This window comes from Mycolicibacter heraklionensis, from assembly GCF_019645815.1.
Taxonomy (GTDB): domain Bacteria; phylum Actinomycetota; class Actinomycetes; order Mycobacteriales; family Mycobacteriaceae; genus Mycobacterium; species Mycobacterium heraklionense.
Genome location: NZ_CP080997.1, coordinates 171372 through 286714, shown reverse-complemented (window position 1 = coordinate 286714; position 115343 = coordinate 171372). Strand labels below are relative to the sequence as shown.

The 115343-nt window shown below is 67.7% G+C and carries 102 protein-coding genes and 1 pseudogene (2 of these 103 cut by a window edge); 50 read left to right on the top strand and 53 right to left on the bottom strand.

Annotated features, from left to right (window positions below):
* Positions 1-895, top strand: the 3' portion of a protein-coding gene (locus K3U94_RS01360) for a uroporphyrinogen-III synthase (protein WP_230987346.1). The gene continues 239 nt to the left of window position 1, outside the view; 895 of the gene's 1134 nt are visible here — the last part of the coding sequence; its start codon lies off the left edge, out of view; its stop codon occupies positions 893-895.
* Here the strand turns inward: K3U94_RS01360 and nirD are convergent.
* Together nirD and nirB are read right to left on the bottom strand one after the other, a co-directional pair.
* The gene (gene nirD / locus K3U94_RS01355; protein WP_047320460.1) at positions 892-1260 is read right to left on the bottom strand and encodes a nitrite reductase small subunit NirD; all 369 of its coding nucleotides are present in this window, start codon (positions 1258-1260) and stop codon (positions 892-894) included. The two genes, K3U94_RS01360 and nirD, sit on opposite strands and share 4 nt — an antisense overlap.
* Positions 1257-3824 (bottom strand): nitrite reductase large subunit NirB, encoded by a 2568-nt coding sequence (nirB, locus tag K3U94_RS01350; RefSeq protein ID WP_047320461.1) that lies wholly within the window; start codon positions 3822-3824, stop codon positions 1257-1259. The genes nirD and nirB overlap by 4 nt, the downstream gene beginning before the upstream one ends.
* 231 nt (positions 3825-4055) lie before the next feature.
* Here nirB and K3U94_RS01345 point away from each other — a divergent pair, with 231 nt between their 5' ends.
* The 5 genes from K3U94_RS01345 (at position 4056) to K3U94_RS01325 (ending at position 8618) form a co-directional block, all read left to right on the top strand.
* Positions 4056-4535, top strand: a complete 480-nt coding sequence (locus K3U94_RS01345; RefSeq protein ID WP_047320462.1) for an Hsp20/alpha crystallin family protein — start codon at positions 4056-4058, stop codon at positions 4533-4535.
* Positions 4536-4712: 177 nt separating this feature from the next.
* On the top strand, positions 4713-5009 hold the full coding sequence (locus K3U94_RS01340; protein ID WP_046286628.1) for an Rv0250c family protein: 297 nt from the start codon (positions 4713-4715) through the stop codon (positions 5007-5009).
* 69 nt (positions 5010-5078) lie between these two features.
* Positions 5079-5909, top strand: a complete 831-nt coding sequence (gene sdhC / locus K3U94_RS01335) for a succinate dehydrogenase subunit SdhC (RefSeq protein ID WP_047320463.1) — start codon at positions 5079-5081, stop codon at positions 5907-5909.
* Positions 5910-5943: 34 nt separating this feature from the next.
* Positions 5944-7863 (top strand): fumarate reductase/succinate dehydrogenase flavoprotein subunit, encoded by a 1920-nt coding sequence (locus K3U94_RS01330; RefSeq protein WP_220695323.1) that lies wholly within the window; start codon positions 5944-5946, stop codon positions 7861-7863.
* Positions 7863-8618, top strand: a complete 756-nt coding sequence (locus tag K3U94_RS01325) for a succinate dehydrogenase/fumarate reductase iron-sulfur subunit (protein WP_047320465.1) — start codon at positions 7863-7865, stop codon at positions 8616-8618. Before K3U94_RS01330 ends, K3U94_RS01325 begins: the two co-directional genes overlap by 1 nt.
* 2 nt (positions 8619-8620) lie before the next feature.
* Here K3U94_RS01325 and K3U94_RS01320 read toward each other — a convergent pair whose 3' ends face one another.
* The 4 genes from K3U94_RS01320 to K3U94_RS01305 all read right to left on the bottom strand — a co-directional run bounded on the left by K3U94_RS01320 (position 8621) and on the right by K3U94_RS01305 (position 11599).
* Positions 8621-9490, bottom strand: coding sequence for an aldo/keto reductase (locus K3U94_RS01320; protein ID WP_220695322.1), 870 nt, complete (start codon positions 9488-9490; stop codon positions 8621-8623).
* Positions 9491-9730: 240 nt separating this feature from the next.
* Positions 9731-10600, bottom strand: coding sequence for an inositol monophosphatase family protein (locus tag K3U94_RS01315; protein ID WP_220695321.1), 870 nt, complete (start codon positions 10598-10600; stop codon positions 9731-9733).
* A 55-nt stretch (positions 10601-10655) separates the two neighbouring features.
* A complete protein-coding gene (locus tag K3U94_RS01310) occupies positions 10656-11051 on the bottom strand; it encodes a TIGR03618 family F420-dependent PPOX class oxidoreductase (RefSeq protein WP_220695320.1) in 396 nt (131 codons plus the stop codon).
* A gap of 71 nt (positions 11052-11122) precedes the next feature.
* Positions 11123-11599 (bottom strand): flavin reductase family protein, encoded by a 477-nt coding sequence (locus K3U94_RS01305; RefSeq protein ID WP_434084944.1) that lies wholly within the window; start codon positions 11597-11599, stop codon positions 11123-11125.
* Positions 11600-11877: 278 nt separating this feature from the next.
* On the opposite strand from K3U94_RS01305, the gene K3U94_RS01300 reads away from it, so the two are divergent.
* The 3 genes from K3U94_RS01300 (at position 11878) to K3U94_RS01290 (ending at position 15572) form a co-directional block, all read left to right on the top strand.
* Complete coding sequence (locus K3U94_RS01300) at positions 11878-13713, top strand: acyl-CoA dehydrogenase (RefSeq protein WP_220695319.1); 1836 nt, start codon at positions 11878-11880, stop codon at positions 13711-13713.
* Positions 13714-13862: 149 nt separating this feature from the next.
* Positions 13863-14831 carry a GlxA family transcriptional regulator gene (locus K3U94_RS01295; RefSeq protein ID WP_220695318.1) on the top strand — a complete coding sequence of 323 codons (969 nt, stop codon included), beginning with the start codon at positions 13863-13865 and terminating at the stop codon, positions 14829-14831.
* 12 nt (positions 14832-14843) lie between these two features.
* The gene (locus K3U94_RS01290; protein ID WP_220695317.1) at positions 14844-15572 is read left to right on the top strand and encodes a DJ-1/PfpI family protein; all 729 of its coding nucleotides are present in this window, start codon (positions 14844-14846) and stop codon (positions 15570-15572) included.
* Positions 15573-15688: 116 nt separating this feature from the next.
* On the opposite strand, the gene K3U94_RS01285 is transcribed toward K3U94_RS01290, so the two are convergent.
* The gene (locus tag K3U94_RS01285; RefSeq protein ID WP_109519648.1) at positions 15689-17068 is read right to left on the bottom strand and encodes an acetyl-CoA C-acetyltransferase; all 1380 of its coding nucleotides are present in this window, start codon (positions 17066-17068) and stop codon (positions 15689-15691) included.
* Between the two features lie 107 nt (positions 17069-17175).
* Between K3U94_RS01285 and K3U94_RS01280 the strand changes: the two genes are divergently transcribed.
* Entirely contained in the window at positions 17176-18540 is a 1365-nt protein-coding gene (locus K3U94_RS01280) for a 3-oxoacyl-ACP reductase (protein ID WP_047320513.1), read from the top strand.
* A 5-nt stretch (positions 18541-18545) separates the two neighbouring features.
* Positions 18546-19388, top strand: a complete 843-nt coding sequence (locus tag K3U94_RS01275; protein ID WP_220695316.1) for a MaoC/PaaZ C-terminal domain-containing protein — start codon at positions 18546-18548, stop codon at positions 19386-19388.
* 19 nt (positions 19389-19407) lie between these two features.
* Here K3U94_RS01275 and K3U94_RS01270 read toward each other — a convergent pair whose 3' ends face one another.
* Complete coding sequence (locus K3U94_RS01270; RefSeq protein WP_220695315.1) at positions 19408-20013, bottom strand: TetR/AcrR family transcriptional regulator; 606 nt, start codon at positions 20011-20013, stop codon at positions 19408-19410.
* Positions 20014-20238: 225 nt separating this feature from the next.
* Between K3U94_RS01270 and gjpA the strand changes: the two genes are divergently transcribed.
* Together gjpA and K3U94_RS01260 are read left to right on the top strand one after the other, a co-directional pair.
* Positions 20239-21324, top strand: coding sequence for an outer membrane porin GjpA (gene gjpA, locus K3U94_RS01265; RefSeq protein ID WP_220695314.1), 1086 nt, complete (start codon positions 20239-20241; stop codon positions 21322-21324).
* A gap of 64 nt (positions 21325-21388) precedes the next feature.
* On the top strand, positions 21389-22861 hold the full coding sequence (locus K3U94_RS01260) for a PE-PPE domain-containing protein (RefSeq protein ID WP_230987344.1): 1473 nt from the start codon (positions 21389-21391) through the stop codon (positions 22859-22861).
* A 13-nt stretch (positions 22862-22874) separates the two neighbouring features.
* Here the strand turns inward: K3U94_RS01260 and K3U94_RS01255 are convergent, their stop codons facing one another.
* Positions 22875-23501 (bottom strand): TetR/AcrR family transcriptional regulator, encoded by a 627-nt coding sequence (locus tag K3U94_RS01255; RefSeq protein WP_047320473.1) that lies wholly within the window; start codon positions 23499-23501, stop codon positions 22875-22877.
* Between the two features lie 78 nt (positions 23502-23579).
* Positions 23580-24767: a glycoside hydrolase family 3 N-terminal domain-containing protein gene (locus K3U94_RS01250; protein WP_220695313.1), complete on the bottom strand. Its 1188-nt coding sequence runs from the start codon at positions 24765-24767 to the stop codon at positions 23580-23582.
* Between the two features lie 134 nt (positions 24768-24901).
* On the opposite strand from K3U94_RS01250, the gene K3U94_RS01245 reads away from it, so the two are divergent.
* Complete coding sequence (locus K3U94_RS01245) at positions 24902-25075, top strand: DUF2613 domain-containing protein (protein WP_019738802.1); 174 nt, start codon at positions 24902-24904, stop codon at positions 25073-25075.
* Positions 25076-25124: 49 nt separating this feature from the next.
* The gene (locus tag K3U94_RS01240; protein ID WP_220695312.1) at positions 25125-29354 is read left to right on the top strand and encodes an alpha-(1->3)-arabinofuranosyltransferase; all 4230 of its coding nucleotides are present in this window, start codon (positions 25125-25127) and stop codon (positions 29352-29354) included.
* A 78-nt stretch (positions 29355-29432) separates the two neighbouring features.
* Here K3U94_RS01240 and K3U94_RS01235 read toward each other — a convergent pair whose 3' ends face one another.
* Positions 29433-30359, bottom strand: coding sequence for a hypothetical protein (locus tag K3U94_RS01235; protein ID WP_047320475.1), 927 nt, complete (start codon positions 30357-30359; stop codon positions 29433-29435).
* A gap of 113 nt (positions 30360-30472) precedes the next feature.
* On the opposite strand from K3U94_RS01235, the gene K3U94_RS01230 reads away from it, so the two are divergent.
* Positions 30473-31855 (top strand): NADP-dependent succinic semialdehyde dehydrogenase, encoded by a 1383-nt coding sequence (locus K3U94_RS01230; protein WP_230987343.1) that lies wholly within the window; start codon positions 30473-30475, stop codon positions 31853-31855.
* A gap of 10 nt (positions 31856-31865) precedes the next feature.
* Here the strand turns inward: K3U94_RS01230 and wrbA are convergent, their stop codons facing one another.
* The 3 genes from wrbA to K3U94_RS01215 are packed head-to-tail and all read right to left on the bottom strand — an operon-like array spanning position 31866 to position 34161.
* Entirely contained in the window at positions 31866-32468 is a 603-nt protein-coding gene (gene wrbA, locus K3U94_RS01225; protein ID WP_220695310.1) for an NAD(P)H:quinone oxidoreductase, read from the bottom strand.
* A gap of 17 nt (positions 32469-32485) precedes the next feature.
* Positions 32486-33067, bottom strand: coding sequence for a CE1759 family FMN reductase (locus tag K3U94_RS01220; RefSeq protein WP_047320478.1), 582 nt, complete (start codon positions 33065-33067; stop codon positions 32486-32488).
* Entirely contained in the window at positions 33064-34161 is a 1098-nt protein-coding gene (locus K3U94_RS01215) for an LLM class flavin-dependent oxidoreductase (protein ID WP_220696617.1), read from the bottom strand. Before K3U94_RS01215 ends, K3U94_RS01220 begins: the two co-directional genes overlap by 4 nt.
* 159 nt (positions 34162-34320) lie before the next feature.
* On the opposite strand from K3U94_RS01215, the gene K3U94_RS01210 reads away from it, so the two are divergent.
* Together K3U94_RS01210 and K3U94_RS01205 are read left to right on the top strand one after the other, a co-directional pair.
* Complete coding sequence (locus K3U94_RS01210) at positions 34321-34779, top strand: MarR family winged helix-turn-helix transcriptional regulator (protein ID WP_047320480.1); 459 nt, start codon at positions 34321-34323, stop codon at positions 34777-34779.
* A 53-nt stretch (positions 34780-34832) separates the two neighbouring features.
* Positions 34833-35810 carry a phosphotriesterase family protein gene (locus K3U94_RS01205; RefSeq protein WP_047320481.1) on the top strand — a complete coding sequence of 326 codons (978 nt, stop codon included), beginning with the start codon at positions 34833-34835 and terminating at the stop codon, positions 35808-35810.
* A 24-nt stretch (positions 35811-35834) separates the two neighbouring features.
* Here K3U94_RS01205 and K3U94_RS01200 read toward each other — a convergent pair whose 3' ends face one another.
* On the bottom strand, positions 35835-36410 hold the full coding sequence (locus K3U94_RS01200) for a TetR/AcrR family transcriptional regulator (RefSeq protein WP_220695309.1): 576 nt from the start codon (positions 36408-36410) through the stop codon (positions 35835-35837).
* Positions 36411-36505: 95 nt separating this feature from the next.
* Here K3U94_RS01200 and K3U94_RS01195 point away from each other — a divergent pair, with 95 nt between their 5' ends.
* Positions 36506-37837, top strand: a complete 1332-nt coding sequence (locus K3U94_RS01195; RefSeq protein ID WP_047320483.1) for an oxygenase MpaB family protein — start codon at positions 36506-36508, stop codon at positions 37835-37837.
* 11 nt (positions 37838-37848) lie between these two features.
* Here the strand turns inward: K3U94_RS01195 and K3U94_RS01190 are convergent, their stop codons facing one another.
* Positions 37849-38442, bottom strand: coding sequence for a TetR/AcrR family transcriptional regulator (locus tag K3U94_RS01190; RefSeq protein ID WP_230987341.1), 594 nt, complete (start codon positions 38440-38442; stop codon positions 37849-37851).
* Positions 38443-38588: 146 nt separating this feature from the next.
* Between K3U94_RS01190 and K3U94_RS01185 the strand changes: the two genes are divergently transcribed.
* Entirely contained in the window at positions 38589-39917 is a 1329-nt protein-coding gene (locus K3U94_RS01185) for an oxygenase MpaB family protein (RefSeq protein WP_220695308.1), read from the top strand.
* Here K3U94_RS01185 and K3U94_RS01180 read toward each other — a convergent pair.
* Complete coding sequence (locus tag K3U94_RS01180; RefSeq protein WP_220695307.1) at positions 39854-41044, bottom strand: acyltransferase family protein; 1191 nt, start codon at positions 41042-41044, stop codon at positions 39854-39856. The genes K3U94_RS01185 and K3U94_RS01180 overlap by 64 nt on opposite strands.
* A gap of 104 nt (positions 41045-41148) precedes the next feature.
* Between K3U94_RS01180 and pgfA the strand changes: the two genes are divergently transcribed.
* Both pgfA and K3U94_RS01170 read left to right on the top strand, forming a co-directional pair.
* Positions 41149-42417, top strand: a complete 1269-nt coding sequence (gene pgfA / locus K3U94_RS01175; RefSeq protein WP_220695306.1) for a cell envelope lipid trafficking protein PgfA — start codon at positions 41149-41151, stop codon at positions 42415-42417.
* Between the two features lie 7 nt (positions 42418-42424).
* Positions 42425-44128, top strand: a complete 1704-nt coding sequence (locus tag K3U94_RS01170; protein WP_220695305.1) for an MmpA family trehalose lipid delivery protein — start codon at positions 42425-42427, stop codon at positions 44126-44128.
* Here K3U94_RS01170 and K3U94_RS01165 read toward each other — a convergent pair.
* The gene (locus K3U94_RS01165; protein ID WP_220695304.1) at positions 44125-44550 is read right to left on the bottom strand and encodes a thiol-disulfide oxidoreductase DCC family protein; all 426 of its coding nucleotides are present in this window, start codon (positions 44548-44550) and stop codon (positions 44125-44127) included. The genes K3U94_RS01170 and K3U94_RS01165 overlap by 4 nt on opposite strands.
* A gap of 108 nt (positions 44551-44658) precedes the next feature.
* On the opposite strand from K3U94_RS01165, the gene K3U94_RS01160 reads away from it, so the two are divergent.
* A complete protein-coding gene (locus K3U94_RS01160; protein WP_230987340.1) occupies positions 44659-45990 on the top strand; it encodes an amidase in 1332 nt (443 codons plus the stop codon).
* A gap of 10 nt (positions 45991-46000) precedes the next feature.
* Here K3U94_RS01160 and K3U94_RS01155 read toward each other — a convergent pair whose 3' ends face one another.
* Positions 46001-47155 carry a glycosyltransferase family 4 protein gene (locus K3U94_RS01155; protein ID WP_047320521.1) on the bottom strand — a complete coding sequence of 385 codons (1155 nt, stop codon included), beginning with the start codon at positions 47153-47155 and terminating at the stop codon, positions 46001-46003.
* A 111-nt stretch (positions 47156-47266) separates the two neighbouring features.
* Between K3U94_RS01155 and K3U94_RS01150 the strand changes: the two genes are divergently transcribed.
* The 3 genes from K3U94_RS01150 (at position 47267) to K3U94_RS01140 (ending at position 50400) form a co-directional block, all read left to right on the top strand.
* Positions 47267-48037 carry a class I SAM-dependent methyltransferase gene (locus tag K3U94_RS01150; protein WP_220695303.1) on the top strand — a complete coding sequence of 257 codons (771 nt, stop codon included), beginning with the start codon at positions 47267-47269 and terminating at the stop codon, positions 48035-48037.
* Between the two features lie 54 nt (positions 48038-48091).
* Positions 48092-49564: an aldehyde dehydrogenase gene (locus tag K3U94_RS01145; RefSeq protein WP_220695302.1), complete on the top strand. Its 1473-nt coding sequence runs from the start codon at positions 48092-48094 to the stop codon at positions 49562-49564.
* A 65-nt stretch (positions 49565-49629) separates the two neighbouring features.
* Complete coding sequence (locus tag K3U94_RS01140; RefSeq protein WP_220695301.1) at positions 49630-50400, top strand: hypothetical protein; 771 nt, start codon at positions 49630-49632, stop codon at positions 50398-50400.
* Positions 50401-50417: 17 nt separating this feature from the next.
* Here the strand turns inward: K3U94_RS01140 and K3U94_RS01135 are convergent, their stop codons facing one another.
* Genes K3U94_RS01135 through K3U94_RS01120 form a run of 4 tightly spaced genes read right to left on the bottom strand, consistent with a single transcriptional unit; the run spans position 50418 to position 54283 of the window.
* Complete coding sequence (locus tag K3U94_RS01135; RefSeq protein ID WP_220695300.1) at positions 50418-50915, bottom strand: hypothetical protein; 498 nt, start codon at positions 50913-50915, stop codon at positions 50418-50420.
* 15 nt (positions 50916-50930) lie between these two features.
* Positions 50931-52766 (bottom strand): acyl-CoA dehydrogenase, encoded by a 1836-nt coding sequence (locus tag K3U94_RS01130; protein ID WP_220695299.1) that lies wholly within the window; start codon positions 52764-52766, stop codon positions 50931-50933.
* Positions 52767-52826: 60 nt separating this feature from the next.
* A complete protein-coding gene (locus K3U94_RS01125) occupies positions 52827-53453 on the bottom strand; it encodes a S1 family peptidase (RefSeq protein WP_220695298.1) in 627 nt (208 codons plus the stop codon).
* Positions 53453-54283 (bottom strand): arylamine N-acetyltransferase family protein, encoded by an 831-nt coding sequence (locus K3U94_RS01120; protein WP_220696614.1) that lies wholly within the window; start codon positions 54281-54283, stop codon positions 53453-53455. The genes K3U94_RS01125 and K3U94_RS01120 overlap by 1 nt, the downstream gene beginning before the upstream one ends.
* Before the next feature lie 189 nt (positions 54284-54472).
* Here K3U94_RS01120 and K3U94_RS01115 point away from each other — a divergent pair, with 189 nt between their 5' ends.
* Positions 54473-55213, top strand: a complete 741-nt coding sequence (locus K3U94_RS01115; protein ID WP_230987676.1) for a 1-acyl-sn-glycerol-3-phosphate acyltransferase — start codon at positions 54473-54475, stop codon at positions 55211-55213.
* 5 nt (positions 55214-55218) lie between these two features.
* Positions 55219-56853: an acyl-CoA ligase FadD12 gene (gene fadD12 / locus K3U94_RS01110; RefSeq protein WP_220695297.1), complete on the top strand. Its 1635-nt coding sequence runs from the start codon at positions 55219-55221 to the stop codon at positions 56851-56853.
* A gap of 7 nt (positions 56854-56860) precedes the next feature.
* Here fadD12 and K3U94_RS01105 read toward each other — a convergent pair whose 3' ends face one another.
* Both K3U94_RS01105 and K3U94_RS01100 read right to left on the bottom strand, forming a co-directional pair.
* The gene (locus tag K3U94_RS01105) at positions 56861-58279 is read right to left on the bottom strand and encodes a WS/DGAT/MGAT family O-acyltransferase (RefSeq protein ID WP_220695296.1); all 1419 of its coding nucleotides are present in this window, start codon (positions 58277-58279) and stop codon (positions 56861-56863) included.
* A 44-nt stretch (positions 58280-58323) separates the two neighbouring features.
* Positions 58324-59556: an alpha/beta hydrolase gene (locus K3U94_RS01100; RefSeq protein WP_220695295.1), complete on the bottom strand. Its 1233-nt coding sequence runs from the start codon at positions 59554-59556 to the stop codon at positions 58324-58326.
* Between the two features lie 89 nt (positions 59557-59645).
* Between K3U94_RS01100 and K3U94_RS01095 the strand changes: the two genes are divergently transcribed.
* The 3 genes from K3U94_RS01095 to K3U94_RS01085 are packed head-to-tail and all read left to right on the top strand — an operon-like array spanning position 59646 to position 62772.
* On the top strand, positions 59646-60542 hold the full coding sequence (locus tag K3U94_RS01095) for an alpha/beta hydrolase (protein ID WP_220695294.1): 897 nt from the start codon (positions 59646-59648) through the stop codon (positions 60540-60542).
* Positions 60543-60545: 3 nt separating this feature from the next.
* A complete protein-coding gene (locus K3U94_RS01090) occupies positions 60546-61613 on the top strand; it encodes an acyl-CoA dehydrogenase family protein (RefSeq protein WP_230987338.1) in 1068 nt (355 codons plus the stop codon).
* A 1-nt stretch (position 61614) separates the two neighbouring features.
* Complete coding sequence (locus K3U94_RS01085; protein WP_047321424.1) at positions 61615-62772, top strand: acyl-CoA dehydrogenase family protein; 1158 nt, start codon at positions 61615-61617, stop codon at positions 62770-62772.
* Positions 62773-62930: 158 nt separating this feature from the next.
* Here K3U94_RS01085 and K3U94_RS01080 read toward each other — a convergent pair whose 3' ends face one another.
* Positions 62931-63899, bottom strand: coding sequence for a MaoC family dehydratase (locus K3U94_RS01080; protein ID WP_220695293.1), 969 nt, complete (start codon positions 63897-63899; stop codon positions 62931-62933).
* A 27-nt stretch (positions 63900-63926) separates the two neighbouring features.
* On the opposite strand from K3U94_RS01080, the gene K3U94_RS01075 reads away from it, so the two are divergent.
* Positions 63927-65072, top strand: a complete 1146-nt coding sequence (locus K3U94_RS01075) for an acyl-CoA dehydrogenase family protein (protein ID WP_220695292.1) — start codon at positions 63927-63929, stop codon at positions 65070-65072.
* Positions 65073-65146: 74 nt separating this feature from the next.
* Here the strand turns inward: K3U94_RS01075 and K3U94_RS23990 are convergent, their stop codons facing one another.
* On the bottom strand, positions 65147-67483 hold the full coding sequence (locus tag K3U94_RS23990; protein WP_220695291.1) for a PGRS repeat-containing protein: 2337 nt from the start codon (positions 67481-67483) through the stop codon (positions 65147-65149).
* Between the two features lie 362 nt (positions 67484-67845).
* Here K3U94_RS23990 and K3U94_RS23985 point away from each other — a divergent pair, with 362 nt between their 5' ends.
* Complete coding sequence (locus K3U94_RS23985; RefSeq protein ID WP_220695290.1) at positions 67846-69141, top strand: PGRS repeat-containing protein; 1296 nt, start codon at positions 67846-67848, stop codon at positions 69139-69141.
* A gap of 21 nt (positions 69142-69162) precedes the next feature.
* Here K3U94_RS23985 and fadD4 read toward each other — a convergent pair whose 3' ends face one another.
* The 4 genes from fadD4 to K3U94_RS01045 form a co-directional block, all read right to left on the bottom strand.
* Positions 69163-70680, bottom strand: a complete 1518-nt coding sequence (fadD4, locus tag K3U94_RS01060; RefSeq protein WP_047321427.1) for a fatty-acid--CoA ligase FadD4 — start codon at positions 70678-70680, stop codon at positions 69163-69165.
* Positions 70681-70829: 149 nt separating this feature from the next.
* Complete coding sequence (locus tag K3U94_RS01055) at positions 70830-72650, bottom strand: phosphoenolpyruvate carboxykinase (GTP) (RefSeq protein ID WP_047321428.1); 1821 nt, start codon at positions 72648-72650, stop codon at positions 70830-70832.
* A gap of 131 nt (positions 72651-72781) precedes the next feature.
* Positions 72782-74278 (bottom strand): AAA family ATPase, encoded by a 1497-nt coding sequence (locus K3U94_RS01050; protein ID WP_047321429.1) that lies wholly within the window; start codon positions 74276-74278, stop codon positions 72782-72784.
* Positions 74275-75219 carry a P-loop NTPase family protein gene (locus tag K3U94_RS01045; protein WP_052957059.1) on the bottom strand — a complete coding sequence of 315 codons (945 nt, stop codon included), beginning with the start codon at positions 75217-75219 and terminating at the stop codon, positions 74275-74277. Before K3U94_RS01045 ends, K3U94_RS01050 begins: the two co-directional genes overlap by 4 nt.
* 168 nt (positions 75220-75387) lie before the next feature.
* Between K3U94_RS01045 and trmB the strand changes: the two genes are divergently transcribed.
* The 3 genes from trmB to mmpL3 all read left to right on the top strand — a co-directional run bounded on the left by trmB (position 75388) and on the right by mmpL3 (position 79816).
* Entirely contained in the window at positions 75388-76149 is a 762-nt protein-coding gene (gene trmB, locus K3U94_RS01040) for a tRNA (guanosine(46)-N7)-methyltransferase TrmB (RefSeq protein ID WP_047321436.1), read from the top strand.
* On the top strand, positions 76149-76832 hold the full coding sequence (locus tag K3U94_RS01035; RefSeq protein WP_047321430.1) for an NYN domain-containing protein: 684 nt from the start codon (positions 76149-76151) through the stop codon (positions 76830-76832). The genes trmB and K3U94_RS01035 overlap by 1 nt, the downstream gene beginning before the upstream one ends.
* A 74-nt stretch (positions 76833-76906) precedes the next feature.
* Positions 76907-79816 (top strand): trehalose monomycolate exporter MmpL3, encoded by a 2910-nt coding sequence (gene mmpL3 / locus K3U94_RS01030; protein ID WP_220695289.1) that lies wholly within the window; start codon positions 76907-76909, stop codon positions 79814-79816.
* On the opposite strand, the gene K3U94_RS01025 is transcribed toward mmpL3, so the two are convergent.
* The gene (locus tag K3U94_RS01025; protein WP_047321572.1) at positions 79776-80924 is read right to left on the bottom strand and encodes an AI-2E family transporter; all 1149 of its coding nucleotides are present in this window, start codon (positions 80922-80924) and stop codon (positions 79776-79778) included. The two genes, mmpL3 and K3U94_RS01025, sit on opposite strands and share 41 nt — an antisense overlap.
* Positions 80925-81078: 154 nt before the next feature.
* On the opposite strand from K3U94_RS01025, the gene K3U94_RS01020 reads away from it, so the two are divergent.
* The gene (locus K3U94_RS01020) at positions 81079-82266 is read left to right on the top strand and encodes a lysylphosphatidylglycerol synthase transmembrane domain-containing protein (protein WP_230987675.1); all 1188 of its coding nucleotides are present in this window, start codon (positions 81079-81081) and stop codon (positions 82264-82266) included.
* Between the two features lie 16 nt (positions 82267-82282).
* Here the strand turns inward: K3U94_RS01020 and K3U94_RS01015 are convergent.
* Positions 82283-82645, bottom strand: a pseudogene (locus K3U94_RS01015) (hemophore); the annotation flags it as partial.
* Between the two features lie 326 nt (positions 82646-82971).
* On the opposite strand from K3U94_RS01015, the gene K3U94_RS01010 reads away from it, so the two are divergent.
* Complete coding sequence (locus K3U94_RS01010; protein ID WP_220695287.1) at positions 82972-85968, top strand: MMPL family transporter; 2997 nt, start codon at positions 82972-82974, stop codon at positions 85966-85968.
* On the top strand, positions 85965-86459 hold the full coding sequence (locus tag K3U94_RS01005; protein WP_047321570.1) for a helix-turn-helix domain-containing protein: 495 nt from the start codon (positions 85965-85967) through the stop codon (positions 86457-86459). Before K3U94_RS01010 ends, K3U94_RS01005 begins: the two co-directional genes overlap by 4 nt.
* Before the next feature lie 19 nt (positions 86460-86478).
* Here K3U94_RS01005 and K3U94_RS01000 read toward each other — a convergent pair whose 3' ends face one another.
* Together K3U94_RS01000 and K3U94_RS00995 are read right to left on the bottom strand one after the other, a co-directional pair.
* Positions 86479-87192, bottom strand: a complete 714-nt coding sequence (locus tag K3U94_RS01000; RefSeq protein ID WP_047321569.1) for a hypothetical protein — start codon at positions 87190-87192, stop codon at positions 86479-86481.
* Positions 87189-87905 carry a hypothetical protein gene (locus tag K3U94_RS00995; protein ID WP_047321568.1) on the bottom strand — a complete coding sequence of 239 codons (717 nt, stop codon included), beginning with the start codon at positions 87903-87905 and terminating at the stop codon, positions 87189-87191. The genes K3U94_RS01000 and K3U94_RS00995 overlap by 4 nt, the downstream gene beginning before the upstream one ends.
* A gap of 51 nt (positions 87906-87956) precedes the next feature.
* Here K3U94_RS00995 and K3U94_RS00990 point away from each other — a divergent pair, with 51 nt between their 5' ends.
* Positions 87957-89999, top strand: coding sequence for a M13 family metallopeptidase (locus tag K3U94_RS00990; protein ID WP_220695286.1), 2043 nt, complete (start codon positions 87957-87959; stop codon positions 89997-89999).
* A gap of 117 nt (positions 90000-90116) precedes the next feature.
* Here K3U94_RS00990 and K3U94_RS00985 read toward each other — a convergent pair whose 3' ends face one another.
* The 4 genes from K3U94_RS00985 to K3U94_RS00970 all read right to left on the bottom strand — a co-directional run bounded on the left by K3U94_RS00985 (position 90117) and on the right by K3U94_RS00970 (position 93556).
* A complete protein-coding gene (locus K3U94_RS00985; protein ID WP_047320386.1) occupies positions 90117-91241 on the bottom strand; it encodes a L,D-transpeptidase in 1125 nt (374 codons plus the stop codon).
* Positions 91242-91401: 160 nt separating this feature from the next.
* Entirely contained in the window at positions 91402-92613 is a 1212-nt protein-coding gene (locus K3U94_RS00980) for an MFS transporter (protein WP_047320385.1), read from the bottom strand.
* An 80-nt stretch (positions 92614-92693) separates the two neighbouring features.
* Entirely contained in the window at positions 92694-92987 is a 294-nt protein-coding gene (gene ricR / locus K3U94_RS00975; RefSeq protein WP_047320384.1) for a copper-sensing transcriptional repressor RicR, read from the bottom strand.
* Positions 92984-93556: a DUF305 domain-containing protein gene (locus K3U94_RS00970; RefSeq protein ID WP_047320383.1), complete on the bottom strand. Its 573-nt coding sequence runs from the start codon at positions 93554-93556 to the stop codon at positions 92984-92986. The genes ricR and K3U94_RS00970 overlap by 4 nt, the downstream gene beginning before the upstream one ends.
* A 76-nt stretch (positions 93557-93632) precedes the next feature.
* Here K3U94_RS00970 and ilvD point away from each other — a divergent pair, with 76 nt between their 5' ends.
* Positions 93633-95354 (top strand): dihydroxy-acid dehydratase, encoded by a 1722-nt coding sequence (ilvD, locus tag K3U94_RS00965; protein WP_047320382.1) that lies wholly within the window; start codon positions 93633-93635, stop codon positions 95352-95354.
* A 55-nt stretch (positions 95355-95409) separates the two neighbouring features.
* Here the strand turns inward: ilvD and K3U94_RS00960 are convergent, their stop codons facing one another.
* Both K3U94_RS00960 and K3U94_RS00955 read right to left on the bottom strand, forming a co-directional pair.
* A complete protein-coding gene (locus K3U94_RS00960; RefSeq protein WP_046283281.1) occupies positions 95410-95853 on the bottom strand; it encodes an SPW repeat protein in 444 nt (147 codons plus the stop codon).
* A 128-nt stretch (positions 95854-95981) separates the two neighbouring features.
* Positions 95982-96641 (bottom strand): O-methyltransferase, encoded by a 660-nt coding sequence (locus tag K3U94_RS00955; protein ID WP_046283282.1) that lies wholly within the window; start codon positions 96639-96641, stop codon positions 95982-95984.
* Between the two features lie 123 nt (positions 96642-96764).
* Here K3U94_RS00955 and mymT point away from each other — a divergent pair, with 123 nt between their 5' ends.
* Entirely contained in the window at positions 96765-96914 is a 150-nt protein-coding gene (gene mymT / locus K3U94_RS00950) for a copper-binding metallothionein MymT (protein ID WP_046283283.1), read from the top strand.
* A gap of 83 nt (positions 96915-96997) precedes the next feature.
* Here the strand turns inward: mymT and K3U94_RS00945 are convergent, their stop codons facing one another.
* Positions 96998-97612 (bottom strand): transglutaminase-like domain-containing protein, encoded by a 615-nt coding sequence (locus K3U94_RS00945; RefSeq protein WP_082134171.1) that lies wholly within the window; start codon positions 97610-97612, stop codon positions 96998-97000.
* Positions 97613-97736: 124 nt separating this feature from the next.
* Between K3U94_RS00945 and K3U94_RS00940 the strand changes: the two genes are divergently transcribed.
* Positions 97737-98093, top strand: a complete 357-nt coding sequence (locus tag K3U94_RS00940) for a DUF732 domain-containing protein (RefSeq protein WP_157864252.1) — start codon at positions 97737-97739, stop codon at positions 98091-98093.
* 98 nt (positions 98094-98191) lie between these two features.
* Here K3U94_RS00940 and K3U94_RS00935 read toward each other — a convergent pair whose 3' ends face one another.
* From K3U94_RS00935 to K3U94_RS00915, 5 genes are read right to left on the bottom strand one after another with little or no spacing between them, the layout of a single operon-like run.
* Positions 98192-98578, bottom strand: coding sequence for a hypothetical protein (locus K3U94_RS00935; RefSeq protein ID WP_230987336.1), 387 nt, complete (start codon positions 98576-98578; stop codon positions 98192-98194).
* Between the two features lie 11 nt (positions 98579-98589).
* Positions 98590-100266 carry a putative alpha/beta hydrolase gene (locus tag K3U94_RS00930; protein ID WP_052956959.1) on the bottom strand — a complete coding sequence of 559 codons (1677 nt, stop codon included), beginning with the start codon at positions 100264-100266 and terminating at the stop codon, positions 98590-98592.
* A gap of 59 nt (positions 100267-100325) precedes the next feature.
* Complete coding sequence (locus K3U94_RS00925; RefSeq protein ID WP_046283284.1) at positions 100326-100832, bottom strand: TIGR04338 family metallohydrolase; 507 nt, start codon at positions 100830-100832, stop codon at positions 100326-100328.
* Positions 100829-101581: a DUF2786 domain-containing protein gene (locus K3U94_RS00920; RefSeq protein ID WP_046283330.1), complete on the bottom strand. Its 753-nt coding sequence runs from the start codon at positions 101579-101581 to the stop codon at positions 100829-100831. Before K3U94_RS00920 ends, K3U94_RS00925 begins: the two co-directional genes overlap by 4 nt.
* A gap of 45 nt (positions 101582-101626) precedes the next feature.
* The gene (locus K3U94_RS00915) at positions 101627-102478 is read right to left on the bottom strand and encodes an alpha/beta hydrolase (protein ID WP_046283285.1); all 852 of its coding nucleotides are present in this window, start codon (positions 102476-102478) and stop codon (positions 101627-101629) included.
* A 48-nt stretch (positions 102479-102526) separates the two neighbouring features.
* Here K3U94_RS00915 and K3U94_RS00910 point away from each other — a divergent pair, with 48 nt between their 5' ends.
* Positions 102527-103270 carry a glucose 1-dehydrogenase gene (locus K3U94_RS00910; RefSeq protein WP_046283286.1) on the top strand — a complete coding sequence of 248 codons (744 nt, stop codon included), beginning with the start codon at positions 102527-102529 and terminating at the stop codon, positions 103268-103270.
* A 68-nt stretch (positions 103271-103338) separates the two neighbouring features.
* Positions 103339-104463, top strand: coding sequence for an NDMA-dependent alcohol dehydrogenase (locus K3U94_RS00905; protein WP_046283287.1), 1125 nt, complete (start codon positions 103339-103341; stop codon positions 104461-104463).
* Between the two features lie 4 nt (positions 104464-104467).
* On the opposite strand, the gene K3U94_RS00900 is transcribed toward K3U94_RS00905, so the two are convergent.
* Together K3U94_RS00900 and K3U94_RS00895 are read right to left on the bottom strand one after the other, a co-directional pair.
* Positions 104468-105025: an LppA family lipoprotein gene (locus tag K3U94_RS00900; protein ID WP_230987334.1), complete on the bottom strand. Its 558-nt coding sequence runs from the start codon at positions 105023-105025 to the stop codon at positions 104468-104470.
* Positions 105025-106938: a putative alpha/beta hydrolase gene (locus tag K3U94_RS00895; RefSeq protein WP_047320380.1), complete on the bottom strand. Its 1914-nt coding sequence runs from the start codon at positions 106936-106938 to the stop codon at positions 105025-105027. Before K3U94_RS00895 ends, K3U94_RS00900 begins: the two co-directional genes overlap by 1 nt.
* A gap of 65 nt (positions 106939-107003) precedes the next feature.
* Here K3U94_RS00895 and K3U94_RS00890 point away from each other — a divergent pair, with 65 nt between their 5' ends.
* Entirely contained in the window at positions 107004-107726 is a 723-nt protein-coding gene (locus K3U94_RS00890) for a pirin family protein (RefSeq protein WP_047320379.1), read from the top strand.
* Between the two features lie 41 nt (positions 107727-107767).
* On the opposite strand, the gene tnpB is transcribed toward K3U94_RS00890, so the two are convergent.
* From tnpB to K3U94_RS00870, 4 genes are all read right to left on the bottom strand, one after another.
* The gene (gene tnpB, locus K3U94_RS00885; protein ID WP_105294448.1) at positions 107768-109228 is read right to left on the bottom strand and encodes an IS607 family element RNA-guided endonuclease TnpB; all 1461 of its coding nucleotides are present in this window, start codon (positions 109226-109228) and stop codon (positions 107768-107770) included.
* Entirely contained in the window at positions 109221-109805 is a 585-nt protein-coding gene (locus tag K3U94_RS00880) for an IS607 family transposase (RefSeq protein ID WP_047320378.1), read from the bottom strand. The genes tnpB and K3U94_RS00880 overlap by 8 nt, the downstream gene beginning before the upstream one ends.
* A gap of 69 nt (positions 109806-109874) precedes the next feature.
* The gene (locus tag K3U94_RS00875; protein ID WP_047320411.1) at positions 109875-110501 is read right to left on the bottom strand and encodes an Rv1363c family protein; all 627 of its coding nucleotides are present in this window, start codon (positions 110499-110501) and stop codon (positions 109875-109877) included.
* Between the two features lie 185 nt (positions 110502-110686).
* Positions 110687-111334: a hypothetical protein gene (locus tag K3U94_RS00870; protein ID WP_052956957.1), complete on the bottom strand. Its 648-nt coding sequence runs from the start codon at positions 111332-111334 to the stop codon at positions 110687-110689.
* A 323-nt stretch (positions 111335-111657) separates the two neighbouring features.
* Between K3U94_RS00870 and K3U94_RS00865 the strand changes: the two genes are divergently transcribed.
* The 4 genes in view from K3U94_RS00865 to K3U94_RS00850 are tightly spaced (at most 1 nt apart) and all read left to right on the top strand, a layout consistent with a single transcriptional unit that may run on beyond the window.
* The gene (locus K3U94_RS00865; RefSeq protein ID WP_047320377.1) at positions 111658-112527 is read left to right on the top strand and encodes an MlaE family ABC transporter permease; all 870 of its coding nucleotides are present in this window, start codon (positions 111658-111660) and stop codon (positions 112525-112527) included.
* Position 112528: 1 nt separating this feature from the next.
* On the top strand, positions 112529-113386 hold the full coding sequence (locus tag K3U94_RS00860) for an ABC transporter permease (protein WP_047320376.1): 858 nt from the start codon (positions 112529-112531) through the stop codon (positions 113384-113386).
* A gap of 1 nt (position 113387) precedes the next feature.
* Complete coding sequence (locus tag K3U94_RS00855; protein ID WP_047320375.1) at positions 113388-114965, top strand: MlaD family protein; 1578 nt, start codon at positions 113388-113390, stop codon at positions 114963-114965.
* Positions 114962-115343, top strand: partial view of an MlaD family protein gene (locus tag K3U94_RS00850; RefSeq protein WP_046283295.1) — the beginning only. Its footprint extends 713 nt past the window's final position; the window shows 382 of its 1095 coding nt (coding positions 1-382); the start codon lies at positions 114962-114964; its stop codon lies beyond the right edge, outside the window. Before K3U94_RS00855 ends, K3U94_RS00850 begins: the two co-directional genes overlap by 4 nt.

Genomic DNA, 115343 nt, shown 5'->3' with positions numbered 1-115343 from the left:
AGGATGGGGCATCGCCGACCAGCTGATCGCGGCCCTGGCCACCGCCCGCATCGTGGCCCGTGGGCCGAAGGCCGTCGGAGCTTTGCGCACCGTGGGTTTACCCGAGGAGTGGTCGCCCGATTCTGAATCATCATCCGCGATGGTCGATTACCTGAAGTCCGATATTGCCGGCTCCCGCCTGGCAGTACAGCTACACGGCACCACCGGCGACTGGGATCCGGCCCCCGAGCTGCTCGACCAATTTCGTAAGGCTGGCGCCGAAGTCCTACCCATCCCCGTCTATCGGTGGCGGCCGGCCCAGCGAGGCGGAGAGTTCGACCAGCTGACCTCCCAGATCGCCCAACGCCAGTTCGACGCGGTCAGCTTCACCTCAGCCGCCGCCGTGATGGCGACGCTGACACGCGCCGCCGATCTCGGCATCTCTGACGCCCTGCTTCTCGCCCTGCGGTCGGACGTGCACGCGATGTGCGTCGGGCCGTTGACTGCGCGGCCCCTGGCGCTCCTCAATGTGCCGACCTCGTCACCGCGACGAATGCGGCTGGGGGCGTTGGCCCGCCATATCGTCGACGAGCTGCCTCGACTGCGCACCCACACCGTTCATGCCGCCGGCCACCGAATCGAAGTCCGCGGCAATTGCGTGATCGTCGACGGGGTGCCCAAGCCGATATCGCCCTCCGGTATGGCGACGTTACGGGCGCTGGCTCACCAGCCCGGCAGAGTCGTCTCGCGAGAGACCCTCCTCCAAGCGCTGCCGGGCAACGGCGCCAGCACTCATGCGGTGGAGACTGCCGTGCTGCGGCTGCGGACCACCTTGGGCGACAAGAATATTGTCGCCACAGTCGTCAAGCGAGGGTATCGACTGGCCGTGGACCAAGTGGACCAGGAAGCCGGCTAGGCGACCGCCCGCTCCGAGAAGGTCTGGCCGATCTGCACGTAGCCGTCGGCGGTGATCTGAGTCGGGTACACCCGCACCGAGACGTTCGGGTCATCCAGGCAGCTGCCGTCGTCGAGCGCAAACGCCTGCTTCTTCAGCGGCGAGATGACCGACAGCCGGCCGCCGCGATCACCGACGATCCCGCGCGACAGCACCGCCGCCCGGAAGAACGGGTCGATGTTGCACACCGCGCGCACCGAACCGTCGTCAAGCCGGAACAGGGCCGCCTGCTCACCGTTGGCGAGCAGGACACCAACGCCGAGTCCGGGAATCAGACTGTCGTAGCGGCACGCGGTGGTCCAAGTGTCGATGGTGCTGTTGTTCATGATTCCTCCTCAGATGAGCGCAGGACCGGGACGGGTAACGGGACTTTGCGGCCGTCACGCACGGTGAACGCGACGGTCGGGTCTTCGGCGTCGGGGGCGTTGACGAACGACACGAACCGCGACAACTTCTCCGGGTCGTCGAGCACGCCCTTCCACTCGTCGGCGTAGTTGTCGACGTGGCGGGCCATCTCCGCCTCGAATTCCTCGGCGAGCCCCAAGGAGTCGTCGCAGACGACCTCGCGGACGTGGTCGAGTCCGCCTTCCATCGACTCGATCCACGGTGCCGTGCGCTGCAACCGATCTGCGGTGCGGATGTAGAACATCAGGAACCGGTCGATGTAACGGAACACGGTCTCGGTGTCGAGGTCACTGGCGAGCAACTGCGCGTGCTTGGGCGACATGCCACCGTTGCCACCGACGTAAAGGTTCCAACCGATCTCGGTGGCGATCACGCCGACGTCTTTGCCGCGCGCCTCGGCGCACTCCCGGGCACAACCCGACACACCCATCTTGATCTTGTGCGGAGCACGCAGCCCGCGGTAACGCAGCTCCAAGTCGATGGCCAGCTTCACGGAGTCCTGCTGCCCGTAACGGCACCAGTCGCTGCCCACGCAGCTTTTCACCGTCCGCAACGACTTGCCGTACGCCTGACCGGATTCCATGCCGGCGTCGACCAGTTTGCGCCAGATCGCCGGCAGCTGATCCACCCGGGCACCGAACATGTCGATGCGCTGCCCGCCGGTGATCTTGGTGTAAAGACCGAATTCCTGGGCGATCTGGCCGATCAGGATCAGGTGCTCGGGCTTGATCTCACCGCCGGGCACCCGCGGAACCACTGAGTAGCTGCCATTGCGCTGAATGTTGGCCAGGAAGTGGTCGTTGGTGTCCTGCAGGGCCGCCTGCTCGCCCTCGAGGATGTGGTCGGATCCGGTGGACGCCAGGATGGAGGCGACGGTTGGCTTGCAGATGTCGCAGCCGTAGCCCGTGCCGAACCGATCCAGCAGTTCGGAGAAGGTGCGGATTCCGGTGACCTGGATGATCTCGAACAGCTCGGCGCGCGACTGCGCGAAATGTTCGCACAGCGCCTTGGACTGCTCGACGCCCTCGGCGATCAGCAACTCTTTGAGCAGCGGAATGCAGGATCCGCACGAGGTTCCCGCTTTGGTGCAGTCCTTCAGACCCTGCACATCGTGGCAGCCGCCGGCGATCGCGTCGCACAACTGCTGCTTGCTGACGTTGTTGCAGGAGCAGATCTGTGCCGCGCCAGGCAACGCGCTGATCCCCAAGGCGCTCTTGCTGTCGCCGGAGCCGGCCGGGGCGATCAGGTCCAGCGGATCGCCGGGCAGCTCGGCGCCGACCATCGGGCGCAGCACACCGTAAGAGGAGGCGTCGCCGACCAGGATTCCGCCGAGCAGCGTCTTGGCGTCGTCGGAGAGCACCAGCTTGGCGTAGGTCCGCTTCACCGGATCGTTGACCACAACCGACAGCGAGTTCTCGGTCGCCCCCATCGCGTCGCCGAAGCTGGCCACGTCGACGCCGAGCAGCTTGAGCTTGGTGGACATGTCGGCCTCGCCGAATTCGGCCGCACCGTCCAGCAGGCGGTCGGCGACCACCTCGGCACTGGTGTAGCCGGGCCCGACCAGCCCGTAGCAGACGCCTTCGATGGCGGCCACCTCGCCGATCGCGTACACATCGGACTCGCTGGTCCGACAGGACAGATCGGTCAGCACACCGCCGCGCTCGGCGATCGCCAGGCCGGCCTCCCGAGCCAGCTCGTCGCGCGGGCGCACCCCGGCGGCGAAGATCACCAGCCCGGCCTCGATCGCGGTGCCGTCGGAGAGCTGCACCCGCAGGCTGGGCGAGCCGTATTGGTGAGTCAGCTGCTCGATGGACTCGGTACCCACGCCGACGTGCACCGCGATACCCAGGTCCGAGATCATCCGGCTCAGCAGCACACCGCCGGCGTCGTCGAGTTGTTGCGGCATCAGTCGCGGCGCCATCTCGACGATGTGCGGTTCGATCCCGGACGCGCGCAGCGCGTTCGCGGCTTCCAGCCCCAGCAGGCCGCCCCCGATCACCACTCCGGCGCGGGTGTTTCCGGCTTCCAGCATGCACTCGATGTCGGCCCGGATTCCGTCCAGATCGTCCAAGGTCCGGTAGACGTGGCACCCGGGCAGATCGTGGCCCGGCACCGGGGGGACGAACGCGCGCGACCCGGTCGCCAGTACCAGGGTGTCGTAGCCGTAACGCTGCCCATCCGCCGCGAGCACCGACTTGTCGGCCAGGTCGAGCTTCTCGACCCGGGTGCTCAGCATCAGCCGCACCTGCTCGTCGTCGGCGTAGTCATTGCCCGGCAGCGCCAGCCGGGACCGGTCCCACCCATCGGTGTAGGAGGTCAACCCGACCCGGTCGTAGGCGGGATCGGACTCTTCGGCGAGCACCGTGACCCGCCAGTTTCCGCTACCGGACCTGCTGCGCAGGGCCTCCACGAAGCGGTGCCCCACCATGCCGTGTCCGACCACGACAAGGTCTTTGACGGCGCGCGGGGTTTCGATCGTGGTCATGCGAATGACGTTAGGAAGGTGATGTTGCAGGAATATCGCCATGCGTTACAACCATGTGACGGACCGCTGTGAGATTGGTGGCGGGCCCGCTGTGAGGTTGTTGACTGCCTACCGGTACGCAGGCCGTTCACCCTCGGCGAACACGGAACTTTAGCGTGGTTGACTCAAGTTGCATCCGGTGACGGACCGGTACCCGACCGGCACGCAAGCAACCACCGCGAGGAGACACCCATGAGCACCCTGACTCTGTGGCAGCGTCCATTCAAGTCGTATTCAAGCCACCCCTTCAGCCCCGCCTTCGACACCGACGGCTGGGTCCGCGACTTCTTCAGCCCGGCCACCGCCACCGACTGGCGGACGCCCACGGCGAGCGGGTTCAGCCCGGCCGCCGAGATCACCAAGGACGGCGACGACGCCGTGGTCCGGCTTGAGCTGCCCGGCATCGACGTCGACAAGGACGTGACCGTCGAACTCGACGGCGGTCGCCTGGTGGTGCGCGGCGAACGCCGCGACGAGCACGCCGAGACCGACGCCGACACCCACCGCACGCTGCGCGAGGTGCGCTATGGGGCGTTCCGCCGTTCGTTCGCGGTTCCGGCGCACGTCACCGGCGACGCCGTGACGGCGTCGTACGACGCCGGCGTACTCACGGTCCGGGTAGCCGGCGTATACGCGGGCGCCCAGCCGCAAACCATCGCCATCACCAAATAGCAGAGCCGCGTAGGCCGGCTCAGCGCCGAGAGACCCCAAAACCCCCGCACACGCCGGCGTGCGGGGGTTTCGGCGTCCAACACGTCATGTGCGCAACGTGATCTGTCTCACGTTCCGTTCCTCATGTGATTAGCATCGGGTGTACGTACTGTGATCCGTACCACCCGAGGAGGTCTGGTGTCGAGCACTACCGAACTCGCCGAACTGCACACCCTGATCGGTGACCTGCGGCGCTGCGTGCTGGGGCTGAAGACCCGGTTTGGGGACATTCCCGGAATGCGCCGCATCGAGCTGGACGCGGAGCGCATCCTCACCGACGTCCAACTCCTCGAATCCGATGCCGGTGAGATGGACTTGGAGCGCTGGGCGGCCGAGCGGTCGCACGAGAAGATCACCATCCCCGACACCGAATACGACAGTGAATTCTGGCGTGACGTCGACGACGAAGGCGTCGGCGGCCAAGGCAGGTACTGACCCACACCGGGTGCTGCTTGCGGCCAAGGGGCGCCCTCCGACGAACTGAGCCGAAGGGAACCCCACCAGATGAGCGCACCCGCCGTGAACCGTCCCGGCCCCGGCGTCTTCTCGGCGACTCGCGCACGGATCGCGAATCGCACCCTGCGTACCGACCGCTGGTGGCTGTCGCCGCTGCGGGTGAACCTCGGACTGGACGCGTTCATCATCTACGCGACCATCCGGTCGTTCTGGGGCAGCGCCTACTGGGTTGACAAGTACCACTACCTGACGCCGTTCTACTCGCCGTGCATCAGCGCATCGTGCGTGCCCGGGTCAAGCCACCTCGGCGTCTGGTTGCCGGAATTCCCCCGGTGGATCCCCTTGGGGGCGTTGGTATTGCCCTTCCTGCTCTGTTTCCGGCTCACCTGCTACTACTACCGGAAGGCCTACTACCGGGCCTTCTGGCAGTCGCCGACAGCGTGCGCCGTACCCGAGCCTCGAGCCCACTACACCGGCGAGACCCGATTCCCGCTGATCCTGCAGAACAGCCACCGCTACTTCTTCTACGCCGCGTTCGCGCTGGCCGCGCTCAATACCTATGACGCGTTCGCCGCGCTGCACTCCGACGACGGGCCCGGCGGATTCGGCTTCGGCGTCGGCAATATCGTGCTGTTCGCGAACGTGGCGATGCTGTGGGCCTACACCGGCGGCTGCCACTCCTGCCGGCACATCTTCGGCGGTCGCCTCAACCACTTCTCCAAACACCCGGTCCGCTACTGGTTCTGGACGAAGATCAGCTGGTTCAACGGCCGGCACCAGCAGTTCGCCTGGATCACCCTGGGCACGCTGGCCTTCACCGACCTCTACGTCGCACTGGTGTCCAGCGGCGTCATCACCGATTTCCGGTTCGTCGGCTGACTGCCGCGATCACACGAAGGGTAAGCGAGAATTCATGGTTGAAGTCGAACGGCACTCCTACGACGTGGTCGTGATCGGTGCCGGCGGCGCTGGCCTGCGCGCGGTGATCGAAGCTCGCGAACAGGGCCTGAGCGTTGCGGTGGTGTGCAAGTCGCTGTTCGGTAAGGCGCACACCGTGATGGCCGAGGGCGGTTGCGCGGCGTCGATGGGCAACGTCAACTCCAAGGACAACTGGCAGGTGCACTTCCGCGACACCATGCGTGGCGGGAAGTTCCTCAACAACTGGCGGATGGCCGAACTGCACGCCCGGGAAGCACCGGAGCGGGTCTGGGAGTTGGAGACCTACGGCGCGCTGTTCGACCGCACCCCCGACGGAAAGATCAACCAGCGCAACTTCGGTGGCCACACCTACCCGCGGCTGGCCCACGTCGGAGACCGCACCGGTCTCGAGCTGATCCGCACCATGCAGCAGAAAGTGGTTTCGCTGCAACAGGACGACTACGCCCAGTTCGGTGACTACGAGGCGCGGATCAAGATCTTCCACGAGTGCACCATCACCGAACTGCTCAAAGACGAAGCAACCGGCGCTATTTCGGGTGCCTTCGGCTACTGGCGGGAAAGCGGCAACTTCGTATTGTTCGAAGCGCCGGCGGTGGTGCTGGCCACCGGCGGCATCGGTAAGTCGTTCAAGGTGACGTCGAACTCCTGGGAGTACACCGGCGACGGGCACGCGCTGGCGCTGCGGGCCGGCGCGACGCTGATCAACATGGAGTTCGTCCAGTTCCACCCGACCGGGATGGTGTGGCCGCCCAGCGTCAAGGGGATTCTGGTCACCGAGGGCGTGCGCGGCGACGGCGGAGTGCTCAAGAACTCCGACGGAACCCGGTTCATGTTCGACTACATCCCGCCGGTGTTCAAGGGCCAGTACGCCGAGACCGAGCAAGAGGCCGATCAGTGGCTCAAGGACAACGACTCGGCCCGCCGCACCCCCGACCTGCTGCCGCGTGACGAGGTGGCCCGCGCCATCAACTCCGAAGTCAAAGCCGGACGCGGTTCGCCGCACGGCGGGGTGTTCCTCGATATCGCCTCACGGCTCACGCCGGAGGAGATCAAGCGCCGGCTGCCCTCGATGTATCACCAGTTCATGCAGCTGGCCGAGGTCGACATCACCAAGGACGCAATGGAAGTCGGCCCCACCTGCCACTACGTGATGGGTGGCATCGAGGTCGACCCGGACACCGGCGCGGCGGCGGTGCCCGGACTGTTCGCCGCCGGTGAATGCTCCGGCGGGATGCACGGTTCCAACCGGCTGGGCGGCAACTCCCTGTCGGACCTGTTGGTGTTCGGCCGCCGCGCCGGTTTGGGCGCCGCGCAGTACGTGCAGGGTCTGGACACCCGCCCGGCGGTGACACCGGCAGCGCTGGAGGCCGCCGCCGAGCTGGCACTGGCCCCGTTCAACGGTCCATCCGGCGGCGCCACTCCGGAGAACCCGTACACCCTGCACTCCGAGCTGCAACAGTCGATGAATGACTTGGTCGGCATCATCCGTAATGCCGGCGAGCTGGAACAGGCCCTGGTCCGCATCGAGGAGTTCAAGGCCCGGTTCGCGGCCCTCACCGTCGACGGTGGACGGCACTACAACCCGGGCTGGCATCTGGCCGTCGACCTGCGCAACATGCTGCTGGTCAGCGAATGCGTGGCCAAAGCCGCACTGCAACGCACCGAGAGCCGCGGCGGGCACACCCGCGACGACTACCCGGGGATGGACTCCAACTGGCGCAAAACCCTACTGGTCTGCCGGGTTTCGGACCACAGCGCCGTTCCCGACATCACGATCACCCCGGAGCCTCAGACCGGGATGCGCGAGGACTTGTTGGAGCTGTTCGAGATCTCCGAACTGGAGAAGTACTACACCGACCAAGAGCTGGCGCAACATCCGGGACGGAGAGCGTAATGACACACAACGCCCACCTGCGAGTCTGGCGCGGTGACGTTGACGGCGGTGGACTTCAGGATTTCGAGGTCGAGGTCAACGAGGGCGAGGTGGTTCTCGACGTCATCCACCGCCTGCAGGCCACCCAGACCCCGGACCTGGCGGTGCGCTGGAACTGCAAGGCCGGCAAGTGCGGATCATGTTCGGCGGAGATCAACGGGCTCCCGCGACTGCTGTGCATGACGCGGATGTCGACGTTCGCCCCGGATGAGACGATCACGGTGACCCCGGTGCGGACCTTCCCGGTGATTCGCGACCTGGTCACCGATGTCTCGTTCAACTACCAGAAGGCCCGCGAGATGCCGGCTTTCAAGCCCCCGGCGGATCTCAAGCCCGGTGAGTACCGGATGCAGCAGGTGGATGTGGAGCGCTCCCAGGAGTTCCGCAAATGCATCGAGTGCTTCCTGTGCCAGAACGTCTGCCACGTCATCCGGGACCACGAGGAGAACAAGCCACGGTTCTCCGGGCCTCGGATGTTCATCCGGCTCGCGGAGTTGGACATGCACCCGCTGGACGCCGCCGACCGGCGTGACTTCGCCCAGGACGACGCCGGTCTGGGACTGTGCAACATCACCAAGTGCTGTACCGAGGTCTGCCCGGAGCACATCACGATCACCGACAACGCCATCATCCCGATGAAGGAACGGGTGGCTGGGAACCGCTATGACCCGGTGGTCTGGCTGGGTCGAAAGATCTTCCGCCGCAAGGCCGACTGACGCTAGGTTCCCAGGAACGTCATCGGGTCGTGTAAAACCCGGGTGCCGTCGTGCAGGCCGTCCAGGGTGGCCATGTCGGCCTCGGACAGCTCGAACTCGAAGACGTCCAGGTTCGCCGCAACCCGCTCAGGATTGCCGGACCGTGAGATCACCGCGTTGCCGCACTGCAGATTCCACCGGATCAAGATCTGCGCCGGCGTTCTTCCATGCGCGCTCGCCAGCGCCGTCACCGCGGGGTCATCGAGCAGCCGTCCCACGCCCAGCGGGCTGTAGGACTGGGTGACGATGTCGCGGTTGGCGTTGACGTCGCGAAGCTCGGCCTGGTTGAGCCGCGGATGCAGTTCGATCTGGTTGATCGCCGGGGTCACGCCGGTCTCGTCGATCACCTCGGTCAGGTGTTCCTCGGTGAAGTTGCACACCCCGACCGACTGCACCAGGCCGGCGTCGCGGGCCTCGATCATCGCTTCGAAGCTCTCCACATACTTGCCCAGCTGCGGTGCCGGCCAATGGATGAGGTACATGTCGATGTAGTCCAGACCGAGCTGCTCCAGGCTGCGTTCACAGGCCTGCTTGGCAGCGGAGTAGCCCTGACTGGACGTGCCCAACTTGGTGCTGACGAACAACTCGGAACGCGGCACACCGGACGCCTCGATCGCCCGTCCCACCACGGCTTCGTTGCCGTAGGACGCGGCGGTGTCGATCAGCCGGCAGCCGCTTTCCAGAGCCGCCAGAACCGATGCCTCGGTCTGCTCGTCGGACAGTTTTGCGACCCCGAGACCCAGCACGGGCATGGCCACCTCGTCATTGAGGGCCACCTGGGGAATCGACATTGAAGTATCTGCGGCAGATTCCAACTCGAATGAAATCGTCATCTCTTCGACCTACACATTCCGGTACTTTGCCATCACTAGTTACGTGTCGATCAGCTGGGAAACCAGCTGCTAATGGCCAGTTTTCGCTATCTGGCGATTGCCGCCTCGATGCGGCCGCGGAAGCTTCAGCGCTTCTGCACGTTCCCGTTCTACCGACGCAGTCGAATGGTGGTCAACAGGTGATAGGCAATAAACCGGCCGCGAAGTGAACCCGCTCACAATGCTTCTGGCGTGACCCGGCTACTGCGGAATGGCGGCCCACCCACCTTCACGCTGCAGCAGTGCGATCAAGGCATCGGCGACGCCCGGCGCCGCGGCGACGCACACCTCGCCGTTGTCGATCTCCGGCCCGGGCAGCACCACCCGTGCCCCCGCCTCCACGGCGATCAGCGCTCCGGCGGCGTAGTCCCACGGCTTGATCCCATGCTCGTAGTACGCGTCCAGCCGCCCGGCAGCGACCATGCACAGGTCCAGCGCGGCCGAACCGACCCGGCGGACGTCACGCACTGCCGGCAACAGCCGGGCGAGCAACGCCGCCTGGGCGGCCCGGCGCCGGGGCGAATAGCCGAACCCGGTGCCCAGCAGCACCAGCGACAACTCGCTCACATCGGTGCAGCGCAGCCCAACAGTTCCCTGCTCATCGGCGACCCGCGCGCCCAATCCGGCGCCGGCAGAATAGATCCGGCCACCGACCACGTCTGCAACCGCGCCGGCTACCGACACCCCGCCGATCTGCGCTGCCACCGAAACCGCGTAGGCGGGGACGTCGTACATGAAGTTCACCGTGCCGTCGATCGGGTCGACCACCCAGGTGACCAGACCCGGTTCACCTCCGGAGAGGTCGCCGGAACCTCCGCCTTCCTCGCCCAGCACCGCGTCACCGGGCCGCAGCTGTGTCAGCCGATCCCGGATGAGGCTCTCGGTCTCGGTGTCGACCACAGTGACCGGATCGGTCGGACTACTTTTCGTCTGGACCAGGCCAGAGGACGACTCGACCCCTTGCGCGCCGAACACCTCGGCGCGTCGACGCCGGACGAAGGCGGCGGCCTCGGCTACCAGCGTCTCGGCCGTGGACCTCAATTGCACGGGGTCACTACTGAGATTCGCCATCTGCCCATACCAACACATCCGCTGTGGCTGGCGCACGAACCGCCGTGACCACTCGTCAGTGTGCCGGCGGCGTGATCCGGTCGGCGACGACGGTGACCAGTACCCGAGTCTCGGGCCCGCCGGTGAAATTGGGATACGGCACGCCCAGATACTTCTGTGAGATCTCGTCGATGCTGGCGGCAGCATCTTCGGTCGTCGTATCAACGACACGTCCGCGCACCGCGTAGTAGCGGCTGGTGTCGTCGGGGTCGACGACGTTGATCGCCACCCGCGCGTCGCGGGCGATGTTGCGGGCCTTCTGCGCCCCGTCGACGATGTTGATCACAACATGCTCGCCGTCGGTCGTCACCCAGGTCTGCGTGAGGTGCGGCGACCCATCCGGCATCAACGTGGCGATGAAGCACAGGCTGGGTCGCCGGAGCAGATCGAGCAGTTCCTCCGGAAGCGGCATGGTTGGCTCCTCACCATGTGCAGGCGTCAGGTCTGGACACAACAGCGGCCGGGTACCACCGGTCCGGGCGATCAGCCTCCGAGACGGCGAAAACCGCTGCGGTGGAACACGATCGGCGCGACCTCCGGGTCGACGGTCAATTCACAGACCCGCAGCACCACGATGGTGTGGTCCCCGGCGGGCACCAACTGTTCGATGACGCTGCCCAGCCACACGCCGGTGCCCTTGATGAATACCGCTCCGTCGTTGGTCACCGTCTCCAGCCCGGCGAACCGATCACCGGTCTTGGCGGCCAGGGTGCGCGCCGCGACGTCGTGCGCCTCGCCGAGCACGCTGATGCCCAACCGGGGCGAGTCCTTGAGTTTGGGCCACGTCGTCGAGGTGTTCTGCACGCAGAAGGACACCAGGGGCGGCTCCAACGAGACCGGCACGAAGGTGCTCGCCGCCAGGCCGACCCGAACACCATCGATCTCGGCCGCCACTGCCACCACTCCGGACGGGAAATGCCCGAAGGCTTCCCGCAGCGACGACGGGGTGAGCGGGGTCAGGTTGCTCGCGGAACTCACGTGGGGATTCACCGGGGACTCATTCGCCTCGTCTGGTCTGGTCGCCCAGAACCCTACCCGCCGCCCCGTGGCCTCGGCAGATCGACCGCTGAGGACCGCTTTTCCGGGGCGAGACCAACCGGTTGGTTACCCCAACAAAGGACATAGCTCACACCAGCTTGCACTATGGCTACTGGCGAGTATATTTCAGGTTACGTTACTGGTGGGTAACTTAATCCCGAGTACCCAACCATCAGGTGGCATTCCATGAGGAGGAAGCAGTGAGCCACTACAAGAGCAATGTCCGTGACCAGGTGTTCAACCTGTTCGAGGTGTTGGGCCTGGACCAGGTCTTCGGCGAGGGCGACTACGCCGACCTGGACATCGACACCGCTCAGGAAATGCTTGGCGAGATGGTCCGCCTGGCCGAGGGCCCGATTGCCGAATCGTTCGTCGACGGCGACCGCAACCCGCCGGTGTTCGACCCGGCCACCCACTCGGTGACGCTGCCCGAGTCCTTCAAGAAGTCGGTGCGCGCCCATCTGGAAGGCGGCTGGGACCGGGTCGGGGTCATCGAGGAGCTCGGCGGCATTCCGATGCCCAAGGTCCTGATGTGGGCGCTGCAGGAGCACATCCTGGGCGCCAACCCGGCGGTGTGGATGTACGGCGGTGGCGCCGGCTTCGCCAACATCTTCTACAACATCGCCACCGAAGAGCAGAAGAAGTGGGCCATCCTCGCCGCCGAGCGCGGCTGGGGCTCGACGATGGTGCTGACCGAGCCGGACGCCGGCTCGGACGTGGGCGCCGGCCGCACCAAGGCCGTCCAGCAGGAGGACGGCTCGTGGCACATCGACGGTGTCAAGCGGTTCATCACCTCGGCTGACTCCGACGACCTGTTCGAGAACATCTTCCACCTCGTGCTGGCCCGCCCGGAGGGCGCGAAGCCCGGCACCAAGGGCCTGTCGCTGTTCTTCGTCCCGAAGTTCCTGTTCGACTTCGAGACCGGTGAGCTCGGCGAGCGTAACGGCGCGTTCGTCACCAACGTCGAGCACAAGATGGGCCTGAAGGTCTCGGCCACCTGCGAGCTGACCTTCGGCCAGCACGGCGTACCGGCCAAGGGCTGGCTGGTCGGCGAGGTGCACAACGGCATCGCGCAGATGTTCGACGTGATCGAGCAGGCCCGGATGATGGTGGGCACCAAGGCCATCGCGACGCTGTCCACCGGCTACCTCAACGCACTCGAGTACGCCAAGGAGCGGGTGCAGGGCGCCGACCTGACCCAGATGACCGACAAGTCCGCGCCGCGGGTAACCATCACCCACCACCCGGACGTCCGCCGGTCGCTGATGACCCAGAAGGCCTACGCCGAGGGTCTGCGCGCGCTGTACATGTACACCGCCACTTTCCAGGACGAAGCGGTCGCCAAGGCGCTGCACGGTGTCGACGCCGACCTGGCGGTCCGGATCAACGACCTGATGCTGCCGATCGTCAAGGGTGTCGGCTCCGAGCAGGCCTACGCCAAGCTCACCGAGAGTCTGCAGACCCTGGGTGGTTCGGGCTTCCTGCAGGACTACCCGATCGAGCAGTACATCCGTGACGCCAAGATCGACTCGCTCTACGAGGGCACCACGGCAATTCAGGCGCAGGACTTCTTCTTCCGCAAGATCATCCGCGACAAGGGCGCCGCACTGGGCCACGTCGCGGGCGAGATCGAGACGTTCATCAAGAACGAGACCGGCAACGGGCGACTGAAGGCCGAGCGGGAGCTGCTGGCCACCGCGCTGGCCGACGTGCAGGGCATGGCGGCGACGCTGACCGGCTACCTGATGGCCGCGCAGGAGGACATCTCCAGCATCTACAAGGTCGGCCTGGGTTCGGTGCGTTTCCTGATGAGCGTCGGCGACCTGATGATCGGCTGGCTGCTGGCCCGCCAGGCGGCGGTGGCGGTGGCGAAGCTCGATGCAGGCGCCGAGGGCGCCGACCGGTCCTTCTACGAGGGCAAGATCGCGGTGGCGTCGTTCTTCACCAAGAACTTCCTGCCGTTGCTGACCAGCACTCGCTCGGTGATCGAGAACATCGACAACGACATCATGGAGCTCGACGAAGCGGCGTTCTAGACGCCGCGCACAGACCGCGCAGGCCCCCGGGGAGACCCCTTGGGGGCCTGTTGCATTGTTGGGCCCCCTCCCCCGGCGACCTAGGCTTGTCCTGATTTGTGGGATATGTGTCGTAGACGCCACCGGCGCTGACCGCTGACACTGAGGGCATGACACGCACGGTCGTCATCCTCGGCTATCCCGGCATCCAGGCGCTGGATGTTTTCGGGCCGGCGGAGGTCTTCGCCACCGCGACGCTGGTCCTGCTCGGTCAGGGCCGCGGCGAGGACGGCTATGAGGTCACGGTGGCGAGCGTCGACGGCGCACCGATCACCACCAGCAGCGGGCTGGCGCTCACGCCCAGTCCCCTGCCCGAGCCGGACGAGCCCGTCGACACCCTGGTGCTACCCGGCGGCGTCGGCGTCCAGGCGGCGCAGTCCGACCCGGAAACCGTCGACTGGGTCCGCCGCGCCTCGGCCCACACCCGGCGGGTGGTCAGCGTGTGCACCGGCGCGTTCCTGGCCGCGCAGGCGGGGCTGCTCGACGGGTGCCGGGCCACCACACATTGGGCGTTCGCCGACGCACTGGCCCGGGAGTTCCCCAACGTCACCGTCGACCCGGAGCCCATCTTCGTGCGCAGTTCGGCGGCGGTGTGGACCGCGGCCGGGGTCACCGCCGGCATCGACCTGGCCCTGGCGTTGGTGGAAGAGGACTACGGAACCGAGGTGGCGCAGACCGCGGCTCGCTGGCTGGTGTTGTATCTGCGACGCCCCGGCGGCCAGTCCCAGTTCGCGGTTCCCGCTTGGCTGCCGCGATCCCGCCGCGCGCCGATCCGTGATGTGCAGGAGCTGATCGAATCCGAACCCGGTGGCCCGCATCGGATTACCGAGCTGGCGTCGCGGGCCTCGATGAGTCCCCGGCACTTCACCCGGGTCTTCACCGACGAGGTGGGGATGGCGCCGGGCGCGTACGTGGAGCGGGTGCGTACCGAGGCCGCACGGCGACAGCTCGAGGAGACCGACGACACCGTCGTCGCGATCGCCGGACGCTGCGGATTCGGCACCGCGGAAACCCTGCGGCGCACCTTCATTCGCCGACTCGGCATCTCACCCGATCATTACCGCAAGACCTTCGCCTGAAAGGAAAGACCCATGCAGATCGCCGTTGTGCTCTACCCCGGCTTCACCGCGCTGGACTTCATCGGCCCCTACGAGGTGTTGCGCTGGCTCCCGGATGCGCAGGTGCGCTTCGTGTGGCACGAGCCGGGGCCGATCACCGCCGACTCCGGGGTACTGGTGGTCGGGGCAACCCACTCGTTCGACGAGACGCCCTCCCCCGACGTGATTCTGATCCCCGGCGGGATGACGACCATGGAACATGCCCGCGACGAGAAGCTGCTGGACTGGGTCCGGGCCGCCCACCGGACGGCAACATGGACGGCATCGGTGTGCTCGGGCTCGGTCGTGCTGGGCGCCGCCGGGCTGCTCACCGGCAAGCGCGCCACCTCGCACTGGATGGCGCTGCCCGCGCTCAAGACCTTCGGCGCCACCGCGGTCGGCGACGAGCGCATCGTGCACGAGGGAGACATCGTCACCTGTGCGGGGGTGTCGGCCGGTATCGACCTGGGATTGTGGCTGGCCGGCCAGATCGGCGGCGAGGGCCGCGCCAAGGCCATCCAGTTGTCGATGGAATACGACCCGCAGCCGCCGTTCGACTCCGGCCACACCTCGAAGGCCTCGGTGCAGACCAAGGCGGCGGCCACCGCGCTGATGGCCAGGGAGCTGGCGAAGCCGGCCCAATTGAAGGCCAGCGCGCTGCTGCTGTGGGATCAGGCGATCGGCGCCGTTCGGAACCGACGCGCTCAAACGGTCCGCCGCTGAATCCCCTCAGTTCAACGGCGGACCGGAGCAGGTTGCTTCGCGGTGCCACCGGGGGCGAGCGGCCACGCGAAGCGAACCGTTGTCTCGACTACCCGGCGACGGCGCGGGCCAAACGTCTACCCCTCGAGGATGGCGGCCACGCCTTGGCCGCCGGCGGCGCAGATCGAGATCAGCGCACGCACCGGCTTGTTCTTCGCTGTGCCCTTCTTGGCTGCCTTGGCCTCGGCGATCTGCTTGGCCGCCTGCGCCACGATCCGGCCGCCGGTGGCCGCGAACGGGTGCCCGGCCGCCAGCGACGAGCCGTTGACGTTGAGCTTGGACCGGTCGATGGCGCCCAGCGCCGAGTCCAGTCCCAGCCGCTCCTTGCAGTACTCCTCGGACTCCCAGGCCTGCAGGTGGCATAACACCGTGGCGGCGAACGCCTCGTGGATCTCGTAGAAGTCGAAGTCCTGCAGGGTCAGGCCGTTGCGCGCCAACAGTCGCGGCACCGCATAGGTGGGGGCCATCAGCAGGCCGTCGGCGCCGTTGACGTAGTCCACCGCGGCCGTCTCGGCGTCGACGAAGTACGCCAGCGGAGTCAGCTTGCGCGCGGCGGCCCACTCCTCGCTGGCCAGCAGCGCCACCGACGCGCCGTCGGTGAGCGGGGTGGAGTTGCCGGCGGTCATGGTGGCGTCGCCGGCCTTCGCGCCGAACACCGGCTTGAGCGTGGCGAGCTTCTCCGGGCTGGACTGGGGCCGCAAGTTGTCGTCGCGGTAGAGGCCCTGGAACGGCGTCACCAAGTCGTCGAAGAAGCCGCGGTCATAGGCGGCGGCCATGTTGCGGTGGCTGGCGGCGGCCAGCTCATCCTGGTCGACGCGCTTGATGCCCATCTGCTTGGTGGTGATGGCCTGGTGCTCGCCCATGGAAAGGCCGGTCCGCGATTCTTTGTTGGCCGGGATTTCCACGCCCAGTGCGGCGGGCAGCTTGCCGGCCAGCTTGAGGCGCTGCACGTTGGACTTGGACCGGCGCAGCGCGAGCAGCGTGCGGCGCAGTTCGTTGCCGATCGCCAGGGGTGCGTCCGAGGTGGTGTCCACCCCGCCGGCGGCGGCCACCTCGTAGCGACCGGCGGCGATCCCGTCGGCGGCGCAGATCGCCGCCTGCAGCCCGGTGCCGCAGGCCTGCTGCAGGTCGAAGGCCTGCGTGTAGGGCGACAGTGCGGAGCCCAGCACCGATTCGCGGATCAGGTTGAAGTCGCGGCTGTGCTTGAGCACCGCCCCGCCGATCACCGCGTCCAGCTTCTCGCCGGCCAGGCCGAACCGATCGACGAGGCCGCCCAGCGCCGCGGTGAACATGTCCTGGTTGGACGCGTTCGCGTAGGCGCCGTCGGAACGCGCGAACGGAATGCGATTGCCCCCGAGGACGGCGACCCGACGTCGCGTGCCAGTGGTTGCCTCAGCGGGCTTAGCAGCAGATGCAGATGCCACGATCTCTCCGTTTGATGGTGGGTCCCCCCGCATTGCCGGGGACGGTCGGGCTGATACTACCCAGTATTCTTACTCTGGAGTAAGTTCGTTGTCGACACCGTAGCCCGCACCAGGCACATCCCCACATGGAAGGCAGCTCAGTGGCACCCAAGCTCTCATCCGACCTGTTGTCCCAGATCCTCAACTCCGCACCCGGGTCTTTCCTGTCCAAGCAGCTCGGCGTCCCGCAGGCCGAGACCCTGCGCCGCTACCGGGTCGGCGAGCCGGCGCTGGCCGGACCCCTGCTGATCGGTGGGTCGGGCCGGGTGGCCGAGCCGCTGCGGGCCGCACTGGCCGACGACTACGAGCTGGTCGGCGACAACCTGGGCGGTCGCTGGGCCGACTCGTTCGGCGGACTGGTCTTCGACGCCACCGGCATCACCTCGCCCGCCGGGCTGACCGCACTGCACGAGTTCTTCACCCCGCTGTTGCGCAACGTGGGGCGCTGCGGGCGTCTGGTGGTCGTCGGCACCACCCCTGAGGCGACCGGCAGCGCCGACGAGCACATCGCCCAGCGCGCACTCGAGGGTTTCACCCGCTCTCTGGGCAAGGAACTGCAGCGCGGCGCAACGGTGCAGCTGGTGTACCTGTCGCCGGACGCCAAGCCCGGCGCCACCGGTCTGGAATCGACGCTGCGATTCATTCTCTCGGCCCGCTCGGCCTACGTCGACGGCCAGGTGTTCTACGTGGGCGCCGACGACGCGACGGCCCCCGCCGACTGGGACCGCCCCCTGGAGGGCAAGGTCGCGATCATCACCGGCGCGGCGCGCGGCATCGGCGCCACCATCGCCGAGGTGTTCGCCCGGGACGGCGCCAAGGTGGTGGCGATCGACGTCCCGGCAGCCGCCGAGGCACTGGAGAAGACGGCCTCCCGGGTAGGTGGCACCGCACTGGCACTGGACGTCACCGCCGACGACGCGGTGGAGCAGATCGCCGCGCACCTCGCCGAACACCATGGCGGCAAGGCCGACGTGCTGGTCAACAACGCCGGCATCACCCGCGACAAGCTGCTGGCCAACATGGACGACGCCCGATGGAACGCCGTCTTGGCCGTGAACCTGCTTGCGCCGCAACGTCTCACCGAAGGTCTGGTCGCCAACGGAAGCATCGGTGAGGGCGGCCGGGTGATCGGCCTGTCGTCGATGGCCGGCATCGCGGGCAACCGCGGCCAGACCAACTACGCGGCCACCAAGGCCGGCATGATCGGCTTGACCGAAGCGCTGGCTCCGACGCTGGCCAAGAAGGGCATCACGATCAATGCCGTCGCCCCGGGGTTCATCGAGACCGAGATGACGGCGGCGATCCCGCTGGCCACCCGTGAGGTGGGCCGTCGGCTCAACTCGCTGTTCCAGGGCGGTCAGCCCGTCGATGTCGCCGAGTTGATCGGCTACTTCGCCAGCCCGGCATCGAATGCGGTGACCGGCAACACCATCCGGGTCTGCGGCCAAGCCATGCTGGGTGCGTGAATGGCATGACACAGCCAAGTGGCCTGAGAAACATGGTGCGTGCGGTCGCCGGGGCGCTGCCCTTCATCCCGCGCACTCAAACCCTGCCGAACCGGACCCTGCGGGTCGACGAGCTGACCATCGACCCCAACCACGTCGCCGCCTACGCGGCCGTCACCGGGCTGCGTTTCGCCGATCAGGTCCCGCTGACCTATCCCTTCGCGCTGACGTTCCCGACCGTGATGGAGCTGGCGACCGGGTTCGACTTCCCGTTCGCCGCAATTGGTTCGGTGCACACCGAGAACCGGATCACGCGCCTGCGCCCGATCGCGGTCACCGACACCGTCGGAGTGACCGTGCGGGCAGAGAACCTGCGGGAGCACCGCAAGGGCCTGCTGGTCGACATCGTCACCGCCCTCAACGTGGGTAACGACCCGGCCTGGCATCAGGTGACGACGTTCTTGCATCAGCAGCGCACCAGCCTGTCCGACGAGCCGAAGCCCCCACCGGCCAAGCAGCCCAAACTGGGCCCGCCCAACGCGGTGCTGCGGGTCACTCCGGCACAGATTCGGCGCTACGCGTCGGCCGGCGGCGATCACAACCCGATCCACACCAGCTCGATCGGCGCCAAGCTGTTCGGATTCCCCACCGCTATCGCGCACGGGATGTTCTCCGCAGCAACGGTTCTGGCCAACATCGAAGGTGCGCTTCCGGACGCGGTGGACTACGCGGTGCGGTTCGGCAAGCCGATGTTGCTGCCGGCCAGCCCCGGCCTCTACATCGACAAGGTGGACGGCGGCTGGGATCTGGCGCTGCGCAATATCGCCAAGGGCTACCCCTACCTGACCGGGGCGGTGCGGGCGCTGTAACCCGCACCGCTGTTGCGAATCAGACGTTGTCGACCGCGAGGCCGGCCGCCTTCAGCAGGTTGGCCTTGCTGACCTCCCAGCGAGCGCTGACGACGTCGATGCCCCACACCGGGATCGACATCACCAGCCCGCGGACGACCACCATCACCGTGTCCATATAGGCCCGCGCCGAGAAACTCGGAGCGGGTGCGGGTAACGCTTCGGCGGAGGTGACGGCCAGTCCGTATATGTGTTGCTCCAGCGACTTCACGGTCTTGGCCAGTTGCGGGTCCGTCCAACACGCCACCCACAGCTGAGCGACCGAAAGTGCTTGGGGCGTGGTGAATTCACGCCAGATCAGGTCGAGATACCCGTTCAGGTCGAGCGTGGCGGCCGCCGCCGTCTCTTCGAAGTGGATGCGGGCCTGATTCGCCAATTCGAAGGCGAGCTGCGCGACCGCCGCGGTCACCAGGTCATCACGGGTCGGGAAGTGGTACATCACCGTGCTCTGCGACACGTTCGCGGCGCCGGCGACTCGGCGCGTCGTCACCGCGACCACACCCTCGGTCCGCAGGAGTTCGACCGCCGCGCCCACCAGCGCCTGACGCGTCGCGACGCGCTGCTCGGCCCGCGTGGCATTTTTCATTGGGATTCCCCTATTGCGTTGATAGGTGCGTCACAGCTAATCTGACTAATCAGATGAACAGTGAACTGAGGTTCTGCCACCATTCCTGCTGGTCAGGCCTGACGGCAGTGCCTCCAGGACATTGTAAGGACACATATGCGCTTCACGTTTCGTCTTGACCGCTCGATTGCATACCCCGCCACCGGCGGATGCTCGCCGCTCACTTAGACGCACAAGGAGATAGCCATGCACCGCACTGCCCGTCGTCCCTGGATCCCAGTGGGCCTGGCCCTGTTAGGTGCCGGCACCCTCGCCGCCACCCCGGTGGCACTGCCCACGCCCAACCTCCATAACCCGGCGGTGCACCTCACCGCCGGGGAGTTCGACCCCATCACCCCGTGGGTGGACGCCTTCAACACCGCATCCGCCAATGTCACAGCCCTTGCCGACTTCTTCTTCGAAGCCCCCGCCGCGACCTGGCAACAAGCGATCGTCAACCAGATCGGCTACCTGGGCCAACTCGTTCAAAATCCGGGGAGCATCGGGGACATCTTCACCCAGATCGGTGATCACCTGCAGACCGCATCGGAGTCCTTCGTGCTGGGCGGCGCTCCCGACGAGGTGATAAGTGCGACGCTTCCACACACGCTCGAGGCCGCCCACACTCAGCTCTACAACCTGCTTCCCCTGGTGTTGGAAGCCTTCCTCCAGCTGGACCCGGCAACCGTGGACAGTGTGATGACGACGGTGGATTACCTGGCGTCACCGCTGAGCGGCGTGCTCATGGGCCTGGTCGGCCCCTTCGTCAGCCCAATCGTGGAGTTGGTCAACAGCGTCGAGGTCATCACAGACGATCTCAGCGGCGACAACCCGGACGTCACAGCGGCGCTCAACGATCTGATCAACATCCCCGCCAACCTCACCAACGCCTTCCTCAACGGGGCCACCCTCGACCTCTCTGGCCTGCTACCACTGCTGTCGGAGGAGGGCATCTTGCCCGAAGGTGTCGTCTTCACCTCCCTGGGCATCGCGTTTGGGGGACTGCTCACGCCCGGGGCCACCGACGGCACCATCCCGGACAATCTCGGCATCGGCGGCTCGTTGTTCAACGCGCTCGCCTTCGTCATGCAAAGCCCGCTTCCCGCCGGCATCGGGGGTGTGCCGGTTGGGCCCATGGGCGCCCTGGAGAGCTTGTCGCAGATTCTCGCAGGGGCAATCGGCTGGGATGGCACAGGAAATCCGTTAGCCGACCTGACCTTTCCCACCCTTCCCACCGACGTAGCCGACCCTGGGGACGCCCTCAGCACCGACCTCGGCTGGCTGGGTCTCTGAATCCGCGCCAGTCCAAACGAATACCTGTCAAAGTTTTATCGAAGATCTGCCAGAGGGAGTTGCCGTGAATAACACGAAGTTTCGTTCGCTGGGTGCCGTGTCGTTGGCGATCACCGGGGCCGTCGCCCTGGGTGTCTTACCGGCACTGCAACCGACGTGGACCATCGGGGCCAAAACCGTGCTCGCCCAGGCGAAGTTGCTGGACACCGAGGCGTGGATCATGGGCGGCAGCGGCCTGCCGATCCCGCCCCAGAGCTACATGGACGCGCTCTTCGCCCGCTACATCGACCCCACCACCCCGTTCTTCCCGGGCCAGCCCAGCTACCCGGTGGATGCGACGAACCCCCTGTTCACGCCGGAAGGCCTCTACCCCAACAGCGGCGTCAAGAGCCTGGAACTGGATCCGTCGATCGCCCAGGGCGTCACCATCCTGCACGACACGATCAACAAGCAGATCGCTGAGGGGAACAACCTCGTCGTACTGGGCTACTCGCAGAGCACCACCATTTCCACCATCGTGATGCGCGACCTGTTGGCGCTGCCTCCCGACCAACAGCCGACCGCCGACCAACTCTCCTTCGTGCTGCTGGGTGCCCCCAACAATCCCAATGGCGGCCTGTTCGAGCGCTTCGATGTGTTGACCGATGGCAGCTACCCGACCATCCCGAGCCTGGGCATCACGTTCAACGGCGCCATCCCGGACGACGCCCCGTGGGCTACCAGCGTCTACACCCTGGAATACGACGGCTATGCCGACTTCCCGAAGTACCCGATCAATTTCCTGGCCGACCTCAACGCTGTCCTGGGCATCATCTACGAGCACACGATCTACCCGAGCCTGACCCCCGAACAGCTGGCGACGGCCATCGAAATGCCGATGAGCGAGGATTACACCGGAAACGCCCAGTACTTCATGATTCCCAGCGAGATACTGCCGCTGTTGATGCCGCTGCAGTCGATCCCGGTCATCGGTCAGCCGATCTACGACCTCCTGGAACCGAGCATGCGGGTCCTGGTAGACCTCGGCTACGGCAGCACCACCGAAGGCTGGTCCGCCGGCCCGGCCGATGTGGCGGTGCCGTTCGAGTTGTTCCCGACCGACCTCAACTGGGGTGAGGTTCTGACGGCGCTGGGCAATGGGGCACAGGAGGGCTGGAATGCCTTCGTCAACGACCTGTCGAACCTGTCCTTCCCCAGTGCAGCCGATTTCCTGGGCCCCTCGGCGGGCGACGTCACGTCGTTCGCGTTGCCCAGCCTCAGCGAACTCGCCAACGCGGTCAGCAGCATCGCCGCGCAGGCTTACGCCACGCTGCTGCCGACCGCCGACATCCTCAACGCCCTGCTGACCACCGCACCGGCGTATGCCTTCGAGGTGTTCGCCCAGGAACTCTCCCAGGGCGACATCGTCGACGCCATCGGCCTGCCGGTTGCCGGCCTTGTCGGATTGGGCACGCTGGCAGCCGGTTTCGAGTACCTGGCACTCAACGGCGCGGTCGCAGGCATCACCGCGACCATCCAGGATCTCTTCACGGCCTGAAGGCCGCGCCTGATCACCCGGCCGCGGCGGCGTCGGCGCCGTCGCGGCCGCCGGGCGCTTCCTTGAGGCCGCGCCAGAACAGGTCGATCATCAGCTCGCCGGCTTCGTCCACGCCGGTGTCACCGGTGCTGACCCGGCTGGCGATCGCCTCGCCGGCGCCCACCAGCGCGACCGCCATCAACTCGAAGTCGACGCCCGGTTCCGGCTTACGTGTGCCGGCCCGCAGCAACCGGCCGACCAGCTCGATGATCCGCTCGCGGCCCTCGCGCACGGTGTGGGCGAACGCCTGCGAACTGGTGGCCTGGGTGTACATCACGATCCACGACGCCCGGTTGGCATCGATGTAGCGCAAGAACGCCCGAATCGTATTGCGCAGCATGTCTTTCGGGGGCTGCTGAAAGTCGATCTCGGTGCGTACCGACTCGACGAACCGGCGCAGTTCGCGGTCCAGGCACGCCCCGAACAATTCTTCTTTGGAGCCGTAGTACAGGTAGAGCATCGGCTTGGAGATCTGCGCGGCCGCGGCGATCGAATCCATCGAGGTCTCGTGGTAGCCGTTGACCGAGAACATCTGCACCGCAGCGTCGAGCATCTGCTGTTCGCGCACGGCCCGCGGTAATCGCTTGCTACCAGCTGCCATCGCCTCGAGGTCCTTCCGCGCTCCCCCTCGGCACGATCTTACCGAAGAGTAACTTGTGTGCTGCCCGCGCCGCCGGAATCAGCCGTGGCAGCGCGTACCGGGCAACTTGACCGCGGCCACCCGCGCCAGCGAGGCGTCGACGGCCTCCTGCTTCAGCTCACCGGCGGACACCGCCTGCTCCAGCCTGTCCAGCACCGCCGGAACCTCGTCGGTGGTGACCCACAACGCGATGTCGACACCGGCCGCAAGGCTGCGCAGCACCGCTTCGGCGACCCCGTAGTGCTCGGTGATCGCCGCCATCGAAGACAGGTCGTCGCTGAACACCGGGCCGTCGAACGCCGGGCCGTGATAGTCGGTACCGGTGCGCAGCAGCTTGACCGCCGCCGGGCTCAGGCTGGCGGGATCCTCGGTCAGCCCGGGCACTTCCAGGTGGCCCATCATCACCGCCACCGGCGCCTGGGTGACCAGGGTGCGGTAGGGCACCAAGTCGTTGTCCTGCAACTGCGTCAGGGACGGGGTGACCACCGCACCGGCGGTGTGCGAGTCACCGGAACCGTGGCCGTGACCGGGGAAGTGCTTGAGCACCGGCAGCAGCCCGGCGTCACGCAGACCCTGCGCGTACGCGCCGGCGTACTCGGTGACCTTGGCCGGGTCCGACCCGAACGAACGGTCACCGATCACGGTGTCGTCGTCGGTGTCGGAGTCCACCACGTCGACAACCGGCGCGAAGTCGACGGTGATGCCCAGGTCAGCCATCTTGCGGCCCCGCTCGGCGGCCAGCTCACGTACTTGCGCGGCGCTGCTGGTCTGCGCCAGCTCCTTCGCCGACGGCGACTTCCCGATCAGCGACGACAGCCGCGACACTCGGCCGCCCTCCTCGTCCACGCTGACCGCCAGCGGCAGCGGGCCGGTGGGCGCTTGGCTTTCCTTGATCTCCTTCAACGACCCATCGGTGAGCAGGGACAGCTCGGTCCAGCTGCCGATGAAGATGCCGCCGACGTGGTGATCGGTGACCACCGCGCGTGCATCCGCTGCGTCGCGGACGCCCACCATCACCAGCTGCGCCAGCTTGTCGCGGACCGACAGGGCCGACACCTGCTCACACACCGGGTCCACCGGCGGCGCGGCAACAGTGGTGTCCGACGGTGCGGCCTCCGACGCCGGCGCGGGCGTCTCGTCACGGTGCGAGCACGACGTGACGAGCGCCGGCAGCACCGCGGCGGCAAGCAGCAGACCGGGCAGTTGTCGAGTCAGCGATCCAGGCATCGCACCATGCTGTCACGGCCGGAACAAGAGGGTACGCAAGGCCCACGTGCTACGTTGGCGGTCGGGCGCCAAGCGGGGGCTGGTGTTGATGGCGTCCTTGATCTACGTCACGAGAGTGCAGAAGGAGCCTGACCATGCCTCGGTTCGTGGTGCCGGCCGCCATAAGCATCGTCGTGGGGGTGTTGCTGGGTGCGGCGGCCGTCTTCGGGGTCACGCTGATGGTGCAGCAAGACACCAAGCCGCAGATCGCCGGAGGCGACCCGGCGTCCTCGGTGCTGAACAGGGTGGAATACGGCAACCGCGGCTGACCTGCGGACGCCGGCAACACCTGACCGTCCGCCGGCACAGTCGCAGGCTGTGACACCGTTGCCGCGGCGCTGGTTGTGGCTGGTCGGCGCCGTCTCTCTGACTTGTAGCCTGCTGCAGGCTCCCGGCCGGATCTCTCCGGACACCAAGCTCGATCTGACTCTCGCTCCGCTGCGGTTCCTGGCTCGTGCCGCCAACCTGTGGAGCAGCGAGCTGCCGTTCGGCCAGGTGCAGAACCAGGCGTACGGCTATCTGTTCCCGCACGGCGCATTCTTCCTGGCCGGTGACCTGCTGGGGCTGCCCGGCTGGATCGTTCAGCGGCTGTGGTGGGCCGTGCTGCTGACTCTTGCGTTCTGGGGCCTGCTGCGGGTCGCCGAGACGTTGCGGATCGGGACCCCGACGGCACGGGTGATCGGCGCCGCGGCATTCGCCCTGTCGCCGCGAGTGCTCACCACGCTGGGTTCGATCTCCTCGGAGACATTGCCGATGGTGCTCGCCCCGTGGGTGCTGCTACCGGTCATCCGGGCGCTGGGCGCGCCAGGCGATCCGAGCCAGGACGCCCCGCAGCGGCCGGCACGGATGCTGGCCGGCCAGGCTGGGGTCGCGGTTGCGCTGATGGGCGCCGTGAACGCGGTCGCGACGCTGGCGGGCTGCCTGCCGGCGATGATCTGGTGGCTGTGCCACCGCCCCAACCGACGCTGGTGGCGGTTCACCGGTTGGTGGCTGCTGGCGCTGACGCTGGCGGTGACCTGGTGGCTGGTGGCCCTGGTGCTGTTGGGCCGAGTCAGCCCGCCCTTCCTGGATTTCATCGAATCGGCGGGCGTCACCACCCGGTGGACCTCGCTGACCGAAATGCTGCGCGGCACCCACAGTTGGACACCGTTCGTCGCGCCGAACGCCACCGCCGGGGCGCCGCTGGTCACCCGCCCGGTGATGATCCTGGGCACCTGCCTGGTCGCGGCCGCCGGTCTGGCCGGGCTGACCGGCATGCTGTCGCGGCGGTCGCCCGGCGCCGGACGGCTGGTCACCATGCTGCTGATCGGGGTGACGCTGCTGGCCATCGGCTATGCGGGCGGGCTTGGCTCGCCGCTGGCCCACTCGGTGCAGGCGTTCCTCGACGGAGCGGGAGCGCCGCTGCGCAACCTGCACAAACTCGAGTCGGTGATCCGGATCCCGGTGGTCCTGGGGCTCATTCATCTGCTGGGCCGCATCCCGCTGCCGGGCAGCGCGCCGGCACTGGTGTGGCGGCGCGCGTTCGTGCACCCCGAGCACCACAAGTCGGCCGCTGTTGGCCTGGTGGTCCTGACGGCCCTGCTGGTCAGCACCTCGCTGGCCTGGACCGGCCGGCTCACCCCGCCGGGGACATTCAGCGCGCTGCCGCAGTATTGGCGCGACGCCGCCAGTTGGCTCGCCGAACACAACGGCGGCGGCGCGACCCCCGGCCGGGTGCTGGTGGCGCCGGGAGCGCCGTTCGCCACCCAGACCTGGGGCACCAGCCACGACGAACCCCTGCAGGTCCTCGACGTCGGCCCGTGGGGGGTGCGCGACTCGATCCCGCTGACCCCGCCGCAGACCATTCGGGCGCTCGACTCGGTGCAGCGCCTGTTCGCCGCCGGCCGCCCGTCCGCCGGCCTGGCCGACACTCTGACCAGACAAGGCATCTCCTACCTGGTGGTGCGCAACGACCTGGACCCCGACACCTCACGGTCGGCCCGGCCACTGCTGGTGCACCGCGCTGTCGACGGCTCACCGGGATTGCAACGGGTGGCCCAGTTCGGCGATCCCGTCGGGTCGGGCACGGTCCCGGGATTCGTCGCCGACAGTGGCCTGCGGCCGGCCTACCCGGCGATCGAGATCTACCGGGTCGGCGACCCGGTGGCAGGCGCATCCGCGGGCACGCCGTACCTGACCGACCTTGACGCGATGCCCCGGGTCGACGGGGGCCCGGAGGTGTTGCTGCGACTCGACGAACACCGCCGGTTGCGCGGTGAGCCGGTGCTGGGCCCGGTGCTGATGACCGCTGATGCCCGGCGCGCGGACGTGGGCACACCGGTGGTCACCGTCACCGACACCCCCCTGGCCCGCGAGACCGACTACGGCCGGGTCGATGACCACTCGTCGACGATCCGCGCGGCCGGCGACCCCCGGCACACCCTGAGCCGGGTGCCGGACTATCCGACGCCCGGCGCCAGCACCGTGTTCGGCGGCTGGCTCGGGGGCCGGCTCACCGCGTCCAGCTCGTCCTCGGACGCCACCACGCTGCCCGACGTCGCGCCGTCGACTTCGCCGGCCGCCGCCATCGACGGCGACTCGGGAACCGCCTGGGTGTCCAATGCCCTGCAGTCGGCGGTCGGCCAATGGCTGCAGGTGGACTTCGACCACCCGCTGACCAACGGCACCATCACCGTGACGCCCAGCGCGACGGCCGTCGGCGCGCAGGTGCGCCGGATCCAGATCTCCACGGTCAACGGCACCACCACGCTGCGGTTCGACCGCGCCGGCGAGCCCCTGATCGCCGCGCTGCCCTACGGCGAAACACCCTGGGTGCGGATCACCGCGTCGGGCACCGACGACGGCTCCCCCGGCGTGCAGTTCGGCATCACCGATTTGGCGGTCACCCAGTACGACGCCTCGGGCTTCGCGCATCCGGTCGACCTGCGCCACACGGCGCTCGTTCCCGCGCCACCCGCAGGCGCCCAGGTGGCGCAGTGGGACCTGGGTGCGGGCTTGCCGGGCCGAACCGGCTGCGCGCCGGCCGACGGCGCGGTGCGCTGCGCGGCGTCGATGATGCTCGAGCCCGAGGAGCCCGCCACCTTCAGCCGCACCCTGAACGTGCCGCGGCCCATGTCGGTGACCCCGACCGTCTGGGTGCGGCCGCGTCAGGGCCCGAATCTGGTTGACCTGATCGCCGAGCCGGGAAGCCTGCGGGCCCGCGGTGACGCCGACGTGCTCGACGTACTGGGGTCGGCGTATGCCGCCGCCGACGGTGACCCGGGCACGGCGTGGACGGCGTCGCAGCGGGTGGTCGCGCACCGGTCCCCGCCGACCCTGACCATCACGCTGCCCCGGCCGGTCAAGGTGACCGGAGTGCGGTTCACTCCCAGCCGGTCGCCGCTGCCGGCGCATCCCACGCTGGTGGCGATCGACTTGGGCTCGGGCCCCCAGGTCCGGGAGTTGGCGGAATCCGACGCTCAGCAGGTGCGGCTGCTGCCGCGGGTCACCGACACCGTGACGATCAGCCTGCTGGGGTGGGAGGACGTGATCGACCGCACCGCGATCGGCTTCGATCAGCTCAAGCCGCCGGGGCTGGCCGAGGTCAGTGTGCTGGGCGCCGACGGACGTCCCGTTGCCCCCGCCGATCACGCCCGCAACCGGTCACGTCCGGTCCACGTCGACTGCGACCACGGCCCGATCATCGCGATCGCGGGCCGGTTCGTGCACACCTCGATCACCACGACTGTCGGCGCGCTTCTCGACGACAAGCCGGTGGCGGCGCAGGCCTGCGATCTGCGTCCGATCGCATTGCCGCCCGGCGCGCAGGAGTTGATGATCAGCCCCGGCCCGGCGTTCGTGGTCGACGGCGCGACGCTGTCCGGGCCGTCAGCGGTTGCCGGCGCGTCGAAGACGACACCGGCGGTGCTCGGCGCCTGGGGCTCCGACCGGCGGGAGGTGACGGTGCCCGGCGCCGCGGCCGCTCGGGTACTGGTCGTTCCGGAGAGCATCAACGGCGGGTGGGTGGCGCGCACGTCGGACGGCGCACGCTTGGCTCCGGTGGCGGTCAACGGATGGCAGCAGGGCTTTGTGCTGCCCGCGGGCACCGACGACACGATCACATGGGAGTTCGGGCCTAACCGGATGTACCGGTTCGGGATGGCCGGCGGGCTGGCTCTGCTCCCGCTGCTGGCGTTGTTGGCCTGGTGGCCGGCGCGGCGGATCCGCGATCCCGGGCCGCCAGTGCAGCCCTGGGGCCCGAGCCGCCGCGTGGCGGCGACCGGTGCCCTGACGGTCGGCTTCTTGATCGCCGGGATCACCGGAGCGGCGGTGTTCGGGGCCGCGCTGGTGTTGCTGTTCGCACTGCGGCATCGGCAGCGCGCATTTGATGTGGCACGGCTCGGGTTGAGCGCCGGCGGGCTGATCACGGCGGGTGCGATGCTGTGCCGGCATCCTTGGCGGTCGGTGGACGGCTATGCCGGCCATTCCGCGGGAGTGCAGCTGGCGGCGCTGGTGTCGGTGGCGGTGGTGGCCGCGACCGCGGTGGTCGCCAGCGGTGTCAGGCGTTGACTCTGCGAGTACGGCGTGCCCCACTCGCACTCTTGCGCCATGGACGCAGAGCCAGCGCCTGTACTTCTGGGCGCCCGGTTACTGCGCGGCTTCGAGCTTCTCGATCTGCGTGTTGAACAGCTTCACCAGATCCTCGGCGTGCGTCGCGTCGTCGGATCCGTCGCTCTCCATCCGCAACCCGATGTCGTTGCTGGTCGCCACCACGAGCACCCCGCGGTAATAGCCGGAGATGGTGGAGGCCGTGATCGAGATCGGCAACCGGATGGCGGCCTTGCTGGCGCTCGTGATCACGGTCGCGACCGCCCACGGCGGCACCCCATCCGCATCCAGCGGGTTCATCTGGATGTCGGTGGTCACCGAACGCCCGTTCTGCTCGAAGGTCTGCTTGAACGTCTGGCACTTCTCCACGAACCGCTTCAGGTTCGGATGATCCGGCGTCAGCGCCAGCCGCACGCGCATCGTGTGCAGGCCGCCGGGCTGCAGCTTGGCCAACGTCGCCGTCGCCGTCTGCGTGGCGGACGCGGGACTGGAGTAGAAGTCGGCGCATTCGGGCGGGTCGACCGTCAGATTGGGCATGTCCGAGGGCGCGTCGCCGGCACTGTTCACCCCGCTGATCCACTTTCCGCCGGACGAGTCCGGGAAGGAGGACCGCTCCACCAGCATCTCCGAAGTCAGGTTGGTGATGTCAGGCTTGCGAGACGGCTTGTCCTCTGCCGTGAGCCGGCCGCCGAGGCTCAGTACCAGGCCGACGACCACCACAACCGCCACCGCGGCCGCGGCCAGCGACAGCCACAACACCTTGCGTGACCTGGGCTCAGGCCCCGGAACCGGCCACGGCGCACCATAGGGCGGGTAGCCCCCGGGGGCCACGCCGGCCGCGTCGTCCTCCACCCACAGCGGCCACCCCGGGGGCGGGGGCGGCCACGTCGGGTCAGGCGCCCAGTTGGCGTCCGGTGCCCAGCCAGGTGGCGCGGGCGGCCAGTTGGGCGGTGGGTTGAAACGCATCGGGCAACTCCCGTATCGATGTACTGACGCTGGCTCGTCGCGAGCCTACGCGGTTCGATGGTGGCAGGCTGGACATGCACTCTCCCACCGCAGCGCTTGACAAGGAGGTCCGCGTGCCCGCAACACCCATAGCCACGACCAACCCCGCCACCGGCGAGACGGTCAAGACGTTCACCGCCGCCAGCGACGCGGAAGTCGATGCCGCGATCACCCGCGCGGCGAATCGCTTCGTCGAATACCGTCGCACCGATTTCGCTCAGCGTGCCAGATGGATGCACGCCGCGGCCGATCTGCTGGAGACCGAAGCCGACGAGGTCGCCGCCATGATGACCCTCGAGATGGGCAAGACCTTGACCTCGGCCAAAGCGGAAGCGCTCAAGTGCGTCAAGGGCTTCCGGTACTACGCCGACCACAGTGAACAGTTGCTGGCTGACGAGGTCGCCGACGCATCGAAGGTCAACGCGTCCAAAGCGTTCGCCCGCTATCAGCCGCTCGGGGTGGTGCTGGCGGTGATGCCGTGGAACTTCCCGCTCTGGCAGGCGGTGCGGTTCGCCGCCCCCGCCCTGATGGCCGGCAACGTGGGCCTGCTCAAACACGCCTCGAACGTTCCGCAGACCGCGTTGTACCTCGCCGACCTGTTGACCCGCGCCGGTTTCCCTGATGGCTGCTTCCAGACCCTGCTGATCTCCTCGGGTGCTGTCGAGCGGGTGTTGCGCGACCCGCGGGTGGCGGCGGCAACCTTGACCGGCAGCGAGCCCGCCGGGCGTTCTGTCGCGGCCATCGCCGGCGACGAGGTCAAACACACCGTGCTGGAATTGGGCGGCAGCGACCCGTTCATTGTCATGCCCTCGGCCGACCTGGAGGCCGCGGTGCGCACCGCGGTGACCGCGCGGGTGCAGAATAACGGCCAATCATGCATCGCGGCAAAGCGATTCATCGTCCACACCGACATCTACGACGACTTTGTCACCCAGTTCGTCAGCCAGATGTCTGCGCTGCGGGTCGGGGACCCGACCGACCGGGACACCGACGTCGGGCCGCTGGCCACCGAAGCGGGCCGCGACGAGGTGGCGCAGCAGGTCGATGCCGCCGCCGCTGCCGGCGCGGTAATCCGTTGCGGAGGCAAGCGACTGGACCGCCCAGGCTGGTTCTACCCGCCCACCGTCATCACCGATATCAGCCGCGACATGGCGATCTTCACCGAGGAGGTGTTCGGCCCGGTGGCATCGGTGTACCGCGCCGCCGACATCGACGAGGCCATCGAGATCGCCAACGCCAGCCCGTTCGGCCTGGGGTCCAACGCCTGGACCCGCGATGAGGCTGAGATCAGCCGGTTCGCCGACGAGATCGAGGCCGGCCAGGTCTTTATCAACGGCATGACGGTGTCCTACCCGGAGCTGCCGTTCGGCGGGATCAAGCGATCCGGCTACGGCCGGGAACTCTCGGGCCACGGCATCCGGGAGTTCTGCAACCTCAAGACGGTGTGGGTGGCCTGACGCCGACCCGTCACCCCGCCGCGAGCTTGGCGGCGACGCCCACCACCCGGGTGGCCAGGTGGTCGAGTGCGGCCAGCGTGGCCTCGTCCAGATCGTTCTGGTTGTTCGGTCCGGTGACGTGCCCGACGCCGTAGGGGTTGCCGTCGGCGAACTTGATCGGGTCGGTGTAGCCCGGCGGGACCAGGATGCCGCCGAAATGCATCAGCGACACGTAGAGATTCAGCAGCGTGGCTTCCTGCCCACCATGGGCGGTCTGACTCGAGGTGAAGCCGGCATAGACCTTGTCGGCGAGTTCGCCCTTGGCCCACAGCCCGCCAAGCCCGTCCAGAAAGTTCCGGAATTGTGCTGAGGGGGAACCGAATCGGGTGGGCGAGCCGAAGATGACGGCGTCCGCCCAGACGATGTCGTCGCCGGTGGCCGCCGGCAGGTCCTTGGTCGCCGAGTAGTTGGCGCTCCACGCCGGGTTGTGGGCAAAGGTCTCCGGGTCGCGCGTCTCCTGGATGTGCCGCACGCGGACCTCGGCGCCCGCCGCCTCGCCCGCCTGGGCCACCCGCTGCGCCATCTTGGTGCCGTGCCCGGTAGCCGAGTAGTAGATAACCGCCAACTTCGTCATTGCCATCTCTCCTTTTTCTAGGCGCCTGCGAGCAGGCGTTGCATCTCATTGATTTCCACGCTGGCCGTATCGCTGCGGCGGGGTCCGCGCAGTTCTAGTAGCCGAGCGAAGTCCCTGGCCGCCTTGGTAATCCGCTCAGACAGTCCCTGCGCGCCGAAGTCGGACGTCGCCGCGTACACGCCGGTGGGCGACACCAGCGCATGCAGATAGCAGAACATCGGACGCAGGGCGTGGTCCAGCACCAGCGAGTGCCGTTCGGTGCCGCCGGTCGCCGCGATCAGCACCGGCGTGCCGTCCAGGGTCTGCTCGGGCAGCACGTCGAAGAACGACTTGAACAACCCGCTGAACGTCGCGTTGAACGTCGGCGTCACCGCGATCGCTCCGTCACTGGCCGCGACCGCGTCGAACACCGCCTCCAGCTCCGCCGAGGCGAACCCGGTCAACATGGCGTCGGTGATCGCCCGAGCCAGGTGCCGCAACTCGACGACCTCGATGTCGACCTGCCCGAGCTCGGCGCGGACCGCCGCGGCGAGCCGGTCGGCCAGCAGCCGGGTGGACGACGGCTCACGCAACCCGCCGCTGATCACGACCAGTCTCATGACGCCTCCTGGATTTCGGGTTGCCGCGCAGCCTCAACCAGGGACTGGTGCGTCGGCGCACCGGGAACGTGCGCGGGCCGGCCGATGGCGAATTCCTTGCGCAGCACCGGGATAACGTGCTCACCCAGCAGATCGAGCTGCTCAAGCACCGTCTTCAACGGCAGACCGGCATGGTCGACCAGGAACAGCTGGCGTTGGTAGTCGCCCACGTAGTCACGGAAGCCCAGCGTCTTGTCGATCACCTGCTGCGGCGAGCCGACCGTCAGCGGAGTCTGGGCGCTGAACTCCTCCAGGCTCGGGCCGTGGCCGTAGACCGGGGCGTTGTCGAAGTACGGTCGGAACTCGTTCACCGCATCCTGGCTGTTGGGCCGCAGGAACACCTGCCCGCCGAGCCCCACGATCGCCTGATCGGCACCACCGTGGCCGTAGTGCGCGAAGCGCTGGCGGTACAGCTGCACCATCCGTTTGGTGTGCGACGCCGGCCAGAAGATGTGGTTGGCGAAGAAGCCGTCACCGAAGTGCGCCGCGAGTTCGGCGATTTCGGGACTGCGGATCGACCCGTGCCAGACGAACGGGGGGATCCCGTCCAGCGGACGCGGCGCCAGGGTGAACCCGTGCAACGGGGTGCGGTACTCACCACTGAAGTCGACGACGTCCTCGCGCCACAGCCGGCGCAGCAACTGATAGTTCTCCACGGTCAGCGGCAAAGCGGCCCGGATGTCCTTGCCGAACCAGGGATACACCGGGCCGGTGTTTCCGCGCCCCAGCATCAGGTCCACTCGGCCGTCGGCGAGGTGCTGCAGCACGCTGTAGTCCTCGGCGATCTTCACCGGGTCGTTCGTGGTGATCAGCGTGGTGGCGGTGGTCAGCTGTATGCGCTCGGTCTGCGCCGCGATATAGCCCAGCAGGGTTGTCGGCGACGACGGCACGAACGGCGGGTTGTGATGCTCACCGGTGGCGAAGACGTCCAGGCCGACTTCCTCGGCCTTCTTGGCGATCGCCACGGTCGCCTTGATGCGCTCGGCCTCCGTCGGCGCGCGGCCGGTGGTGGGGTCGACGGTGACATCGCCGACGGTGAAGATGCCGAACTGCATACCGGTGCTCGTCACGGCAGGCCTCCTTGGGTTGTTGGTCGCAACTCTAGCTGATAGTTGCTAACGCAACTACTTTACGATCCATTCCCTCGCCTTCTAGCTGTTTAGCACGGCTATCAACTTGGACGATTGTGATTTCGTCAACTATATTTGGGCCTCATGGAGGCACCATGGCTCAACGAGGAGGAACAGCGGATGTGGCGGGGCTACCTCGACAGCACGCGCTTGCTGCTCCGTAGCCTGGACCGGCAATTGGCCGCCGACGCAGGACTGAACCTGTCCGACTTCGAGATCCTGGCGCTGCTGTCCGAGGCGCCCGACCGCCGGCTGCGGATGAACGAGTTGGCCGACATCACCGTGACGACCCGCAGCGGAGTCACCCGAGCGGTCAAACGGCTGACCGACGCCGGCTGGGTCCACCAGGTCAAGTGCGAGGAAGACAAACGCGGCCAGTACGCCGAGCTCACCGAGTCGGGCATGGACAAGTTGCGAGCGGCCGCGCCGGGCCATGTGCAAGCGGTGCGGGCCGGCCTGTTCGACTCGCTCAGTCCGCGTGAGGTGGAACTGTTCACCCACTCCTATGCGCGAATCCGCGACAATCTGCTGGAGCAGCCGTAGGCATTCTCGGCGAAGGCAGCCGACCGCCGCGTCAATCTCCATACGATCGAGCCATGTCGCAATGTCACACCGCGCGCGGGCCCATCGACACCGCCGACCTCGGCGTCACCCTGATGCACGAGCACGTGTTCATCATGACCACCGAGATCGCCCAGAACTATCCGGAAGCCTGGGGCGACGAGGAGGCCCGGGTGGCCGACGCGATCACTCGGCTCAACGAGCTGAAGGCCGCCGGGGTCGACACCATCGTCGACCTGACGGTGATCGGCCTGGGCCGCTACATCCCGCGGATCGCCCGAGTTGCCGCGGGCACCGAACTGAACATCGTGGTGGCAACCGGCGTCTACACCTACAACGACGTGCCGTTCTTCTTCCACTATCTGGGTCCAGGCACCATGCTGGACGGACCGGAGATCATGGCCGACATGTTCGTCCGCGACATCGAGACCGGCATCGCCGACACCGGGATCAAGGCGGCGATCCTCAAGTGCGCCACCGACGAACCGGGCGTCACTCCCGGCGTCGAGCGGGTGTTGCGCGCGGTCGCCCAAGCCCACCGGCGTACCGGCGCACCCATCTCCACCCACACCCATGCCGGCAGCCGTCGCGGCCTGGAACAGCAGCGCATCTTCGAAGAAGAAGGCGTCGACCTGTCCCGCGTGGTGATCGGCCACTCCGGGGACAGCACCGACCTGGGCTACTTGGAGGACCTGATCGCCGCGGGCTCGTACCTGGGTATGGACCGGTTCGGCATCGATCTGATCCTGCCGTTCGAGGAACGCGTGAACACGGTGGCGGCCATGTGCGAGCGCGGCCACGCGGACAAGATGGTGCTCTCGCACGACGCCAACTGCTATTTCGATGCGCTGCCCGGCGAACTGAGCTCGGTGGCCGCACCCAACTGGCACTACCTGCACATCCACAACGACGTGATCCCCGCGCTGCGGCAGCGTGGCGTCACCGACGAGCAGCTGCGCACCATGCTGGTCGACAACCCGCGCAAGATCTTCGAGCACTCCGGCGGCTACTGAGGCCCCCGCTGGGCTTCGCCGACGTCACCGCGCCGGCACAGCAGCACGTACCGCCAGCGACCGAATCAGGGCGTGGAGGCGCTCGTGGGTGGCGGCCTCGGGATCGCTGAGGCGCAACTGCAGAAGTTCGCGAGCGGCGGCATGCAGCATGCGGGCGGTGTAGTCAGGATCCGGCAAGTCGGGGTAGCTGCGCAGCAACTCGCCCACCAAGTAGGCGCGCACGACTTCTTGCGCCTGCGCAAGACGCTCGTGCAGTTCCGGCGGCGCGCCCTGCGGCGGGAACAGGAACAGCCGCCACGTGGCAGGGCAGGCGTCGACCGCGCGGAGCACGCTGTCGAACCTGCTGACCAGAACGCCGTCGCCGCCCGGTTCCGTCGTTTCGGCGATCACCTCGGCGAACTGGTCGGCCGCCCGCGCGGCTTCGCGATCGATCAACGCGACGAAAAGCCTGGCGGGGTCGCCGAATTGCTGATAGATCAGCGACCGGTTGATCCCGGCCTCGCGGGCTATCCGGTTCGGCGTGGCCGCGTGAAATCCCTCCGCGTCCACGATCGCGTGGGCGACATCGAGGATCTGGCCACGCCGGGCCTCGGCCGTCATCCGCCGCCGCGACTGCCCCAAAGTCATAGTTGACAGCATAACTAACACTCTGTTACTTGTGTAACTAACAATATGTTAGTTATCTGGAGGCCGTGATGCCCACGCACTACCCCGAGCTTGCGGAACGTGTTCGCAGTCAGCGCGAGGTGCAGCCGGACCTCTACGGCGACATCGACTTCGACAAACAGCCCTACCGCACCACCACCGATCCGGCAGACCGCTCGGCCCTGCCGGAGTGGGTCGCCGAGCGCGCCCCCTACCTGGCCGACGAACGGGCCGTCGAACTGATCCGCACGACGACCCTGCTCGGGGATGTGGTGGCCGACCCCTATGCGGCGCTGATGTCCGAATACAGCGTCACCGCGTTGATCGACATGCTCCAGTTGGCCTGCCGCAAGGGCATTGACGCGGTCGCCGACGCGCCACCGGAGCTGGCGGCGTTCATCGCCGATATGGAAGCCGCGCCCCCGTGGCTGGACATGGACCTGGTGCGTGAGGGCGCTCGGCACGCACGCATTCCGGCCGCATTGGTGGCGCCGTTCGTCACCCGCGGGGCCTTTATCGCGACCTTCGTCAACACCTACGCAGCGCTGCCCATGGCACTGACCGGCGCGTTGTCCGGCCGTCGCGCCGCGCGCCGGGTCAACGAGACGACGAGCTTTTTCGCCGTCACCACGCTGCCCGGGGCGTTGGACCGCTACGGCCCGGGCTTCGAAGCGGCCGCCATGGTGCGGCTGATGCACTCGATGGTTCGCTACAACGCGCTCAAGCGCTCCGAGAAGTGGGACATCGACATCTACGGGCTGCCGATTCCACAGGTCGACCAGATGCCGGCCGGCATGATCAACCTCTACCTGCTGGCCACGGCCGCTCACCGGAAGGGGCGCACCGAATTCAGCGCGAGCGAGCGCGCCGTCGTCGAATTCACCCGCTACCGGGCGTTTTTGCTCGGTCTGCCCGAGGAGCTCCTGCCGACCACCCCCGCCGAGATCATCCACCTCATCCACACCCGCGGGGCGCTGCTGCGCGAAGACTTCGACGACGCCACCTGCGGGGAGATGGTGCGCTCGACCATGGCGGCCTATCTGCGGCCCGTCGACACCCGGTGGGAACGCATGGCCGACGCCGTCGAGAAGAGCTACAGCAAGGCCGCCTTCACCAAGGCCTTCTGCAACGGCGACCGCGCCGTCGCCAAGGACAAGGGGGTGTCGATCGGCCTGGCCGACTACCTGCGGATCGGCGTGACCGCGCCGTTCATCATCGGGCGCCTGCTGGTGGTCCGGCGCGCCAACCGGATCCCGGCGCTGCGTCAGATCACCGACGACTACCTGGTGCGGCTCGTCAAACGTCGACTGCAGACCTACGGCAAACCCGAATTCACCAGCGATGCAAATGATTACACACCAGCGGGGCAGCTGGCGCAATGAGCCGAGGGCGGTTACCAGACCAAACGGGCGAGGTAGGTCTGCGCGTATTTGCGGACGGCGACCGTGTCGTTGATGTCGAGCACCCCTGCCCTGTTGGTGAGCAGTGATGCCACGAGGCGCACCAGGATCTCCGCGGTGGTGAGGACCGCCTCGTCGGGCATGGTCACTCCGCAGAGCCGCAACGTCGCGGCGACCAGATGGCTGGCACGCACCAGAGCCTTCTCACCGTTGGGCGTGTTCACTCCGATGAGCAGTTCCGGTTCGCTTTCGATGACCGCGGTAGCAAGCGGATTCTCGGTGATGCGGCGCATGGCGAGGGTGAAGCATTCCACGATTGCGCCGGCGGCATCCTGGGCACGGGCAGCGTGGCCGAGCTCCACGAAGAGGGCCTGGGTGTCGGTCTCCACCAGCTGCTCGAACAGCGCTTCTTTGGTGGGGAAGTGCCGGTACAGCGTTCGACGGCTCACTCCGGCCCGCTGGGCGACAGCGTCGATGTTGGCCCGGCGAAAGGCATGCCGCTCGAACTCCACCCGAGCGGCCTCGAGAATGGCGCCCGCCGTGCCACTCATGGGATCGCCGACCTTGACTGCTGCCGGACCGGCCATGTGGTTCATCCTGTCATGCTCGGCGGTGAGCTGGGCCGACGTGCGGTGGCGGCCCGACCTGGCCGCGTTTCCCTCGTGTTATCGTGACACAATTACATGAGTTTGTGCCATTGTGCGGACGATCTGCTTGTTGCCGGAGGTCATCGATGCCCACGCACTACCCCGAGCTGCACCAGCGCGTGCGCCGTCAGGCCGAGCTGTTGCCGGAGCTCTACGGGGATTTGAACTTCGACGTGCAGCCCTACCGCACAGCGCTCTCCCCCGACGACGTCTCGTCTCTGCCAGGCAATCCGGCTACCCGGGCCAAGTTGCTGGCCGACGATGCCGCCGTCGAGCTGATCACGACGGCCACCTGGCTGGGTGATGTGGTGTCGGACTCCTACGCCGCACTGATGGGCCAGTACAGCGTCAGCTCCCTGATCAGCATGCTCAAGCAGGCTTGTCGGCAGGGCATCGGCGCGGTGCCCGATGCGCCGCCCGAGCTGGCCGCCTTCATCGCCGACATGGAGGCCACGCCGGACTGGCTGGACATGGACCTGGTCCGACAGGGCGCCGAGCACTCCCGACTCCCGATGGCGCTGTTGGCGCCGTTCGTCGTCCGCGGGGCGTTCATCGCGACCTTCCTCAACACCTACGCCGCGCTGCCGATGGCACTGACCGGCGCCCTGTCGGGGAAGCGCGCCGCCGGGCGGGTCAACGAGACCACCAGTTTCTTCGCCGTCACCACCCTGCCCGGCGCACTGGACCGGTACGGCCCGGGCTTTGAGGCGGCAGCCATGGTGCGGCTCATGCACTCGATGGTCCGTTTCAACGCGCTCAAGCGATCGCCGAAATGGGACGTCGACATCTACGGGCTGCCGATTCCGCAGATCGACCAGATGCCGGCCGGGATGATCAACCTCTACGTGCTGGCGATGGATGCCCGCCGCCACAAACGCACCGAGTTCACGCCAAGTGAGCGCGCCCAGGTCGAGTTCACCCGCTACCGCTGCGTGCTACTCGGCCTGCCCGAGGAGCTTTTGCCGACCACACCCGACGAAATCATCCGAGTGTTCAGTGCCCGCGCCGCGCTGCTGCGCGACGACTTCGACGACTCCACCTGTGGGGAGCTGGTCCGCTCGACGATGGCCGCCTACCTGCGGCAGGAGGACACCCTTCGCGAGCGCATCGCCGACGCTGTCGAGAAGAGCTACAGCAAAGCGTTTTTCGTTAAGACGTTCTGCGGTGGTAAACGGGACGTGGCCGCGAAGATGAGCGTCACGCTCAGCGCGGGAGACTATGCCCGGATCGCCCTCACGGCTCCGTTCGTGGCCGGCCGCCTGCTGGTGGTGCAACGCGCTGTGCGCACCCCCGGCCTGCGCCGGCTGACAGGAGCCTACGTGCTACGGCTGCTCAAGCGGCGGCTGAAGGCCTACGGCACGCCCGAATTCACCAGCGACGTCGCCGAGTACACCCCGTCGGGCAAAGCCGCCTGAGGGGCATCGGGGCGCTCCACTCGGTGCCGCGTCTCCCAGCCCCGTAGCTTCTCGCGGCACGGCTGTTCCACCAGGGCGTAGCTGACCGCGGCGATGGCGACGGTGAACACCATCGTCAGCGCCAGCACCACTGCCATGTCCCCGGTGAACGCGAACCGGCCGATCACCGGGAACACCATGTCGAGGGCGGCCAGGTGCCAGATGAAGATCCCGTAGGACCAGCGGCCCAACGTCACCATCGGCGCGCTGGCCAGGAACCGGTGCGGTGTGTCAGGCCGGTCGAGCACCAACGGCGCCAACAGCGCCCACGCCAAGACACCACCCATCGCGGTGCGCACGATGAACTGCCCGACGGTGGCCGAGGTCAGCCCCTCCGGACCGGCCAGCGGCGACGCCGCGACCAAGAACGCCACCAATGTCAGCAGCGCCATCGGCAGCCGCCGACGGGCCAGCCGGTGCACCCAGCCGACCGGGCTGTGCACCCACTCCGCCAGCAGCATGCCCGCCCCGAACCAGCAGCCGTAGGCCGGCGCCCAGTTCAACGGGTTCACCCCGTAGGGCGTGTGGATGGGCAGAAAGCCCCATCCCAGGCTGAGCAGCGCCATGCCCGCGATCGCCGGTATCCGGGCGCGAACCGGCAACCGCCGCGCCGCCAGCGCCAGCAGGGGCAGGGCGACGTAGAAGCTGACCTCCACGGCCAGGCTCCACATCTGGGTGAGGCCCGGTGTCAGGGTCAGCGGCACATAGATCTGCGTCATCGTGAGGTTGGCCAGCCACACCACCAGACTGGCGCCCCCGGCGTCGGGCAGTAGCGCCAGGATCACCACCACCGACACCAGGTAGGCCGGCATGATCCGCACCACGCGTGACCGCAGATAGTGCCCGGTCGGCGGCTCTCGACGCAGCCCGCGCGCGGCCGCCGCGTGGCCGCGCCACAGCAAAAATCCGCTCAGCGCGAAGAACACCGCGACGGCCATGTCGAAACGACCCCACAGCCGGCCGCTGATCCCCGACGAGTGCCCAGTCTGAAACGCGACGTGCGTGATCACCACCCCGATGGCCGCGCAGGCACGCATGCCCTCGACGGCGGGCAGGAAGCTGCGCACGCCGCCTACCTGCTGGCTCATCTGATTTCCGACCGAGGCATCGATGGACACACAGTAGCTGTTGCATCCGCTGCTGTTAGGGTCAAACAAATTTGGGTACCGGGTCAAAAGGAGGATGCGGCGACGTGAACCGAGCAATCATGATGCGTATCGCGGCATGCGCAGTCATGGGCCTCGGCGCCGCCCTGATGGTCGCGGCACTGTTGCTGTCCACCTACACCGCGGGAAAGATCGCCAAGATCCCGCTCGACATCGATGTCACGCTGATCGGCAACGGCAGCGGCGCCGCGTTGGACCCCGAGTCCCTGGGCAGTGAGCACGCCGTCGTCGACCAGGACGTGCCGCTGGTGTCCCAGCAACAGATCGGAGTCGAGTCGCCCGCCAATGCCGACGTGGTGACCCTGCAGGTCGGCTCGTCGCTGCGGCGCGCGGACCGGCAGAAGGACACCGGGCTGCTGCTGGCCATCGTCGACACCGTCACCCTGAATCGCACGACCGCCGAGGCGATTTCGGACGACACCCACCCGGGTGGCTCGGTGCAGCGACCGCGCAACTTTGAGGACGAAAGCCCGCCCACCAACATCGCCCTGCCGCACGAGGGACTGTCCTACCGGTTCCCCTTCGACACCAAGAAGCAGTCCTACCAGTACTTCGACCCGATCGCGCAGAAGGCCTACGAAGCCAACTACGAGGGGGAGGACGACGTCAACGGGCTGACCACCTACCGGTTCGTCCAGAACGTCGGCTACGACGGCGACGGCAGCCTGGCCGAGCCGGTGCGTTACCCGTCGCTGTACGGCCACGACGAAGACGGTGAGATCACCGCGCCCGCCCGGCTCTGGAACATCGAAGGCGCCGACCCCGACGAGAACGTCACGATGACGCGGTACTACGCGGCGCAGCGCACGATGTGGGTCGACCCCGTCTCGGGCACCATCGTCAAGTCGAAGGTGCACGCCAACCACTACTACGCGCGGGATGCGCTCAAGCCGGAGATCGCCCTGGCCGACTACACGGTGACCAGCTCCGAGGAGACCATCGAAGCGCAGGTCAATGCGGCCCGCAACGAACGCGACCGGGTGGCGCTGTGGTCCCGGGTGCTGCCGATCACCTTCACCGCAGCGGGGTTGATCTGCTTGATCGGCGGCGTTCTGGCCGGCTGGTTCAGCCTGCCGGCCGAGGCCGCGTTGGGGCGGCGGGGCCGGGACGGATCCGACGGTGGGTTCTTCGGTGGGTTCGCGCCCAAGGCGCCGACGACCGAGCAGCCTTCCGGAGCCGAGGCCGAGACCGAGAAGCTGCCGACCCAACGTCCCCAGCTGGACCGCCCGTCGGGGCCCCCAGAGTCGAGCCCCCCGGAGCGCGGCACCCCGGATTCGGCTCCCGACCAGCCGTAGTTTCCCCGTGGTGCGAGCCAGGCGCGCGATCGCGCCGTGCTATGCACTCGGGCTGACGCTGCTCATCCTGGCGCCATTACTGCGTCCGGGTTATCTGCTGTTGCGAGACGCGGTTTCGACGCCGCGGTCCTATCTGACCGAGACCGCCCTCGGGCTCGGTGAGGCATCGCCGCGAGCGGTGCCGCAGGACTTCGCGGTGGCACTGGCATCGCGGCTGATCGACGGCGGCACCGTGGTCAAGGCGCTGCTGTTCGCGGGGCTGTGGCTGGCCGGATGCGGTGCGGCACGACTGGTGGCGATCGTGCTGCCGGAGGCCGGGCTGCCCGGTCAGCTGGTGGCGATCACCGTGGCGATCTGGAATCCCTATGTGGCCGAGCGGCTGCTGCAGGGGCATTGGAGCCTGCTGGTCGGGTACGGCTGCCTGCCGTGGGTGGCGGCGGCGATGCTGGGGTTGCGCGCCGGCGCAACCGGGTCCATGCGGCTGGTCGGCCTGGTGTTCTTTCTGGCGCTGGCCGGCTTGACCCCCACCGGGCTGCTGCTGGCGGCGGTGGTGGCACTGGTGTGTGTCGCGGCGCCCGGATCCGGGCCGCCGCGATGGTGGTGCGCGGCGAGCGCCGTGGCGATCGCGGCGACCGCCGCGCTGCCTTGGCTGATGGCGGTGGTGCTGAGCCCGGGATCCGCACAGGGCGAATCAGCCGGGGTGACGGCATTCGCGGCCCGCGCCGAGCCGGGTCTGGGCACCCTGGGCAGCCTCGCCGGGCTCGGCGGGATCTGGAATGCCGAGGCGGTACCCGGTTCGCGCCGAACCGTGTTTGCGCTCCTGGCGACGGCGGTGTTCCTCGGGGTGCTGGGGCTGGGATGGGCGTCGGTGCGAGACCTGCCTGCGGTGCGTCCGCTGCTGATCCTGGCGGGCTCGACGGTGCTGGCGTTCACCCTGTTGGCTACCGGGCCGGGGCTCGCGCTGCTGCGCTGGGCGACGGAGATCGCACCTGGGCTCGGGGTGCTGCGCGACGGGCAGAAGTGGGTGGCCCTGGCGGTGCCGGGCTACTTGCTGGCCGGCGCCGGGGCGGTCGTGGGGTTGCGGGACCGGTTGCCGCCCGCGCGTGCGGCGCTGGTGTGCTGCGCCGCGCTGATCGTCGTGCTACCCGACCTGGCCGCCGGAGTGGCCGGGCGGGTCACGCCGGTGCACTACCCGCCCGGCTGGGCGGCGGTGGCGGCCAAGATCAACGCCGACCCGCGCCCGGTGGCCGTGCTGCCGGCCGACACCATGCGTCACTTCCCCTGGGCGGGGCCGGCGCCGGTGCTCGATCCGCTGCCCCGGTGGGTGCGCGCCGAGGTGCTCACCACCGGCGACCTGACCGTCGGCGGGCAGGCGGTGCCCGGGGAGGGGACTCACGCCCGCGAGGTGCAGGAGGCGCTGTTGTCCGGGGCTGAGCCGGCCACCCTCGGCGTCAAAGGTGTGGGCTGGGTGGTCAAGGAATCTGATGTAGACGGCGAAATAGGTTCTGCAACAAAAACTCTGACCCGGCTGCCCGTCACCTACCGAGATCCCGACCTGACTCTCTACCGGGTCGGCGGCCGCGCGCCGAAGGCTTCGGCCGGGTCGCGCCGGGCCGCGATGGTTGCCCACCTGGCGTGGCTGGCCATGCTGGTCGTGGGCGCTGGAGGTCTGGCGGCGCCGTCGATCCGACGATGCAAGGCCGTGCGTTAGGCGTCCAGGAAGCGGGCGCGCACCCCGGGCCCCGGGATCGGGCAGGTGTCGTGCCGACCGCCCAACCGATAACGGACGGAGGCGAAGCGGTCGTAGAGCCAGTCACGCAGACCTGCCGGGATGATGCGGGCCGCGAGCAGCAGCCGGAAGGGGCCACCCAGATAACTCAGCACCCGCAGCGCCGCCGCCGATCGAACATCGATGTGCTCATCGGGCCGGCCGGGGTTCGCCACGAAGACCATCGAGTCAACATCCCGCAGCTCCGGATGGCGCTCGATGATCGCGCGCGCGAAGTCACTTTCCAATGCCGCGAATCGCAGGGTGCCGCGCCGGTCGAACCGCAGAATGCTCTGCACCGACCGATTGCAGATTCCGCAGACGCCGTCGTAGAGCAGGACGGGAGCTGGGTGGTCGTCGCTCACCGGTGCACCTCCACGCGTCTGCACAACCTCTTTGTCCAGTATGGAGCAGTGCGCTACCCGGTAGGAAGCTGACGTCGACGGAGGACTGCCAGGCGATAAAGTCTCGACGTGGAGCTCACCGCGACCGAGATTGCGGCCGCAGTTCAGAGCGGCATGCTGACGGCCCGAGCCGCCACACAGCAAGCGCTGCACCGGATCGAGCAAACCCAGCCGGCCTTCAACGCGTGGCAGGTGATCCGCAACGACGCTGCGCTGGCCGAGGCGGACGCGATCGATGCTCGCGACGATCGCGGGTCGCTTCCGTTGGCGGGCGTTCCGATTGCCATCAAAGACAACATCGCCGTAGCCGGGGAACCGATGCGGGACGGCTCGCCGGCCACCAGCGCGGCGCCTCAACCAACCGACCACGAGGTCGTTCGTCGACTCCGCGCGGCAGGGGCCGTGATCGTCGGGCTGACGCGCGTGCCTGAGCTCTGCATCTGGGGCGCAACCGATTCGGCCTTCGGCGTCACCCGCAATCCCTGGAATCCGGAGCGGACGCCGGGTGGCTCGTCCGGGGGATCTGCGGCCGCGGTCGCATCCGGAGCGGTACCCCTCGCCGACGGAAACGACGGCATGGGCTCGATTCGGATCCCGGCCGCATGCTGCGGGTTGGTTGGCCTCAAGCCTGGTCGCGGCGTGGTGCCGGTCGGCGAGGCGCACACATCCTGGGGAGGGATGTCGGAGAACGGACCGCTCGCGACCACGGTCGACGATGCCGCGCTGATGTTCTCGGTCATGGCCGACGACCCCGATGCCGCGACGCTGATCCAGCCGCCCACCCTGCGGATCGCCGTGTCGACGTCGGCCCCCAGTCCCGCGACGCCGGTGGCACGCGGTTGGGCCGAGGCGGTCCATCGGACTGCCGATCTTCTTCGCGGTAGCCACCTCATTCGGTCCGCGACCCCGCGTTACCCGGCCACGCTGATGAGCACGACCGCGCTGGCGTTGTGGACGGCGGGAGCTGCGGCCGATGCACACGCCTCGACGAACGTCTCCTTGTTGGAGCGCCGCAACCGCATCCACGTGTGGATCGGAGACGCCGTCGAGAAGCGGGGACTTTCGAGCCCCCGGGGCCGCGAGGTGTGGCGGGAGCGCGCGTTCGACTTCTTCGCCGACACCGACGTCTTGGTCACGCCGACGCTGGCGCAACCGCCGCTCAGATCACGGCGTTGGGCCGAACGGGGCTGGCTCACCTCGCTGGTCGCCAACGCTCGCTACGCCCCGTTCGCGGCACCGTGGAACATGATCGGTTGGCCCGCGATGAACGTGCCCGCCGGACTCGATCGCCGCGGCCTGCCGGTCGGCGTGCAGTTGGTCGGCAAACCCGGGTCGGAGCGGACCCTGCTGGGCCTCGCCGCTCAAATCCAGCAGCTCCAACCCTGGCCGCGCACTGCTTAGGGGCGGCTGCTCAGACCACGCCGCTGACATAGCGACGTTCGCGTACGGCCGCCAGCACGGTATGCAAGCCCTCGGCGCTTTGCCGCCAGGAGAATTCGGCGCTGCGGGCCTGCGCCTTGGCGCCGAGCTGCTCGCGTAGCACCGCGTCCGCCAGCAACTGATGGAGTTGCTCGACCAGCTCGTCGCGGTCATCGACCAATATCCCGGTGACCCCGTCGACGATCGAGTCGGACAGCCCGCCGGAGGCCCGGTAGCCGATGGTCGGCACGCCGTGCTGGCCCGCCTCGATGACGGCCAGGCCCCAGCCCTCCTTGCGGGACGGCAACACGTGTACCCAAGCCTGGTGCACCAGTTCGTGCTTGGTGACCTCGTCGACGTGGCCGTGGAAGGTGACCGCGCCGGTGATCCCCAGCTCCGCGGCGTGCTCCACCAGCCGGTCGCTCCACCAACCGCCACCGATGACATCGAGGTGCAGACCGGGCACCCGGGCGCGCAGTGCCGCAACCGCGTCCAGCGCGTCCTCGATCTGTTTATGCGGCACCAGGCGGGACAGCACCACCACCCGCGGTGTCGGCGAGCGAGGGTGCGTCAGCGTCGCCGGTGGCGCCTCATCGAGGCCGTTGCGCACCACCGCGATGCGCTCGGGGCCCACTCCGAGCTCGATCAGGTCGCGCACCGAGGGCAATGACACCGTCAGGTATTGGTTGCGCCGGTTCAGCCACGGCGACAGCCTCGACTCCACCAGCCAGCCGATCCGGCTCAGCACCGGCCCGGCCACCGGCCACTGCTCGCGGTGGCAGTGGTGCACCAGCACCGCGACCCGCCGCCCGTAGGCCAGCCGGGCCAGAAACGGCAACCCGTTCTGGGTGTCGATCACCGCGTCGGGCCGCACCCGCCGCAGCTGACCGAGGCCGAACCGGGCCGCCACCATGGCCGCCCCCGCCCATAGGTACACGGTGTAGGGCCCGCCGCGCCGGTTGATGTGCACCCCGTCGACGACCTCGTGTTTGGGCGCGCCCGGGTAACGGGCGGTGCGCAGCGTCACCGCCACGCCGGCGGCGGCCAGCTCGGCGCCGATCCGCTGCAGGTAGGTCTCGCTGCCGCCGCCCTGCGGATGCCCGGTGTCACGCCAGCACAGCAGCAGGACCGAGCGGACAGCAGACACGCCGACCAGGGTAGTCGGCCGGTTCCCCACCCCGCCGAGCGTGAAGCCAGCTGCACGTTCGGCCCCCGGCGTGCGGCCACCGTCACGTTGGCCGAGATCTAGGCTGGCTCGGTGGCTGCCACCGAGAAGTTCGCGCGACGCGCGACGTTGGCCCGTTCGGTGCGCCTGCTGTCCCAGTTCCGCTATGAGCAGACCGCGCCGGCCCGGTTCTACGGTGCGCTGGCCGACGACACCTCGGCCATGGTCATCGAGCTGTGGCGGGGAGTGTGCGGCGACGATCCGGCCGGCAGGACCCTGCTCGACGTCGGCGGCGGGCCGGGCTACTTCGCCACCGCGTTCGCCGACGCCGGGCTGCGCTATATCGGTGTGGAACCCGACCCCGGCGAAGTCCACGCGATGCATGCGGCCCGGCCCTCGGACGCGACGGGCAGCTTCGTGCGGGCCTCCGGTATGGCCCTGCCGTTCGCCGACGCGAGCGTGGACATCTGCCTGTCGTCCAACGTCGCCGAGCACGTGCCGCGGCCCTGGCAGCTGGGCAACGAGATGCTGCGGGTCACCCGGCCCGGCGGGCTGGCGGTGCTGTCCTACACGGTGTGGCTGGGTCCGTTCGGCGGCCACGAGATGGGGCTGACGCACTATCTGGGCGGCCGGCGCGCCGCCGCGCGCTACACCCGACGGCACGGCCACCCGCCGAAGAACAACTACGGCTCGTCATTGTTCGCGGTGTCGGCCGCCGAGGGCCTGGACTGGGCCCGTCACACCGGCGCGCTGGTCGCGGCTTTCCCCCGTTATCACCCGCGATGGGCGTGGTCGATGACGAAGGTGCCGGGCATTCGCGAGTTCGGCGTGAGCAATCTGGTGCTGGTGCTACAACCGAGCTGATGGATTGACTGCAACGTGTTCTAATCCGTCCGCCGGCTCGGTAGGGTGGCGCCCATGACCGACTCCAGCATCACCGAATACGACACCCTCTTCATCGGCGGCAAGTGGACCGCCCCGTCCACCGATCGGGTGATCGAGGTTCACAACCCGGCGACCGGCGAGTATGTCGGCAAGGTGCCGCTGGCTGCCAAGGCCGATGTGGATGCGGCGGTGGCCGCCGCGCGCACCGCGTTTGACTCCGGGCCGTGGCCGTCGACCCCGCCGGCCGAGCGGGCCGCGGTGATCGCCGCCGCGATCAAGCTCATGGAAGAGCGCAAGGACCAGTTCACGTCGCTGCTGGGCGCCGAGACCGGCCAGCCCCCGCTGGGCGTCGAAACCATGCACTGGATGAGTTCCATCGGGGCGCTGAACTTCTTCGCCGGCCCCGCCGTCGACGAGGTCAGCTGGGAAGAGGTCCGCACCGGCGCTTACGGTCAGACGATCGTGCGCCGCGAACCGATCGGCGTGGTCGGTGCGATCGTGGCGTGGAACGTGCCGCTGTTCCTGGCGGTCAACAAGCTGGGTCCGGCCCTGCTGGCCGGCTGCACGGTGGTGCTCAAGCCCGCCGCCGAGACGCCGTTCAGCGCGAACCTGCTGGCGCAGACCTTCGCCGACGCAGGCTTGCCGGAGGGCGTGCTGTCGGTGGTGCCGGGCGGCGCCGAGACCGGCCAGGCGCTGACCTCCAACCCGGGCGTGGACATCTTCTCCTTCACCGGCAGCTCGGCCGTCGGCAAGGAGATCGGCAAGCGCGCCGCGGACCTGCTCAAGCCGTGCACGCTGGAACTCGGCGGCAAGTCGGCGTCCATCGTGCTCGAAGACGTCGACCTGGCATCGGCGATCCCCATGCTGGTGTTCTCCGGGATCATGAACACCGGTCAGGCCTGTGTCGCCCAGACTCGCATCCTGGCCCCACGCTCGCGCTACGACGAGATCGTCGAGGCAGTCAAGAACTTCGTCACCGCGCTGCCGGTCGGCCTGCCGGATGACCCCGGCGCCCAGATCGGTGCGCTGATCAGCGAGAAGCAGCGCGAGCGAGTCGAGGGCTACATCGCCAAGGGCATCGAGGAAGGTGCCCGGCTGGTCTGCGGCGGCGGCCGGCCCGAGGGTCTGGACTCCGGCTTCTTCGTCGAGCCCACCGTGTTCGCCGACGTGGACAACTCCATGACGATCGCCCAGGAGGAGATCTTCGGGCCGGTGCTGTCGATCATCGCCTACGACACCGAGGACGACGCGGTCGCGATCGCCAACGACTCGATGTACGGGCTGGCCGGCAGCGTGTGGACCTCGGACGTGCCGCGCGGGATCGAGATCGCCAAGAAGATCCGGACCGGGACCTACGGAATCAACTGGTACGCCTTCGACCCGTGCTGCCCGTTCGGTGGCTACAAGAACTCCGGTATCGGCCGGGAGAACGGCAAAGAGGGCGTGGAGCACTTCACCCAGCAGAAGAGCGTGCTGATGCCGATGGGCTACACACTGGACGCCTGATCGGGCATCGCCCGGATCGGCTCACCTTGCCGTTGCTGCAACGGTAAGCCCCTATACTGCCGTGCGTGGGCGTGCTGCTGTGGTTTGCACCCTGGGCGGTGTACTGGGTGCTGGCGGGAAATACGCCGCCAGTGATCGCCGCGGCGGTGGCGCTGGTTGTTGCGTGCGCTGTTTGGGTGAGCAGCCGCGAGTCGCCGGCACGCCTGCTGGGCATCGGAGCCGTTGCGACGTTCGCGGTGCTGGCGGTACTGCCGCTGGCGTTCACCGGGGCGCAGCGCTGGGTGCTGGCGCTGAGTTTCGCCGGACTGTTGGCGACGCTGCTCGCCGGCATGGCGCTGGGCAGGCCCGTGGTGGAAGCCGTCGTCAAGGCGGATCTGCGGGCAGGAGTGGCGCAATCCGAGCTGTTCGGTCCCGTCGTGAATCGGGTGACGTGGATCTGGCTAGGCGCTTTGACGGCGATGCTCGCCTCGGCGGTGATCCCGCCGATCGCCCTGGCCCATGCCGCGCTGCACAACACCCGTTGTCCGCTGATCTACCTGTGCTACTGGGTCATTCCGTTCGGGATCCTGGCCGCGGCGGTGATCGCCTCGCGCATCCTGTCGGATCGCATGACCGCCGGCTTCGGCGACGCGGTGCGCAAGACGAGCTTCGTCGCCTTCGTCGACCTGGAGATCGACCAGCTGTACTACCTGGCCACCGAACACGCCAACCGTGAAGTCGGCCCCGGCGAAGAGGCCTACAACGTCACCGTCGGCACCAAGGGAACACCGCTGTCGGGCGACGACACCCGGGTGTCGTGGCCGTCCACCTACAAGGTTCGGCAACGGCGCAGCTGAGTCGGAGAAGGCGCGGCTCAGCTCCGGAACAACCGCTGCCGGCGGCGATGCTCGATGCAGCGCCCCACCTGGGTGCGGTAGAAGTCTTCGTCGCGCCCGCCGGCGGTGTACAGCCGCGCGCCCAGCCGGTCCCGGAGCTCACCGAGATCCACCGGATCGGTGGTGGCGTTGGCCAGCACCCAGTCGACGGCGGCGTCGCTGCCCTGTTCCCGGCAGATCCGCTCGGCCTGTTTGGCCGCAGCGCGCTTGTGAAACCTGGCGAACCCGCGCCTGCTCCAGGCGCGCAACTCCAGGGCTTCCAGGTCGAGCAGTTCGCGCAACACCGACAGCGGCCCGTCCGGCACAGTCTTGAACGGTGCGGCGTCGACGAAGGTCAGTGCGCCGTCGGGGCGACGGATTTGTTCGACATCAGGCTCGACCACCACGGCCCCGCGCCCCTTGGCCAGCTCGTGGGCCCACCGGACGATCGCATAGCCCTGATCGGGTAGCCGGTATTTCCGGGTATGGGTGTGCACGGCGAGGCACCTTCGCTAGAACGCGTCCTCGGAGAGATCCATCACCGCGAGGTCTTCACTTTCCACGATCCGCCGATCCGCACCGAGCCGGGGTAACACGTTGGCCGCGAAGAACTTTGCCGCGGACACCTTTCCGCGGTAGAAATGCTGATCGTCGCCGGTGGCGCCTTGGTCCAGCGCACCCAACGCGATCTCGGCCTGACGCAGCAGCAGCCAGCCGATCACCAGGTCGCCGACGGCCAGCAGGAACCGCACCGACCCCAAGCCCACCCGATAGAGCTCCCGAGCCTCCTGTTGCGACCCGAACATGTATCCGGTCATGGCGGCCACCATCGCCCGCGCATCGTCGAGCGCGGCGGCCAGCAGCTTGCGGGAATCAGCCAGCTCCGGATGACCGTCGGCGCTGTCGAGGAATTCCTCTATCTGGGCCACCAGATGCCCCAGCGCCACACCGCGGTCGCGGGCAATCTTGCGAAAGAAGAAGTCCTGCGCCTGAATTGCGGTGGTGCCCTCATAGAGCGAATCGATCTTGGCGTCACGGATGTACTGCTCGATCGGATAGTCCTGCAGGAAGCCCGAGCCGCCGAACGTCTGCAGCGATTCGGTGAGGTACTGGTAGGCCCGTTCCGAGCCGACGCCCTTAACGATCGGAAGCAGCAGGTCGTTGACCCGGTCGGCCATCTCGGCGTCGGCACCCGATACCTGCGCGGCCACTTCGGGGTTCTGGTGGGCCGCGGTGTAGAGGTACAGCGCCCGCATTCCCTCGGCGTAGACCTTCTGCATCATCAGGGCGCGCCGCACATCCGGGTGGTGGATGATGGTCACCCGCGGCGCGGTCTTGTCGGTCATCTGGGTCAGGTCGGCCCCCTGAATGCGGGTCTTGGCGTACTCCAGCGCATTCAGGTAGCCGGTGGACAGGGTGGCGATCGCCTTGGTTCCCACCATCATTCGCGCATACTCAATGACGTGGAACATCTGCGCGATACCGTTGCGGGTGTCGCCGACCAGCCATCCTTTCGCCGGAATGCCGTGCTGGCCGAACGTCAGCTCGCAGGTGGTTGAAACCTTCAGTCCCATCTTGTGTTCCAGCCCGGTGACGAACACCCCGTTGCGCTCGCCCGGCTCCCCGGTCTCGGGGTCCGGCAGGAACTTGGGGACTAGGAACAGGCTGAGTCCCTTGGTCCCCGGCCCGGCGCCCTCGGGGCGGGCCAGGGTCATATGCATGATGTTCTCGAACATGTCGTCGGTGTCGCCGTTGGTGATGAACCGCTTGACGCCGTCGATGTGCCAGCTGCCGTCGGGCTGCTCGATGGCCTTGGTGCGGCCCGCGCCGACGTCAGAGCCGGCGTCGGGTTCGGTGAGCACCATGGTGGCGGCCCAGTTCCGCTCGATCGCCATGGAAGCCCAGTGCCGCTGCTGCTCGTTACCCAGCCCGTAGAGGATGTTGGCGAAGATCGGCCCGGCCATGAAGATGAACACCGCGGGATTGGCGCCCAGCGCCAGTTCGTTGATCGCCCAGGACACCATCGCCGGGGCCGGCACCCCGCCGACCTCCTCTACCAGGCCGATCCGAAACCACTCGCCCTCTTTCCAGGCCCGCAACGACTCCTTGAAGGGCTCCGGCAGCGTCACGTGGTGAGTGGCCGGGTCGAACACCGGCGGATGGCGGTCACTGGCGGCGAACGACTCGGCTACCGGCCCCTCGGCCAGCCGGGCGGCCTCGGCCAGCATCTGGCGCACGGTGTCGCCGTCGAGATCTCCGAATGCGCCGTCGGCCAGGCATTGCTCCAGGCCCAGTAGCTCGAACAGATTGAATTCCAGGTCGCGGACATTGCTCTTGTAGTGACCCATAGGTCCAGCATGCACCTGAACCATGCGCAGGTCGCCGGAATCGCGACGTTTCAGCGCACCCTAACGCACTACGTGCAATCCCCACTGGCGCAGGAAGGGATCCAGCAGGACGAAGTCGGTGGAGTAGTCGTCATCCACCGGTCCGCCCATCAGCAGACCGACCGCACTGACGGTGCCGTCCGGGTTGACCACGTAGCCGGGACTGCCGCTGTCGCCGATGGTGCTGTACACATCGGTCTCCACAAGGTTGCCGATGATGGCGCTGACCGGACCGCAGGTCTCACCGGTCTGGGCACCGGTCTTGCAGATGGTCATGCCGACGTGAATCTGATCAGCGGTCAGCACATTGGCCACCGGGTAGCGGCCAGCGACTTTGCCGTTGGGCCGGCCGGCGGCCGGGTCGAGCCGGATGATCGCGGCGTCCCGGTCTTCGCCGTTGTTCTCGCTCGCAGTGATCCGGCCCAGGGGTGTCTCGAAGACATCGGTCCACTGCGATCCGTCGTGCGAGTCGCAGTGGCCGCTGGTCAGCAGGTAGTAGTCGCCGTGGTCGTTCTGGGTGACGAAGCCCGCTGTGCAGCTGCTGCTGTCGTCCAGCAACTCGATGCCGGGCATCGGCCCGGCCGACGCGATGCCGGCGAACGCCAGTCCCGCGGCCGCCATCACGCCCGCCAACGCGATCCTGACCATCAGGTGTCCAGCACCGTCGCCACTTTGGCCTCGACGTCGCCCAGGCCGGCCAGATCGATGCCGAAGCGGTCGGTCAGAGCCGTGCACACCTGTGCGGCGTCGTCGAACCGGATCCGCTCGGTGCCGCCGCCGGCGTGGATGGCGAGGTTGCGACCGCGCAGGTTCCAGCGGGCGTCGTCGGTCACCAGCGCCGCACTGAGGCCGACGACAAAGTTCGACTCGGGGTAGGTGGACACGTACCAACTGCCCACCTGCATGTCGATCAGCGGCCGTGGCTGAAGTCCCAGGATGTACAGCGGCCGCCAACGCTCGCCGATCAGCGTCTCCAACACGTACTCGTCCGCGTCGCTCCCGCGCTCACGCAGCCGGAACGGCTCGTGGGAGGTCTGTTGAACATCGCCGGGGACCATCGGGATCGGTGCCGTCGGCGTCTGTCCGCCGAAGCCCACGTCGACGAGATATCGCTGGTCCGACCCCGGAATCGTCACCGCCAGGGCCTGATGGGTCTGAGGATGCGGCGGCCCGTCGAGTCCCTGCGGGCTCATCCACACCACCCGCCCGGCCAGCCGGTCGGCTCCGAATCCGAGCTCACACAGCACCTCGCGCATCAGGTTGTTGTGCTCGTAGCAGTAGCCGCCGCGGCGGCGCGCCACCAGCTTGGCCGCCAGTGCCGCCGAGCCGAGATCGATCACCGGCACCCCCATCAGGGGGTCGAGATTCTCGAACGGAATGTGGCGGACGTGCGCGGACACCAGGGAGGTGAGCGTCTGAAGCGTCGGCTCGGTGCCATGGCGATAGCCGATGCGGTCGAAGTACCCCTGCAGGTCGATGCGGAGCTCCCCTCGGCTACTCGGAACAGTGCGCTGATGGTATCCAGCACCGGGTCCAAGCCGGTAACATGGGCAAAACTAGAACACGTTTCAATTGAGGGGGCCACGGTGGACACGCCGGACAACGACTGGTCGGACGACCTTCCACGGCCCATTACAAAGTGGGACCCGGGTCTGACCGAACGGGTGATGGGCCTGCTACGACCGTTCATCAAGGGCTACCACCGTGCCGAGGTGCGAGGCTTGGAATCGTTCCCGAAGGGCGGCGCCCTGGTGGTGTCGAACCATTCCGGCGGCCTGTTCGCGATGGACGTCCCGGTGTTCGCCACCGGCTTCTACGACACCTTCGGCTACGACCGTCCCGTCTACACGCTCAGCCACGACCTGATCTTCACCGGTTTCACCGCTGACTTCTTCCGCAAGACCGGGTTCATCCCCGCCAACCACGCCAACGCCGACGAGGCCCTGCGCTCCGGCGGCGTGGTGGTGGTCTTCCCGGGCGGTGACTACGACGTCTACCGGCCGACGCTGGAAGAGAACAAGATCGACTTCGGCGGCCGCAAGGGCTACATCCGCGCCGCGATCAACGCAGGTGTGCCGATCGTGCCGACAGTCGGGATCGGTGGACAGGAAAGCCAGTTCTACCTGTCCCGCGGCACCGGGCTGGCCAAGGCCCTGCGGCTGGACAAGCTGATGCGGGTCAAGATTCTGCCGATCTCGTTCGGCTTCCCGTTCGGCCTTTCCGCGGTGTTGCCGGTCAACCTGCCACTGCCCACCAAGATCGTCATGCAGGTGTGCGAACCGATCGACATCATCGCGGAGTTCGGCGAGGACCCCGACATCGACGTGGTCGACGCGCACGTGCGCACCGTCATGCAGGAGGCGCTGGACAAGCTCGCCCGCGAACGCCGTCTGCCGATCCTGGGCTGAGCGGCATGGGCCTGTTCGACTCGCTCAATCGGGCCGGCTCGATGCTGGTGACCTTCAGCCGGGCCGGACTGTTGGCGCCCATGCGCCCGGACAAATACCTGCGGATCGCGGCCGCGGCGGCCGCTGAGGGCGGCACCACCACCACTGGGATCGCCATGGCGGCCCAGCGGTGCGGCGACCGCGCGGCAATCATCGACGAACACGGCACCTGCACCTACGCCGAACTCGACCGGCGCTGTAACGCGCTGGCCGCCGCCCTGCAACGACTGCCCGGCCGGACACCCCGGGCGATCGCCCTGATGTGCCGTAACCATCGCGGCTTCATCGAGGCGCTGGCGGCCGCGAACCGGATCGGCGCCGACGTGCTGTTGCTCAACACCAGCTTCGCCGGGCCGGCGTTGGCCGAAGTCGTCGCCCGTGAAGGTGTCGACCTGATCTTCTACGACGAAGAGTTCACCGCGGCAGTGGATCTGGCGGTGCCGGCCGACTCGGGGCGCACGCGGGTGGTGAGCTGGACCGACAACGACGTCCCCGGCCTGACCGCAGACGAGTTGATCGACGCCAACGCCGGACGCCGACCGGCCAAGGCGTCCCGGAGCGGCAAGCTGGTGATGCTCACCTCCGGAACCACCGGCACCCCCAAAGGCGCACGACGCTCCGGCCGCGGTGGGGGCGGAATCGCGGACCTACAAGCCATTTTCGACCGGATTCCCTGGCACACCGAGGAAACCGTGGTCATCGCCGCGCCGATGTTCCACGCCTGGGGTTTCTCCCAGCTGGCGCTGGCGCTGACCATGGCCTGCACGATCGCCACCCGGCGCAAGTTCGACCCCGAAGCCACCCTGGCGCTGATCGAGTCGAACCAGGCGGCCGGACTGTGCGTGGTGCCGGTCATGTTCGACCGGATCATGGCGCTTACCGACGAAGTCCGGAACCAATACCCTTGCACATCCCTGCGGTTCGCGACGGCATCCGGTTCACGGATGCGCCCCGACGTGGTGACGGCGTTCATGGACGCGTTCGGCGACGTGGTCTACAACAACTACAACGCAACCGAGGCCGGCATGATCGCGCTGGCGACTCCGGAAGACCTGCGCTACTCCCCCGACACCGCCGGCCGCCCGGCGCCGGGAACCGAGATCCGGATCCTGGACGCTGATTTGGCCGATGTTCCCGCCGGGGCGACCGGGCAGATCTTCGTCCGAAACTCCTCGCAGTTCGACGGCTACACGGGCGGTGACTCGAAGCTGTTCCACGATGGTTTCATGGCGTCCGGCGACCTGGGCTACTTCGACGACACCGGAAGGCTTTCCGTGGTCGGACGGGACGACGAGATGATCGTCTCCGGGGGTGAGAACGTCTACCCGATCGAGACGGAGAAGGCGCTGACCAGCCATGCCGCGGTCGCCGAGGCCGCCGTTCTCGGTGTCGACGATGCCGACTACGGACAGCGCCTGGTGGCCTTCGTGGTGTTGGCGCCCGGCGCTGCGGCCACCCCCGACGAGCTGAAGCAGCATGTCCGGGACAACCTGGCCGGATACAAGGTTCCGCGCGACATCACAATCCTGGATGCGTTGCCGCGCAACAACACCGGGAAAGTCGTGCGCCGGGAACTGCAGGCGCTGGCGGCGAGCGACTGAGCTCTCGTCAGGCCGGCGCCATCGCTGTCTCGACGGTCGTCAGCTGCTCGGAAAGCCCAGCCGCGCGGCGGATTTCGACAAACTCGTTGACCAGTGCGCTGGTCACCTCGTGCGGGTCGTCGACGGTGGCGCCGTCGGTCAGCACCGAGATGTTGAGCTGATCCACGTAGCTCCACACGGTGATGTTCAGGCCACTGCCGGCGGTCAACGGCCCCACCGAGTAGATCTCGGTGACCAGCGCGCCGCCGACCCGGCCGCGCTCCCGTGGCCCCGGCACGTTGGAGATGTTGAGGTTGAGCACCTTGTTCTGCCCGTCCTTACCCGACAGCCACCGGAACAACGACTCCGCCGGCGCCGGCGGCAGGTACGCCGACCACCGGCTGACCAATTCCGGCCCCACCAGGTGGTGGGCTTCCTTGGCCAGATCGGCCGCCTCCCGGGCTTTTACGACCCGCTCCCGAACGTCGGCCACATCGACCGGCAACGCGACCAGCACCCCGGAGAACCGGTTGCCGGAGATCCGGTCCGGGGAGAAGTCGAAGCTCATCGGCACCGACGCCAGCAGCGGGTGATCCGCCTTCCCGTCATACCGCAGCAGCAGTGTGCGCAGCGCCCCCGCCGAGATGGCCAGCACCAGGTCGTTGATGGTGACACCCAACTGTTTGCTGGTCGCCTTGATGTCGGCCAGCGCCAGCGTGGCGGTGGCGAACCGGCGTTCCGGGGTCAGCACGTGATTGAGGAAGCTCGGCGGAGGGGTGAACGGCCGGGTCAGGTCCGCGGAGAGTTTGCGGCTGCTGCGCCGGACCCGGCCGATGCCGGCCGCGGTGTAGCCGATGGTTGCCGGGATCTTGCCCATCTGCCGGAAATGGTCGCGGAACGCCGACCGCACCAACTGCCCACCGGTGGGGGCGGGATCGGTTTCGTAGGAGTCGCGTTCGACCTGCGAGCCGGCCACCAGATCCATGCCGCGGGCCATCAGATTCGCCGAAGCGATCCCGTCGGCCAGCGCGTGGTGGATTTTGCCGACCACCGCGATCCGGTTGTTTGCCAAACCCTCGATGAAGTACATCTCCCACAACGGGCGGCTACGGTCCAGAGGTGTGCTGGCGATCTCGCCGATGGCCTCATCGAGTTCGCGGCGGCCACCCGGCGCGGGCAGCGTCCACGGGCGAATGTGATACGCCAGGTCGACTTCGCAGTTCTCCCGCCACATCGGGTGGTGGAACTTGCCGGGGATGTCCACCAGCTGGTATCGGAACGGGTCCAGCTTGTAGAGCCGGCCGTGGATCACCCGCCGGAAGGCCTCGACGTCGAACCCGTGCCGATCGGCGTCCAGCTCGATCACCGCGATCTTGAGCGTGTGCATGTGCACGTTCGCCGTCTCGCTGTACAGCAGGACCGCATCCCAGCCGGTGAGCCGCTTCACCCCATTCCCCTCGCCATGCACGGACCATACCGTGGCATGCGGGGTCAGATGATCTGTTTGCTCCCGACCGTGGTGCGGTCGCGGTGAATCTGGTTGAGGAACAAACCGATTGCCGTGCTCATCGCACCGGTGCGCGCCCCGTCGGTCATGTCGAAACCGTGCCCCGCTCCCGGCAGCTCCAGGTACCCGACTTTGGAACGCGACACCGCCCGCAGTCGGTCGGCGAAGGTACGAGCCTGCTGCACCGGGATGACGGTGTCGGCGCTGCCGTGCACGACCAGGAACGGCGGCGCATCCGGATGCACCCGCGCGATCGGGGAGGCCTGCCGGTAGATGTCCTGATGACGCCGCATCGACCGGCCGACCACCACCCGCTCCAGGAAGTCGACGAAGGCGACCCGTTCGGGGGTGGAGCGGTCCTCCCAGTCATAGCGGCCGTAGATCCCCACCACGGCGTCCACCGAGGTGTCCCCACCGGCGGGCAGTTCGTCGGCGAAATCGGAGTCGCTGACCGCGCTGCCGGTCAGTCCGGCCAGGGCGGCCAGATGCCCGCCGGCCGAGGCGCCCGCCACGGCCACGAAATTGCGGTCACCGCCAAATTTGTCGACGTTGGCGTGCGCCCAGGCAATCGCGGTCTTGACGTCGACGATGTGGCTCGGCCACCGGTTGTGCGGCGCGACCCGGTAGTCGATCGACAGGCACACCCAGCCGCTCGCGGCCAGGTGCGAGAGCAGCGCATACCCCTGCAGCATGCGGCTGCCGTGCACCCAGGCACCACCGGGAACGTAGATCAGCACCGGCGCCGGGCCGTCCGGCAACTCGCGGGACCGCCAGACGTCGAGTACCTGCGCGGGGTCGCTGCCGTACTGCACACCGGAGCGATAGATGTGCCGACGGTGCTGCCACGCCTTCACCACCGGCGGAGCCTGTTCCGGTTCGGGCCAGTCGATGTCGAGGTCGGCTGCCGAGACCACCCCGCGCAGCGCGGCATCGCTGACGACGTGGGTCTGCTCGCGCTCCTGCTTGCGGGCGGCAGCGGCACCCGGAGCCAGCCAGGACTTGGCGGCGCTGGAGAAGAACTCCGGCATATGGCGAGTGCCCCATACCCCCATCGCGGTCATCCCGCCCAGAGGCTCCAGGTGCTTGCCGACCACCGGCAACGACGCTGAGGCAACGCTGAGCGCCAGCAGGTAGTCGGCCGTCCGGGCTCGCCTCAGCCAACGCAGCCGGCCGGCCAGGTTGAGTCCGGTCTCCGGGGTCTGCGATCGTCCCGTCATTGGCGCAGGGTACCGCGTTTGGGGCCGGAGGCGACCGCAATCGGGTGGGTTGACGACGTCGCCGATCCGGCGCCGGTAATACTGAGCCGATGGTAAGCAGCGGGTTCCATCCAGATCTGCGCAGAACTGCCCGATTCCTTCCGCGTGGCGGGATCGGGCGTCGGACCCTGCCGGTGCTGCAGACACTCACCGGGATGCAGGGCCGGCGCACACCCGGCGACGTCGAGGTCTTGGGCCTGCCCTCGGGAGCCGGCGTCCGGATCTTTCGGCCGCCGAATCGCCCCACCGAGCCGGGACCGGCACTGCTGTGGATCCACGGTGGCGGCTACGTCATCGGCACCGCCGCCCAGGATGACCGCCTCTGCCGCCGGTTCAGCGCGGAACTGGGTGCCACGGTCGCGTCGGTGGACTACCGATTGGCGCCGCAGAATCCCTATCCCGCCGCGCTGGAGGACTGCTGGGCGGCGCTGACCCAGCTCGCCGAGCTGCCCGGAGTCGATCCGGCCCGGATCGCGATCGGCGGTGCCAGCGCCGGCGGCGGACTCGCCGCCGCCCTGGCGCAACTGGCTGCCGACCGCGGCGAAGTCTCCCCCGTGCTGCAACTGCTGGTGTACCCGATGCTCGACGATCGCAGCGCGGCGCTGCCGGCCAATCGGAGTTACCGCCTGTGGAATCCGCGGAGCAACCTGTTCGGCTGGACCGCATATCTGGGTGACGCGGATCCCCAGATCGCGGTCCCGGCCCGCCGTGCCGACCTGCGCGGGCTGGCACCGGCCTGGATCGGGGTGGGCACCTTGGACCTGTTCCACGACGAGAATCTGGCCTACGCGGAGCGACTGCGGCAAGCCGGTGTGCCCTGCGAGGTCGAGACCGTTCCCGGGGCATTCCACGGGTTCGACCTGTTGCTGCCCAAAGCCGCAGTCTCGCGGGCGTTCTTCGCCCGCCAATGCGAGGGCTTGCATAACGCCTTCGGCCGGAAGGCCTGACCCGTGGCCGGCTCCAGCCCGGAGGAACTGCGGGCACTGCGCGGCGCGGTCGCAGAGTTGATGGCCAAACGCTCACCCGACGACGATGTCTGGTCAGAGTTGGCGGCTATGGGCCTGCTCGGGCTGTTGGTGCCCGAGCAGTACGGCGGCGCCGGCGCTGGATTGGTCGAGGTAGGCGTGGTAGCCGAGGAGCTGGGCCGGGTCCTGTTCTCCGGCCCGTACTTGTCGACGGCGGTGCTTGCGGTCAATCTTCTTGTGGCAGTGGATGACCCGGCACAATACGATGCGGTGCTGCCGGCGATCGCTGCCGGGCGCACCCGTGTCGCTGTCGCCTTCGCCGAGGGCGATTCGACCCGGCCACCCGCGGCACCGGCCACCGTGGCCCGCGGCGGAGCCACCCCGCTGATCTCCGGCGAGAAGCGGTTCGTGCTCGACGCGGACACCGCCGATCTGATCTACGTGCTGGCCGGCGCCGGGCACGGACCCGGAATCTTCGCCGTCGACCCGGCCGGCCCGGGCGTGACGGTGGAACGGCTCACCACGGTCGATCCCTCCCGCCGGTTGTGTCTCGTCCGGTTCTCCGATGCCCCGGCCACGCCGGTCGGCTCGGCCGGAGCCGGCGTCGCCGCATTGACCGCCGCGCTCGACCGTTCCGCGGTGGCGCTGCTCGGCGAGCAGGCCGGCGCCGCCCGGTTCACGATGGAGATGGCCCGCGACTACGCCAAGACCCGCTACCAGTTCGGCCGTGCCATCGGCAGCTTCCAGGCAGTCAAACACATGTGCGCCGACATGTTGCTGGAGGCCGAGTCGGCGGTGACGGCCGCTCGCCATGTGGCTGCGGCCGGCGCCGACGGCTCTGCCGACTGGACCGCGGATCTGGCACTGGCCCAAGCCTATTGCTCGGATGCATTCGTTTTTGTGGGCGCCACCAATATTCAGGTGCACGGCGGAATCGGGTTCACCTGGGAACATCCCGCGCACCGGTATCTGCGCCGGGCGCGCAGCGACGCCCACCTCTTCGGCAGCCCGTCTTGGCACCGGGAGCGCTACCTGCAAGAGATCGGAGCGTGAGATGACGCTGCCCGCAGACGACGACGCGCTACGCGGTGAAGTCCGCGACTGGTTGGCCGCCAACTGGGCACCCGGCACCGATCGGGCCACCTTCGCCGCGGCGATGCTCGCCGCGGGATGGACTGCACCGAGCTGGGAGCCGGACTGCTACGGCCGCGGCCTGACCGACCGTCAATCCCGCCTGGTGGCAGCCGAATTCGCTGCCGTCGGCGCTCCCGGAACCGGGCACGACCGGGCCGACTTGTTCGCCTGCACGATCCACGACCGTGGCTCCGATGAGCAGAAGCACAGGCTGCTGCCCCCGGCGCTGCGCGGCGAGACCAAGTCCTGCCTGCTCTACAGCGAACCCGGCGCCGGATCGGACCTGGCCGGTCTGCGCACCCGCGCCGAGCGGGACGGTGACGACTGGATTATCAACGGGCAGAAGGTCTGGACGTCGTTCGCGACCACCGCCGACTACGGCATGCTGGTGGCGCGCACGAACCCGGACGTGCCCAAACACAACGGGATCACCTTTTTCATGCTGCCGATGCGCCAGCCCGGCGTGGAGGTCCGGCCGATCCACCAGATCACCGGCGAATCGGAATTCAATGAGGTGTTTCTGACCAACGCCAGGGTTCCCGACGCCAACCGGATCGGCGAACCGGGCGAAGGATGGTCGGTGCTGCAGGTGGCGCTGGGCTACGAGCGGCGGCTGATGGGTGATGTCGCGCGCACCGCACGTCGCAAGGAGAAGTCCAGCGGCCTCGTGGAATTAGCCCGCGACGCGGGTTGTCTTTCAGATTCCCACATCCGCCAGCAGATCGCCCGCATACAGGCGCTGACGACGGTGAACCGATGGAACAATCAGCGCGCCAAGACCAGCCGCGACCGCGCCGAGTCGGCCACCCTGCTGGCACTCGGCAAGATCGCCATGTCGCGCATCCTGCACGAGACCGCCCGGGTCCAGACCGAGATCGTCGGCGTCGAGTCGATGCTCAGCGGTCCGGACAATCCGGTCGGCGACGCGGTGACCTTCCGGGCGCTCAACGCCTACTTCACCTCGATCGGCGGCGGCACGGACCAGATTCAGCGCAACATCATCGGCGAACGGGTGCTGGGCTTGCCGAAGGAGCCCGACCCCTATCGCGACGCCCCGTTCCGGGATCTGCCGCACTGACCGCGCGCACTCTCGCGAGCGTGCGTGTCGCCGGCCGACACGCCGCGAAAATCCCGTAACTGTGCACGCCCGCGCTCAGCCGTGAACGTGCGTGGTTGTACACAAGACCGCGGTGTGTCGTGCGCTAACACGCACTCTCGCGCAAAGGGAACTGGACCTCAGAACTGCAAAGCGGTGAAACGCCAGTCCAATACCTGGCGATCCGGTTCACCGGCGGCACCCACGGCGTAGACCAGCGACCGCAACTCCAGCACGCTGTCACGGGCGGATTCGATGTGCAGTTCGCTGTAGAGGGTGTCGCCTTCGTGGACCGGCGCGGTGTGATCGCAGGATTGCCAGCCCAGCACGGTGACCAGGTTCGGCAACAGTCGGGATGCCTGCGCCAGCGCCAGGCCAATGGTGTGCCCTCCGTAGACCAGCCGCTGCCCGGCGACCCGCGAATCATGGTGGGTGGCAGCGATGTTGAGGGTCAATCGAGCCAACTCCGGCGCGGAGGACACCACGTCGCCGGTGCTGGTCAGCACCGTACCCGCAAGACCCGGGTCGAAATGCGGACCCGGTACCCGCTGACGGAACTCCGCGGCGTCCCACTCTGCGGTCACGTCCGGCGGCGCCGCGAGCCCTGCACCGATGGCAGACAGGTCATCGCTGTGGCCGGTATCGGAAGCATCAGGCGACAGCGGCAGCATCGCGCAGCGGTAGAAGTCGAGCACCAGCCGGTCCACCTGGTCGATGGTGGTTACCCGCAGTGCCACCAAACCGGTGGGCTCGCGCCCGGGCTTGGCTGAATTCTGCTTCAGACCAACGACTTCCGTACGGGTAAACAGGGTATCGCCGATCAGCGGATACCGAAAGAAGGCCAGGCCCCGATAGAAGAGGTTGGCCTTGACCCGCCGGGTGACAACCGTCGACTGTCCGATCGCCACGTCGCAGACCAGTCCGGGGTGGGCCAGCGGCGTCGTCGCCCCGGTCACCACCCGGGACAACTCCGCGTCCAGCGGCAGTCGAAGGCGGTCGCCGAGGATCGCCTGGTGCAGTGCGGCAGCACCGGCCGTCAGCGTCATCGCGGGGGCCGCGTCGAATACCTGGCCGACACGCAATTCGTCGAAGTAGGGCCCATCGGTCATCTGAAAATCCTGGCATACGGTGGACCGATGAACCACGAAGAGTCGATTCTGGTCGAGACCGTGCGCCAGTTCGTCGACCGCGAGGTCAAGCCGACGGTTCGCGATGTCGAACACGCCAACACCTACCCACGGGCGTGGATCGAACAGATGAAGCACCTCGGCATCTACGGTCTTGCCGTGCCGGAGGAATACGGCGGAACACCGGTATCGATGCCGTGCTACGTCCTCGTCACACAGGAGCTGGCGCGCGGCTGGATGAGCCTGGCCGGGGCGATGGGCGGCCACACCGTCGTCGCCAAATTGCTGACCCTGTTCGGTACCGACGAGCAGAAGCAGCAGTACCTGCCGGCCATGGCCACCGGAGAGCTGCGGGCCACCATGGCGCTGACCGAACCCGGCGGCGGCAGCGACCTGCAGAACATGACCACGGCCGCCCTGCCGTCCGGTGACGCGCTGGTGATCAATGGAGCCAAGACCTGGATCTCCAACGCCCGCTATTCCGGGCTGATCGCGCTGCTGGCCAAGACCGATCCGAAGGCCACGCCGCGGCACCGCGGGATCTCGGTGCTGTTGGTGGACAACCCCATTGCCGGACTGACGATCTCGCGGGATCTTCCGAAGTTGGGCTACAAGGGCGTCGAGAGCTGCGAGCTCAGCTTCGACGGCTGCCGGGTGCCGGCGACGGCCGTGCTCGGAGGTATCCCCGGCAACGGGTTCGCCCAGATGATGAAGGGCCTGGAGACCGGTCGCCTCCAGGTCGCGGCGCGCGCGTTGGGGGTGGCCACCGCCGCGCTGGAAGATGCGCTGGCCTACGCCCAGCAGCGGGAGAGCTTCGGCCAACCGATCTGGAAGCATCAAAGCGTGGGCAACTATCTGGCGGACATGGCCACCAAACTGACAGCCGCCCGCCAACTCACCCGCTATGCCGCCGAACGTTACGACAGCGGGCAACGCTGCGACATGGAGGCAGGTATGGCCAAGTTGTTCGCCTCGGAGGCCGCGATGGAGATCGCGCTGAACGCAGTACGCATCCATGGCGGCTACGGATACTCCACCGAATACGACGTGGAACGCTACTTCCGGGACGCCCCACTGATGATCGTCGGCGAGGGCACCAACGAGATCCAGCGCAATGTGATTGCGGCGCAACTGGTGGCCCGCGGCGGGATCTAGCCGGCGCGCCGGTCGGGGCCCAACGAAAAACACCCCGCACGGTTGTGCGGGGTGTCTCTCGTGAGCTGACCGAACTAGGGCACGACGACGCCCGGGGCGCCGTCCTGGCCCGCGCTGCCCGCGTCGGGGCCGGTACCTGCGGCGCCACCGGTGCCTGCGGCGCCACCGGTGCTGCCGGTACCCGGGGTGTCACCGGCGCCGCCGTTGAGGCCGTCGTCGCCCAGGTGCGGGGTGGTGACGTCGCCACCGTTACCGCCGTTGCCACCGTTACCGCCGGCGTTGTCGCCAGCGCCGCCGGCGCCACCGTTGCCACCGGCACCGCCGTGGACGTTGTCGATCGGGCCCGAGGAGGAGTCATTGGAGGTGGTGTTCCAGTCCGGGTCGCCCCAGCGGATGTTGCTGCCGTTGCCACCATTACCGCCGGACCCACCATCACCACCGACACCGCCGGAGCCGTCGGCGTTGGCCAAGCCCGCACCGCCGGCACCACCGGCACCACCGTCGCCACCGTGCGCACCGCCGGCGTTCGGGTCACTGCCACCGCTACCGCCATTACCGCCGGTACCGCCCGTGGCACCAGATCCGCCGGCGCCGCCGACACCACCGGTACCGGCCGAGCCCTGCGGGCCCATGGTGCCCGCGCCGTCGGGGCCCTCAACGGAGGCGTGGCCGGTCACGTCGGCGATGTCGCCGCCGGTACCGCCATTGCCACCGTTGCCGCCGGCACCGATCAGACCGTCGTTGCCGTTGGCGGCACCCGAACCGGCCGCGCCGCCGTTACCGCCGGCGCCGCCCGAGCCACCGTTGCCGGGGGCGTTGTACAGACCGTGCACGGAATCGGTAGCGGGGTGAATCGAGGCACTGCCGTGACCACCGTTACCACCGTCGGAGCCGGCACCACCGACACCGCCGTTACCACCGTTACCGGCATTGCCGCCGCCGTTACCGCCGGCACCACCGCTACCGCCGCTGGCACCGTTGCCACCGCTGGTGGCCGAAATGTCGGCAGGCGACCCGCCGTCGCGGTAGCCGTTTACGCCGTCGCGTCCGTTGGTCGCGGCCGAGGCGTTGCCGCCGTTACCGCCGTTACCGCCGTCGCCGTCGACACCGGCCGCGCCCACGTTGGCACCGGCTCCACCGGCTGCACCGCCGGCCGCCGCGGCACCACCGTTACCGCCCGCTCCACCGTCGCCTCCGGCGGATCCGTTGGCGCCGACACCGTTTACCGCCAAGCCGTCCGCACCGGTACCGCCGTCGCCACCGCGGCCGCCGCTACCACCGACCCCGCCGTCACCGTTGGCGCCGACCGTGCCGTTGGCGGAGCCACCGTTACCGGCAGCGCCACCGACACCGCCCTTGCCACCGACGGCACCGTTGCCACCGTTTCCGCCGATTGCGCCGTCTCCGGAACCGTTGTTGGCGAACGTGCCACCGTCACCGGCCGCGCCATTGCCGCCATTGCCGCCGGCGCCACCGACGCCGCCAGCACCACCGTTGCCACCGATGCCGACGTACGAGGAACCCTCGCCGCCAACGCCACCGTTGCCGGCGTTGCCCCCGGCTACACCGTCACCACCGGCGCCACCTGACCCGCTGCCCGCGGAGCCGTTGGTACCGGTCCAACCGGCGCCGCCGGCCCCGCCGTTGCCCCCGTTGCCCCACGCGCCCATGCCGAAGAAGTCTTGGGCCTGGCCCGACGAGCCACCGTTGCCGCCGTTACCCGCGTCCAGCGTGGCGGTGCCATTACCTCCGGCGCCACCGTCGCCGCCGTTGCCCCACATCTCACCGCCGTGGCCCCCGTTGCCACCGTCGGCGCCCAGGCCGCCGACGCCGCCGTCACCGCCGTTGCCGATACCACCGGCATGGCCGCCGTTACCGCCGGCAACGCCCTCGAGGTTCGAGGACCAGCCGCTGCCGCCGTCGCCGAACCACAGGCCACCGGCTTGGCCGTCCACGCTGGTCTCGGTGCCGTCGGCGCCGTTGCAGATCATGCCGCAGAAGCCGTCGGTGAACGGCGCGAACAGCTGGTTGACCACGCCGTTGACGCTCGAACCGAAGTCGCTGTTGATCCAGTCCTGCATCATGTCGTGCAGCGGGAGATAGAAGCTGTCCTGCCACATTTGGGCAAAGTCGGCGTCGAACAAGCCACCGTCGGCCGCACCCGGGACACCCCACGCCGAGACGTCGAACAGGTCAAATCCCGAGGTGTTGCTGTCGCCGAAGCCGAACACGTCCCAGAACGCGTCGAGGCCGAAGTCGTCGGCCTGCGCGGAGGGAGCGGCCGCCAGGGGCGCCATCCCGAATGCCAAGAATGCCCCCACCGAGGCTGCCGCCCCGACAGCACGGTCACGCCGCCGCGCATCCCGAGCTACCCGTTGAGTGTTCTGAATGCCGCGCCGAATCTGTGCCACCGTTGACCCACCCCTTCTGAACTTTACTGAAACCTTGCTTGGGCTTAACAAAAACTGTGCCCGTCCCCCTGCGGTGATTGACCGTAGTGTTTGAGCCAACCGTTGTCCACTTGAACATACGGCAAATTGCTATAAAGTCATACTATTAGTTTGGTTTCGCCCGAATAAGTAGACAATTAGTCGCCTGCGGTTGGGGGCTCTGACCTGCTTGTAAAGGTTCCCCGGGCAGGCCCGGGCTGAAGACTCCCACAACGCGCCATCCGGAAGGTTGCTCAGCAATGCCGCTTCATCGCAGTAAGGCCACGCAAAGCCGCGACGCGCACCCAGCCGCACCGAGTCATCGTCGCCGACGGACAGTTCCCGTGCTGGCCGCGCTGGGCGCGTTCGGCCTGGCTTCAGCCGGTCTCGGACCTTACGCACACGCGGACGAATTCGATTGGGTCACAGATCTGTTCACCCCGCTTTTCGGGTTGACGGACGCGGACGCGGGCACCTCGACCGCGGCCCTCGACTGGTTCGATCCCACCGTCTGGGCCTGGCCCAGCCCGGACTTAGGTGGCACCGAGGCGCTGGCCCTGGCCGCCGACGCGACCGGTACCGCCGGCCTCTACGAGTGGCTGCACGACACCATGCAGGACTGGATCAACAGTCCGTCCGGCCAGCTGTTCGGCAACCTGGTCAACCCGCTGTTCGCACCGCTGACCGGTGGCGGCTGCGGCGTGATCTGCAACGGCGCCGACGGGACCGCGGGCCATCCCGACGGCGGGGCCGGCGGGCTGTGGTTCGGCGACGGCGGCGACGGCTGGTCGTCGAACCTCGAGGGCGTCGCCGGTGGTCGTGGCGGCAACGCCGGCCTGTTCGGCGACGGCGGTGACGGCGGGGCCGGTGGTCTGGGCGCCGACGGCGGCAGCGGCGGCCATGGTGGCGACGTGTGGGGCAACGGCGGCAATGGCGGGCACGGCGGGGACGGCGCCGCAGATGGCGGTTCGGCCGGCAACGGTGGTGACGGCGGCGACAGCAATTACCTGTACGGCAGCGGGGGTGCCGGCGGGGACGGCGGCAACGGTAGCGCCGCCGAGGGCGACGGCAGGACCGGCGGGGCCGGCGGGAACGGCGGCCGGGGAGGCGACGGCGGCCAACTGGCGGGCGGTGGAGGTGCGGGCGGCAACGCCGGCGACGGCGGCACGGCCACCGGCGCCAACAGTGTCGGCGGGTCCGGTGGCGACGGTGGTGACGGCGGGAGAATCGGCGGCAGCGGCGACTCGGCCGGAGGAGGGCAGGGCGGCAACGGCGGCGACGGCGGTACGGCCACCGGGATGGGCAGCCGCGGTGGCCGCGGCGGCGACGGCGGCTCCGGTGGCGGTGCCACCGCGGTGATACTCGGCACCAGCGGCAGCGACGGTGGCGATGGCGGCGCGGCCGGCAACGGCGGCAACGCTATTGGCGTCGGGGGCACCGGAGGGACCGGCGGCCACGGCGGCGCCGGCGGCCACGGCGTCGGCTTCGGCGGTGACGGCGGCAACGGCGGCGCGGGCGGCAATGGGGGTGACGGGGCTACCGCCGGTGCAGGAGGCCCCGGCGGCGGCGCCGGTCCGGGCACCGTCCACGGGCAAGCCGGCAGCCAGGGCTCACCCGGCCAGCCGGGCCACGCGACTTAACGGTGCCCTGACCGCCCAGCGTCACGCCGAATACTTGGCCACCAATTCGTTCTTGTAGAGCTTGCCGGTGTCGGTGCGCGGCAACTGCTCCTCGAACGCGATCGATCGCGGACATTTGTAGTGCGCCAAGCGGTCCCGTAGCCAGGCGAGCAGTTCCGCGGCGAACGCAGGCGTGGCGTCGGCCGGGTCGACCGTCTGCACAGCCGCCTTTACGCTCTGACCCATTTCGTCGTCGGGGATCCCGAACACGGCCGCGTCCAACACCTTCGGGTGCGTGACCAACAGGTTCTCCGCTTCTTGCGGGTAGATGTTCACCCCGCCGGAGATGATCATGTGGTGGCGCCGGTCGGTGAGGTACAGGTAGCCCTCGTCGTCGAGGTAGCCGACGTCGCCGACGGTCGTCCAGCCTTGCGCGTGGCGCGATTTCGCGGTCTTCTCCGGATCGTTGAGGTACTCGAAGGCGGTGCCGCCCTCGAAGTAGATCTCCCCGGCCTGTCCGGCGGGCAGCTCGTTGCCGTCCTCGTCGAGAATGTGCACCGCACCGAACATCGCCTTGCCCACCGAGCCGGGGTGCTTCAGCCATTCGTCAGCGCTGATCAGCGTGGACCCGTGCGCCTCCGAGGAGGCGTAGTACTCGTCGACGATCGGCCCCCACCAGTCGATCATCTGCTGTTTGATCTCCACCGGGCACGGCGCGGCAGCGTGCATGACCCGCTTGAGGCTGGACACGTCGTAGGAATCCCGCACTTCCGCAGGAAGTTTCAGCATCCGAGTGAAGTGTGCGGGAACGAACTGACCGTGCGTGACGCGATAGCGCTGGATCGCGTCCAGCGCGGACTCGGCGTCGAACTTCTCCATCACAACGGTGGTCAGCCCGGCCGCCTGAATTTGCATCGACCATACCGACGGTGCGGTGTGATACAGCGGCGCGGGACTCAAGTAGACCGAATCCGGGCCCATCCACACCGAGACCAGCATCGCCATCAACCCCGGCACCTCGGCCGGGGGCAGGTGCGGCAGCGGCCGTTTGATGCCTTTGGGTCGCCCGGTGGTGCCCGACGAGTACTGCAGCAGGTCACCCTCGATTTCGTCGTCGATGGGTGTATCCGGTTGGTCGGCAACGCATTCCGGGTAGCGCTGCCAACCGTCCAGGTCACCGTCGGCGATCAGCAGCAGACCGGGCAGGCCCTTCGGCAGATGCTCGGCCAGGTCGGCACAGGTCTGGCGCAGTGCGGCCGAGCCGATGATCGCCTTGGCGTTGCTGTTGTCGATGATGTACGCGGCTTCCGCGGCGGTCAGATGGGTGTTGATCGGCACGTAGTACAGGCCGCTGCGCCGCGCCGCCCACATAGCCGCGTGGATGTGCTCGTTGTTCTCCATGATGATCGCGACGACGTCGCCCTCCACCAGCCCGGCGGCCCGGAAGAAGTGCGCCAACCGATTCGCCCGGGCTTCGAGGTCGGCGAAGGTGACGACCGTGCCCGACGGGTGCAGGATGATGGCCGGGTTGTCGGCATCGACGTGTTCGCGGATCTGCATGGGCTGACTGTACCGCCCGGATTTTGACAGGTGTCAAGTGGGCGAGTCAGCGGCCGCGAGGGTGCGCAACGGTACAACTGAACCTGGCGTGTCGCGTACAGACGCGCACGTTCGCGCGAAATCGCGAAATAACGCGCAAGAAGGGGCTGCTAGCCCAGGCGCTGCTTGAGGGCCTCGAACTCGTCGCGCAGGCCGGTGGGCAGCTTGTCGCCGATGAAGTCGAACCACTCCTCGATCAGCGGGAGCTCCGCGCGCCACTCGTCGGCGTCGACGATCAGCGCCTGGTCCACGTCGGCGGCGGTCACGTCCAGCCCGTCCAGGTCCAGGTCGGCAGCGCTCGGGACCGTACCGATCGGAGTCTCCTGGCCGCCGGCATTGCCCTCGACCCGCTCCACGATCCACTTGAGCACCCGGCTGTTCTCGCCGAAGCCCGGCCATAGGAAACGGCCGTCCTCGCCACGACGGAACCAGTTGACGAAGAACACCTTCGGCAGCTTCGACTCGTCGGAGTGCTTGCCGGTGTCGATCCAGTGCTGCATGTAGTCCCCGGCGTTGTAGCCGATGAACGGCAGCATCGCCATCGGGTCGCGACGGACCTTGCCCACCGTGCCCTCGGCGGCGGCGGTCTGCTCGCTGCCCATGGTGGCGCCGATGAAGACGCCGTGCTGCCAGTCGCGGGCCTGACTCACCAGCGGCACCGTGGTCTTGCGACGGGCGCCGAACAGGATCGCCGAGATCGGCACGCCCTGCGGGTCGTCCCACTCCGGCGCGAGGATCGGGCACTGCGACATCGGGGTGCAGTACCGCGAGTTCGGGTGAGCGGCAGGGGTGCCCGACTCGGGCGTCCAGTCGTTGCCCTTCCAGTCGGTGAGATGCGCCGGGGTCTCCCCGTCGATGCCCTCCCACCACACGTCGTTGTCGTCGGTGTGACCGACGTTGGTGTAGACGGTGTTCCCGCGCTCCAGGGTGATCATCGCGTTGGGGTTGGAGCTGCGGCTGGTGCCCGGCGCCACGCCGAAGAAGCCCGCCTCCGGGTTCACCGCGTAGAGCCGACCGTCCTTGCCGAATCGCATCCACGCGATGTCGTCACCGAGGGTCTCGGCCCGCCAGCCCGGAATGGTCGGCTGGATCATCGCGAGGTTGGTCTTGCCGCAGGCCGAGGGGAACGCCGCCGCCACGTAGTAGGCCTTGTTCTCCGGCGAGATCAGCTTGAGGATCAGCATGTGCTCGGCCAGCCAGCCCTCGTCGTGGGCCATCGCCGATGCGATCCGCAGCGCGTAGCACTTCTTGCCCAGCAGCGCGTTGCCGCCGTAACCCGAGCCGTAGCTCCAGATCTCGCGGGTCTCCGGGAAGTGGGTGATGTACTTCTCGGAGTTGCACGGCCACGGCACGTCCTGCTCGCCGTCGGCCAGCGGGGCACCCACCGAGTGCAGGCCCTTGACGTAAGCGCCGTCGGTGCCGATCTTCTCCAGTGCGGCGGTGCCCATCCGGGTCATCACCTTCATCGACGCCACCACGTAGGGCGAGTCGGTGATCTCGATGCCGAGCTTGGGGTCCTCCGCGCCCAGCGGGCCCATGCAGAACGGGATGACGTACATGGTGCGACCGCGCATGCAACCGCGGTACAGCTCCGTCATGGTGGCCCGCATCTCGTCCGGGTCCATCCAGTTGTTGGTGGGGCCGGCACCTTCGGGGGTGCGGCTACAGATGAAGGTGCGCGACTCGACCCGCGCGACGTCGGCGGGGTCGGAGAGCGCCAGGTAGGAGTTGGGCTTCTTCTTCTCGTCGAGCTTGACCGCCGCGCCGGACTCCACCAGCAGGGCCATCAGTCGGTTCCACTCTTCCTCAGAACCATCGGACCACTCCACCCGGTCGGGCTGGGTGAGCTCCGCGACCTCCCGCACCCAGGCCAACAACTCGCCATGCTTCGTCGGGGCGGTGTCCAGACCGGGAATGGTCGCTGAGGTCATTGAGCTCTCCTGTGTAACCCGTGTCACTCGGTGGCGTTGCCGCAGCTGCGCGCCGCTGTCACCTCTTATACCGTCATTAAATAAGAGATTACCGTCAATAGCTACACGGATCGAAACAATCGCAACTCGGGCTATCTGTCACCCGTTACCGCGGCGTCCGCCGGGCCTGATTCACCCAGCTCAGCGCGCACCCTTTCCAACGCCCGCCGCAACGCCGGCAGCTGACGATCGCGCACCGCGGCGGCGCGGGCGGTGGCGGCCGCATGCTCGCGCAACTCCCGGTCCAACCCGGCGACCCGGTCGGTGACGCGGGCAGCCTCGGTCTCATTGTGTGCGGCGAGTTCGGCGGTGAGCGCCGACTCGGCGGCCACCACCCGCAGGGCCACCAGTTCCTGCACCGAGGACCGCACCGCGTTGGTGGCCTGCCCCACCCAGCGATCGAGCACCACCCGGTCGCGCAACAGCCCCCGAATCCGGACCACCCACACCGTTGCCACCACCCCGGCGAGGGCGCATCCGGCCGCACCCACCGCGGCCAGTCCCGGCGCGAGATGGGCGAAGACCCGGCTCAGCGTCAACGCCACGCCCAGCCCGAAGCCGATCCCCAGCACCGCCATCAACTGGGTCTCCAGCCGTCGGGACTCCAACGGGGGCTTGCCGGTGTCGACCTGGGGTAGCGGCACCGCCGCCCCGCCCGACGGTGCGTGCGAGGCCAGACCCAGTTCCTGGGCGACGTCGGCCAAGTGCTCGGTGACTCCCTGATCGACCTCCGTCACCACCTCGGTCAGCCGGTCGTGCACATAGGACTCGAATTCGGCCCACCGGCGCCGCGTCATGCCCGCCGCGTCTTCGGCGAGCTCGCTGCGTACCGAGGCGCACCGCTTGCTGGCGAAGTAGGACAGTTGCACGCGGGCCTGGGCGATGCGGCTGCGCAGCGCGATCACGCGCTCCGACTTCGACATCCGCCGCTGCCGCACCACCTCGTCACGCTGCTCCTGCAGTTGCGTCACCCGGGCGCGCCGGCCTTCCGCGCGGGCGTCGCGGTCGATCCGATCGGCGTCGGTACGCAACTGGAACTCCCACGAGCGCAGCCGGTTGCGTCGGTGGGCGTCGCCGTCCTCGAGCTGTCTGGTCAGTTCCGCGACCAGGTCCTCGACCCGCGGGTCGCCGCGCTCGGGTGCGGCGGCCGCCCCCACCCACGCGGCGTCGCGGTAGCGCGGCGCGTGGCCGGCGAGGGTTTCGCGGGCTGCTGCCCGCATCTCGCGCCACTGCCGGTGGGCGTCGATCTTGGATACGACGCCGATCACCACGTCGGTGTGGGCGGCCACGGCGTCGAGCAGAGCGCAGTCCGACTTCGTCAGCGCGGCCGCCGCAGACACCACGAACACCACCGCCAGCGGCACCTCCCCCGGCGCCAGGTCGGTGGCTTCCATCACGAGCCACTGCGGCATCCGGTCGGCCAGCACCGTTGTCATCGCGCTGACCCCGGCCAGCCAGGGGCCGGTCACCACCACCACGTCGCAGCGCCGTACCGCGGGCGGGCGCACTCCGGGAGCGAGCTCAGCGATGAGGGCATCCACCCCGGTGGCGGGGTCCGAGTCGGCCGCATCCGCACCCGGGGCGGTCATCGGCGGCCCCGCATGGTCGCCCAGGCCCGCAAGGATCCCCTGGCGATGTCGGCGGCGCAGGCTCGCTGGGCGGCGCCGACCGGTGCGCTGCGGTGGGCCTGCCAGCGGCGGGCCCGCGCCAGCACCGGTTCGTCCGGGACGTCGATCGCGGCCGTCGCAGCGGTCAGCCGGGCGGCAACTGTCGTGTCGCCGACCAGGAACTCATCGATGCGGCTGTCCCCGACCGCCATCGCCTCCAATCGGGTCACCGCCTCCGACATCCGCCGGTGGTAGACGGCGGCGCCCATGGCCTCCAGCCGGGCGACGACGCGATCGACACCGCTGAGCTGGCACAGCCGGTCGCGCGCCTGCGCCACCGTGGCACCGCGCCGGGACAGGTCGAGCAGTGCCTCGATCCCGGACAGCTCGAGGGTGGCGCACAACCGCTCGCGGGTCTGACGGGGTACCGGGTGTGGACAGCTCACGAAGTGCTCGGCTGAGCGCAGATCGGCGGGCCGGGCGGCCAGACATCCGAGCGCATCCCACAGTCGATCGTCCAGCCCATCGCCGCGCGCAGCCAGTGCGAACAACGCCGACATCGGTTCGACCGGCACCGGCATCGCTGCGGCATCATGCCCACACACGTCGGCCTTGTTCAGCACCACCAGCACCGGGCGCCGACGCGCGGCATGCAGTGCGGCGGTGTCCTCCGGTTTGACCACCTCGGCGACGACATGAACGGCCAATTCGGCAGTGTCGGCCGCACCGGGCTGCTCGGCGATGCGGACCCCGGCGGCGGCCAGCGCTGCGGCGACGGTGCGCCGGCCGACGCCGCGGCGGCCGTGCACCGCGACCTGCAGCGGCGCGGTGATGTCTGCGGCGATCGTCGCCAACCGCGGGTCGGAGTTCTGCGTGGCCAGCCCGGTCAGCTCGTCGGCGAAGAGCTGGTGCCCCTGTGTCACGACCCTGCCTCCCCGCGCAATCGGCCCCGGGGCCATGGTGTCAGCTGCTCCGCCGCGACGCGAGTCACCGCCGTACCTACCGCCCATCCGCCCGCACTAGGCAACTGTTGGGTATCAATGTGGACCGCAAAGTGGGTACACGAGGGTCCATGGGCCACCATGGACTGCATGCATGCGCCGCGCGACGTCGAAATGGCATCGGACGTCCCTGGCGTCGACACCCCGGCTCCACGCCGTTTCCGCAACTTCAGCGTCCGTTACCGGCACTCCGCTCTGTCGGACGGTCAGCGCCAAACCTGGGAGCGACTCTGGCCCGACCTGGGCGCCGACGTCGTGCCGCCCGAGGGTCCCGACCGCCCCCAGCCACTGGATCCGCGCCGCTGGTTCGGTCGCGACGCCCCCGTGGTGCTCGAGATCGGCTGCGGGGCCGGTACCTCCACGGTGGCGATGGCACAGGCCGAGCCGGACCTGGACGTGATCGCCGTGGAGATCTACGAGCGCGGGTTGGCGCAACTGCTGTGCGCGATCGACCGCGAACAGTTGGGCAATATCCGGTTGTTGCGCGGCGACGGCCTCGACGTGCTGGAGTACCTGATCGCCCCGTCCTCGCTGATCGGGGTGCGTGTCTTCTTCCCCGACCCGTGGCCCAAGGCGCGGCACCACAAGCGGCGGCTGCTGCAACCGGCCACCATGGCCCTGATCGCCGATCGGTTGCAGCCGGGCGGGGTGTTGCACGCGGCGACCGACCATGCCGACTACGCGGAACAGATCGCCGAGTCCGGCGACGGCGAGCCGGCCCTGCGCCGGGTGTCGGACCCGTCCAAGGTCGCCGGCCTCCCGATCTCGGTCGACCGCCCCACCACCAAATACGAGGCGAAGGGCCGCAATGCGGGCAGCGTGATCAACGAGTTCGTCTGGGAACGGGTCTGATGACCAGCCCCGACCTGGATGCCGCCCCGACCGACGCCGACCCGACCGCTGACGGGGAACCGACCCGTCGGGTACTGCTGGTGTGGGACGCCCCCAACCTGGACATGGGTCTGGGCGCGATTCTCGGCAGGCGCCCGACCGGGGTGGAGCGGCCCCGGTTCGATGCGCTGGGCCGCTGGCTGCTGAACCGCACCGCGGAGATCGCGGCGAATCACCCGCAGATGAAGGTCGAACCCGAGGCCACCGTCTTCACCAACATCGCACCGGGCAGCGCCGACGTCGTCCGGCCGTGGGTGGAGGCGTTGCGTAACGTGGGTTTCGCGGTCTTTGCCAAGCCGAAGATCGATGAGGACAGTGATGTCGACTCCGACATGCTCGAACACATCGCGCTGCGGAAAGAGCAGGGATTGATGGCGGTGGCCGTGGCCTCCGCCGACGGTCAGGCGTTCCGGGAACCGCTGGAAGAACTCTGCGGACTCGGCATAGCCGTTCAGGTGCTCGGATTTCGCGAACATGCGAGCTGGGCGCTAGCCTCGGATACCTTGGAGTTCGTCGACCTGGAGGACATCCCTGGTGTGTTCCGGGAGCGGCTGCCGCGGATCAGCCTGGATTCGCTGCCGGAGCAGGGAGCGTGGCTCCAGCCGTTCCGGCCGCTGAGCTCACTGCTGACCTCGCGAGAGTGACAACTGGAGAGCCTGAAGTCAGGGACGCGCGGGTCCGAAAGATGTCTCCACAGACCTTAGTAAGGAGCGTATAGGTGTTCGCCTGGTGGGGTCGAACTGTATACCGCTACCGGTTCATCGTAATCGGCGTGATGGTGGCGCTCTGCCTGGGTGGCGGGGTCTACGGAATGAGCCTGGGTGAGCACGTCACTCAGAGCGGCTTTTACGACGAGGGCAGCCAGTCGGTGCAGGCGTCGATCGTCGGCGACGAAGTCTACGGCCGGGACCGCACCAGCCATGTGGTTGCGGTCTTCACCGCGCCCAAGGGCGAGACGGTCGACGACCCGGAATGGTTCGACGCGATCAAGAGCGGGCTCAACAAGGTCAAGAACGACCACCCCGATCAGATCATGAGCTGGGTCGGCTACTTCACCAATCCCGAGGCGCTGGCCAACATGGCCGACCCGGAGAAGAAGCACGCCTTCGCGTCGATCCAGATCAAGGGCGACGACGACGACACCATCCTGAAGAATTACCAGGCTGCCGAGTCGGACCTGCAGAAACTCGACGGCGGCAAGGTCGAGCTCGGTGGTCTGCAGCCGATCGCCAGTGAATTGACCGGCACCATCGCCACCGACCAACAGCGCATGGAGGTGCTGGCGCTGCCGCTGGTCGCAGTGGTGCTGTTCTTCGTGTTCGGCGGCGTGGTCGCGGCCAGCCTGCCGGTGATCGTCGGTGGGCTGAGCATCGCCGGCGCAACTGGCATCCTGCGCTTCGCCGCCATGTTCGGGCCGATCAACTTCTTCGCCCAGCCGGTGGTCTCGCTGATCGGTCTGGGTATTGCGATCGACTACGGGTTGTTCGTGGTGAGCCGATTCCGTGAGGAGATCGCCGAGGGCTACGACACCGAAGCAGCGGTCCGCCGGTCGGTGATGACGGCCGGTCGCACCGTGGTGTTCTCGGCGGTGCTGATCATCGTCTCGGGAGCCAGCCTGCTCGTGCTGCCGCAGGGATTCGTCAAGGCGATCACGTACGCGATCTTCGCCTCTGTGGGCCTGGCCGCGCTGCTGTCGATCACCTTGCTGCCCGCCATCCTGGGCGTGCTGGGCAAGAACGTGGACGCGCTCGGGGTGCGCACCCTGTACCGAATCCCGTTCCTGCGGGACTGGGAACTCCACAATCGCGTCATCGGCTGGCTGGCCGAGAAGACCCAGAAGACCAAGACCCGCGAAGAGGTCGAGGCCGGGTTCTGGGGCAAGTTGGTCAACTACGTGATGCAGCGGCCGCTGGCGTTCGCGATCCCGATCGTGATCGCGATGGTCTTGCTGATCATCCCGTTGGGCAAGCTGACCTTCGGCGGGATGAGCGAGAAATACCTGCCGCCGGACAACACCGCTCGGGTGGCCCAGGAACACTTCGACGAGATCTTCCCCGGCTTCCGCACCGAGAAGCTGACGCTGGTGATCAAGAGCACCACCGACAAACCGGTCACCGACCAGCAGGTTGCCGACGTCCGCAACCGCGCGATGGCGATCAGCGGGTTCGTCGTCCCCGACGATGACCCCACCGAGATGTGGAAGCAGCGGCCCTACCTGCCCGGCGCCTCCAAGGACGAGTCGGTCAAAGTCATCGAGAACGGCTTGGTCAACCGCAACGACGCCGCGCAGAAGATCAAAGCGCTGCGCGCCATGAGCACACCCAAGGGCTTGGAGGTGCTGGTCGGCGGGACACCCGCACTGGAGCAGGACAGTATCCACGCGCTGGTCGCCCAAGGACCGTTGATGCTGGTGATCTTGCTGATCACCACGACGCTGCTGATGTTCCTGGCGTTCGGGTCTCTGGTGCTGCCGTTGAAGGCGGCGGTGATGAGCGCGTTGACGCTTGGCTCGACGATGGGCATCTTGACCTGGATGTTCGTCGACGGGCACGGCGCCGGGCTGTTGAACTTCACCCCGACCCCACTGATGGTGGTGGTCATTGCGCTCGTCGTTGCGGTGGGCTGGGGTCTGGCCACCGACTACGAGGTGTTCCTGGTCTCCCGGATGGTGGAGGCCCGAGAATCCGGGATGTCGACCACCGAGGCGATCCGGATCGGCACCGCCACCACCGGCCGGCTGATCACCGCGGCCGCACTGATCCTCGCGGTGGTAGCCGCGTCGTTCGTGTTCTCCGACCTGGTGATGATGAAGTACCTGGCGTTCGGTCTGATGGCGGCACTGTTGCTGGACGCCACCGTGGTCCGGATGTTCCTGGTGCCGTCGGTGATGAAACTGCTCGGCGACGACTGCTGGTGGGCACCGCGCTGGATGAAACGAATCCAGAACCGGATCGGTCTGGGCGAGATCCGGCTGCCCGACGAGCGGCGCCGGGTGACCCGCCGTCCCGCGACCGCAGCCGTCGCGCCGACCCCGGTGGGTGCGGGCGCCCCGCGCCCCACGCATGACCCCACCCACCCCGCCCCGGGCCGCGGCGCACCGGCACGGTCGCGTCCGGCAGAACAGCTTCCGACCCGGCCGGTGAGCGGCAATCCGTCCAACGCCCGGACCAATCGGATCACCACCGGCCCGGCCGAACCGCCTACCACCCGCTTCTCCGCCGCCGAGCCGACGACGGAGCGGGTACCGTCGCCCAGCAAAGACTCGCCGGGCCCGGGCGAGCAGGAACGTGAGATCGAGTCCTGGCTGGGTGAGCTGCGCGGCGGCCGCGAGGCGGCGCAGTCCCGGCGCAGCCGGCAGGGCGAGACCGATTCGGAGGCGTCCGACGAGCGGACCCGGTCACTGCCCAAACCGACCGAGAACGCGGGCGACGTCGAGAACGCCCCCACCACGGCCATCCCGGCTCAGGGCTCGCAAGGCGACCCGGAGAACCCGGCCACCGAGAAGCTCACCGCTGTCGGCGACCAGGCCGGTGACGACGCGGCGGCCAACCCGCAGACCCCCCAGCGGCGCGGTGCTGCCGGCGGTCTCAGCGCGGCTGAACTGCTGCGTCGGGAGGGTCGGTACTGACCTCCTCGGTCTCCGGGTCCGCCACGTCGGGTTCCGTGACGTCCAGCGAGTCTGAGTCCGGGGCTCCGATCAGCACCCGTACCGCCCGGTCGATGAAGGCGATCGTCGGGACGGCGAGCAGCGCGCCGACGATTCCGGCCAGGATTCCGCCGGTGGAGATGCCCAACACCACCGCCAGCGGGTGGATCGAGACGGCACGTCCCATGACCAGCGGCTGCAGTACATGGGCTTCCAGTTGGTTGACCGCGATGATCAGCCCCAGGGTGACCAGGGCGTAGATCCAGCCCTTGGCGATCAGCGCGACCAGCACGGCCAGCAAACCGGTGAGCACCGCACCGACCAGCGGAATGAACGCCCCCAGGAACACCAGCGAGGCCAGCGGCAACGCCAACGGCACGGCCATGACGGCCAAGCCGATGCCGATTCCGAGGGCGTCGACCAGCGCCACCAGGAAGGTGGCCCGCACATAGCCGATCAGTGATTCGAATCCCGCGACGCCGGCTGCGTGCACCCGCTCGCGCACCTGGCTCGGGAAGAACTTCACCGTGAACCGCCAGATGTCACGGCCGCCGTAGAGGAAGAAGATCAGCGTGAACAGCACGACGAAGGCGCCGGTGAAGATCTTGGTGACGGTCTCTGCCGTCGACAGCGCGCCGCTGGTCAGCTTGGCCTGGTTGTTGCGCAGGCCGTTGACCACGGTGTCGCCGGCACTGTCGATCTGCTCACTGCTCAGATGTAGCGGCCCCTCGACCAGCCAGTGCTGGGTCGAGTTGATCACCTGGGTGACCTGCTCGACCAGTTCGGGCACCCCGTCGATGAACTGATCGACGACGAAGCTCAGCAGCCCGGCGAGCACCGCCAAGCCGCCGAGCAGCAGCAGGAAGACCGCGAGCCCGCGCTGTACCCCGTGTCGGGACAGCCAGTCCACGCCGGGCAGCAGCAGAGCCGACATCATCATGGCGATCGCCACGGGGACGACAATCACTTCGAGGCGCCGCATGATCAGCAGCACCACCAGCGCCGCGGCGAACAGCACCAGCAAACGCCAGGCCCACGCCGCCGCCTTGCGCACCGTCGGATGTACGGATTCGTCTGCGCTGGCTGACATTCCGGTAGCGTAACGATGCCGCAGCGGGTGCACATCAGGTAGTGAGAATATCGACGTGACGCGGCTAACCTTTGAATTCGTGCCCCACGCCCCCGTTTCTCACGACTGCGTCGCTCACGACGTTGTCGTTCGGGAAGTCGTCGGGCGAGAAACCGTGGCTCCGCAGCGCCCCGGTGGCAAATACCGTTGGGTGCGCCCGGCACTCGTGGGCCTGGTCGCGGTGGTGCTCGCGGTCGAAATCGCGCTGGTGTGGGACCAGGTCTTCGCCGCATGGTGCAGCCTCTGCCGCGCCGACGGCGGCTGGCTGGTGGGGGCGGTGGTGGCCGCGGCCGCGTCGATGCACAGTTTCGCGCAGATCCAGCGGACCCTACTGGGCTCGGCCGGAGTGCACGTCACGCAGCGGCGGTCCGAGGCCGCCTTCTACGCCGCCAACTCGCTCAGTACCACCCTGCCCGGCGGCCCGGTGCTGTCGACCACCTTCCTGTACCGGCAGCAACGACGCTGGGGTGCGTCCCCGGTGGTGGCGTCGTGGCAGCTGGTGATGTCGGGGGTGCTGCAGGCCGTCGGGCTTGCGCTGCTGGGCCTGGGTGGCGCGTTTCTCCTCGGCGCCCGCAACAATCCCTTCTCCGTGCTGTTCACCCTGGGCGGCTTCATCGCGCTGCTGCTGCTGGCGCAGGCGGTCGCCTCGCGACCCGAGCTGATCGACGGCATCGGCGTCCGCGTGCTGTCCTGGGTCAACTCGGTGCGCACCCGGCCCGTTGACGCCGGGCTTGCGACCTGGCGCCGGATGCTGGGCCAACTGGAGTCGGTGAGCCTGGGCCGCCGCGATCTGTCGACGGCGTTCGGCTGGTCGCTGTTCAACTGGGTCGCCGACGTCGCCTGCCTGGCTTGCGCCGCCTATGCGACCGGTGGGCGGGCATCGGTTGCCGGTTTGACGGTGGCCTACGCCGCCGCCCGCGCGGCGGGAACGATTCCCCTGGTCCCCGGTGGCCTGTTGGTCGTGGAAGCCGTGCTGGTGCCGGGCCTGGTGTCCAGCGGCCTGACCCTGCCAGACGCCATTTCGGCAGTGTTGATCTACCGGATGATCAGCTGGTTGCTGATCTCAGCAGCGGGCTGGGTGGTGTTCTTCTTCGTCTTCCGCACCGACAACGCGGCCGGCCAGGACACCGACGACTACGCATCGGTCCTCAGCGAACCGCCACCGGTTGGGTCACCGCACCGGCCGCAGGGCCACTCACCGGCAAGCCGGTCACCGGCAGGCCGCCCCCGGGCAAGCCGCCACCCGGCAGGCCGCCCTGAGCCTGCACGGCCTGCAGTAGCCCCAGCATCTGCGGCAGGCTGACCGCCAGCTTGCACTGGTTGCTGACCTCCTGCACCGGAGCGATGATCTTGGCCAGGTCGTCCTGGACCTTCGGGTTGGCCTCGAAGTGGCTCTTCAGATTCGCCAGCGTCTGCGGGCCGGGCTGCTGTTGCAGCGCGCCGGTCATCACCTGGTTGGTGTCCGGGTGCGAGTCCAGGTAGTCACCGGTCGAGGTGACCACCTTGCCCACGGTCCGGGCGATCTCACTGGCCACGCAGGGGTCTTTGGCTGCGGTCGCCGAGGGTGCCGACGGGCCGGCCAGCAGTGTGGCGGTGACGGCACCGCCCAGAAAGACCGGCAGGGCGGCAAGGACGGCCTTGCCCGACAGACTGCGACGCAGGGTGGCACGGGTGATGTTCACGAGTTCTCCTCACGACTGGCGAGATTCCGATCGGCCCCGACGAGGCCCCGCCACGTTGCGGATGACGCTTCGAAGGTGGTCTGGTGCGCGCGATGCCCCCCGGCAGCAACGGCAGATCGAAAAGACGGCCTTTTCCCCATCCTGACAGTAACCACCTGATGCCGCCACCCGAGCACTGGTCAGCCTGGTCACAGTGTGGTTCCGCGACGGCATCGGAGCAGCTCAGAGCCGAGAGAAACGGCCAGCGCAAAAGGTTGCTGCGGTAGGCTCGCAGCACGCGACGCACCGGTGCGGGCGAGAGCGGGGAGACCGAAATCCAGCAGTTCATGATGCGCTTCAGCAACAACCTGCGCAGATTCCGCTGGGTGGTCTTCACAGGGTGGCTACTGGCTGTGCTCGTCGCGCTCTACCTGGCCGGCACCCAGTCCGGTCATCTCACCGGCGGCGGCTTCGAAGTCCAGGGATCGCAGTCGCTGCACGTGCAGTACCAGCTCGAGGATCACTTTCCCGAGCAGGGCGCCTCTCCGCTCGCCCTGGTGGCCGCGCCCCGCGCCGACGCCACCTACCGGGACATGAAGGACGCCGTCGCGCTGCTACAGCGGACCGCGAGCGAGGTTCCCAGCGTGACGGTGCTGCCGGATACGACGCAGCCGCCGCCGCGGCCGGACCGTCCTTATGTGGTGTCCCTGCGGGTGGACTTCAACAACACCGGCGCGGTCGACGTCGCCAAGAAGCTGCGCACGAAGCTGGGCGTGGACGGCGAACATCCCGGCCGGATCGCGAACGGTTCGGTGAACCTCTACGTGATCGGGCAGGGCGCACTCGGCGCCGCGGCATCGGCAAAGACCAAGCAGGACATCGGCAAGGCCGAGCGGTGGAATCTGCCGATCGTGTTGATCGTGTTGCTGGCGGTGTTCGGCTCACTGGCCGCCGCCGCGATCCCGCTGGCGCTCGGAATCGGCACGGTGATCGTCACCATGGGGCTGGTCTATCTGCTGTCGATGTTCACCGCGATGTCGGTGTTCGTCACCTCGACGGTGTCGATGTTCGGGATCGCGCTGGCGATCGACTATTCGCTTTTCATCCTGATGCGTTACCGCGAGGAATTGCGGGCCGGCCGCCAACCGCAGGAGGCCGTCGACGCGGCGATGGCGACGTCCGGGCTTGCGGTGGTGCTGTCGGGTCTCACCGTGGTGGCCTCCCTGACCGGGATTTATCTGATCAACACGCCGGTGCTGGTGTCGATGGCCACGGGGGCGATCCTGTCGGTCTCGGTGGCGGTGCTGGCGTCGGTCAGCCTGACTCCGGTGGTGCTGGCCGTGTTCGGCCGGGCGGTGGCCAAACGGTCGGCGATGCTGCACTGGGCGCGCAGCCCACAGACCGCCCAGTCGCGGTTCTGGACCAGCTGGACGGCGTCGGTGATGCGCCGCCCCTGGGTATCGGCCTTGGTGGCTGCGGGATTCCTGCTGGCCCTCGCGGCGCCGGCGTTGTCGCTGTCGCTGGGCAACAGCATGCTTCGCCAGTTCGACTCCTCCCACGAGATCCGGGGCGGGGTGGCCGCGGCGGCCCAAGCCCTCGGCCCGGGTGCCCTGGGGCCGATCCGGGTGTTGGTGACCATCCCCGGCGCGAATGCGTCGGCGCCCGCCCACGCCAAGACCTTCGCGGCGATCCGCCGGGAGATGACGCAGGCGCCCCACATCGCTTCGGTGTCCCCGCCGGTGTTCGGCAATGACAACAGCAGCGGCCTGCTGTCTGCGGTGCTGTCCGTCGATCCCGAGGACATGGCCGCACGGACCACCGTCGACTGGATGCGCGAACACCTGCCGGCGGCGGCCGGTTCGCCGGCGGTGCAGGTGGATGTCGGCGGGCCGACCGCGTTGATCAAGGACTTCGACGACCGGGTTGCGGCGGCCGAACCCGTGGTGCTGATTTTCGTGGCGCTGATCGCCTTCCTGATGCTGTTGGTCTCGATCCAGTCGGTGTTCCTGGCGCTCAAGGGCGTCGTGATGACGGTGCTGTCGGTGGCGGCTGCCTACGGCAGCCTGGTGATGGTGTTCCAGTGGGGCTGGCTGGAACGGTTCGGGTTCGCATCGTCGGGTTCCATCGACACGTTCATCCCGCCGCTTGTGCTGGCGATGACGTTCGGCTTGTCGATGGACTATGAGATCTTCCTGCTGACCCGGATCCGTGAGCGTTTCCTGCAGACCGGCAACACCCACGACGCCGTGGCCTACGGGGTGAGTACCAGTGCGCGCACCATCACCAGCGCCGCCCTGATCATGATCGCGGTGTTCATCGGTTTCGCGTTCGCCGGGATGCCCCTGGTCGCCGAGCTGGGCGTGGCCTGCGCCGTGGCGATCGCGGTCGACGCCACCGTGGTGCGGTTGGTGCTGGTCCCTGCACTGATGGCGATGTTCGCCGAGTGGAACTGGTGGCTACCGCGCTGGCTGGCTCGGATCCTGCCGTCGGTGGACTTCGAAAAGCCGCTGCCCACGGTGGATCTGGGCGACGTCGTGGTGATCCCCGATGACATCTCCGCCCTGATCACGCCCAGCGCCGACCTTCGCGTGGTGGTCAAGTCGGCGGCCCGGCTCAAAGGGCTGGTTCCCGACGCGATCTGTGTCAGCGACCCGTTGGCGCTGCGCGGCTGCGGCGTGGCTGAGGTCGTCACCAGCAAGATCGAAGCGCTGCCGGTCAGCACGCCCGCGGCGGGACCGTCGCCAGCAGGCGGCAGATCGAGAAGCCATGCGCTGGCCCGGCTGGCAGGTGGCTGGCAGGCACGTACCGGTACCGACCGGGCGCAGCCCCGCACCATCCGGCCGGTTCACCCGGTCACCGTGTGGCGACGCCGGCTCGCGGTTGCGCTCGACGCGCTGGAGACCGAGTCGTGGGCTGCCAATGAGATCGGGCTCGATGTCCCGGCGCTGACCCGGTGCCGGCCGATGGAGACGGCCGCCGTCCAATTGCCCACCGGTGACCGACTGCAGATCCCCACCGGCGCCGAGACCCTGCGCCTGGCGGGCTATCTGGTGCTGGCCCGCAACAGCGCCCGGGACTACGCCGGGCTGGCCGAGCTCGCCGACGCGCTCGGCCCGAAAACGGTTGCTGGGGCACTGACCGGAATCGATGCGTACTACTCTGGTCAACCAGCCGACGGACACTGGATGGCCACCCAACTGGTCTGTCGGCTCGCCGATCCGGAGCCCACCGCACGCGGCGACTACGCCTCCGGCGACGATGCGCTTGGAGCGAGTACGGACTGGGAACACGTCCAAGGGCGCTGCCTGGCAGTTGCCGTGGCGATGCTGGAGGAGGCGAGGTGACGTTGGCCGCGGACCGACGCCGCGGGCCGCTGCCTCGGCAGCCGTCCGGCGAGACCGACCGGCCGGTCGAGTTCTGGCCCACGTCGGCGATTCGCGCTGCGCTGCAGACCGGTGACATCGCCACCTGGCAGCTCATCGTGGTGGCACTCAAGCGCGACCCCTACGGCCGCACCGCACGCCAGGTTGAGGAGGTGCTGGAGGGCACCGAATCCTTCGGCATCGCCAAGGCCCTGTCGGAGGTCCTGGCCCGCACCCGCGCGCACCTGGAGGCCAACGAGCGCGCGGAGGTCGGCCGCCACATGCGGGTGCTGATCGAACGGTCGGGTCTGAGCCAGCAGGAGTTCGCCTCGCGGGTCGGGGTTCCCGCCGACACACTCGGGGAATACCTCAGCGGCGCGGTCAGCCCGCCGGCCTCGCTGATGATCCGGATGCGCCGACTGTCAGATCGTTTCGTCAAGCTGCACACCCGCGAGGCGCCCGACGTCGTTTGACGCCGGGTCGCCCGTTGCGTCAGCGGGCGTGGATCGGTGACATCTCCAGGACCAACCACTGACCGCCGCGCTTGGTCAGCGTCACCCGCACCGGCACCACCGACTGCTTGACCTGTTGGTTGGCGACTGTCTGGACGCTGCGCATCACGACCGCGACCCGCGCGGCCGACGGCCCGAGCGCCTCGACACCGGCGCTGAGCGTCTGCGCGTCGACCGCGATGTTGCGGTTGGCCATGTCGGTGGCGGTCCGGCCGATGCTCTCCCGGAAGGCGTTCACCCGGTCCGGGACCATGTAGGTCGCAGCCTTCTCGATCGATGCTTCAGGGTTGGCCGGCGAGACGGTGGCCGCAGCTTCGGCCATGGCGACGGCGGTCTTGACCGCCTCACCGGAGTCGGCCTCCAGGTCGCGGTCCGGAACGGTCCAGCGCAGGTATCCGAGCACTGCCGCGGCCACCAGCGCCGCCGCGGCCAGGCCGACGACTCCGAAGCGCAGGCCGGGCCGCTCGTTGTCGGTGCCGACCGTGACCTTGTCACGGCGCAGCAGCACGAAGTTGACCACCATGCCCTCGACGATCAACAGCACCAGCACCGAGCAGAGCGACACGTACCAAATCGGCCAGTCGAGCGTCAGCCCGACCAGCAGCAGGCCGCCGATCGCGGCCAGCGGCGCGACGATGTCGACGGCCAATACCCGCCACAGCGTCGGCGATTTCAGGAGTTCCAGCTTGCTCATCGAATCGACCTCAATCGGGAGATCATCAGATTGCCGGCGACGTCGGTGACGTCGAGGTGCAGCGCCCAGTGCACGGTCTGCGGCCTGCCGCCGACGTTCTCGGCGATCGAGGTGGCGATCACCATCACCGGGTCGGTACGGCCGGGGTTCGACGGTTGGTCACTTCCGGTCGCGGCCGGCTCGTCAAGGTCGTGGTGCTCCAGCTCAATGGCGACGGCTTCGATCCGGCCGGTACTGCGCGACTGGATCCGCTGCACCACGTCGCGGTAGGGCGCCAAAGCCGCGTCGAACTCGCTGTTGAGCTCGCCGACGGTCTTGTCGCGCAGCCGCGCCATGCCCTTCTCGACGTTCTCGGCGTTCAAGTTGATCAGCACGCTGGTCCAGCTAGCTGCGGTCTGCAGTACCCGGCTGCGGTAGCCGCGCTCATTGACGTCGTCGTGGTGCACTTTCCAGGTGATCAGGCTGAAGACCAGCGCGGCCACCGCGACCAGGCCGAGGGCCACCGACCCCCACCCGTAGCCGGAGAGCGCGCCGCCTGAGGGTGCCGGAGCCGGTTTGCTGTGGGTGCTCTTCTTGGTGGCTTTCCCCGGGGCCTTCTCGGTGGTCTTTTTTACGGTGTCCTGGTCCGCGGCGCTCTCGGCAGTGACGGCGCCGGGCTCGATGTTTCCGTCGTCCATCTCGGCGGAGATGTCGGGCTGCTCCTCGTCAGGCATGGCGGTGACGCTACAGGAGAGCTGCACGGTTCGTCGTGGAAGGATGGACCGGTGACCTCACCAGCCACTCGATCGGGCCTTGATCTCACCTATATAGATAGTGGCGTCCGGCCGCAGGACGACTTGTTCGGTCATGTCAACGGCCGCTGGCTCGACGGCTACGCGATGCCGCCGGACCGCGCCACCGACGGAGCCTTCCGGGCCTTGTTCGACCGGGCCGAGATCCAGGTCCGCGACCTGCTCACCGAGGCCGCCGGTTTAGCGAGCCTCGACGGAGGAGAGGCGAAGCTGGAACCGGCGCATCAGCCCGGCGAGTCGGGCGCGGCCGCCGGCACCGACGAGCGCCGGATCGGCGACCTCTACGCCAGCTTCACCGACGAGCAGGCCGTACGCGAGCGCGGGGTGCAGCCGCTGCGCCAGGAGCTGTCCGCGATCGACGACGCCGCTGACCGCCAGGCCCTGGCACGGGTGGTGGGCCTAGGTCAGCGCACCGGGGTCGGCGGCGGCGTCGGGCTCTATGTGGACACCGACTCCAAGGACTCGACCCGCTACCTGCTGCACCTGAGCCAGTCAGGCATCGGACTGCCCGATGAGTCCTACTACCGCGAGGAACAACACGCCGAGATCCTGGCCGCCTACCCGGGTCACATCGCGGCGATGTTTGCCCTGGTCTACGGCGGAGAACCGGACGAGCATGCCGGGACCGCGGCACGCATCGTCGCGCTGGAGACCCGGTTGGCGGGCGCGCACTGGGACGTGGTGAAGCGCCGCGATGCCGAGCTGACCTACAACCTGCGCACCTTCGCCGGGCTGCCGGCCGAGGCGCCCGGCTTCGACTGGGCGGGCTGGGTGGGCGCACTCGGTCTGCACCCCGACACCGCCGACGAACTGGTGGTGCGGCAACCGGACTTCCTGACGGCGTTCGCCGCGCTGTGGGACAGTGCGGATTTCGCGGACTGGCAGGACTGGGCACGGTGGCGGGTCATTCATGCTCGCGCCGGACTCCTGACCGAGGAGTTGATCGCCGAGGACTTCGAGTTCTACGGACGCCGGCTGTCGGGCACCGAGCAGATCCGGGACCGCTGGAAGCGCGGCGTGTCCGTGGTCGAGTCGCTGATGGGTGATGCCGTCGGAAAGCTTTACGTGGCAAAGCATTTCCCGCCGGACGCCAAGGCGCGCATCGACGAGCTGGTCGGCAACCTGCGTGAGGCCTACCGGGTGAGCATCACCAACCTGGACTGGATGACCCCGGAAACGCGGGAGCGGGCGTTGGCCAAGCTGGACAAGTTCACCGCCAAGGTCGGCTATCCCGCAACGTGGCGGGACTACTCCGCACTGGTCACCGATCGAGCCGACCTCTACGGCAACTACCTGCGCGGCTACGCGGTCAACTACGACCGTGAACTGGCCAAGCTGGGCCAGCCGGTGGACCGCGACGAATGGTTCATGACACCGCAGACCGTCAACGCCTACTACAACCCGGGGATGAACGAGATCGTCTTCCCCGCTGCGATCCTGCAACCGCCGTTCTTCGACGCGCAAGCCGACGACGCGGCCAACTACGGCGGTATCGGTGCGGTGATCGGCCACGAGATCGGACACGGCTTCGACGACCAGGGCGCCAAGTACGACGGCGACGGCAACCTGATCGACTGGTGGACCGACGCCGACCGTGCCGAATTCGGTTCCCGCACTAAGGCATTGATTGCGCAGTATGAGACCTACGTGCCGCGCGACCTGGATGGCGACCGCCACGTGAACGGCGCGTTCACCGTCGGGGAGAACATCGGCGATCTCGGCGGGCTCTCGATAGCACTGCTCGCCTACCAGTTGTCACTGGCCGGCGCCGAGGCTCCGGTGATCGACGGCCTGACCGGTACCCAGCGGGTTTTCTTCGGCTGGGCGCAGGTGTGGCGCACCAAATCCCGTGTTGCCGAGGCGGTGCGGCGCCTGGCGGTGGATCCGCACTCGCCGCCGGAGTTCCGCTGCAACGGGGTGATCCGCAACATGGACGCCTACTACGACGCCTTCGGCGTCACACCAGACGACGCGCTCTACCTGGAGCCCTCGTCGCGGGTTCGCATCTGGAACTGACGGTCGCCTTTTGGCGGCGCGAGAAGTCCCCCGCAAGCGGGAGGTGCCCCCAGCGAAAGCCCCCATTTTCAAGCTGAAATGGGGGCTTTCGCGACTGCTCGCGGTCGAGGGTGCGCCCTACATCTGCCAGTCTTGAGAACCGTCGTTCTTGGTGTAGCTACCCACGGAGTTCTTCACCACGACCGGATCGCCGCTGCCGAAGTTGTCGTAGAACCACTTGGCGTTGGCCGGGCTGAGGTTGATGCAGCCGTGGCTGACGTTGCGCTTGCCCTGGTCGGCCACTGACCACGGCGCGCTGTGCACGAAGCCGCCGCTGTTGTCGATCCGGACCGCATCCTGCACGGTGAGCTTGTATCCCCAACTGGAGTTCACCGGAACCCCGTAGGTGGAGGAGTCCATCACCACGGTGGGGAACTTCTCCAGCACGTAGTAGGTGCCGTTGGGGGTCTCGTGTCCACCCGCGCTCATCCCCATCGACATCGGGAAGGTCTTCTCCACCTTGCCGTCTCGGGTGATCGTCATCTGGTGCGTCTTGTCGTCGGCGGTGGCCACCAGGGAGTCGCCGGTGCGGAAGCTCGACTTGGTGCCGCCCGCGTCGATGTTGACGACGGTGTGGGCGGGCCAGAAGTTCAGCGGACGCCACCGCACCTGGCTGGGGGTCATCCAGTAGAACTTGCCGGACACCGGCGGGTTCGACGAGATGTGGATGGCCTGCTCGGCCATCGCCTTGTCGGCGATCGGCCGCTGGAAGTCGATGATGATGGGCTTGGCCACACCCACCATCGACCCGTTGACCGGGTTGAAGGTCGGCGGGGAGAACGGCGACGTGCCGGTGAACGGCTCCGGGTTCTGCCCGACGACCGGTCCGGAAGCAACCGCCGGCACCGCACCGGGCTGCGCCGGGGCTGCTGGGTCCGCCGAACCGGCCGGAACTGCCTGCGGGTCCGGACCAGGGGGGACGCCCTCGGGCGCGGCGGGTAATCCGGGCGCAAGCTCGGGCGGTGGCGGGAACGCCAGCGGGTCGCCCGGCGGCGGCGGCGGTGGCAGCTCCGGCGGGGGCGGCGGCAACTCCGGCGGGGGCGGCGGCGCGGCCGGGTCGACCGGCCCGGCGTCCGCCGCGGCTGGGTCGCCGGGCTGCTGTGGCGGGTCAGCCAGTGCTGCTCCGCAACCGAGCGTGAGACTCGCGGCCAATCCAGCGGTGCTGAGCCACGCGCCAACTCGCGCGCGCTTCCATCCCGACATCTACCTACCTCCGGTCACGATCTTGGTCCCAGTGTCTCACAGGATGGCTGCCAGCTAACTCCGGCTGCGGACGAAAAGTGGCGTGACGCACGGCAGGGAACCCCCTTGAACAGCGGTTTTTACCGCCGGCGAAGTGGCGAACGTTACCGCGCCGGGAACGTCAGGGAACGACGAATAGGCGTCGGCTGGCCACGATGCCGACTGCGGCGATACCGACCAGCGTTGCCGACGCCGCCAACATGGCCGAGGTCCCCGCCCGCTCGAACAGCAGCCCGCCGGCCAGCGAACCCCCGGTGATGCCGACCTGAAACGCCGTCACGTACAGCCCCGACGCGCCGTCGGGATCGTCGGGCGCGGTGCGCATCGCCGCCGACTGCAACATCGGCGACACCGCCATCGCCATCGCCCCCCACAGCACGATCGCGGCCGCCCCCGCCACCGTCGTACCGGTGGTGTGATGCCCGCCGATAGACAGCGCCGCCAGGACGGCGAACGCCGCTGACATCGCGGCCATGCAGCCACCGGTGACCAATTTGGGCCGGTGGTCCACCGGCCGCGCCAACAGCGGCATCGCGATCAACCCGGCAGCGCCGAACGCGGCCAGCAACCAGGCCAGGCGGGCCCCCGGCACGCCGACCACGTCACCGATGATCACCACGATGAAGGTGTAGGAGATGAAGTGCCCGACGACCGCGATCAGCATCAGCGTGCTCACCGCGACCAGTCGCCCGTTGCGGTGGTGATGGTTCCCGACCAGGGCCAGTTGGTCCGTGCTGAGCACCAGGGCCGGCAGCGCGAGTCGGGCTGCCAGGGTGATGGCCGCCGCCGCCACCGTGATCACCACTACGGCCAGCCGCCACCCCCACAGCAGACTCATCGCCGAGGTCAGCGGGATGCCGACCACCAGCGCCAGGCTGGTGCCGACATAGATCGCCGTCGTCGCGCGGCCCGAGTGACTGGGTGGCACCAGCCGGGTGGCGATGGGCGCCAGCACCGACCACATCAGGCCGTGCGTGACGGCACACAACGCCCGGCCGGCCGCCAGCACGGCGAAGTTCGGCGCCATCGCCGAAATCACCTGCGAGGTGGTCAGGCAGACCAGGGTGAGCAGCAATACTCGGCGGCGCGGCCAGAACGCGGTCCAGCGCACCAGCGGAAGCGTCGTCGCCGCCGCCACCACGGCGTACCAGGCCAGCAGGGTCCCGACCAGCGCTTCGCTCACGTTCAGGCCGACCGAGATCGCGGGCAGCGCGCCGACCGGCAGGATCTCGGCGGTGGCGTAGATGAAAGCGGCGGCGGACAGGATCGCCAACCGCGCCGTGGTCTGCGGCGTCCACGGCCTCAATCGGGCATTTCCGGTTTCAACAGTCATGTGGTGGGGGGCAGCGTCGAGTGGTGTGTGGCGCATGGCGCTCCCGGTAACTGCTGGATCACATGGTAACGGCGCGCGGGTCAGGAGCGAACTAACCGCGCGATAGCGGCCGAGGCTTCGGTGAGTTTCGCGTCGGCCTCCGCGCCGCCGGCGGCGACGGCCCCGCTGACGCAGTGCACGAGATGCTCGTCGAGCAGATTCAGCGCCACTGACCGCAGCGCACTGTTGACGGCGCTGATCTGGGTGAGGACGTCGATGCAGTACTTGTCTTCGTCGATCATCTTGGCGATGCCACGCACCTGGCCCTCGATGCGGCGCAGCCGTTTGGCGTAGTTGTCCTTGCGCGGGGAGTACCCCGGAGCTTCGGTGGTCATGGTGCCCCCAACAGTCGGTTCATCTGATTGATCTCGGCTTGCTGAAACGGCAGGAGAGACTGCGCGATGCTGATCGCCTCGGGACTCTCTCCGTGTTCGATTTCGTTCTGTGCCATCGCGATCGCGCCACGGTGATGGGCGATCATCGACTGCAGCCATAGGGTGTCGAATGCCGGTCCGCGCAGGCCGCGCAGCTTGTCCACGGTGGCCTTGTCCAGCATGCCGGGAATGTCAGCGGCCTCGTCCTGGGCCGAACGCTCACCGGGGACCTCCCATTGCAACAGCTGCGCCTGGCAACCCTGCAGTTCGGTGCGTTGCTGGGCTGCACTTTGATCGGCGAACGCCCGTAGCGCCGGATCGGTGCTCTGGCCGTACACCATGGCCGCCAGCTCCAAGGACTGCTGGTGGTGGATCACCATGTCCTCCAGAAACCTCACGTCGGCCGGGCTGCCGACGGCCATTCCTGCCGCACTGGTCGACGCCTCGGGCGCGGGTGTCGGTGCGTGGTGGCACCCGCCGGCGGCCATGCTGACAATGGCCGCGATGACGGCGGTCAGGACGGATCTCATGGGCCCACTTTAGCGCATACCCCCGCGGGGTATTTATTCGTTTTGCCCGGTACGGCCCTACCGGCATACTGAGCTGGTGAATTCTGGGAGCACCAACGCCGCCGGGGCGTCCGTCGACATCAAACCGCGCAGTCGTGACGTCACCGACGGCCTGGAGAAGACCGCCGCGCGCGGCATGCTGCGCGCGGTCGGCATGGGCGACGAGGACTTCGCCAAGCCCCAGATCGGTGTGGCCTCGTCGTGGAACGAGATCACGCCCTGCAACCTGTCGCTGGACCGGTTGGCCAAGGCCGCCAAAGAGGGTGTCCTGGAGGCCAGTGGTTACCCATTGGAATTCGGCACCATCTCGGTCTCCGACGGCATCTCGATGGGCCATGAGGGTATGCACTTCTCCCTGGTTTCCCGCGAGGTCATCGCCGACAGCGTCGAGACCGTGATGTGCGCCGAGCGGTTGGACGGCTCGGTGCTGCTGGCCGGCTGCGACAAGTCGCTGCCCGGGATGCTGATGGCGGCGGCACGCCTCGACCTGGCCTCGGTCTTCCTCTACGCGGGCTCCACCATGCCGGGCTATGCCCAACTGTCCGACGGCACCGAGCGCGAGGTGACGATCATCGACGCGTTCGAGGCGGTCGGCGCCTGTTCGCGCGGGCTGATGTCTCAAGAGGACGTCGACATCATCGAGCGGTCGATCTGTCCCGGCGAGGGCGCCTGCGGCGGCATGTACACCGCCAACACCATGGCCAGTGCGGCTGAGGCACTGGGCATGTCGCTGCCGGGCAGCGCCTCCCCGCCGGCGATCGACCGGCGCCGTGACGGGTATGCGCGCGCCAGCGGCCAGGCCGTGGTGGAGTTGCTGCGCCGCGGCATCACCGCGCGCGACATCTTGACCAAGGAGGCGTTCGAGAACGCGATCGCGGTGGTGATGGCGTTCGGCGGGTCCACCAACGCGGTGCTGCACCTGTTGGCGATCGCTCGCGAGGCCGAGGTGGATCTGACCCTGGCCGACTTCTCTCGGGTGGGCGCGAAGGTGCCGCACCTGGCGGACGTCAAGCCGTTCGGGGCGCACGTCATGTACGACATCGACCAGATCGGCGGAGTGCCGGTGATGTTGAAGACGTTGCTGGAAGCCGGTCTGCTGCACGGCGACTGCCTGACCGTCACCGGAAAGACGATGGCGGAGAACATCGCAGAGCTCAACCCCCCGGTTGTCGACGGCAAGGTGTTGCACGCGCTGACCAACCCGATCCACCCGACCGGCGGCATCACCATTCTGCGCGGCTCGCTGGCGCCGGAGGGCGCGGTGGTCAAGTCCGCGGGCTTCGACACTGACGTGTTCGAAGGCACCGCAAGGGTTTTCGACGGCGAACGAGCAGCCCTGGACGCGCTGGAAGACGGCACGATCAGCGCCGGCGACGCCGTGGTGATCCGCTACGAGGGCCCCAAGGGCGGACCCGGGATGCGCGAGATGCTGGCGATCACCGGCGCCATCAAGGGCGCCGGTCTCGGCAAGAACGTCCTGCTGCTGACCGACGGTCGATTCTCCGGCGGCACCACCGGCCTGTGCGTCGGCCACATCGCCCCCGAAGCGGTGGACGGCGGACCGATCGCGTTCTTGCGCGACGGCGACAAAATCCGCCTCGACGTGGCCAACGCGACCCTGGACGTGGTGGCGGACCCGGATGAATTCGCTGCTCGCGCGCAGGGTTTCGCCCCGCCGCCGCCGCGCTACACCACCGGTGTGTTGGCCAAGTACCGCAAGCTGGTGGGCTCGGCTGCCATCGGCGCCGTCTGCGGCTAGCCTTCAGCGCCGAGCGAGCCCACCCGCTTGCGGAGGACTACTCGCGGTGGGGTCGTCAGGCGTGTCGGGCCGCCTCACCCCGCGCCCGCATACCGAAGTACGCGGCATTGAGTCCGAGGATGGTCATCACCGCACCTGCGATCACGTTGGACCAGATCATCTCGGTGCTCGGCGATCCGTGCAGCAGGATCCAGGGCGACGCCATGAACCACACCCCGAACACTGGCAGGGTCCACGCGAGCCCGTGCATGCGGTCCAGGGCCGCCGCCATCCCGCACGCCAGGAATGCGACGCAGAGGCCCACGACAAGGTCGTTGACGGCCAACCTGGTGCTCGCCTCGAATCCGACAATCCACGGGGATACGGCCCCGTAGACGGCCGCCAGCAGCGTCAATCCGAAGGTTCCCTGGGCAGTCATCGACTCTGCGGCGCGCTCGTACCGTGCACGTAGAGCTAACAGATCAGGGTGGTGATCGATTGATGAATGGACTGTACTCATTTCGTAACCTTTCTGTTATGCAACAGGCGGTTTGGCGCCAGCTGCACCCATCCATCTGATGAAAGATTACGCCCGGCCACTGTTCGCCAGCAACGAAAAATTCGTCACCAAACGGCGATCGGCCCCTGCTAGTCGACGATCGCGAAGGCGAAGCCGTCCCAGCCCTTGGACCCCACCGTCTGCAAGGCCGCGGCCCGCAACCGCGAGTGTTTGCCCATCAGCTCCAACACGTCGCGGCTGCCGCGTGCCGTTGCGTCCTCGGAGCGTGGTTCCAGGATCGTGCCTTCACGGATGACGTTGTCCACCACGATCACCGAGCCGGGGTGGCATAGCTGCACGGCCCAATTCAGGTAGCCGACGTTGTTCTCCTTGTCGGCGTCGATGAACACCAGGTCGAAAGGCTCGCCGGTCAGCGTCGGCAAGGTCTCCAGCGCTGCCCCCACCAGGATCTGCACCCGGTCACCGACGCCGGCGTGGTCCAGATTGCCTCGCGCGACCTCCGCGTGCTTGGGCTCGTACTCCAGCGTCACCACCGAGCCCGCCGGCCCGACGGCGCGCGCCAGCCAGATGGTGCTGTAGCCGCCCAGCGTCCCGATCTCCAGGATGCGGGTGGCACGGACTGCGGTGGCCAGCAGATTCAGGAACTTGCCCTGTTGCGCCGAGACCGCGATCGGCGGCAGTCCGGCCGCGTCGCTGGCTGCCAGCGCCGCCGTCAGAGCCGGGTCTTCTCCGGCCAACAGATTGTCCAGCAGGGCGTCGACATCGCGGGGTGTGGAGTTTTCAGTCACTTCGCCCAGGCTAGCCGCCGACCGCGGTTCTGGCTCCAGATTTTTCTTTACCCCATACCCCTATGGGGTATATAGTCGGGGAACCCGGCGGCCCGCCGGGGATCACAGAGGAAGGTGTGACAGATGGCGAACTACGAGGACGGAACCTTGCTGACGTGCGGCCACGACGGCTGCGGATGCCGCGTCCGGGTCGAGACGGCGTGCCACTGCCCCGGCGCGGGCGCGAGCTACCGCTGCACCTGCGGCGACGAACTGGTAGCCGTCAACAGCTGAGGACAGACGGCGCCGGTGACGCACAACCTCGACTGTTGTGCGTCACCGGACGCCTGTTCTTGGTCTACACCACCCGGGGCTGTTTAGCAGGCTTCGGCACCAAGTGCAGTCGGCAGGCCCGCATCGCACAGCGCAAGGACGTCGGTCGCGTCACGCAATGCGTCAATGACACACCGCGCGGGGGAGGCAAAGACCTGCGGATAGTCGATCTCACCGAGGGACATGTCAACGGGCCACGCGAGTCGTTCCGAGTCGAGGGAGAACTGTGCGTCAACACCGTCCTTGTTGCCGCGCGCGTCCTGGCGATGCCAGGCTCCGTCGAGATAGACCGCGACAAGTCCGTGGAGAACGTGGCCGTCGCCGTGCACCAGACGCTGATAGCAGAGACCGGCGGGGATGCCTTCTGCTCGAAGCAGTGCCGCCAGCAAGTGTGATTTGGCGTAGCAGAGTCCCACGCGATGCTCGAGAACCTCACTGGCGGTCAGCGTCACCCGGGGGTCTGCAACGTCGTAGGAGTGAGCGACCTCGTCTCGCACCCACTCGAACGCGGCCTGGGCGAACGACACATCATCGACCGCAGGCCGCCGTAATTCCCGAGCAAGGTTCCGGACAGACGGCCCTTTGCACTGGACGAATTCGTCTTCTCCCAGATACGCCTCTGGTCCTGTGGCTTCAAGAACCAGGAAGGAATTCGTCACTCACTGACCCTAGCTAGATCCGAAGTCCGCCACTCCACGGGACGCTATCATGAGCGAAACCCATGGGCGAACCGCCAACGCGTCACATCCTCAAACCACGACTACAAGAAAAGGAGAGGTCGGGATGAAACTACTCATCGCCGCTCTCGCGGCAAGCATCGCAGCGGCACCGATTGCCAGTGCTGATGACCAATCACTCCTCGACCGTAACCAATCATTCCTCGACCGGGCTCACGAGCTTGGCGTGCCAAGTCAGTACGGCTTCCTTGGGCGTGCGGATGACAACAGCACTCTTGCTGGAGGATTGGGGACTTGTCGTGGCCTCAGAGAGGGCATGACCCTTGAGCAGATGGAACCGAGGCCGTCTCTTAGCCCGATCCTCAACGCTTTTCCGCATTTTTATTGGGAGATTGCTCGGGCGGCACAGGAGAAACTATGCCCTGACACCCTTGGTGCGCCCAGTGAAAGACCGAATACCTAACTAGTCGCCGGGACGCGCGTCTTCTCGACAGAAACCGTCGACGGCGCGTTGCCCGACATACCAACAGCCAGGCGGCCTTGCGAGGGGCCGCGCAGAGGCTAGCGAGGACGCTCCTCGGCCAATAAGGCTGCACGCGCCGGCCCAAAGTGTATTTCAAAAATATCCTTCAACCACGCCATAATCTCGTTATCGTCAGCACTCATTCCGGGGGTCTTTAATTGATCGTGCGCATCGCTGAGACGAAGTATGGATTGCCACGTCCTCGATTGATTTGATAAACCGAACTCATTCGGTGCGTCGAGCGGCGCTAGCATGAAGTTCAAGCCACCATTTCGCGCAGACCAATAGAGCTGCAATTTGCAATCAGGCCCTCGGTAGAAAATTGCCCATGCCCCGCGATCAGCATATATGAGGTCGTCCAGCACTTCATCGATCTCTAAACCGGCGCCGGAAAGCGTGCGGCCGAGGAATTGGTCCAGATCCATTGGCTTCATGGTCAGCCGCCTCCTCCGTACAGCCACACATTTCCGTATTGTTGATAGCCATATTGAGCAGCGTATTCTTTCAGAAAATTTATCTCAGCAGCGGAGTACGACAACCTGTCCTCCACTGCCAGTTGCTCAACGCTTGTATAACCCTCAGGAATTACGTATTCAATCCGCGGCACACCCTCTTCCATCTGAGCGCGGAGAAACTGTTTGTTTACTTGCCACGCCACGCCTCGCTGCTGCGTATCGCCAAATCCGTTGGTCAGTGCGTGCCAGGTTCGGTCACCGGTATCGAAGTAGATGCCGCCGTGACCCCGGGCTTCGCCGATGTAGCCACCCTCCTGGCCGTCGAACTTACCCAGGACGACGCGGTCTGGGTTGTCGCCCACATAGTGGGTGGACATGTCAGCGACTTCCTCACTGAATCCGGCTGTCGGCCCTCCGTGCCTACTCGCGTAGTTGAGATCCATGGCCGAGTATTCCGCCCACGGATGGTAGGTGGCGGGAACGTCGAATCCGACATCTGCGTATGACGAAACCACCGGGCCTGTGTCGAGTACGCCGCGGCCGATCTCACCGAGCCCTGCCCGAATCGACGCCCCCTCCGCGCCGAAGGGAAGGGTGACGGCGGCGGCGCTGATGTCGAACGCTTTCTCGCCGAGAAAGTATGCAGGGCTAGGTGCGTTCAGGGCGTCCTTGACTTGGGCGACACCCGCGCCGACCGGGTTGAGGAAGGTGTCACCAAGCCCCTTGGCCAGGCCACCCCAAGATTCCAGGACACCGGGGCCGCCCGGTTCACCTTGTCCGAGCAGGTTCTTGACGGCCCCTTCGGTGGCTCGCCACCGGTCTCCGAACGCATCGCCGAACCCCAACGGCGCCCGCCGCTGCGACTCGGGAGCAACGTAGCGCGGTAGCGGCTGCTGGGCCTGCAGCACCGCCGCATCGATCCGCGCTTCGCTCTGATCTGGCGGCACACCATCATTGGCCATGACCTGCCGGGCCAACACCTTGAAACTCTCCACATCCGCGGGGTTCAACGGCTTTGGCGTGGCGCCGGCCTCGAAACTGCGCACCACGGCCTCGGGGTCATAGCCGTCTTTGACCCGCAGCTTAGTCAGCGCCGCCTGCAACGTCTCGGAATAGCCGTCACGCAGCAGCATGACGTTGGCCAGCACCGTCCGGGTATCGGCTATCGCACCGTCCCAACACTTTTCGATCAGGGTGTCGACATCGTCACCGTGTAGTTGGTATCCCAGGTAATGGGTGTTGTAATCAGCCAGATACTCGTCGTAGCCCCGCAGATTGGCATTGAGCGCCTCGATCTGCTCACCGCAACGCTGCCGGGCCTGGGCTAAGGCGGCGGCGATGGTCTCCAAGTCGGCCGCGATCTGGCCGAGTTGTTGGTTGGTGGCATGCAGGCCCTCTTTGACCCGTTGCACTTCGGCGCCGTTGTTGATCGGCTGCTCACCGTTCTCGCGGTTGTACTGCTCGAAGTGCTGTCGAGCGATGCGGAAACTCTCCTCGGCCGCGGTGGACGAGCCGGCCGCCGAGTGAAACGCCTGCGCCAGGAAGTTGATCTGGGTTGGGCTTCCGGCCTGCACGCTGTCATCAACGGCCCACGGATCACCACCCGCGGCGGCGACCAGGTAGCCGGCCCGCAGGTAGTGCAGGCTCGGTCTGCTCACGGCGCACCCGTGCTACTCGCCATCGTCAGATGATGACCGACACCGCACCGGAGCGCACGTCACCGCACACCTTCCTTGGCGAACACCACCCGCAGCACATATCCCAGCTCCGGGCCCATCACCAGTTCGGCCAACTCACAGAACGTCGCAACGAAGTCCGGGCCGTGCGGCGGCCGAGTGTCACACAGATGGTGCGCAATCTCGTGCAGTACCACCAGTTCCCGCAGCGCCCAGTCCACACCGCGTTCCGGTACGGCGATAATTCCTGCCGCACCAAGCTTTTCGTAGTGCGCGGCCGTAGTCCCGCGGCGTGCACGCACGGCCAACCCAGAAGCATCCGGCCACCGACCGCGCACCGTCGACAGCGCCATGACGTCATCGACGTAGCGCTGAACGGCAGCCACCGAACCGAACCGGGCCTCGGGCGGCAACGTCAGCTCGGTGCCGAAGAACTCCACACTGCGCCTACCGGTCTCAGCTGCGCGGTCGAACAAGGTGCGGACGAAGACCTCCGCGGCGTAGACCTTGGCGCGCTGAGCGTCGCGCCCCGAAGCGTTGCCGCTCACCGCTCCAGCGCGGACCGCGCCACCGACAGCTCGGCACTGTCCCCCAGCCGGGCTTTGCGGCCGGCCCGATCCCCGGCCCGGCGCGCCGCAGACGAATATCCCGCCGACGCCCGGGTGGCCCGCCAGGTGCCGCGGGCCTTCGAGGTGCCGCGGTAGAAGTCGCGCAGCTCGAGCTCCTTGTTGCGCAACGCAATCGCGGTACCCGGCGGCCTGCTCCGATCCTTCTCGGCATCGCGTCGGGTCTCGTCGCGGGCCTCGGCCAGCCGCTGGCCGACCCGGGCGCCGAACGCCAAGTGGAAGTTCAGCCGAGCGGTGATGGTGGGGGTGGGGCGGTGCTCACCGGTGGCGATGTAGGCGTCGGAGGCCCGGACCATCTGAACGACCAGGCTGGCGTAGAGGGCGTGGGTGGCGTCGATGTCCTCGGCGAAGCCGTAGGCGTAGACATAGGTCGAATTGGTTGCCACGTCACAGCGCACGTCGTTGGCCGCGGCGATCCCCACGAACAGCTGCACATAGGTGCGCAACCCCCGGGCGCCGGGCGATCCGATGGTGATGGTGCGCTGCACCGGCGCGGTGGCCGCTGTCCGGGTGGCGGAGTGCGCGCGAGCCACCGCCAGGTCGATCGAGGTCGCGGTGGCCAGCCGCTGCGCCGCCGCCATGAACGCTTCGGCCTCGTGGGCGTTGTCGGTGCCTTCGGCCTGGCGCAACAGGGCGGCGATCCGCGCCAACATCTTGTCGTCGGTGCTCATGGCCGCCACGCTAACCGACATCGGCGACACCGCGCCGACAGCAACTCACAGATGCGCGTCGATCCAGCCCACCACGTCGTCGAGCACCTGTGCACGCTCTGGTTCGTTGAATACCTCGTGGTAGAGCCCCGGGTACACGATCAACCGCACGTCGTCCGAACCGACGCACTCCACCAGCCGCTCGCTGCCGTCGGCGGGGACCAGGCCGTCGTCGGCGCCATGTACCACCAGCAGCGGCGCCGTGAGCGCCTGCGCCCGCGTCGGCATGGTCTCGCCGACCTTGATCAGCGCCCGCGCCACCCCGGCCGGTACCCGGCCGTGGTACACCAGCGGATCCTCGTTGTAAGCGGCCACCACCGCCGGGTCGCGCGAGACCAGAGCGCTGTCGAGTTTCTCCACCGGCAGGCTCGGCGCAATAGCCCCGACCGCTTTGGCGACGAAGGCCAACCCCGGCGACACCGTGTCGGTCATAGCCACCGCGGGCCCGGACAACACCATCAACTGGTAGTCGTCGGGGCGGTCGACGCCGTAGCTGAACACGATCGCCCCGCCCATGCTGTGCCCGAGCACCACCCGCGGCAGTCCGGGGTGCTCGCGGGCGGCGATACCCGCGCAGGTGTGGAAGTCATCGGTGTATTCGGCGATGCTGCGGCACAGCACGCGCTTGCCGCCCGAGCGCCCGTGTCCGCGGTGGTCCAGCGCGTAGGTCACCAGCCCCGCCGCAGCGAACCGTTCCGCGACGTGGTCATAGCGACGGGCATGCTCGCCGAAACCGTGGGAGAGCACCACCACGGCGCGCGGCGGAGTGTCCGGCGTCCAGGTGTCGTAGACGATCGGAACCCCCCGCACGCCTTCGAAGGTTCGCTCGGTGCGGGTCCCAGAGCCGGGGGATGCCATCAGGGCAGCGTAACGGGCAAAGTGTCCGCCCAGGTAACCTCGCCAGCCATGGGACGAGTCGAAGGCAAAGTTGCGCTGATCAGCGGCGGCGCGCGGGGCATGGGCGCTGCACACACCCGGGCGCTGGCCGCCGAGGGCGCCAAGGTCGTGATCGGTGACGTTCTGGAGGATGAGGGCAGCAAACTCGCCGACGAGCTGGGGGCCGACACCGCCCGCTTCGTCCGTCTCGACGTCACCCAGCCCGAGCAGTGGCAAGCCGCCGCCCAGGCCGCGGTCGATGCCTTCGGCAGCCTCGACGTCTTGGTGAACAACGCCGGGATCGCCAAATACAACGCCCTCGAAAACTTCGACCTGGCCGCCTGGCAGCAGGTTCTCGACGTCAACCTGACCGGGACCATGCTGGGCATGCACGCCGCCGTCGCTCCGATGAAGGCAGCCGGCGGCGGCTCCATCATCAACATCTCGTCGGTAGAAGGGATGCGCGGCACCGCCGGCCTGTACGGCTACGTCGCTTCGAAGTGGGGAGTGCGCGGGCTGGCCAAGGCCGCCGCTGTCGAACTGGCGCCGCACAACATCCGGATCAACAGTGTGCTGCCCGGGCTGATCCGCACCCGGATGACCATCGCGATCCCCGATGACTCGCTGCAGATTCCGCTGGGCCGGGGCGCCAAGTCGGCGGAGGTGTCCACCGCGGTGGTCTTCCTGGCTTCCGACGAGTCCTCCTACATGACCGGGGCCGACCTGGTGATCGACGGAGGCCTGTCGGTGGGCATTCCACACAAGACCAGCTAGGACAGCATTCTCCCAGCTAAGAGCACCCGTCAGGGCCGCTTCTGAAACGTGTTCTATGATGGCCGGTCATGAAGACCAAGGGCGCATTGTTGTGGGAGCTGAACTCGCCGTGGCGGGTCGACGAGATCGAGCTGGGCGACCCGGTTGAAGGCGAAGTCCAGGTCCGGATGCACGCCGCGGGCATGTGCCACTCCGACTATCACCTGACCACCGGGGCCACCCCGATCGGCCTGCCGGCACTCGGCGGCCACGAGGGTGCCGGGGTCATCACCAAGGTCGGCAAGGGCGTGACGGGCCTGGAAGAGGGCGACCACGTGGTGATGGCCTTCATCCCAGCCTGCGGCAACTGCCCGCCGTGCATGAAGGGCTTCCGTTCGCTGTGCGATCGGGGCGCGGTGTTGCTGGGCGGAAAGGCCATCGCCGACGGCACCAACCGGATCCACGCCGGTTCGCATGAAGTTTCCCCGATGAACCTGCTCGGCACGTTCGCGCCCTACATGACCGTGCATCAGGACTCGGTGGTCAAGATCGACAAGGACGTGCCGTTCGAGACCGCGGCGATCATGGGTTGCGCTGTGCCCACCGGCTTCGGCTCGGCCACCAACGTCGCCGAGGTCAAGCCCGGCGAGACCGTGATCATCGTCGGCGTCGGCGGCATCGGTATGAGCGCCCTGCAGGGCGCGGTGCTGTCCGGCGCGCGGCGCGTCATCGCGATCGACCCGGTGGCGTTCAAGCGTGATCAGGCCGTCAAGTTCGGCGCCACGCACGTCTACCCGTCCATGGCCGAGGCGATCATGCCGGTGATGGAGGAGACCTGGGGCCTGATGGCCGACAAGGTGATCATCGCGGTGGGCGACATGAAGGGCGAGTACATCGAAGAGGCGCTGACCCTGACCGCCAAGACCGGCACCTGCGTGGTCACCGGCATGGGCTCGATGGTCGACGCCGACGTCAAGTTGAACCTGTTCTTGTTCACCATGTTGCAGAAGACGTTGAAGGGCAACATCTTCGGCGGCGGTAGCTCGCACATCGAGACGCCTAAGCTGGTGGGCCTGTACAAGTCCGGGCTGCTCAAGATCGACGAGATGATCACCACGACTTACAAGCTGGAGGACATCAACTCCGGCTACGCCGACATGGTCGACGGCAAGAACATCCGCGGCGTGATCACGTTCGACGAATCGGACTGGTAGGCGGTTACTTCTTGTCCTGCGGCAGCCGGCAGCCGGTGTAGCCGGAAACCACGAGGTTTCCCCGATAGCCGACTTTGATGAAAAGACCGGTGGGGCCATAGAACCCGACGTCGTGATTGCCCGGCTGATCTTGCATGACCTGAATCTCGGTGGCGTCCAGCTTGGCGGCCGCCGCCTTGGCGGCCTCTTCGAGCTTGGCCCAGGCCTGCTCTGACACCGTGACATCCCGGGCAACCGCGTCCGGCAGGAAGTAACGCTTACCGTCGGTTTGCTCATATGGCCGCTCGCAATTTCCGCCATCTCCCTCGTCCAGGGTCTCCCAGACGATGGACGGGATGAGTTGTTTTGCGGCGGCGGTTATTTCATTCATCGTGGCGGCTACCTGAGTTTGAGTGTCCTCAAACGACGGCAACGACTTGAGAACGGCCAAGGCCTCGGCGGCGACGCTGGGCGGAGTGGGTTCATATGGTTGGGACACGTGACATCCTGCGGTTAGTGCGACGATGGCCAAGACAGCGAACAGGCATCGTCGCGGCTGGGGTGGGGACACTTGGTGAAACATCAATTTCCTTGAACCGCCTTGTCGCCCAGGCCGGCGAGGACCGCGGCGATGTTGTAGTTGGTCGTCCGAAGGCCTCCGCCGTCGGGGAAGCGGGGGTAGTCACTGTGCCCGTGAGCCTCTTGCAGGGTGATGGTGCCACCGTGGCCGTCGGTCACTGTGGAGGGTCCGGTGGCCAAGCGGGTGAATTCGGGGTTGGTGGCCGGGTTGGGCCCGAAGTCGCCGAGCTCGTTGTTGAGGTAGGTGCCGATGATCGGAATGCCCTGGCCGACAGCTCTGGCGTCGTAGACCCATTGGATCTTGTCGTCGGGGGCTTCCATGGCGAACACCTGACCAGGCTGCAGGTGCAGGTCCCCCGGTGTGGACGCCTCGATGCCGGGAGACCCGTAGAACAGCGCCCGCGACACCCCGTGATCGCCGGGCTCCTGCAGGGCCAGTCCGGTGGTCAGCGACCCGTAAGAATGCCCGATCGCGGTCAGGTCGGCGGGGCCGCCCAGGTGCGAGGCCTGGATGCCGTCGTAGAAGCGAGCCAGATCGTGGGCGCCGGCTCTGGCGAGGTCGTCGTGGGTGACGCCCCAGAGTCCGGCCAGCGATGCGGTCTTGTCGTCGAAGCCGGGAACCTGCGGCGGGTCGTACCCGATCCAGGCGATCGTCGAGACGGTATCGCTCTCGCGTCCCGGCTCGAACCGTAATTGCCGCAATGCTTCCCGTCTGACGTTGGTTGCTTCTTCGGTCATATTCCCGATGCCTCCGTGCACCGTGGTGTTCAGCCCGGGCGTGGTGACCGAGACATGGGTCGCCTTGTCCGGATCACCGACGGCAATGGCCGCGCGGGCCTGGGTGCCGCTGTGGGTGTCCAGCAGCATCAACTTGCGGTCTGGACTGCCACTGACGGCGGAATCGACGGCCTTGAGGTCGTCCAGGTACTTCGCGCCGTCCCTTGCCGCGTCGTACTGACGTTGCCAATTCTCGTAGGCGACGCGGTCGGCGAAGATCGCTCCCGGCTCGTTGGGTCGCGGGATGTTGTTGCCGGCAGCCCAGTCCGGGTGCTGGTTCTTCAACGCGTCGGCCTGCGCGGCGGCGCCCTGTGCCCGGCTGAGTTCGTCGGCCAGGTGCAGCTTGTTGTAGTGGTCGTAGCCCAGATGATCCGGCGGATCACAGGGCATGCCCGGATGGTTGCCGATGTTGTGGTCGGAGTTATACAGCCAGTCCTTCTGTCCAGGAGTCAGGCTGTTCCAGTAGTCGTTGAACTGTTTCGGGTCGTCGGGCACCGGTCCCGGTGGCGGTGTCGGCGCGTCCGCGTCGAATTTGCGCACCGCGATGTCGGGGTCGTAGCCGTCCCGCACCCGCAGGTTCGTCAAGGCCTGTTGCAAGGTCTTGGAGTAGCCGTTGCGGATGACCGTGGCGTTGTGCAGCGCGGTCTCGGTGTCGTCCTCGGCCAACTGGCGGCACTGGGCGATGTCCGCGTCGTGGTCGTGGCCCTGGCTCTCCTGCTCCAGGTACACGCCGATGCGGGCGTCGAGGACGATCAGGTTGGCGTTGAGCGCGGTGATGTTGGCCAGCGAGGCGGTGCGGGCTTGGGCCAAGGCGGCGGCGATGGTCTCCAGGTCGGCCGCGATCTGGCCGAGCTGTTGGTTGGTGGCGTGCAGGCCGTCCTTGACCCGCTGCACCTCGGCGCTGTTGTTGATCGGTTGCTCGCCGTTCTCCCGGTTGTACTGCTCGAAGTGCTGCTGGGCGGTGACAAAGGTTTCCTCGGCCGAGGTGGCCGAGCCTGCGGCGGAGTGGAACGCCTGGGCCAGGAAGTTGATCTGGGTGGGGCTGCCGGCCTGCAGACTGTCGTCGATCGCCCACGGGTCGCCGCCGGCCGCCGCGATGAGGCCGTCCACCTGGAGGTGCTGCAGGCTGGGGCGGCTCACCCGACCGAGGCTAACCGGTTGCGACCAGCGGAACCAGCCGCATTGGCACGCTAACCTTGGAAGTCATGACCGGCCTGCTCGAGGTGCGACGGGCTGACGACCGTGCGGCCACTCGGGCGCCGTGGCTCAACTCGCGGCATTCGTTCTCGTTCAACGATTACTACGACCCGGACAACACCCATCACGGGCTGCTGCTGGTCAACAACGATGATGTCGTGGAACCGGGTGCCGGCTTTGACACCCACCCCCACCGCGACGCCGAGATCGTCACCTGGGTGCTGTCCGGCGCGTTGAGCCATCGCGATTCGATCGGCAACGCAGGCGTCATCCATCCCGGTCTGGCGCAACGGATGTCGGCGGGCACCGGCATTCTCCATTCGGAGCAGAACGAATCTTCTTCCGAACCGGTGCATTTCGTGCAGATGTGGGTCATGCCGGACTCACCGGGGCGTCCACCGGGCTATCAGCAGCAGGAGATCGGTGACGCGTTGGCGGGCGGCCGGCTGGTCACCGTCGCCTCAGGCCGCGACCAGGACGCCGCGATCACTGTGGGCAATGCCGACGCGACCCTCTACGCCGCTCGGCTGCAGTCCGGCGACAGCGTCGAGGTGCCCGATGCCCCGTACGTGCACCTGTTCGTCGCCCTCGGCGGTGTCGAGTTGGAGGGAGCCGGCGCCTTGGATGCCGGCGACGCGGTCCGCTTCACCGGCGGCGGTGGTCAACGCCTGGCTGCGGTCGCGCCGTCGGAGGTGTTGATCTGGGCGATGGAAAGGCGGCTGGGCCGTTAAGCCGTTGCCTTTTGGTGAGCGAATGTGAGTGCATTCGTTCATCAGGCAGCCTCGCCTTGCGGTGAGGCGGTCCCCGTCTGATCCACCGGGTGGTGGTGCGGGGTTGACGTTTCATCACCGGCGGCGTCGCCCGCTGGCGCGGGTTCGGTCTCACGCGTGGCTCCACGTCCTGCCACCGGGCCACTCCCGGCGGGACTCCGTTCACCCACGGGTGTGGGTACGCCGAGTCGGGCGAGGTTGATTGCAGCACCCAGATCACGATCGACCCGCGTACCGCATTCGTCACAGGCGAAGACTCGATCGGCGAGGGTGAGGTTTGGCTTTCGCCTCCCACACGCCGTGCACAACTTCGAAGACGGAAAATATCGGTTGGCCTCCACCAAATGGCAGCCGTACCACTGTGTCTTGTAGCCCAGCATGCCCCGGATCTGGGCCAGCGCAGCATCGGCGAGGGCACGGTTGAGCCCGCGCTTGTAAGCGCCGCCTTTGGAGCGCATGCCCGCGGCGTTCAGAGTTTCGACCACCACGACCTGGTGCTGCTGGGCCAGCACGGTGGTGGCCTTGTGCAGTACGTCGCGGCGCACCGCCGCGGCGTACGCATGGGTGCGCCCGATCCGGGCCTGAGTGCGCCGCCACCGCATCGACGGAGCCCGCCTGGTCCTGGCGGCCGGGTCATAGGGGCCGTGTTGGCGGGCGGCTCGGCGCTGCAACGCCCGCAACCGGGATTGCGCCGCGCTCAGGGACTTCGGCGCCGGGATCCGATCGACCTCGACACCGTCCGGTGTCGCCACGACCAGCAGACTGTCCGCTTTCACCCCAACATCAACCCCGACGACGGGATGCACCGACCGCAGAGCGTGCGCGGGTCGGGTCTTGGCGGCGACGATGGTCTGTAGCGCGCAATGCCAACGCCCGGCACTGTCTTGACCCACGGTGGCCGACAAGATCCGCGCCGTGCCGGCCTCGATGCGACGGGCCAGCTTGCGGGTCGATTCATGGGTGCGCACCGCACCCAGCCGCGGCAGGCTGACATGCCGGCGGTCAGCCTCGATGCGAATCACCCCGGTGGTGAACCGCACCGAGCGCCGAGCACGGGCCGACTTGAACCGCGGGAAGCCCACCGCGCGGCCAGCGCGCTGGCCCTTGCGGGACTTCGACCACGCGTCCAGCCCGCGTGCCAACCCATCCAGCCCGGTGTTGTAGGCCTCCTTCGAATTCTCGCCCCACCACGGAGCACAGTCGGCTTTGCGCTGATTCCAGACCTTGCGCAACGCCGGCAACGACCACCCCAACACCGGGGTCAACTGATCCTCGGCGATGCCGTAGGACCGTTCGGCGGCCCGCTGATCGTTTACCGCTTTCACCAACGCGAGCATGTGATTATGCGCGAACCGTGCCGCACCAGCATGAGACGCCAACACCCGCAACTGAATTGGCGTGGGATCCAGGCCGAACCGGTACGCCTGCGCCACCCAGCCCTCAGGCACCTCGAACCTAGCCATCCACACCAGCCCCGACATGCTTGGTGGCCGTCACCGCCCGCATCGCCCGATTACGCGCTCCCCGCCGACCGTAGAGGCGCGCGCACATCGAGGTCAGCACCTCGATCATGTCGCGCACCAAATCGTCTTCGGTCTCACCCTGATCTGTCACCACGATGCGCCGGCCCTGCGCGGACAACGCGGCTTCGAGATGCTCGACTCCGAAACGGGCCAGCCGGTCACGGTGCTCCACAATCACCACACTGGCAGAAGGGTCGGACAACACCCGCCGGATCTTCGGCCGTTTCCCGTTCAGCCCGGACCCGACCTCGCACACCACCTCGCCCACCACATACCCCCTGGCGGTAGCCCACTGCGTCAGTCGCGCGACCTGGCGCTCCAGGTCCGCACGCTGATCGTGCGAAGACACCCGCGCATACACGACCGTGCGGCCGGCAGCCGACATGTCGGCCACGTCGACCCAGATCGTCCCCGACTCCAGCCGGCGAGCAGGCACCGGCATCCGGTCCTCCCGGAACCACCGATACGCAGTTTGCGGATGCACCCCCAGTATCCGCGCCCACTCAGCCAATTTCACACACTCAATGAAACACACATTCGATCACGAATAATCACATTCTGACGAACAGTTCAGAACCCCCCGCGGTCAGGGCATCTCGACCTTGGCGGCCAGCCAACGGCCGTTCACCTTCTCCATGGTGATCACGATGCGGCTGCGGTCGATCTGCGCTTGGGGTGCGGTTTTGTTGCTCACCGACTGATCGACGAACAGCAGCACCTCGACCTTGTTCTTACTGGCGGATTTGACCGCCGAGTCGATGACGGTGCCGTGCGCGGACGCTTTGTTGTCGATCAGCAGTTGGCGCAGCTGCTCGCTGGACGCGCTGTAGACGTCCTTGAACTCACCGGTGGCTCCGTCGAGGATTTCGGCGAAGTTCTTGTCGATCGCGGTGGGGTCCACACTGGTGAGCGCCAGGGTGTATTTCTCGGCTGCCTCCAGCGCCTGCGCGGCGGCCACGGTGCGCTGGTGGTGGGCGAACAGCAGCCAGCCCTCGTAGGCCGCCCCGATCAGGCCCAGCGCCAGGACCGCCGCGGCGACCCACCGCCGGTTCGGCTTCAGGCCGCCGATGCCTTGCTTGGGCTTGTCGGCTTCGTCGGCGGAGTCGTCGGCGGACTCGTCGGCGGACTCGTCGACCGCACCCTCGGCGGACTCGGTATCGGCGGTCTCGGTGTCCGTGGTCTCGGTGTCGACGGTCTCGACCGCCGGTTCCACGGCCTCGGTTTCGGTAGCCGCCTGCTCGTCCTCACGGTCCGACACCTGAACTACCTCTCGTGGTCCGCCTGCTGGGGGCCGTCCGGCCGCAACGCCCCCCGAACCTACCCCAACCCGCTCCCGCGGGTTCTCGCTTGATGGCGGCGACCTGCAGCGCCCGGCTTCGCCGCGCTTGCAATCGCCGCTTAGGTGCAGGCCCGGGAATTCCGCAGGGCGTTGGCCCATCCGATTGCGGAGTCGATGTGTGGGCGGGTGAAGCCTGCCGGCTGCTTTTTGCGCATGCTGTCGGCGATGCGCGACAGCTGGAACAGCACGCCGGTCAGCTGTTCCCCGCCGTAGATCGGCGAGTAGGGACCGAAGTTGTCGGGGGTGTTGCGGATGGTCAACGGCTGCAGTCGTGGCCCCAGGAAGCCGGTCGACCGGTCGATGTTGGCCACCACCGCATCCGCCTGCGACTGCACGCCGGCGTAGGCGTCGCGGTGGTCGGCAAGGTTGCGGTTGAAGGCGTTGATCTGCCCCATCAACGGGTCGAACTGCGCGTTGAACCACTGGCACGAATCCGACATGCCGCCGATCATCTCGGGCGTCACCTGATAGGTGAAGGTGCTGTACGGCCAGATGTCCATGTGTGGAGACCAGTCGGTGGGCGCGGGGGTGAATCCCGGAAGCGCCGGCGGCTGATCCGGGTCGGCGAGCGCGGAACCCGGTGCCAGCACACCGGTGACTGCCGTCGCACACGCGACTGTGGCAGCGATCTGGGTCCACCCTGCCCGCTTCGGCACCGCCCCGATCTCCTTCCACGTCTCGCGCTTGTCCCGGTCGAGTATCGCCATCGACGCCCGCACGAGGATGCCAAAACCACGAAAACGCGTGCTACTGGCCGGTAACTCCGCCATAACCGGAGTCATGTTGCCTGAAGCGCCCTTGCCGGGGCATTGTGTCCGACATCATGTCCGGATGAAAGGTCGCGGCGAGACCCCATGAGCTCATCCCCCTTGGTAGCCATGCGTATCCTTTTTATCTACCCACCAGTTGGTCCGAGAAGTTCCGAACCCTACCGCGGAGTACGAACGCTGACTATGGTGGCCGCCATGGATCATCTGCCGCACCCGCGAACGGCAACCTCAGGTGATCTCACGACCACGATCGGCGACAAATGACCACCCAGGACGACCGCGACCTCGCCGCCGAGCCTGCGCTCGACGGAGTGGCAGCCATCCAGGACTGGACCGCCGGTTATGTCAACCGCCACCCGCTGGCCTCGCTGACCACCGTCGGCGAACAGTGCGTCCTGGCGGTGCGCACCGTGCAGTACTTCTTCTCCGACCTGTTCGGCGGCCGATTCCAATGGGGCGAGTTCGTCCGGCAGAGCGCCTTCATGGCCAACACCGCTGTGCTGCCGACGGTTTTGGTCGCATTGCCGATCGGGGTCACGCTCTCCATTCAGTTCGCGCTGCTGGCCAACCAGGTCGGCGCCACCTCACTGGCCGGCGCGGCTGCCGGGCTCGCTGTCATCCGGCAGGCTGCCTCGCTGGTGGCGGCCATGCTGATGGCCGCCGCGGTCGGGTCGGCCATCACCGCCGACCTGGGTTCGCGAACCATGCGCGAGGAGACCGACGCCATGGAGGTGATGGGCGTCTCGGTGATCCGTCGGCTGGTGGTCCCCCGCTTCGCCGCGGCCATCATGATCGGCGTAGCGCTGACCGGAATCACCTGCTTCGTAGGCTTTTTGGCCAGCTACCTGTTCAACGTGTATTTCCAGAAGGGCGCGCCCGGCAGTTTCGTGGCCACGTTCTCCTCGTTCGCCACCACCGGCGACATGATCGTCGCGCTGATCAAGGCCGTGGTCTACGGCGCGATCGTCGCGGTGGTGTCCTGCCAGAAGGGACTGTCCACCCGCGGCGGTCCGGCCGGCGTCGCCAACTCGGTGAACGCTTCGGTGGTCGAGTCGATCCTGGTTCTGATGATCGTCAATGTCGGCATCAGCGAGCTCTATAACGTGCTCTACCCACGGACGGGGCTGTGAGATGACCGCGTCGTCCTATGTCCCGGCATTCGCGCGCCCGCTGCTGCGCGCCTACCGGATGGCGTCCGAGCCGACCATCCGCTTGGGACACATGCTGGTGTTCTTCGGCCGCGCCGCGGCCGGTGTTCCGACCGTGCTACGTCACTACCGCAAGGAGTTTCTGCGGTTGCTCTCCGACATCGCCTGGGGCAACGGCTCCATCGTGGTGGGTGGCGGCACCGCTGGGGTGGCGATCGTCCTGGGCTTCACCGCCGGTGCGCTGGTGGCGATCGAGGGCTACAACTTTCTGAATCTGCTGGGGCTGGGGCCCGCGACCGGCATCATCTCATCACTGGTCAACACCCGCGAGCTGGCACCGATCATGGCCTCGATGGCGTTCGCGATGCAGGCCGGTTGCCGCTTCACCGCGCAGCTCGGCGCCATGCGAATCGCCGAGGAGATCGACGCCCTCGATTCGATCGCGATCCGGCCCATTCCGTTCCTGGTCACCACCCGACTGCTGGCCGCGACCATCGCGGTGATCCCGCTCTACGTGGCCTGTCTGGCGATCACCTACCTGACCTGCCAGCTGGTCACCGGCATCATCGGCGGCGGCTCCATCGGCCCGTACACGCACTACTTCACAATGATGTTGAGCGGCAAGGACATCGTCTACTCCGTGCTCAAGTGCGTGGTGTTCGTGTGGCTGGCCTCTACCGTGCAGTGCTACTACGGCTTCTACGCCTCCGGCGGACCCGAAGGCGTCGGGGTGGCCTCCGGCCGGGCCATGCGGGCTTCCATCACGATCGTGATCATGGTCAACATGCTGCTGACGATGGCGCTGTGGAGCATCGACGCCGGCGCAAGGTTCGGTGGCTGACATGGCCAACTCGCTCGACACCGACGGCCGCGGCCCCTCCGAACAGCAACTGCTGGGCGCGGGGATCGCGGTCCTGCTGGTGATCGCGCTGACCACCGGCGGCCTGTTGGCCAAGTCCACCGGCATGCTCAACTCCTACGTGCGGGTGGTGGCCGACCTGATCAACGTCGGCGACGGGCTGCCGGCCCAGTCCGACGTCAAGTACCATGGCCTGCTAGTCGGTAATGTCACCGACGTGATCCCCGCCGCCTACGGCAAACCCAACTACGTACACATCAACCTCAAGCCCGACTACGCCAAGGACATCCCGCATTCGGTGACCGCCCGCGTGGTGCCGTCCAACGTTTTCGCGGTCTCGTCCATCCAGCTGGTGGACTCCGGAACCGGTGGACCCACCATCCGTACCGGCACCCACATCGCCGAGAACGGCGAACTGTCCACGGTGATCTTCCAGACCACCGTGTCCAAACTGCGCGACATCCTGGCCGCCACCGGTCGCGGGCGCGAAGACCACAGTCTGGGCATCCTGGCCGCCGTCGGCGCGGCCACCGACAATCGGCGCGTCGCGTTGCTCAATGCGGGCGCGCACATGTCCCGGCTGCTCGATCAGCTCAACGGCATCGTCGCCACCGACCCCGGCCCATCGACCGTCTCGGCCTTGCTCGATGCCACCCATGGCCTGCAGTCCACCGCTCCCGACCTCGTCGACGCGCTGCACCAGGCCGTCGAACCGATGCGCGCGTTCGCCCAGAAGCGCGCCGAGTTGGCCTCGTTGGTCGGCGGTGGCCAGCACACCGTGGGTGTGGCCCGGGAAGCCCTGGACAACCACATCGACCAACTGATCCAGATCACCCACGACCTCACGCCCGTTGTTGGCGTGCTGGCCAACAACGCCGACAAGTACGTCCCGATCTTCACCCGGGTCAATCGGCTCTCCGAGAAATTCTTCGACCACTTCTACGACCCCGACCTCGTCTCCAAGAACACGCGGTTCAACCTGTCGTTCACCCCGATGCACACTTACACCCGCGCGGACTGCCCGCAGTACGGCGAGCTGAAGGGGCCGAGCTGCTTCACCGCGCCGATGATCGAGGTGCGTTCCGAGCTGCCTGAGAACATGCTGCCGCAGAACTACCACTTCCCGGCCGGCCTGGAACCGCCGGCGGGCACCGAGATCGGCCCGGATGGGAACCTCCGTGCCGTCGGACCGCCCCTGGTCAACCCGAATCGCAGCCTGGAGGGCACCAACCCGCCGCTGCCGTGGTGGACCGGCCCGGCCCCCCGGATTCCCAGCACCGGCGACCCGCTCGACCTCGGCCCGCCGCCTCCGCCCGAGCCGCCAATCCCGTCACTGCCGCATGCACCGGAGTGGCAGCCGGCCTCCCCGATGGCGCCCGCGGCCCCCGCGGCCTTCGGCGGCAACGTGGGTCCGGTCGGCAGCCAGGCCGAACGCAACCAGCTGGGCCTGATCACCGGCCAGCGTGAGCCGGCATCTGTGGCGGCGCAGCTGCTGCTCGGCCCGGTCGCCCGCGGTAACGCGGTCTCGTTCGTACCCGCCGACACGGGAGGCCACAAATGAGATTCCGCGGCCCGCTGATCGGACTGTCCATCTTCATGGTCGTCTCGATGGTGCTGACCTGGCTGGTCTATGCCACGCTGCGCCGCGACGTCTCTGGTGCGACGACGCCGTATGCGGCCGTGTTCACCGATGTGTACGGCCTGCGCGAAGGCGACGACGTCCGGATGGCCGGGGTCCGGGTGGGCCGGGTCGACGAGGTGGCATTGGAAGGGAAGTTAGCGAAGGTCTCGTTCATCGTCCAAAGCAACCAGAAGCTGTATGCCAACACCGTCGCGTCGGTGACCTACCAGAACATTATCGGGCAGCGTTATCTCGGGCTGTCGCTGGGCAAAGACGGCGAGTACACCGGGGGGGACGAACGAGTGCTGCCCCGCGGCG

Excerpts from the sequence above, each read along its gene's own strand:
- K3U94_RS01310 (WP_220695320.1), bottom strand. The coding sequence starts at position 11,051 with ATGCCGCTTCCGGAGGAACTGCTCGATCTGCTCCGGCGACCCAGCCTG.
- K3U94_RS00970 (WP_047320383.1), bottom strand. The coding sequence starts at position 93,556 with ATGAGATCCGTCCTGACCGCCGTCATCGCGGCCATTGTCAGCATGGCC.
- K3U94_RS01235 (WP_047320475.1), bottom strand. The coding sequence starts at position 30,359 with ATGCGTTTCAACCCACCGCCCAACTGGCCGCCCGCGCCACCTGGCTGG.
- K3U94_RS01055 (WP_047321428.1), bottom strand. The coding sequence starts at position 72,650 with ATGACCTCAGCGACCATTCCCGGTCTGGACACCGCCCCGACGAAGCAT.
- K3U94_RS01075 (WP_220695292.1), top strand. The coding sequence starts at position 63,927 with ATGAACCACGAAGAGTCGATTCTGGTCGAGACCGTGCGCCAGTTCGTC.
- nirD (WP_047320460.1), bottom strand. The coding sequence starts at position 1,260 with ATGAACAACAGCACCATCGACACTTGGACCACCGCGTGCCGCTACGAC.
- K3U94_RS01180 (WP_220695307.1), bottom strand. The coding sequence starts at position 41,044 with ATGAGCCAGCAGGTAGGCGGCGTGCGCAGCTTCCTGCCCGCCGTCGAG.
- nirB (WP_047320461.1), bottom strand. The coding sequence starts at position 3,824 with ATGACCACGATCGAAACCCCGCGCGCCGTCAAAGACCTTGTCGTGGTC.
- K3U94_RS00870 (WP_052956957.1), bottom strand. The coding sequence starts at position 111,334 with ATGGCGATACTCGACCGGGACAAGCGCGAGACGTGGAAGGAGATCGGG.
- K3U94_RS01270 (WP_220695315.1), bottom strand. The coding sequence starts at position 20,013 with ATGAAAAATGCCACGCGGGCCGAGCAGCGCGTCGCGACGCGTCAGGCG.
- K3U94_RS00865 (WP_047320377.1), top strand. The coding sequence starts at position 111,658 with ATGACCACCCAGGACGACCGCGACCTCGCCGCCGAGCCTGCGCTCGAC.
- K3U94_RS01285 (WP_109519648.1), bottom strand. The coding sequence starts at position 17,068 with ATGCGGGGGGACCCACCATCAAACGGAGAGATCGTGGCATCTGCATCT.
- K3U94_RS01290 (WP_220695317.1), top strand. The coding sequence starts at position 14,844 with ATGCAGATCGCCGTTGTGCTCTACCCCGGCTTCACCGCGCTGGACTTC.
- K3U94_RS00915 (WP_046283285.1), bottom strand. The coding sequence starts at position 102,478 with ATGGCATCCCCCGGCTCTGGGACCCGCACCGAGCGAACCTTCGAAGGC.
- K3U94_RS01185 (WP_220695308.1), top strand. The coding sequence starts at position 38,589 with ATGCCCACGCACTACCCCGAGCTGCACCAGCGCGTGCGCCGTCAGGCC.
- K3U94_RS01115 (WP_230987676.1), top strand. The coding sequence starts at position 54,473 with ATGGGCCTGCTACGACCGTTCATCAAGGGCTACCACCGTGCCGAGGTG.
- fadD12 (WP_220695297.1), top strand. The coding sequence starts at position 55,219 with ATGGGCCTGTTCGACTCGCTCAATCGGGCCGGCTCGATGCTGGTGACC.
- K3U94_RS00860 (WP_047320376.1), top strand. The coding sequence starts at position 112,529 with ATGACCGCGTCGTCCTATGTCCCGGCATTCGCGCGCCCGCTGCTGCGC.
- K3U94_RS00855 (WP_047320375.1), top strand. The coding sequence starts at position 113,388 with ATGGCCAACTCGCTCGACACCGACGGCCGCGGCCCCTCCGAACAGCAA.
- K3U94_RS01085 (WP_047321424.1), top strand. The coding sequence starts at position 61,615 with ATGACGCTGCCCGCAGACGACGACGCGCTACGCGGTGAAGTCCGCGAC.
- K3U94_RS00940 (WP_157864252.1), top strand. The coding sequence starts at position 97,737 with ATGAAACTACTCATCGCCGCTCTCGCGGCAAGCATCGCAGCGGCACCG.
- K3U94_RS01255 (WP_047320473.1), bottom strand. The coding sequence starts at position 23,501 with ATGGCAGCTGGTAGCAAGCGATTACCGCGGGCCGTGCGCGAACAGCAG.
- K3U94_RS01320 (WP_220695322.1), bottom strand. The coding sequence starts at position 9,490 with ATGACGATTTCATTCGAGTTGGAATCTGCCGCAGATACTTCAATGTCG.
- K3U94_RS01195 (WP_047320483.1), top strand. The coding sequence starts at position 36,506 with ATGCCCACGCACTACCCCGAGCTTGCGGAACGTGTTCGCAGTCAGCGC.
- K3U94_RS01325 (WP_047320465.1), top strand. The coding sequence starts at position 7,863 with ATGACACACAACGCCCACCTGCGAGTCTGGCGCGGTGACGTTGACGGC.
- K3U94_RS00995 (WP_047321568.1), bottom strand. The coding sequence starts at position 87,905 with ATGCCTGACGAGGAGCAGCCCGACATCTCCGCCGAGATGGACGACGGA.
- fadD4 (WP_047321427.1), bottom strand. The coding sequence starts at position 70,680 with ATGCAGATCCGCGAACACGTCGATGCCGACAACCCGGCCATCATCCTG.
- K3U94_RS01330 (WP_220695323.1), top strand. The coding sequence starts at position 5,944 with ATGGTTGAAGTCGAACGGCACTCCTACGACGTGGTCGTGATCGGTGCC.
- K3U94_RS01010 (WP_220695287.1), top strand. The coding sequence starts at position 82,972 with ATGATGCGCTTCAGCAACAACCTGCGCAGATTCCGCTGGGTGGTCTTC.
- K3U94_RS01345 (WP_047320462.1), top strand. The coding sequence starts at position 4,056 with ATGAGCACCCTGACTCTGTGGCAGCGTCCATTCAAGTCGTATTCAAGC.
- K3U94_RS00920 (WP_046283330.1), bottom strand. The coding sequence starts at position 101,581 with ATGAGCACCGACGACAAGATGTTGGCGCGGATCGCCGCCCTGTTGCGC.
- K3U94_RS01190 (WP_230987341.1), bottom strand. The coding sequence starts at position 38,442 with ATGGCCGGTCCGGCAGCAGTCAAGGTCGGCGATCCCATGAGTGGCACG.
- K3U94_RS01210 (WP_047320480.1), top strand. The coding sequence starts at position 34,321 with ATGGAGGCACCATGGCTCAACGAGGAGGAACAGCGGATGTGGCGGGGC.
- K3U94_RS01130 (WP_220695299.1), bottom strand. The coding sequence starts at position 52,766 with ATGGGTCACTACAAGAGCAATGTCCGCGACCTGGAATTCAATCTGTTC.
- mymT (WP_046283283.1), top strand. The coding sequence starts at position 96,765 with ATGGCGAACTACGAGGACGGAACCTTGCTGACGTGCGGCCACGACGGC.
- K3U94_RS00905 (WP_046283287.1), top strand. The coding sequence starts at position 103,339 with ATGAAGACCAAGGGCGCATTGTTGTGGGAGCTGAACTCGCCGTGGCGG.
- K3U94_RS01000 (WP_047321569.1), bottom strand. The coding sequence starts at position 87,192 with ATGAGCAAGCTGGAACTCCTGAAATCGCCGACGCTGTGGCGGGTATTG.
- K3U94_RS01025 (WP_047321572.1), bottom strand. The coding sequence starts at position 80,924 with ATGTCAGCCAGCGCAGACGAATCCGTACATCCGACGGTGCGCAAGGCG.
- wrbA (WP_220695310.1), bottom strand. The coding sequence starts at position 32,468 with ATGACGAAGTTGGCGGTTATCTACTACTCGGCTACCGGGCACGGCACC.
- K3U94_RS01200 (WP_220695309.1), bottom strand. The coding sequence starts at position 36,410 with ATGACGGCCGAGGCCCGGCGTGGCCAGATCCTCGATGTCGCCCACGCG.
- K3U94_RS01315 (WP_220695321.1), bottom strand. The coding sequence starts at position 10,600 with ATGGCGAATCTCAGTAGTGACCCCGTGCAATTGAGGTCCACGGCCGAG.
- K3U94_RS01220 (WP_047320478.1), bottom strand. The coding sequence starts at position 33,067 with ATGAGACTGGTCGTGATCAGCGGCGGGTTGCGTGAGCCGTCGTCCACC.
- K3U94_RS01205 (WP_047320481.1), top strand. The coding sequence starts at position 34,833 with ATGTCGCAATGTCACACCGCGCGCGGGCCCATCGACACCGCCGACCTC.
- K3U94_RS00985 (WP_047320386.1), bottom strand. The coding sequence starts at position 91,241 with ATGTCGGGATGGAAGCGCGCGCGAGTTGGCGCGTGGCTCAGCACCGCT.
- K3U94_RS00910 (WP_046283286.1), top strand. The coding sequence starts at position 102,527 with ATGGGACGAGTCGAAGGCAAAGTTGCGCTGATCAGCGGCGGCGCGCGG.
- K3U94_RS00960 (WP_046283281.1), bottom strand. The coding sequence starts at position 95,853 with ATGAGTACAGTCCATTCATCAATCGATCACCACCCTGATCTGTTAGCT.
- K3U94_RS01275 (WP_220695316.1), top strand. The coding sequence starts at position 18,546 with ATGACACAGCCAAGTGGCCTGAGAAACATGGTGCGTGCGGTCGCCGGG.
- ricR (WP_047320384.1), bottom strand. The coding sequence starts at position 92,987 with ATGACCACCGAAGCTCCGGGGTACTCCCCGCGCAAGGACAACTACGCC.
- K3U94_RS00890 (WP_047320379.1), top strand. The coding sequence starts at position 107,004 with ATGACCGGCCTGCTCGAGGTGCGACGGGCTGACGACCGTGCGGCCACT.
- K3U94_RS01145 (WP_220695302.1), top strand. The coding sequence starts at position 48,092 with ATGACCGACTCCAGCATCACCGAATACGACACCCTCTTCATCGGCGGC.
- K3U94_RS01050 (WP_047321429.1), bottom strand. The coding sequence starts at position 74,278 with ATGACCGCCCCGGGTGCGGATGCGGCCGACTCGGACCCCGCCACCGGG.
- trmB (WP_047321436.1), top strand. The coding sequence starts at position 75,388 with ATGCATGCGCCGCGCGACGTCGAAATGGCATCGGACGTCCCTGGCGTC.
- K3U94_RS01080 (WP_220695293.1), bottom strand. The coding sequence starts at position 63,899 with ATGACCGATGGGCCCTACTTCGACGAATTGCGTGTCGGCCAGGTATTC.
- tnpB (WP_105294448.1), bottom strand. The coding sequence starts at position 109,228 with ATGGCTAGGTTCGAGGTGCCTGAGGGCTGGGTGGCGCAGGCGTACCGG.
- K3U94_RS01035 (WP_047321430.1), top strand. The coding sequence starts at position 76,149 with ATGACCAGCCCCGACCTGGATGCCGCCCCGACCGACGCCGACCCGACC.
- K3U94_RS01100 (WP_220695295.1), bottom strand. The coding sequence starts at position 59,556 with ATGACGGGACGATCGCAGACCCCGGAGACCGGACTCAACCTGGCCGGC.
- K3U94_RS01125 (WP_220695298.1), bottom strand. The coding sequence starts at position 53,453 with ATGGTCAGGATCGCGTTGGCGGGCGTGATGGCGGCCGCGGGACTGGCG.
- sdhC (WP_047320463.1), top strand. The coding sequence starts at position 5,079 with ATGAGCGCACCCGCCGTGAACCGTCCCGGCCCCGGCGTCTTCTCGGCG.
- K3U94_RS00980 (WP_047320385.1), bottom strand. The coding sequence starts at position 92,613 with ATGACTGTTGAAACCGGAAATGCCCGATTGAGGCCGTGGACGCCGCAG.
- K3U94_RS00935 (WP_230987336.1), bottom strand. The coding sequence starts at position 98,578 with ATGGATCTGGACCAATTCCTCGGCCGCACGCTTTCCGGCGCCGGTTTA.
- gjpA (WP_220695314.1), top strand. The coding sequence starts at position 20,239 with ATGCACCGCACTGCCCGTCGTCCCTGGATCCCAGTGGGCCTGGCCCTG.
- K3U94_RS01095 (WP_220695294.1), top strand. The coding sequence starts at position 59,646 with ATGGTAAGCAGCGGGTTCCATCCAGATCTGCGCAGAACTGCCCGATTC.
- K3U94_RS01215 (WP_220696617.1), bottom strand. The coding sequence starts at position 34,161 with ATGCAGTTCGGCATCTTCACCGTCGGCGATGTCACCGTCGACCCCACC.
- K3U94_RS01245 (WP_019738802.1), top strand. The coding sequence starts at position 24,902 with ATGCCTCGGTTCGTGGTGCCGGCCGCCATAAGCATCGTCGTGGGGGTG.
- K3U94_RS01295 (WP_220695318.1), top strand. The coding sequence starts at position 13,863 with ATGACACGCACGGTCGTCATCCTCGGCTATCCCGGCATCCAGGCGCTG.
- K3U94_RS00900 (WP_230987334.1), bottom strand. The coding sequence starts at position 105,025 with ATGTTTCACCAAGTGTCCCCACCCCAGCCGCGACGATGCCTGTTCGCT.
- K3U94_RS01250 (WP_220695313.1), bottom strand. The coding sequence starts at position 24,767 with ATGCCTGGATCGCTGACTCGACAACTGCCCGGTCTGCTGCTTGCCGCC.